Annotated in this window: 73 protein-coding genes, 1 tRNA gene and 1 pseudogene; 36 read left to right on the top strand and 39 right to left on the bottom strand. The window is 62.7% G+C overall.

Going from position 1 to position 89,350, the window contains the following annotated elements:
* Nucleotides 1-468 precede the first annotated feature (468 nt).
* The 4 genes from DyAD56_RS06095 to DyAD56_RS06080 form a co-directional block, all read right to left on the bottom strand.
* Entirely contained in the window at nucleotides 469-1,824 is a 1,356-nt protein-coding gene (locus DyAD56_RS06095; RefSeq protein ID WP_199178896.1) for an amidohydrolase family protein, read from the bottom strand.
* An 86-nt stretch (nucleotides 1,825-1,910) separates the two neighbouring features.
* Nucleotides 1,911-4,538, bottom strand: a complete 2,628-nt coding sequence (gene plsB / locus DyAD56_RS06090; protein ID WP_102301861.1) for a glycerol-3-phosphate 1-O-acyltransferase PlsB — start codon at nucleotides 4,536-4,538, stop codon at nucleotides 1,911-1,913.
* A 135-nt stretch (nucleotides 4,539-4,673) separates the two neighbouring features.
* Nucleotides 4,674-5,660: a hypothetical protein gene (locus DyAD56_RS06085; protein ID WP_102301860.1), complete on the bottom strand. Its 987-nt coding sequence runs from the start codon at nucleotides 5,658-5,660 to the stop codon at nucleotides 4,674-4,676.
* Between the two features lie 608 nt (nucleotides 5,661-6,268).
* On the bottom strand, nucleotides 6,269-7,171 hold the full coding sequence (locus tag DyAD56_RS06080) for an HAD family acid phosphatase (protein WP_102301859.1): 903 nt from the start codon (nucleotides 7,169-7,171) through the stop codon (nucleotides 6,269-6,271).
* A 168-nt stretch (nucleotides 7,172-7,339) separates the two neighbouring features.
* Between DyAD56_RS06080 and DyAD56_RS06075 the strand changes: the two genes are divergently transcribed.
* Both DyAD56_RS06075 and DyAD56_RS06070 read left to right on the top strand, forming a co-directional pair.
* The gene (locus tag DyAD56_RS06075) at nucleotides 7,340-8,368 is read left to right on the top strand and encodes an AI-2E family transporter (protein ID WP_102301858.1); all 1,029 of its coding nucleotides are present in this window, start codon (nucleotides 7,340-7,342) and stop codon (nucleotides 8,366-8,368) included.
* 334 nt (nucleotides 8,369-8,702) lie between these two features.
* Nucleotides 8,703-11,603: a TonB-dependent receptor gene (locus tag DyAD56_RS06070; protein ID WP_102301857.1), complete on the top strand. Its 2,901-nt coding sequence runs from the start codon at nucleotides 8,703-8,705 to the stop codon at nucleotides 11,601-11,603.
* 66 nt (nucleotides 11,604-11,669) lie between these two features.
* Here DyAD56_RS06070 and DyAD56_RS06065 read toward each other — a convergent pair whose 3' ends face one another.
* Entirely contained in the window at nucleotides 11,670-13,247 is a 1,578-nt protein-coding gene (locus tag DyAD56_RS06065; RefSeq protein ID WP_233202307.1) for a sulfotransferase, read from the bottom strand.
* 105 nt (nucleotides 13,248-13,352) lie between these two features.
* Nucleotides 13,353-15,335: a UvrD-helicase domain-containing protein gene (locus DyAD56_RS06060; RefSeq protein WP_102301855.1), complete on the bottom strand. Its 1,983-nt coding sequence runs from the start codon at nucleotides 15,333-15,335 to the stop codon at nucleotides 13,353-13,355.
* A 130-nt stretch (nucleotides 15,336-15,465) separates the two neighbouring features.
* Between DyAD56_RS06060 and DyAD56_RS06055 the strand changes: the two genes are divergently transcribed.
* From DyAD56_RS06055 to DyAD56_RS06045, 3 genes are all read left to right on the top strand, one after another.
* The gene (locus DyAD56_RS06055; protein ID WP_102301854.1) at nucleotides 15,466-16,806 is read left to right on the top strand and encodes an NAD(P)/FAD-dependent oxidoreductase; all 1,341 of its coding nucleotides are present in this window, start codon (nucleotides 15,466-15,468) and stop codon (nucleotides 16,804-16,806) included.
* A 75-nt stretch (nucleotides 16,807-16,881) separates the two neighbouring features.
* Nucleotides 16,882-17,514, top strand: a complete 633-nt coding sequence (locus DyAD56_RS06050) for a thymidine kinase (protein ID WP_102301853.1) — start codon at nucleotides 16,882-16,884, stop codon at nucleotides 17,512-17,514.
* A 27-nt stretch (nucleotides 17,515-17,541) separates the two neighbouring features.
* Nucleotides 17,542-18,300 (top strand): hypothetical protein, encoded by a 759-nt coding sequence (locus DyAD56_RS06045; protein WP_102301852.1) that lies wholly within the window; start codon nucleotides 17,542-17,544, stop codon nucleotides 18,298-18,300.
* Between the two features lie 190 nt (nucleotides 18,301-18,490).
* Here DyAD56_RS06045 and DyAD56_RS23845 read toward each other — a convergent pair whose 3' ends face one another.
* From DyAD56_RS23845 to DyAD56_RS06015, 7 genes are all read right to left on the bottom strand, one after another.
* Nucleotides 18,491-18,637, bottom strand: a complete 147-nt coding sequence (locus DyAD56_RS23845; protein ID WP_158241266.1) for a hypothetical protein — start codon at nucleotides 18,635-18,637, stop codon at nucleotides 18,491-18,493.
* Nucleotides 18,638-19,388: 751 nt separating this feature from the next.
* The gene (gene mutM / locus DyAD56_RS06040) at nucleotides 19,389-20,216 is read right to left on the bottom strand and encodes a bifunctional DNA-formamidopyrimidine glycosylase/DNA-(apurinic or apyrimidinic site) lyase (protein WP_102301851.1); all 828 of its coding nucleotides are present in this window, start codon (nucleotides 20,214-20,216) and stop codon (nucleotides 19,389-19,391) included.
* A gap of 106 nt (nucleotides 20,217-20,322) precedes the next feature.
* Nucleotides 20,323-21,732 carry an NADP-dependent phosphogluconate dehydrogenase gene (gene gndA / locus DyAD56_RS06035; protein WP_102301850.1) on the bottom strand — a complete coding sequence of 470 codons (1,410 nt, stop codon included), beginning with the start codon at nucleotides 21,730-21,732 and terminating at the stop codon, nucleotides 20,323-20,325.
* A gap of 102 nt (nucleotides 21,733-21,834) precedes the next feature.
* Complete coding sequence (locus DyAD56_RS06030) at nucleotides 21,835-22,341, bottom strand: hypothetical protein (protein WP_102301849.1); 507 nt, start codon at nucleotides 22,339-22,341, stop codon at nucleotides 21,835-21,837.
* A complete protein-coding gene (locus DyAD56_RS06025) occupies nucleotides 22,338-23,696 on the bottom strand; it encodes a GldG family protein (RefSeq protein WP_102301848.1) in 1,359 nt (452 codons plus the stop codon). Before DyAD56_RS06025 ends, DyAD56_RS06030 begins: the two co-directional genes overlap by 4 nt.
* On the bottom strand, nucleotides 23,696-24,490 hold the full coding sequence (locus tag DyAD56_RS06020; protein ID WP_102301847.1) for an ABC transporter permease: 795 nt from the start codon (nucleotides 24,488-24,490) through the stop codon (nucleotides 23,696-23,698). The genes DyAD56_RS06025 and DyAD56_RS06020 overlap by 1 nt, the downstream gene beginning before the upstream one ends.
* Nucleotides 24,487-25,224 carry an ABC transporter ATP-binding protein gene (locus DyAD56_RS06015; RefSeq protein ID WP_102301846.1) on the bottom strand — a complete coding sequence of 246 codons (738 nt, stop codon included), beginning with the start codon at nucleotides 25,222-25,224 and terminating at the stop codon, nucleotides 24,487-24,489. Before DyAD56_RS06015 ends, DyAD56_RS06020 begins: the two co-directional genes overlap by 4 nt.
* Before the next feature lie 174 nt (nucleotides 25,225-25,398).
* Here DyAD56_RS06015 and DyAD56_RS06010 point away from each other — a divergent pair, with 174 nt between their 5' ends.
* The gene (locus tag DyAD56_RS06010) at nucleotides 25,399-26,592 is read left to right on the top strand and encodes a fatty acid desaturase (protein WP_102301845.1); all 1,194 of its coding nucleotides are present in this window, start codon (nucleotides 25,399-25,401) and stop codon (nucleotides 26,590-26,592) included.
* 262 nt (nucleotides 26,593-26,854) lie between these two features.
* Here DyAD56_RS06010 and DyAD56_RS23840 read toward each other — a convergent pair whose 3' ends face one another.
* From DyAD56_RS23840 to rpmB, 5 genes are all read right to left on the bottom strand, one after another.
* Nucleotides 26,855-27,031, bottom strand: coding sequence for a hypothetical protein (locus DyAD56_RS23840; RefSeq protein WP_158241265.1), 177 nt, complete (start codon nucleotides 27,029-27,031; stop codon nucleotides 26,855-26,857).
* A 256-nt stretch (nucleotides 27,032-27,287) separates the two neighbouring features.
* The gene (locus DyAD56_RS06005; RefSeq protein WP_102301844.1) at nucleotides 27,288-27,701 is read right to left on the bottom strand and encodes a thiol-disulfide oxidoreductase DCC family protein; all 414 of its coding nucleotides are present in this window, start codon (nucleotides 27,699-27,701) and stop codon (nucleotides 27,288-27,290) included.
* On the bottom strand, nucleotides 27,691-28,239 hold the full coding sequence (locus DyAD56_RS06000; protein ID WP_102301843.1) for a DUF4166 domain-containing protein: 549 nt from the start codon (nucleotides 28,237-28,239) through the stop codon (nucleotides 27,691-27,693). Before DyAD56_RS06000 ends, DyAD56_RS06005 begins: the two co-directional genes overlap by 11 nt.
* Before the next feature lie 115 nt (nucleotides 28,240-28,354).
* A complete protein-coding gene (gene rpmG, locus DyAD56_RS05995; protein WP_008211962.1) occupies nucleotides 28,355-28,522 on the bottom strand; it encodes a 50S ribosomal protein L33 in 168 nt (55 codons plus the stop codon).
* Between the two features lie 10 nt (nucleotides 28,523-28,532).
* Nucleotides 28,533-28,769, bottom strand: a complete 237-nt coding sequence (rpmB, locus tag DyAD56_RS05990) for a 50S ribosomal protein L28 (protein WP_102301867.1) — start codon at nucleotides 28,767-28,769, stop codon at nucleotides 28,533-28,535.
* Nucleotides 28,770-29,082: 313 nt separating this feature from the next.
* On the opposite strand from rpmB, the gene secB reads away from it, so the two are divergent.
* The 3 genes and pseudogenes from secB to DyAD56_RS05975 all read left to right on the top strand — a co-directional run bounded on the left by secB (nucleotide 29,083) and on the right by DyAD56_RS05975 (nucleotide 33,806).
* A complete protein-coding gene (secB, locus tag DyAD56_RS05985) occupies nucleotides 29,083-29,574 on the top strand; it encodes a protein-export chaperone SecB (protein ID WP_102301842.1) in 492 nt (163 codons plus the stop codon).
* A gap of 16 nt (nucleotides 29,575-29,590) precedes the next feature.
* A complete protein-coding gene (locus DyAD56_RS05980; RefSeq protein WP_102301841.1) occupies nucleotides 29,591-30,619 on the top strand; it encodes an NAD(P)H-dependent glycerol-3-phosphate dehydrogenase in 1,029 nt (342 codons plus the stop codon).
* A gap of 159 nt (nucleotides 30,620-30,778) precedes the next feature.
* Nucleotides 30,779-33,806 (top strand): annotated as a pseudogene (locus DyAD56_RS05975) (DEAD/DEAH box helicase).
* Between the two features lie 12 nt (nucleotides 33,807-33,818).
* Here DyAD56_RS05975 and DyAD56_RS05970 read toward each other — a convergent pair.
* The gene (locus tag DyAD56_RS05970; protein ID WP_102301840.1) at nucleotides 33,819-34,115 is read right to left on the bottom strand and encodes a hypothetical protein; all 297 of its coding nucleotides are present in this window, start codon (nucleotides 34,113-34,115) and stop codon (nucleotides 33,819-33,821) included.
* A 293-nt stretch (nucleotides 34,116-34,408) separates the two neighbouring features.
* Between DyAD56_RS05970 and DyAD56_RS05965 the strand changes: the two genes are divergently transcribed.
* Nucleotides 34,409-36,454 (top strand): ATP-binding protein, encoded by a 2,046-nt coding sequence (locus DyAD56_RS05965; RefSeq protein WP_102301839.1) that lies wholly within the window; start codon nucleotides 34,409-34,411, stop codon nucleotides 36,452-36,454.
* Nucleotides 36,455-36,473: 19 nt separating this feature from the next.
* Here the strand turns inward: DyAD56_RS05965 and DyAD56_RS05960 are convergent, their stop codons facing one another.
* Nucleotides 36,474-36,812, bottom strand: a complete 339-nt coding sequence (locus DyAD56_RS05960; RefSeq protein ID WP_102301838.1) for a hypothetical protein — start codon at nucleotides 36,810-36,812, stop codon at nucleotides 36,474-36,476.
* 133 nt (nucleotides 36,813-36,945) lie between these two features.
* Nucleotides 36,946-37,629 carry an HAD family hydrolase gene (locus tag DyAD56_RS05955; RefSeq protein ID WP_102301837.1) on the bottom strand — a complete coding sequence of 228 codons (684 nt, stop codon included), beginning with the start codon at nucleotides 37,627-37,629 and terminating at the stop codon, nucleotides 36,946-36,948.
* A 297-nt stretch (nucleotides 37,630-37,926) separates the two neighbouring features.
* On the opposite strand from DyAD56_RS05955, the gene DyAD56_RS05950 reads away from it, so the two are divergent.
* Nucleotides 37,927-38,253 carry a hypothetical protein gene (locus DyAD56_RS05950; protein ID WP_146010445.1) on the top strand — a complete coding sequence of 109 codons (327 nt, stop codon included), beginning with the start codon at nucleotides 37,927-37,929 and terminating at the stop codon, nucleotides 38,251-38,253.
* Nucleotides 38,254-38,280: 27 nt separating this feature from the next.
* Here DyAD56_RS05950 and glk read toward each other — a convergent pair whose 3' ends face one another.
* Nucleotides 38,281-39,300 carry a glucokinase gene (gene glk, locus DyAD56_RS05945; protein WP_102301835.1) on the bottom strand — a complete coding sequence of 340 codons (1,020 nt, stop codon included), beginning with the start codon at nucleotides 39,298-39,300 and terminating at the stop codon, nucleotides 38,281-38,283.
* Between the two features lie 166 nt (nucleotides 39,301-39,466).
* Nucleotides 39,467-40,171, bottom strand: coding sequence for an SDR family oxidoreductase (locus tag DyAD56_RS05940; protein WP_102301834.1), 705 nt, complete (start codon nucleotides 40,169-40,171; stop codon nucleotides 39,467-39,469).
* Between the two features lie 231 nt (nucleotides 40,172-40,402).
* Between DyAD56_RS05940 and DyAD56_RS05935 the strand changes: the two genes are divergently transcribed.
* From DyAD56_RS05935 to DyAD56_RS05920, 4 genes are read left to right on the top strand one after another with little or no spacing between them, the layout of a single operon-like run.
* On the top strand, nucleotides 40,403-40,906 hold the full coding sequence (locus tag DyAD56_RS05935; RefSeq protein ID WP_255409205.1) for a helix-turn-helix domain-containing protein: 504 nt from the start codon (nucleotides 40,403-40,405) through the stop codon (nucleotides 40,904-40,906).
* A complete protein-coding gene (locus DyAD56_RS05930) occupies nucleotides 40,903-42,006 on the top strand; it encodes an HlyD family secretion protein (RefSeq protein WP_233202305.1) in 1,104 nt (367 codons plus the stop codon). The genes DyAD56_RS05935 and DyAD56_RS05930 overlap by 4 nt, the downstream gene beginning before the upstream one ends.
* Entirely contained in the window at nucleotides 42,003-43,592 is a 1,590-nt protein-coding gene (locus DyAD56_RS05925; protein ID WP_102301832.1) for a DHA2 family efflux MFS transporter permease subunit, read from the top strand. The genes DyAD56_RS05930 and DyAD56_RS05925 overlap by 4 nt, the downstream gene beginning before the upstream one ends.
* Before the next feature lie 27 nt (nucleotides 43,593-43,619).
* The gene (locus tag DyAD56_RS05920; protein ID WP_233202304.1) at nucleotides 43,620-45,137 is read left to right on the top strand and encodes an efflux transporter outer membrane subunit; all 1,518 of its coding nucleotides are present in this window, start codon (nucleotides 43,620-43,622) and stop codon (nucleotides 45,135-45,137) included.
* 18 nt (nucleotides 45,138-45,155) lie between these two features.
* Here DyAD56_RS05920 and DyAD56_RS05915 read toward each other — a convergent pair whose 3' ends face one another.
* Genes DyAD56_RS05915 through DyAD56_RS05905 form a run of 3 tightly spaced genes read right to left on the bottom strand, consistent with a single transcriptional unit; the run spans nucleotide 45,156 to nucleotide 49,095 of the window.
* Nucleotides 45,156-46,598, bottom strand: a complete 1,443-nt coding sequence (locus DyAD56_RS05915) for a cytochrome c (protein WP_102301831.1) — start codon at nucleotides 46,596-46,598, stop codon at nucleotides 45,156-45,158.
* Nucleotides 46,595-48,370 (bottom strand): GMC family oxidoreductase, encoded by a 1,776-nt coding sequence (locus tag DyAD56_RS05910; protein WP_102301830.1) that lies wholly within the window; start codon nucleotides 48,368-48,370, stop codon nucleotides 46,595-46,597. The genes DyAD56_RS05915 and DyAD56_RS05910 overlap by 4 nt, the downstream gene beginning before the upstream one ends.
* Nucleotides 48,367-49,095, bottom strand: coding sequence for a gluconate 2-dehydrogenase subunit 3 family protein (locus DyAD56_RS05905; RefSeq protein ID WP_102301829.1), 729 nt, complete (start codon nucleotides 49,093-49,095; stop codon nucleotides 48,367-48,369). Before DyAD56_RS05905 ends, DyAD56_RS05910 begins: the two co-directional genes overlap by 4 nt.
* 486 nt (nucleotides 49,096-49,581) lie before the next feature.
* Here DyAD56_RS05905 and adiC point away from each other — a divergent pair, with 486 nt between their 5' ends.
* The 3 genes from adiC to DyAD56_RS05890 all read left to right on the top strand — a co-directional run bounded on the left by adiC (nucleotide 49,582) and on the right by DyAD56_RS05890 (nucleotide 54,537).
* Nucleotides 49,582-50,925, top strand: coding sequence for an arginine/agmatine antiporter (adiC, locus tag DyAD56_RS05900; protein WP_102301828.1), 1,344 nt, complete (start codon nucleotides 49,582-49,584; stop codon nucleotides 50,923-50,925).
* A gap of 41 nt (nucleotides 50,926-50,966) precedes the next feature.
* Nucleotides 50,967-53,267 (top strand): Orn/Lys/Arg decarboxylase N-terminal domain-containing protein, encoded by a 2,301-nt coding sequence (locus DyAD56_RS05895; RefSeq protein WP_102301827.1) that lies wholly within the window; start codon nucleotides 50,967-50,969, stop codon nucleotides 53,265-53,267.
* A gap of 367 nt (nucleotides 53,268-53,634) precedes the next feature.
* Nucleotides 53,635-54,537, top strand: a complete 903-nt coding sequence (locus DyAD56_RS05890) for a cation transporter (protein ID WP_102301864.1) — start codon at nucleotides 53,635-53,637, stop codon at nucleotides 54,535-54,537.
* Nucleotides 54,538-54,553: 16 nt separating this feature from the next.
* Here the strand turns inward: DyAD56_RS05890 and DyAD56_RS05885 are convergent, their stop codons facing one another.
* Nucleotides 54,554-55,405, bottom strand: coding sequence for an alpha/beta hydrolase (locus tag DyAD56_RS05885; RefSeq protein WP_233202303.1), 852 nt, complete (start codon nucleotides 55,403-55,405; stop codon nucleotides 54,554-54,556).
* A gap of 135 nt (nucleotides 55,406-55,540) precedes the next feature.
* Complete coding sequence (locus DyAD56_RS05880; protein WP_102301826.1) at nucleotides 55,541-57,802, bottom strand: TonB-dependent receptor; 2,262 nt, start codon at nucleotides 57,800-57,802, stop codon at nucleotides 55,541-55,543.
* Between the two features lie 205 nt (nucleotides 57,803-58,007).
* Between DyAD56_RS05880 and DyAD56_RS05875 the strand changes: the two genes are divergently transcribed.
* Entirely contained in the window at nucleotides 58,008-62,618 is a 4,611-nt protein-coding gene (locus DyAD56_RS05875; RefSeq protein ID WP_102301825.1) for a DEAD/DEAH box helicase, read from the top strand.
* 241 nt (nucleotides 62,619-62,859) lie between these two features.
* On the opposite strand, the gene DyAD56_RS05870 is transcribed toward DyAD56_RS05875, so the two are convergent.
* Nucleotides 62,860-63,165 (bottom strand): nuclear transport factor 2 family protein, encoded by a 306-nt coding sequence (locus DyAD56_RS05870; RefSeq protein ID WP_233202302.1) that lies wholly within the window; start codon nucleotides 63,163-63,165, stop codon nucleotides 62,860-62,862.
* 168 nt (nucleotides 63,166-63,333) lie between these two features.
* On the opposite strand from DyAD56_RS05870, the gene DyAD56_RS05865 reads away from it, so the two are divergent.
* Nucleotides 63,334-63,409 (top strand) — tRNA-Ile (locus DyAD56_RS05865).
* 600 nt (nucleotides 63,410-64,009) lie between these two features.
* On the opposite strand, the gene DyAD56_RS05860 is transcribed toward DyAD56_RS05865, so the two are convergent.
* Together DyAD56_RS05860 and DyAD56_RS05855 are read right to left on the bottom strand one after the other, a co-directional pair.
* A complete protein-coding gene (locus DyAD56_RS05860) occupies nucleotides 64,010-65,554 on the bottom strand; it encodes a dienelactone hydrolase family protein (protein WP_102301824.1) in 1,545 nt (514 codons plus the stop codon).
* 419 nt (nucleotides 65,555-65,973) lie between these two features.
* A complete protein-coding gene (locus tag DyAD56_RS05855) occupies nucleotides 65,974-66,891 on the bottom strand; it encodes a LysR family transcriptional regulator (RefSeq protein ID WP_102301823.1) in 918 nt (305 codons plus the stop codon).
* Between the two features lie 122 nt (nucleotides 66,892-67,013).
* On the opposite strand from DyAD56_RS05855, the gene DyAD56_RS05850 reads away from it, so the two are divergent.
* The 3 genes from DyAD56_RS05850 to DyAD56_RS24050 are packed head-to-tail and all read left to right on the top strand — an operon-like array spanning nucleotide 67,014 to nucleotide 68,718.
* Entirely contained in the window at nucleotides 67,014-67,727 is a 714-nt protein-coding gene (locus DyAD56_RS05850) for an SDR family oxidoreductase (protein ID WP_102301822.1), read from the top strand.
* A gap of 14 nt (nucleotides 67,728-67,741) precedes the next feature.
* Nucleotides 67,742-68,218, top strand: a complete 477-nt coding sequence (locus DyAD56_RS24435) for an amidohydrolase family protein (RefSeq protein ID WP_199178895.1) — start codon at nucleotides 67,742-67,744, stop codon at nucleotides 68,216-68,218.
* Nucleotides 68,134-68,718, top strand: coding sequence for an amidohydrolase family protein (locus tag DyAD56_RS24050; protein ID WP_343125290.1), 585 nt, complete (start codon nucleotides 68,134-68,136; stop codon nucleotides 68,716-68,718). Before DyAD56_RS24435 ends, DyAD56_RS24050 begins: the two co-directional genes overlap by 85 nt.
* 396 nt (nucleotides 68,719-69,114) lie before the next feature.
* Here the strand turns inward: DyAD56_RS24050 and DyAD56_RS05840 are convergent, their stop codons facing one another.
* Entirely contained in the window at nucleotides 69,115-69,729 is a 615-nt protein-coding gene (locus tag DyAD56_RS05840; protein ID WP_102301821.1) for a TetR/AcrR family transcriptional regulator, read from the bottom strand.
* 127 nt (nucleotides 69,730-69,856) lie between these two features.
* On the opposite strand from DyAD56_RS05840, the gene DyAD56_RS05835 reads away from it, so the two are divergent.
* From DyAD56_RS05835 to DyAD56_RS24215, 3 genes are all read left to right on the top strand, one after another.
* On the top strand, nucleotides 69,857-70,825 hold the full coding sequence (locus DyAD56_RS05835; RefSeq protein WP_102301820.1) for an SDR family NAD(P)-dependent oxidoreductase: 969 nt from the start codon (nucleotides 69,857-69,859) through the stop codon (nucleotides 70,823-70,825).
* 104 nt (nucleotides 70,826-70,929) lie between these two features.
* Nucleotides 70,930-71,676, top strand: coding sequence for an SDR family oxidoreductase (locus tag DyAD56_RS05830; protein WP_102301819.1), 747 nt, complete (start codon nucleotides 70,930-70,932; stop codon nucleotides 71,674-71,676).
* Nucleotides 71,677-71,797: 121 nt separating this feature from the next.
* The gene (locus DyAD56_RS24215) at nucleotides 71,798-72,070 is read left to right on the top strand and encodes a hypothetical protein (protein ID WP_146010444.1); all 273 of its coding nucleotides are present in this window, start codon (nucleotides 71,798-71,800) and stop codon (nucleotides 72,068-72,070) included.
* 491 nt (nucleotides 72,071-72,561) lie between these two features.
* Here DyAD56_RS24215 and DyAD56_RS05825 read toward each other — a convergent pair whose 3' ends face one another.
* From DyAD56_RS05825 to DyAD56_RS05810, 4 genes are all read right to left on the bottom strand, one after another.
* Nucleotides 72,562-73,194, bottom strand: coding sequence for a class I SAM-dependent methyltransferase (locus tag DyAD56_RS05825; protein ID WP_102301818.1), 633 nt, complete (start codon nucleotides 73,192-73,194; stop codon nucleotides 72,562-72,564).
* 106 nt (nucleotides 73,195-73,300) lie between these two features.
* Entirely contained in the window at nucleotides 73,301-73,717 is a 417-nt protein-coding gene (locus tag DyAD56_RS05820; protein ID WP_102301817.1) for a nuclear transport factor 2 family protein, read from the bottom strand.
* Between the two features lie 73 nt (nucleotides 73,718-73,790).
* Nucleotides 73,791-74,390: an NADPH-dependent F420 reductase gene (locus tag DyAD56_RS05815; RefSeq protein ID WP_102301816.1), complete on the bottom strand. Its 600-nt coding sequence runs from the start codon at nucleotides 74,388-74,390 to the stop codon at nucleotides 73,791-73,793.
* A 70-nt stretch (nucleotides 74,391-74,460) separates the two neighbouring features.
* On the bottom strand, nucleotides 74,461-75,195 hold the full coding sequence (locus DyAD56_RS05810; RefSeq protein ID WP_102301815.1) for an SDR family oxidoreductase: 735 nt from the start codon (nucleotides 75,193-75,195) through the stop codon (nucleotides 74,461-74,463).
* A gap of 110 nt (nucleotides 75,196-75,305) precedes the next feature.
* Between DyAD56_RS05810 and DyAD56_RS05805 the strand changes: the two genes are divergently transcribed.
* From DyAD56_RS05805 to DyAD56_RS05780, 5 genes are all read left to right on the top strand, one after another.
* Nucleotides 75,306-75,701, top strand: a complete 396-nt coding sequence (locus tag DyAD56_RS05805) for a helix-turn-helix domain-containing protein (RefSeq protein ID WP_102301814.1) — start codon at nucleotides 75,306-75,308, stop codon at nucleotides 75,699-75,701.
* Between the two features lie 1,015 nt (nucleotides 75,702-76,716).
* Nucleotides 76,717-77,508 carry an alpha/beta hydrolase gene (locus DyAD56_RS05795; protein ID WP_199178893.1) on the top strand — a complete coding sequence of 264 codons (792 nt, stop codon included), beginning with the start codon at nucleotides 76,717-76,719 and terminating at the stop codon, nucleotides 77,506-77,508.
* Between the two features lie 72 nt (nucleotides 77,509-77,580).
* Nucleotides 77,581-77,925 carry a hypothetical protein gene (locus DyAD56_RS23530; protein ID WP_146010443.1) on the top strand — a complete coding sequence of 115 codons (345 nt, stop codon included), beginning with the start codon at nucleotides 77,581-77,583 and terminating at the stop codon, nucleotides 77,923-77,925.
* Between the two features lie 136 nt (nucleotides 77,926-78,061).
* Nucleotides 78,062-81,115, top strand: coding sequence for a sensor histidine kinase (locus DyAD56_RS05785; RefSeq protein ID WP_102301812.1), 3,054 nt, complete (start codon nucleotides 78,062-78,064; stop codon nucleotides 81,113-81,115).
* Between the two features lie 226 nt (nucleotides 81,116-81,341).
* Nucleotides 81,342-81,947, top strand: a complete 606-nt coding sequence (locus tag DyAD56_RS05780) for a hypothetical protein (RefSeq protein ID WP_102301811.1) — start codon at nucleotides 81,342-81,344, stop codon at nucleotides 81,945-81,947.
* Between the two features lie 12 nt (nucleotides 81,948-81,959).
* On the opposite strand, the gene DyAD56_RS05775 is transcribed toward DyAD56_RS05780, so the two are convergent.
* From DyAD56_RS05775 to DyAD56_RS05765, 3 genes are all read right to left on the bottom strand, one after another.
* Complete coding sequence (locus DyAD56_RS05775; RefSeq protein WP_102301810.1) at nucleotides 81,960-82,769, bottom strand: AAC(3) family N-acetyltransferase; 810 nt, start codon at nucleotides 82,767-82,769, stop codon at nucleotides 81,960-81,962.
* Nucleotides 82,770-82,788: 19 nt separating this feature from the next.
* Nucleotides 82,789-83,226, bottom strand: a complete 438-nt coding sequence (locus DyAD56_RS05770; protein WP_102301809.1) for a carboxymuconolactone decarboxylase family protein — start codon at nucleotides 83,224-83,226, stop codon at nucleotides 82,789-82,791.
* Between the two features lie 129 nt (nucleotides 83,227-83,355).
* Nucleotides 83,356-84,105, bottom strand: coding sequence for an SDR family oxidoreductase (locus DyAD56_RS05765; RefSeq protein ID WP_102301808.1), 750 nt, complete (start codon nucleotides 84,103-84,105; stop codon nucleotides 83,356-83,358).
* Between the two features lie 101 nt (nucleotides 84,106-84,206).
* On the opposite strand from DyAD56_RS05765, the gene DyAD56_RS05760 reads away from it, so the two are divergent.
* The 5 genes from DyAD56_RS05760 to DyAD56_RS05740 form a co-directional block, all read left to right on the top strand.
* Nucleotides 84,207-85,124, top strand: a complete 918-nt coding sequence (locus tag DyAD56_RS05760) for a LysR family transcriptional regulator (RefSeq protein ID WP_102301807.1) — start codon at nucleotides 84,207-84,209, stop codon at nucleotides 85,122-85,124.
* A gap of 222 nt (nucleotides 85,125-85,346) precedes the next feature.
* A complete protein-coding gene (locus tag DyAD56_RS05755; protein WP_102301806.1) occupies nucleotides 85,347-86,396 on the top strand; it encodes a Dyp-type peroxidase in 1,050 nt (349 codons plus the stop codon).
* Complete coding sequence (locus tag DyAD56_RS05750; RefSeq protein ID WP_102301805.1) at nucleotides 86,389-87,192, top strand: family 1 encapsulin nanocompartment shell protein; 804 nt, start codon at nucleotides 86,389-86,391, stop codon at nucleotides 87,190-87,192. The genes DyAD56_RS05755 and DyAD56_RS05750 overlap by 8 nt, the downstream gene beginning before the upstream one ends.
* A 33-nt stretch (nucleotides 87,193-87,225) precedes the next feature.
* Complete coding sequence (locus DyAD56_RS05745) at nucleotides 87,226-87,423, top strand: hypothetical protein (RefSeq protein ID WP_102301804.1); 198 nt, start codon at nucleotides 87,226-87,228, stop codon at nucleotides 87,421-87,423.
* A 99-nt stretch (nucleotides 87,424-87,522) separates the two neighbouring features.
* On the top strand, nucleotides 87,523-89,350 hold a 1,828-nt coding region (locus tag DyAD56_RS05740), incomplete at its 3' end, for an FdhF/YdeP family oxidoreductase (RefSeq protein WP_102301803.1).

The raw sequence follows: 89,350 nt of genomic DNA, 5'->3' as shown, positions 1-89,350 counted from the left end.
TTCCGACCTCCTGCCGGAGGCCGGGTCACTTTCTCTTGCATGCCCAAGAGAAAGTAACCAAAGAGAAGGGCACCCCCACTTGGCGCTGGCCGGTGAAGCCGGCCAGTTCGTGAGGGGTGGCCGGGCTTTTCGACAGGGCCTCCTGCCCTGGCGAAAAGGGATCGGCGTCCTGCCGATCCCCCTGCGGGCCTTTTCGTCCACCCCTCACCGCCGCACAGGGGGCCCGATGGTCAAAAGTGGGAAGCGGACGGCTCGTGCAGCGGAGGTGCACATCGCACTCGCAGGTCGCGCTGAGGCTGCTCTAGTGCTGAAAGCCAAGGCAGAAGAGAAAGACGATGCCGTTCCGTGGCGAGTTCTCCATTAGAGGTCGGAGAGCGTAGCGAAGCTTGCTTTAAGTCCTCTCCGCCACGGCGCGTTGCGAAGTGCTACGAAGTACGCGCACCCTGCAAAAGAGAGCCAAGCGCAGCGTCACATCACTGGCCTGCCATCAGCCTTGTAAACCACTCCATCCTTCATCACGAACCCCACCTTCTGCATCACCGTGATGTCATCGAGTGGATTGCCAGGCACGGCGATGATGTCGGCAACGCGGCCCACGGCGATCTGGCCCAGTTGATCTTGCTTGTGCAGCAGTTCGGCGGCATGGGTGGTGGCGGCCTGCAGTACGAACATCGGGGGCATGCCGGCCTGGACCATGTACTCGAACTCCTTGGCGTTCTGACCGTGCGGATAGACGGCCGCGTCGGTGCCGAAGGCGATCTTCACGCCGGCTTTGTAGGCCTTGCCGGCCGTGGCTTGGATTATGGGTCCAACCTGCAGTGCCTTGGCGGCGACCTGGGGCGGGTAGTAGCCGGGTTTGGCGGCCATTTCCTGCACGTATTTGCCGGCGATGATGGTGGGCACGTACCAGGTGCCATGTTCCTTCATCAGCTTCATGTCCTCGTCGTTCATGAAGGTGCCGTGCTCGATGGAGTCGACGCCGCCGAGTACGGCGCGGCGGATGGCTTCGGCGCCGTGTGCATGGGCGGCCACGGTGAAGCCGTAATCGTGCGCGGCGCTCACGATGGCTTTGATTTCTTCGATAGTCATCTGCGCGTTGTCGGCGCTGCTGCTTTCGTCGAGCACGCCGCCGGAGGGCATGATCTTGATGACGTCGACTCCGTCCTTGTAGTGCTGGCGGATGGCTTTGTAGGCGTCATCGGCGCTGTTGATGATGCCGTCCTTCGGGCCGGGATCGCCGGCCAGATCGGAGCGATAACCGTCGGTCGGGTCGGCGTGGCCACCGGTGGTGCCGATGGGCTTGCCCGCGGTGAAGATGCGCGGACCCGGCACGATGCCGGCGTTGATGGCATTGCGCAGGGCGATGGATTCGTTGTCCTGATCGCCCACGTTGCGCACCGTGGTGAAGCCGGCCAGCAGCGTGCGCTTTGCGTACACGGTGGAGCGGATGGCGTAGTCGGCGATGTTCCAGCGGAATTGATCGGTGTAGCCAGTGGGGCTGGTTTCGCTGGTGAGGTGTGTGTGCGAGTCGATCAGGCCGGGCAGGCAGGTGCCGTCGTTGATCTTGTGGTAGCTGAAGTTGGCACCGGCGGCCTTGGCAGCATTGGCGTAGGAGGTCACGTCGACCTCGCCTGCCTTGATCTCTTTGACCCGCTTGCCTTCGATGACCAGCGTGGTTTCGCCGAGCATCTTGCCCGCCGCTGTGTCGACCAGGTGCGCGCATTGCAGCACGGTCACATCCGGCGCGGCCTGGGTGGGTTCGGCCGCGATGGCGGCAGGCAGCGCTAGGGCTGTGGCGATGGCGAAGGCAACGCGCTTGGTCATGATGAGCTCCCCGGGTGGAGAGGCCATCTTAGGCGAGCTTCGCATGGCAGAAGGGGTGACTTTCGTCACCCCTCCGGTCTTTTCCGTTAGTGCTTGGCGGCGGTGTCTCTTTCGACGCTTTCTTCCACCATGGTGGTTTCTACCGGCGCATGCTCGTGGTGCTCGGCAGCCACGTGGCGCTCATGCAGCGCTTCGCTGGTGGCGTCGGGCGGGAGCGGCTTCTCTGCGTGCTCCTTCTCGCCATCGCCGCCGGGGGTGATCTTGAGGATGGAGTGGCGCACGTCGCGGGCCAGGATGACGCGCGCGTCACGCACCATGTCTTCCAAGGCCTTGTCATAGTCGAGCTTGCCGGCGTCGTCGGTCCACACAATGCGGTTTTCGCGCAGCTTCTGAATGAAGCCGCGGAACAGCGCCTTGTCGAAGAATTCCGGCGCGGACAGTTCGTTGAGCAGGCTCAGGCGCTGCGCGGTGAGCGTGCAGGCGTTTTCCAGTTCCGCCGAGGTCAGCGTGTGCGGACCGTTCTTCACCAGTGCGGCGATGGTGATGTAGTAGCGCTCGAAGGCTTGGATCAGGCTGCGCGCGATGATCTTGAGCTGGAAGGCCGCATCGTCCTGACCAGGGCCACGCTCCAGTACACGGCCTTCGCCAGTGGATTCGAGCAGGCCGCGACGCACGAAGAAATCAATGGTGGATTGCAGTTGCTGGCAGAAGCCGTCCGCATCCCATGGCAGGAACAGTTCGCCCTGGATAAACGGATAGATGATGCGACCCAGGCGCAGTACGGAGGCGCGCGACATGCGGCGGTTATTGAGGAAGCACGAGGCCACCCATGCCGCGGTGGCGGTAAGGTGCAGCACGTTGTTGCGGAAGTAGCTGAGCAACACCGCCTGCTCGTCTTCGGTGACCAGCACGTCGCCCAGCGGGTGGCGTACGCGGCGGATCCAGCCCATCTGTTCGCCGTAGGCGATGATGCCGGCCGGGTCCATCGACGTGAGCGTCATGCGGTCCGAATAAGGCAGCTCTTCCAGCAGCGCCTTGGTCAGTTCCAATTGCGCGAGCAGATCGTTCTCTGCCATCGCGTGCTTGGGTGTGGCGAGCAGTGCCAGCGCAAGCAGGTTGATGGGGTTCACGTCCGCGGCGCGGTTGATGTTGATCTGGATCTTGTCGGCCAGATCGTCCACCACGCGGCCGAGCCATTCGGGCTTGGCGTCGGGATCGTCGGTGCGCCAATCGGGGCTGGCGGCGTCGAGCATCGGATTGAGCTCGATCGGCTCGCCGAAATTCAGCGCCACATGGCCATAGCGCTGGCGCAGCACCTTCAGGCCGCGCAGCAGGCCGATCAGCGATTCCTTCTCCTTGGTCTTGCCGGAGAGTTCGCCGATGTAGCTCTTGCCTTCCATCAACTTCTCGTAGCCGATGTACACGGGCTGGAACAGCACCGGGCGGCGGGGCGCACGCAGGAAGGCACGCACCGTCATCGCCAACATGCCGGCACGCGGCGCGAGCAGTCGGCCTGTACGTGAGCGGCCGCCTTCGATGAAGTATTCCATCGGCACGCCGCGGTCGATCAGCTGCGCCACGTACTCGTTGAACACCACCGAATACAACGCGTTGCCCTTGAAGCTGCGGCGCAGGAAGAACGCGCCGCCGCGGCGCAGGATGGGGCCAATCACCGGCAGATTGAGGTTCACACCGGCGGCAATGTGCGGCACCACCACGCCGGACATGTGCAGCTGATAGGACATCAGCAGGTAGTCCGCATGGCTGCGATGGCAGGGCACGTACACCACTTCATGACCGGGCGCAGCCGCGCGCGCTTTGTCGAAGTGATGCATATGGATGCCGTCGTACAACTTGTTCCAGAAGTTGGACAGCAGGAACGAAGCCGAGCGCACCACGGGGTGCGAGTAATCCGCGGCGATTTCCATCACCAGGTCGTGCGCCCGACGCCACGCCTTGGCGTGGCTGATGTTTTCCTTCGCAGCGGTGGCTGTGATGGCGGCGCGCACGGGTTCGGCATTGAGCACCGCGTCCACTACGGTGCGGCGATGCGACAGGTCGGGGCCGATCACGGCCGCACGGATACGGCGGAAGTGCGTGCGGAGCACGCGGGCGATCTTGCGGGTGAGACGTTCCGGGCGGATGTCGCCGGCTTCGTTCACCACTGTGCGCAGCGAGACTGGCGTGGAGAAATGCACCACCGTGTCGCGGCCGTTGAGCAGCAGGGCGAGCACGCGGCGGAAGCGGCCGACCACCACCCAGTTTTCCGAGAACAGCACGCTGAACCAGCCCGACTCGCGGGTGGGCGCGCGGCCAACGTAGATGGAGACGGGCACGATCTGCACGTCGCGTTCCGGTTCGCCTTCCAGCGAGCGCACCAGTTGACCCATGGTTTCGTTGGGTGAGCGCTTGCGATTGCGGCCGAACAGCCAACCATCGCGGCGGGCCAGCGCAAACAGTGAGCGCTTGCGGCGCGTGCCTGACAGCGGCTGCATGGGTGAGGGCAGTCCGGCCTCGCGGCAGGCGCGCTCCAGGATCAGGGCATCGGAGAAGCCATCGCGCTCGATCACGTAGCACACCGGTACGCCGGCCTGGAGCAGGGTGGCGGGTTCGGCGGGATCGCGGCGGATACGCACCCAGGGTTCGAGCAACTGCCCGGCCAGGTTGAACCACCAGGGCGCGCGGCTACGGGCGGAGGTGTCCGTGGTCGACATATTCAGCATTCCCTGATTGTAACGGGTGACCCGGCCTGTTCGGGCCGATGTATAGGGCGGCCGCGGCCGGCGACGCCCCTGCATCGCCCCGGCCTTTTACCGGAGCGATCGTAAATAAGGTGTTCTGTCGCCGGCTTAGTGCTTGGCGGCGGGTGCCGGCGTCATTGCCTGGATCGGTGCGGACGTGCTGGCCGGGGCGGGGGCGCTGCTGGCCGGTGCAGGCGGGGCGAGCAGGCGCTCGTGGGCTTCGCGTACGTTCTGCAGCATGTCCTGGCTATACCAGCGGCCGTCTTGCTGGATCAGGTCCGACTCCGTGGAAAGCGGCTTGCCGAGCAGGGTGTAGTCGATCTTGACGTGCGCATGCCCGTTGCGGCTTTCCACCGTGGTGATTTTGATCGAGTCGAATGTGTCGTCGATCGACAGTCCGTAGATGGCTAGCGCCTGCTTGATGCCAAGAAAGCCGATGCTGTACTTCTGCATTGCTGTGTCGAAGTCCATGGACTTCAGTTGCTCGGGCGTTTTCAGGTCCAGCTTGCGGGCGGTGGCCACCGCCACACCGACGACCTGCTTGGCGCGGGCCTGGTCGAACCAAGGCACGGTCTGCGCCCACGGGGCCAGTACGTTGATGACCTCGGTGGCCTGCTGCTTCTGTACGCTGGTGAGCTCTTTGCTCTGCGATACGCCGGTGGCGGCAATGGCCTGAAAGATGCCGATCATCACGGGCACCTGGTCCTGGTACTGCGCCTTCAACTGGGCAAGCTTGGGCTTGGCCACCGCGTAGAGCTTGGTTTCTGCGTCCGGCTCGGTGAGCTGCTGCATGTTCTTGACGAAGTCCGCGCGGTCTTCAGGCGTCAGCGGATGGTCGTCAGGACGGGGGCGGGTCCAATCGGCGCGCAGCGTTTCGTAGTCCGCCGGCGGCAGGGCGTGTTTCCAGAAGCCGGCGAAGTCGCCGACCTTGATCAGCGCCAGCGATTGCTGGACGGACTGTTCTGGCGTGTCCCCGCCCACGACCACGGGCGGTGGCCCCGGCTTGTGCGAGGTCATGAAAAGAGCGGCTGCCGTGGCCAGCACCAGCAGGGCAATGAACGCACCAACGGCGTAGAAGACGGATGAGCGACGCATGGAGATCTCTTAGAGCCTGTTTAGTGTCTCCACGTGGCTCGCGCCGGGAGCTGTTTGCGCGCGGGCCAAGGAAGAGCGAAGGAGTGTATGTCGATACACGACTGAGTGATGACGCGGGCCTGCGCGCAAACAGACCCGGCCCAATGGGTTGTTTACCGAAAGCCCCCAGCGAGCCGCCCGCGGCTTGACCTGACGGCCAGTCAGGCGCAGCGCCACGGACGGCTCGCTGGGGGCTTTCGGTAAAACAACGCGAGCTACGTGGAGACACTAAACAGGCTCTTTGATTGGCGCCCGGTGACCTGCACTGGGCGGTCGGCGGAGCGTAAGGGGCGCGGCTCTGTACGAACAAGAGCCGGCGCCAGGGAATGAGAGGCTGCTCAAGTGCTCACCAGGGGCCGTTCAGGCTGTCGGGAGCGGGAGCGCCAAAAAGAAAACCCCGCGGGCGGTGGGCCTCACGGGGTAATCCGGCAGAGCCGGAAGGGAAATGGCCTTGCCTGCGGAATTATCAAGGTCAGCAGGTGTTGGCGGGGGAGATCTTACTTCCCCGTTAAACTTAAAGCAATGCTTTAGCTTATGCTGCGTAAGTTGTTGTTTTTAATTGCCAGCTGTCAGTCGGTACGCAGCGATTGAATCTTCTGGCGGCGACGCTCGTCGCGTGGGGCCGTGTAGTCATTATTAAACAGAGCGGGCTCCCATGCGCCATAGGTCGGGTTGGGCAGCACGAACCAGCGAGTGCCGATCCAGTCCATATAAGGCTTCATGGCCTTCTGGCGGCCTTCGGCATTATTGGCGAGTACGGTGACAAAATCGCCGATCTGGTCGCCAAATTGCATCAAAATGCGATATTTGTGGCTGATCAGCTGGCGACGGCAGCCCTTCTCGGTACCGATCTGTTCGCAGTCCTCAACGAAGGTGCCCAGGCCCAGGAACGCTTCCGGCCCAGACACCGGCAGGCCTTGCTTGCGCAGGTTGGCAAGCGTGGCCTGATCGAGGTCCTTGGCGCGGTTGGAGATGTAGATCACCGCGATGCCGTGCTGGGCAGCGAACTGGGTGAACTCCACCACGCCGGGCAGTGCACGGGCGCGCTGCTCGTTGCACCAGGCGGCCCAGTCGGCTTCGTTGTACTCGCCACCGCTCTTCACCAGTCGGGCTTGGTAGGGCGAGTTGTCCAGCACGGTTTCATCGATGTCGAGCACCACGGCAGGCTTCAGGCCTTTGGCCGGGGCGACGCGGTCGTCCTTCGGCAGCGCGTCCCACTGCTTGTCGGCCATGGCCGCGAGCAGGTGTGACTGTGCGTCACGGTAGGTCTGCAGATAGATCAGGTCGTGCTCGATCGCCGTCTGGCTCCAGGCCACCGCATTGAGGTTGTCGTCAGCGGGCGTCGTGGCACCCGGGGCGGTGGCGACGGGCGCTGCGGGGATGGCAGGGGCGGACGTCTTGGTGGGCGCGGTGCTGGCGCAACCGGCAAGCAGGATCAAGGCAGCAAGAGCTGCCGGCAAACGTACGGACATAGTGGATTCCCGGATAAACAAGACGCGCAGAATCGAACAAGTTTACGACAGAGGCGTTTCCGTGCCTTGGTATGGGTCGTGAACGCCGCAAGATGAAGAGGAGATGCGGGGCTGGCGGCTGTCATGCGCTGCTGACAGACTCCGACCACCCTATCCGCATGAATTTGCATGGAACCTGCCTCGATTCCCACAGCGCCGTCGCCGGCCATCCGCATCACCAGCTACGTGCTGGCGGGCATTGCCTTGGTCCTGGTGTTGGGCCTTCGGTTGCTGCCGGCGCTATTCGCGGGCCTGCTGGTTTACGAACTGGTGCAGTCCACCGCGCCCTTGCTGGGCAAGCGGGTTCCGAGCGATCGCGCCCGTGTGCTGGTGGTGGCCTTGCTCGGCACCATCGTGGTCGGCCTGCTGGTGCTGTTGATCCTCAGCGCGGTGAGTTTTCTGCGCAACGAGATCGGCAACCCCGAACTGCTCTGGCAACAGCAGTTGATGCCCCTGGTGGAGAAGGCGCGCGAGCAGTTACCAGCCACCGTGGTCGGCTGGTTGCCAGATAGCGTGGACGACCTGCGCATCATGGCGTTGGAGCTCACCCGCAAGCATTCGGTGAGCCTGCAGACCATCGGCAAGGAAGCGGCACGTGTGTTCGTGCATATCCTTATCGGTATGGTGCTGGGCGCCATCGTGGCATTGAGCCGCACGCGGCCGGCGCATCAGGTCGGCCCGCTGGCTTCCGCACTTGGCCTGCGTGCGCAGCGGCTGGCGGAGGCGTTCCACAACATCGTGTTTGCGCAGATCAAGATCTCGCTGCTCAACACCGCGTTCACCGCCATCTTCCTGCTGGGTGTGCTGCCGTTGATGGATATCCACGTACCGCTGGCGAAGACCCTGGTGGTAATCACCTTTATCGCCGGCCTGCTGCCGGTGATCGGCAACCTGATCTCCAACACCGCGATCACCATCGCCGGCTTGTCGGTATCGCTGGGCGTTGGCGTGGCTGCGCTGGGTTTCCTCATCCTCATCCACAAGCTCGAGTACTTCCTCAATGCACGCATCGTGGGCAGCCAGATCCGTGCACGCGCGTGGGAGCTGCTGGTGGCGATGCTGCTGATGGAAGCGGCGTTCGGGCTCGCCGGGCTTATTGCCGCGCCGATCTACTACGCCTATCTGAAGAGCGAGTTGGAAGCCGAACGGCTGATCTGACGCACCTCCTTCCATTTCGTAAGCTTTACGTAAGCTTATTCGGACATCCAAACGATCGAAATATCTTTCGTTCGCTTCGGCTTCCGGCGCGTAAAAGTCCGTGAAGAATAAGAATTCTCTTTCCCAGCTTTTCAAAGTGCCTCGCATGAATTTGCGACGCAAGATGTGGTGTGTTTGTGAAGGAAAAGTTTGTGCTACACATTGCGTCGACAGGAACATGGAGGTAACCGGCAAGTTCGTGCCTCAGGGAGGGCAACAACTTGTCGACGTTCCTGTTACAGCCCGCGCCGGGGGACGGCGCGACGACTGACTACAGAATGTAGGGGAGACAAAGATGTTGAAGTCCAAACTCACGGTCGCCGTCCTGGCGGCCTTGGCGCTCGGCTGTGCGTCCGCGGCAGCCGCGGCTACCGACGCCGCTTCCAACGCGCTCATGCCGCAAGACACGGCTACTTCGTCGCAAAGCAACACGCAGGACGACGACGCGGCAAAAAAGGCCAAGAAGCTCGATACCGTTACGGTGACTGGCTCGCTGATTCCGCAGTCGCAGGTGGAAACGGCACAGCCGGTCATCAGCATCACCGCCGAAGACATGAAGGCACGTGGCTTCAGCACGGTTGCCGAGGCGTTGCAGCAAGCCTCCTTCGCCACCGGTAGCGTGGCAGGCCCGCAGGACAACAACTCCTTCACCACGGGCGCGCAGACGCTGAGCATGTTCGGCCTGCCGGTGGGCTTCACCAAGTACCTGATCGACGGCCGGCCCATGGGTGACTTCCCGGGCCTGTACAACGGCAGCGATATCTTCAACAACCTGAGCAACATCCCGATGGAGATGGTCGATCACATCGACGTCCTGCCGGGTGGCCAGTCATCGCTGTACGGTTCGGATGCAATCGCAGGCGTGGTCAACATTGTGCTGAAGAAGCACGTGGATGCCCCTGTGATTGACTTGCGTGTCGGCGGCTTCAGTGAAGGCGGCGGACAGAGTCAGCGCATCAGCTTCGCCGACAGCTTCGACTTCGGCCGTTTCCACACCATGATTGGTGTGCAGTACGAACAGAAGAAGCCGATCTGGGCCTACGATCGCGATCTGACCAAGCAGTACTTCACCGAAGGCACCACACCGCCTACGGCTTCGCGTGACTACCTCGCATTGAGTGGTTCGACCGGTAAGTACGTCTTCCTTGATCCCAACAACTGCGCGGGCGTGTCGGCGGGCTACGGCGGCACCGAAACGAAGCAGTTCCGCCAGGGCAAGGGGTATTACTGCGGCTCGCAGTACAGCGCCGGCTACGCCACGCTGGCCAACAAAGACAAGACGGCGAACCTCTACACACACTCGACGTTCGACGTTAACGACAACCTGCAGCTGTACGGCGATCTGCTCTACAACTACGAGGAGCAGAGCTACACGTCAGGCAGCAACACCACGTTCTGGGGCACCAGCGTAGCTACGGCGGGCAGCACCGCCGGCTATTTCTGGGATCCCAATCGCAACGACCTGATGCTGTTGCAGCACGCCTTCACGCCTGAGGAAGTCGGCGGCTTCTCGAACATCATGGACCATCAGTACGAGAGCTCGTACATGCTGACCTTGGGTGGCAAGGGCACCATCGGTCAGTCGAACTGGGATTACGACCTGGGCTTCACCCACTCGGACGATCAGCTGACGAATCGCAACTTCGCGCGCTTCACTGGTCCGATCGAATCGTACTTCGCCAATAAAGTCATGGGTCACCAGCAGGGCACGTACGGTGGCTACCCGGTGTTCACGCCAAACTACGCTGCGCTCTACAGCCCAGCGTCCCCGGCTGATTTCCGTGGCTTCACCGGCTATACGACCTCGTACGCGAAGACTTGGGACAACATGATCCGCGGCCAGCTGACCGACCAGTCGCTGTTCCGCTTGGGTGGCGGCGATGCCGGTCTTGCCGTGGTGATGGAAGGTGGTAACCAGGGCTGGTCTTCCACGCCCGATCCGCGCCTGCTGCAAACCATCACGGACGTTAACGGCAATACGGACAACTACGTGTACGGCACCAGTGCAACGCCGGGCGCTGGTCATCGCTCGCGCTTTGCCACCACGGCCGAGTTGCGCTTGCCGTTGCTCGAACAGCTGACCATGGACCTGTCCTCGCGTTACGACGCCTACAACGTCGACAACCAGACCGTGGACCACACAACGTTCAATGTTGGCCTGGAGTATCGCCCCATCGAGACCCTGCTCTTGCGCGGTCGCTATGGTTCCGCCTTCAAGGTGCCGACGCTGGCCGATGAATTCCAGGGTCCCAGCTCCGTCTACAACTCGGTCACTGACTACCTCAACTGCGCACGCCAGGGTTTTGGTCCGTCCGTGGCTCCCCAAAAGTGTCCGGTGCCGTACGACCTCACGCAGTACAAGGGGTTCACGGAAGGCAACACCCAGCTTCAGCCCATTACCGCCAAGGTATGGAGCTACGGCTTCGTGTGGGCGCCGATCGAGCGCATGTCGGTGAGCGTCGATTACCTGCACTGGAACATCAACAACGAAGTGACGCAGGTGGATCCGGACAAGCTGTCCAAGACCGAGTACCTGTGCGACACGGGAGCACTGGACCCCAAGTCGGGAACGTGCGCGCAGGCGTTCAGCCTGATTACCCGTGGTCCCGGCAAGGACGGCCTGCTTGGCCAGATCATCAGCATCAATACGCCCAAGCTCAATCTGGCCAACGAGCAGGTCAACGCCATCACGGCGAACTTCAGCTACGTGCAGCCGGTGGGCGCGTTTGGTCAGTTGGCGTTGGCCATGTCGTACTCGGATCTGCTCAAGCACACCACGCAGGACTTCGTCATCGACCCGAAGCACGACGCGCTGCGCGAGCCGTTCTACAGCACGGACTTCAAGTCGAAGGCCAATGCCTCGCTGACGTGGTCCAAGGGTGATTGGAGTGCTACGTGGTACGTCAATCGCTACGGCAGCACGCCCAACTACCTCGCCACGACGCTTAACAGCTACGAGGCTCCGGGTACGGGCAAGTTGCCACCGTGGATCGTGTCCAACGCAAGCGTGACCTATAACCCGATCAGGAGTCTGGGTATCTCGCTGCTGGTCAACAACGTGTTCAACAAGATGCCGCCCAAGGACGACAGCTATCTGGGCACGTCCAACCAGCCCTACAACACGGACAACTACAACGTGTACGGCCGCGCGATTTACCTGGAAGCCAAGTACAGCTTCGGCGGCAGCGCCAAGTAATCTCCTGCATGGGTTTGTTTACCCCAGGGCCCCGCGCAAGTGGGGCCCTTTTTTATGGGTATCAGCCTAGCGTTCGAAGGCAATGCCGGCGCCATCGAGCAAGTCGAGTAGCGGCGCAAGCTGGGTTTCGTACTTCTTCCAACGCCGGATGGCGGTGCGATACATGGGGGCACGCACCTGCACGGCGCTGGCGGTATTGACCGGGGCATCGTTCTTCTCGAACTGCAGGCAGCGGTCGTCCCAGGGCAGGCCACAGAAAGTCAGAAGGCGGCGGGAGTGTTCCTCCTGTGCGTCGACCAATGCCTCGTAATCCAACTCCAGGATGCGTCCGGGCATCACCTGCCGCCAATGCGCCATGAGGCGATCGAACAACACGAAGTAGCGGCCAGTGTCGAGCAAGTCGAACGAGTAGCCGTACAACGGTGACAGCTGCGCGAACAGCTGGCGGAAATTGCTGAGGCAGGTGTCCACTGGATCGCGTCGCAGACATACGATGCGGGCGTTTGGCAGGGCCTGCGCGATGAATCCTGCATACAGGAAATTGTGCGGCAGCTTGTCGATGAAGCGGGGCCGCTGCCCCGTGGCGGGGCGCGTGCTGGCCAGATAGTCAGCGCCTAGCCTGGCCCAGTCGATGCCCTTGGTCCGTTCGATAGTGTCCATATCGATCACGGGAAGCGTCGTGCTGCCGCTCTGTCGCTTAAGCACGACGCCGAAGTTCTGCAGCTCACCGGCGGAATAGACGTCCGGATGGCTGGAGATGATGCGTTCGACAAGCGTGGTGCCTGAGCGCGGCATGCCTATGACGAAGATCGGTTCCTGGGTAGGGTCGCCTGATGAAGCTTCCAGCGGCTGCGGGAATCGCCGGGTGAGGGCGTCGAACAAGGCCTCGTCATGCCGGGTCGAGTAGCCGCGAGCTTCCTTGCCAGAGGCCTTGCCAAGTACCAGCCGTTCAAACGCGGCGGGATATTCGCCAAGGTCTTCGTGCTCCTTGGCCAGCGCCATGTTCACGAAGGTCTGAGCATCCTGGTTGTGCGGGTGATTGGCCGCCAGCGCTTGCAGGTTCGCAACGTGATTGCTCTCGCGCGTCTGCTTGCGTAGCTGTGCGAGGGTGAGATGCGCGCCCCAGAAGGTGGGGTCCAGCGTGATACAGCTTTCGAGCTCCTGCGCAGCGCCGGCGATATCGCCCATAGCCACCAACGCGGTCGCCAGGTTGAACCGGTAGGACGCTTGCCCGGGCATCAGCTTCACCGCGCCACGGAATGCTTCCGCCGCGCGCTCATGCGCATGCGCCTGCGTGTAGACCACGCCGAGCGTGTCGAGCGTGAATGGGTCGCCAGGGCTCAACGCCGTGGCTTTGTCCGCAGCGTCCAGCGCCTCGCTGGAGAGACGCACCATGGTCAACGCCTTGGCGAATTGGGCAGCGTAGTCGGCCCGTTGGGGTTCAAGGTCAGTCGCCTTGCGCAGGAACCCCAGTGCGAGCGGCATCTCCTGCAACTCTATAAAGGTCACACCGGTGATGTAGCACACGCCCGGATCGTTGGGTGTCAGTGGTAGCAGGCGGCCCGCGATCGCGCGTGCCTTCAACCATTCGCGTTGATTGAACGCCTCGACCAACTGCGCGTAAAGGTGGGCCGGTTCTGTCATGGCGGTCCGCATCGGTGTGTGTCCACCGATTCTATGCGACGAACCGACGCTTTGGGTGGATGTGGCCGCGTGATCGGCGGCCACATCCAGGGCGTTGGGCGAAGCTCAGTTTCCTGCGAGCATGGCGGCGATTTTCGCAATATGCGATTCGGCCGTTTCGCGCACCACTTCCTTGTCGGCTTCAGGATCTTTGCCCTGCCAATGCAGGTCGTCCTGTGGCAGCTCGTGCAGGAAGCGGCTGGGTTGGTTGCTGTGCACTTCACCGTAACGCTTGGTCTTAGCGGACCACGATAGCGTGAGCATTTCCTTAGCGCGGGTAATGCCCACGTACATCAGGCGGCGCTCTTCATCGATGCGGCCCTCGTCGATGGCGCCATCGTGGGGCAGCGTGCCTTCCTCACAGCCAACGATGAAGACGAAACGGAACTCCAGACCCTTGGCGGCGTGCAGCGTCATCATGCGCACCGCGTTGCCCGGCTCGTCGCGGTCGGCATGCGTGAGCAGGGCGAGCTGCGCGGCAAGGTCGCCGGTGGTGTTGTCGTTGCGCTGCATGGCGCGGAACCATTCGGCGAGTTCGCGCAGGTTGCCCAGGCGGCGGTCGCGCAGCGTGGCATCCACGGTGCTGGCGGCCACGTGCGCAGCGTAGCCAGTGCGATCGAGCACGGTTTGTACGAGGTCCGCAGCGCTCTGGTGTAGCGATGCGCTGCGCAATTCGTCCATCAGTTGCGTGAACGATGCCAGCGCCGATGCCGGTCGCGGCGAGAGCTGGCGTAGCACGGCATCGCTGCGCGCCGCGTCCAACAAGGGAGCGTGGCGCGTCTGGGCGATCTCACCGAGCTTCTCCAGCGTGGTCGCGCCAATTTCACGCTTGGGCACGTTCACCACGCGCAGGAACGCCGCGTCATCGCTGGGATTGGTCAGCAGGCGCAAATAGCACAGCAAGTCTTTCACTTCCCCACGGTCGAGGAAGCTCAGCGCACCGGACAAGTGGTAGGGCACGCGCGCCAGACGCAGTGCCTTTTCCAGCGGACGTGCCTGGAAATTACCGCGATAGAGGATGGCGATGTCGTGCCAGCGCGCTTTGTGCTTCTCTGCCAGCGTGGTGGCGATCGCGGCCACGCGCTCGGCCTCGTGCTCGTTCTCCTTGCATTCCAGCACGCGGATCTGAGCGCCTTCCGGGTGCTCGCTCCACAGCTTCTTTTCGTGAAGATGCGGGTTGTTGGCGATCAGCTTGTTGGCGGCGCGCAGAATGCGCCTGCCGCAACGGTAGTTCTGCTCCAGCTTGATCACGCGCAGGCTCGGCCAGTCCTTGCCGAGCTGATCGATGTTCTCCGGGTTCGCGCCGCGCCACGCATAGATCGACTGGTCATCGTCGCCCACGCAGGTGAAGCTGCCGCGTTCGCCAGCCAGAGCCTTCAGCAGGCGATATTGCGCGTCGTTGGTGTCTTGGTATTCGTCCACTAGCAGATAGCGCAGGCGCTCGCGCCAGACGGTGCGGCATTCCTCGTCGGCTTCCAGGATGCGCAGCGGCAGGCGGATCAGGTCGTCGAAGTCCACCGCATTAAATGCGCTCAGACGCGCCTGGTAGAGCTGGTAGATGGTTGCAGCATCGAGCTCGCGTGGGCTGCGGGCCGCAGCCAGGGCTTCTTCGGGCGACAGGGCTGCGTTCTTCGCGCGACTGACCAGATTGCGGATGGCAAACAGCGCATCGGGCTTGATGCCCTTAGGCGCCAATTCCTTGATAATGCCTTCGCTGTCGTCCGCGTCGAGCACGGAGAAACCCTTGCGCAGACCAGCGCGCGCATGCTCCATCTGCAGAAACTTCAGACCCAGCGCATGGAAGGTACACACGGTCAGCGCCGCGGCGTCTTCGGTGCTGATCAGCTTGGCCACACGTTCGCGCATTTCCTTCGCCGCTTTATTGGTGAAGGTGATGGCGGCGATACGGGACGGTGCCAGCTTCTTGCGCGCGATGAGGTACGCGATCTTCTGCGTAATCACGGAAGTCTTGCCCGAGCCGGCACCAGCCAGCACGAGGAGTGGGCCGTCGCAGTGCTCGACAGCAGCCAATTGTTGCGGGTTCAGCATGGGATCGTGCGATGAGTGGGCGCGAGGCAGGGGCGAATCGTATCAGCCCAGCACCCCGTTGCGGCGGGCGGGTAGGCGGTCATAATCGGGCCCCCATGGATGAAGCGGTCGCAAGCGCGGTGGAGACAGTATGACGGATGGCAAACACTTGACTGAGCAAGCGTGCGACGTGGTAGTGATTGGCGGTGGACCCGCCGGTAGCACCGCAGCGACGCTGTTGGCGCGGCGCGGTTACCGCGTGATCGCGCTAGAGAAGGAACGCCACCCCCGTTTCCACATTGGCGAGTCGCTATTGCCGATGAACCTGCCCATCTTCGAGCGCCTGGGCGTCATGGAGAAGGTCCGGGCCTTGGGCGTATACAAGCCGGGCGCGGATTTTGAGGCAGGCAACGAACGCGGCTACAACACCTACGATTTCTCGCGTTCACTGGGCAGCAGCCCGCCGCACGCCTTCCAGGTGTGGCGCCAGGACTTCGATCGCATGCTCTACGAGCATGCCCGCGAGCAGGGCGCCGATGCACGGGAAGGGCAAGAAGTGCGCAGCGTGGAAGAGCTGGGGCACCACGATTGGCGCGTGCAGGTCACCACGGACGAGGGCGGGCAGTACGCCATCCGCGCGCGCTACGTTGTCGATGCGTCCGGCCGTGATGCCTTTCTCGCCAGCAAACGGAAGCTCAAGCGGAAGAACCCCGAACACCAAAGTGCCGCCATCTTCGGGCATTTTCGCGGCGCTGAACTGCGCCCGGGCCCGGACGCGGGAAACATCAGCATTTACCGCTTTGAGCACGGCTGGATGTGGATGATCCCGTTGCCCGATGGAGTGATGAGCGTTGGCGCGGTGTGTCGCCCGGATTATCTCAAGCAGCGACGCGGCCGCACTGTGGAGTTTCTGCTGGAAACGCTGCAGATAAATCCCGGGCTGTGGAAGCGCATTGCGCATGCCGAGTTGATCGACAATGAAGTGCGTGTAACGGGCAACTACTCCTACGACTCCACGCGCATGGCCGGCACCGGTTGGATTCTGGTGGGCGATGCATTCGCCTTTCTCGATCCGGTGTTCTCCTCCGGCGTTTACCTGGCCATGAGTGGCGCGGAGCAGGCGGTCGAGGTGGTCGACGTGGCGCTGCGCGAACCGCGTCGCGAAGCGTCGTTGCAACGACGCCTGGAACGGCGCCAACGTCGCGGGATGCGCCGCTTTGCGTTCTTCATCTACCGCTTCAACGGCCCGATCATGCGGCAGATGTTCTGGTCGCCGAACAATGTCTTCCAGATCGAGCAAGGGGTGATCTCCATGCTGGCGGGCGACGTGTTCGATTCCTTCAAGGTGTGGTCGCGCATTCTCGCCTTCCGCACCGTGTACAACGCCATGGCGCTGTTTGGTTGGCGACGCTGGAACGCGGAACGCCGGTACCGACTCACCCAGGCGCGCGCGCAGTTCACCGGAGGCACGACGCCGCTGGATAAGGAGTAAGCACCGAACCGCGCGACTAGCCAGGAAGGTAGGCGGCGGGCGCAGTATTATGTGCGCCTGTTATCGGGACATTCCATGGCCAAGCTGTACTTCTATTACTCGGCAATGAATGCCGGCAAGACCACTACGCTGTTGCAGAGCGCTTACAACTATCACGAGCGCGGCATGCGGACGCTTATCCTCACGCCCGCGCTGGACAATCGCTATGGCGATGGTGTGGTGGCCTCCCGTATCGGCCTGAAGGCCAGCGCGCGCCGGTTCGGCGCAGACGAAGACCTGCTGGCGCTGGTGCAGGCGGACGTGGCCGCGCGGGGCGCGTTGCACTGCGTGTTCGTGGACGAGGCTCAATTTCTCAACAAGGCCCAGGTCTGGCAGCTCAGTGACGTGGTGGACAAGCTCAACGTCCCAGTACTGGCCTTCGGCCTGCGCACCGATTTCCGTGGCGAGCTTTTCGAGGGCAGCCGGTACCTGCTGGCCTGGGCGGATAACCTTGAGGAGATCAAGACCATCTGCCACACCGGCCGCAAGGCCACCATGGTGGTCCGCGTGGATGAACAGGGGCGTGCGGTCACCGAGGGTCCTCAGGTTGAGATCGGCGGCAATGACCGCTATGTCTCGGTGAGCCGCGCCGAGTTCAAGAACATTACGGAAGGGCACGGCAGGATTGAACTGCAGCAGCCCGTGCTGCCGCTGGGCGAGGGGCATTGAGCCCCCACCACTGACCTAAGGACCGGTATGACCAAGATCCCCTTTCCCGCCTGGCAACGCCCGCACTGGCAGTCGAGCAACGAAGAGATCCTTTTGCAGTTCTTCGTGTTCGGCAAATTCCAGTCCGGACGGGCCCCGTCGCTGGATTACGGCAGCGAAGGCCTGCCCGAAGGCGTGGAACTGACCAGTCATAACCATCCGCAGTTGCGCCAGTGGGAGGGCTACCCCCTCAAGGGCAGCGTTGGCCGGATGTTCAAGGACGACTCTCCGGAGGCCTACCGACAAGCGCTAGACGCTCCCGAAGTGTTGGTGATCCGCGGCCGTCTTCCCGACAGCGCCGACACCGGCTACATGCGCGACACCCTTGGTGTGCTCGCCGCATTGCTCGATGTGGGCGGCGTGGCCATCCTCGACCCGCAGACGCTCAATCTCTATGACGCCGATACCTGGCGCCGCCAGTTCGTCGTGCGCGACGGTGCACCCATCCGCAATCACTTGCTGATCCTCCGTGATGCGGAAGAGAAGAAGGGGCATTACTGGGTGCACACGCGCGGCATGCGCAAGTTTGGGCGTCCCGATATCAGCCTTCGCAACGTGCCGGAAGCCGACAGTGATCGCGCAGGTTTGTTGTGCGAGCGGCTGGCGGAACTGGAGGCGTTGGGTGCGCGTTTTGAGGAGGGGCAGGAGTTGGAGGCGGACGGGATGACGTTTGTCGCCACGTTGGGTGGCGGGGTGGAGGATCCGGATTTCAACAATACGTTTGTTGAGTTTCGCTGGGCGGAATGATGTTGCTCCAGTGATGTTTCTCCCTCTCCCCTCAGGGGAGAGGGTTGGGGTGAGGGGTCAATCTAGCCTCACCGTTGTGATCGTCATCCCGGCGAAGGCCGGGATCCAGTAGCGGTATCGCTTGATTGTCGCGTGGCGGCGATCTGGCCGCCTACGCGGCGAGCGTTTCGCCCTCCTACCGGAGGCCGAGTCACTTTTCTTTGCTTGCCCAAAGAAAAGTAACCCAAAGAAAGGGCACCCCCACTTGGCGCTGGCCGGCGAAGCCGGCCAGTTCGTGAGGGGCGGCCGGGCTTTTCGACAGGGCTTCCTGCCCTGGCGAAAAGGGATCGGCATCCATGCCGATCCCCCTGCGGGCCTTCTCGTCCACCCCTCACCGCCGCACAGGGGGCCCGACGATCAAAGGCGAAAACGGACGACTCGTGCAGCTGCGCTGCACATTGCGTCGCGGCAGGTCGCGTTGCTCCTGCCTCAGTGCGCAAAGCCAGAGAAGACGGGCCGCGCCGTAATGCGGCGAGTTCTCCGCGGCGGTCGGGAAGCGTAGCGACCCTTTTACCTTGCCCCAGGGGTGGGAAAGCGTAGCGCCCCCTTTACCTAGCCCCAGCGATCGGGAAGCGTAGCGAAGCCTGCTTTAAGTCCTCTCCGCATCGGCGCGTTGCGACGCGCTTGGCAGTACCCGCTGTGTAGCGGCGAAGGTGGCCAAGCCACAACGTTCCTCACCCGTTTGGGCTTATCCCCACGGAATGCTGCGGGCGTTGGTCTGTTAGGCCATTTCTTTGGGCCAACAAAGAAAAGTGACTCGAGCGTCCCACGGGACTAGCTTCGCGTCGTCGGCAGACGATCGAAACGCCCGCTGCGTAAGCGGCCTGATCGCCATAACGCTCGATACGACAGCCGACCACCGACGAAACTGGATCCCTGCCTTCGCAGGGATGACGGCTCAGATGAAACAATGAGGCGAGCACCAACCCTCTCCCCGGAGGGGAGAGGGGGCAGAACTGGGGCGCCCAGCGAGCGAACGTGCTAACGAGGACAAACAAACACCACCCACGCAAGCGCGCCCAATCGAGCCATCCCGGAACACTCGCCAACTACTTCTGACACCTCGAACACCAAAACGTCGACCGCTGCCCCAACACCACCTGTCTGATCGGCGTGCCACACACCCGACACGCCTCCCCCTCGCGCCCATACACCTGCAACTCGCGAAAAAAGTACCCAGGCGCACCATCGGGATTGATGAAGTCACGCAATGTCGTGCCGCCGCGCTCGATGGCCCACGCCAGGATGCGCTTCACTTCAGCGGCCAGCCGCGCATAACGCACCCGCGAAATCGAACCCGCCGGCTTCCGAGGGTCGATGCCCGCTGCGAACAGTGCTTCGCTCGCATAGATATTGCCGACGCCAACCACGATGGCGTTGTCCATCAGGAACAGTTTCACGGCAGCGGTGCGTCCGCGTGACAGTCGCCACAGCACGTCGCCGTCGAAATCATCGGTGAGTGGTTCCGGGCCGAGGTCGGCAAGCAGTTCATGCGTTTCGCCGACCGGTTGCCATAGTAGGCACCCGAAGCGGCGGGCGTCGGTAAAGCGCAGAACGCGGGGGCCTTCGGTGGCGGTGGGTTCCAGTGCGATATCCACGTGATCGTGCTTGCCTACCAAGGCATCCGGAGGAAGCACGCGCAACACGCCCGTCATGCCCAGATGCAGCAGCGCGCTGCCGATTTGCGTGTGCAGCAGCAAGTACTTCGCGCGGCGCTCGACGGCGTCGATGCGCTGGCCGGGCAATTGCGTGCTGATCTCCGGCGGAATCGGCCAGCGCAGGTCGGGGCGACGCAGTGTCACTGCGGTAACGCGCCGACCGATCAGATGCGGGGCGATGCCGCGACGAGTGGTTTCGACTTCGGGGAGTTCGGGCACTGCGGATCTCGGTCGGAAAGGTAAGGGCGCCTCACTATGCGGCCGCACACAGGTGCGCGGCCGCGGTGCCCTACTTGTGCGTCAGTCAACGACGGTTGCCGCTGCCTCAGCTCCAGTCGTTATGGAAACTACCCGGCTTATCAACGCGCTCGAACGTGTGTGCACCGAAGTAATCGCGCTGCGCCTGCAACAGATTCGCCGGCAGCTGCGCTGCGCGGTAGCTGTCGTAATACGCAATGGCGGATGAGAAGCACGGCACTGCCACGCCGGCCTTCACTGCGGCAACGACTACATCGCGCAACGCACCCTGGTATTCGGTGGCGATGTCACGGAAGTAGGAGTCGAGCAGCAGGTTTTTCACCTGCGGGTCGCGCTCGTAGGCATCGGTGATCTTCTGCAGGAAGCGCGCGCGGATGATGCAGCCAGCGCGGAAGATGCGTGCGATGGTGCCGTAGGGCAGGTTCCATTGGTACTCGTCGGAGGCGGCGCGCAACTGCGCGAAGCCTTGCGCGTACGACACGATCTTGCTCAGGTACAGCGCGCGGCGCACAGATTCAATGAAGGCCTTGCGGTCGCCGTCGAACTTGGTCGGTGCAGGGCCTTTGATCACTTTGCTCGCGGCGACGCGCTCGTCCTTCAGTGCGGAGAGCAGGCGCGCAAATACGGACTCGGTGATCAGCGGTAGCGGTACGCCAAGGTCCAGGGCGCTCTGGCTGGTCCACTTGCCGGTGCCTTTCTGCGCGGCGCGGTCGAGGATGATGTCGACCATGGCCTTGCCGGTTTCTTTGTCTTTCTTGGTGAAGATGTCGGCCGTGATGCTGATGAGATAGCTGTCGAGCTCGCCCTTGTTCCAGTCGGCGTAGACCTCGGCCAATTCGTCGTTGGACAGGCCGAGCACATCGCGCAACACCGCGTAGCTTTCCGCGATGAGCTGCATGTCGCCGTACTCGATGCCGTTGTGCACCATCTTTACGTAGTGGCCGGCGCCGTTCGGGCCCATGTAGGCCACGCAGGGGTCGCCGTCGGGAGCACGTGCGGCAATCTCGGTAAGGATCGGCGCCACCAGGTCATACGCTTCGCGCGGGCCGCCCGGCATGATCGACGGGCCATGCAACGCGCCTTCCTCGCCACCGGACACACCGGTACCGATGAAGTGCAGTCCGGCCGCGCTCATCTCGCTCTCGCGACGCATGGTGTCTTTGAAAAACGTGTTGCCACCGTCGATGACGATGTCGCCCTTGTCGAGCAGCGGCTTGAGCTGCGCCAGCGTGGCGTCGGTGGGCTCGCCCGCCTTCACCATCAGCAGAATCCTGCGGGGCTTCTCCAGCGAATCGACGAATTCCTCGAGCGTGTAAGCGGGAATCAGGCGCTTGCCGGGATTCTGGGCGACGACCTCATCGGTACGGTCGCGATGCCGGTTGTAGATGGACACGGCGTGGCCGCGACTTTCGATATTCAGGGCAAGGTTGCTGCCCATCACGGCCATGCCCACCACGCCGATTGCCTGCTTGCTCATCTGGTCGCTCCTGTCGAGGTATGGATTCCATATGGGGAGTCCATGAGTCGGTGCAAGGTACGCTGTCGAGCGAAGAATGGGGTGAAGGGTGGCTGCGGCGCGTCAGCGGTTCATGCTGGCGTCCAGCGCGCGACTCTCCGAGGCCGGAGCCCTTGGCGCGTAGCGCAAGGAGATCAGCGCCACGCGATCGCCGGCGCGAACATAACGTTGTGGTCCCGTCACCGAGGTTTCCCCAAACTCCAAGCGCTGGCCGTCGAGCGTAAGCACGGCGACGGGCGTCGTCAGTCCGATCTTTGCGGGGTCGAAATCGCTGGCGGGCCGCCAGCTCAGCACGGCAGCGCTGGCGGTATCGGCCAGCTCGCCGAGTCGGCCGTCATCGGTGCGCGCCGGTGTGCCGTCGACGCGCCACCAGTGACCTTCTCGCTTGGCGTAGTGCGCCGGCGATCCATGGCCGATCACCAGCTCGATGCGTGTGATGGACGAGGGTTCCAGCGATAGCAGCGTTCCCGGCGCGGCCGCGGCGTCACGCAGCCACTGCCAGGTGGCGGCGGCGATCAAGGCCACGGCGCACACCCCTAGCAACACCAGTTGGCGCGTCGAACGTTTCATGCGCGGCGGCGACGCCAGGTGATCCAGCCGCAGGCGATCAACAACAGCAGCGGTACGATCACTAGGAAGCCGAACGACACCGCACTCAACCGCGCCAGAGTCATGTCCAGTCGTCGATCTGGTGCACCCGCTGCTCGCGGCATGTTGACCAGGGCATCGTCGCCCAGCAGCCAGTCGACAACACGGCGACCGAGTTCGCGGTTGCCGTCGGTGCCGACATAGGCGTTGGAGAGGAAGTCGCCATCGCCGATCACCACCACGCGTTGCTCGGCCTTGTCCGGGCTGGGCGACAGGCGTGACAGCGCAAAACCGAAATCGAGCGGGCCTTTCAGCTCGCCTGCGCTGGCGTCAAAGCGGATGGTGGATGTGCCGTCATTGTTGATCGGCTTGAACTCGGTCCAGCTCTGCGGGCCCGAGCGCAGGAACGGCAGGGCATGCCACGCCGTCTGCGACGCTAGCGCGAGCGCAGATACCTGTTGGAACTGCGTGTTGAGACGGAAGCCGTGCGTAATCGCGTGTTCCGGATAGTCGCCGAGCGCGAGCACGCGAGGATCGTTCAACCCGATTGCCGTACCCTGGCCATCCACCAGTACGCCCGGCAGCACATGCAGACCGAGGGCGTCGGCAAGCGGTGACAGGTGTTGATCGTCATTGGTCGGCTCGGTCAGCCACAGCAGGTTGCCGCCTTCAGCCACATAATCGGTGAGCGCTTTGACCGCACCGTAGGAGAGCGCGTGCTGCGGACTCGCCAGCACCACCAGATCGGTATGCAGCGGCACGGTGGCGACCTGCGCGAAGTTCAGCGGTACTGCGCGGATACCGCTTTCCTGCATCTGTGCAACAAACAAGCCGAGGTCAGGGTTGCCTGCATCGGAGGGGCTGCGCTCGCCGTCGCCGGAAATGAAGGCGACGATGCGATCGCTGCCGCGCAACAGGCGCTTCAGGGCATTGGTGAGGCTGCGGTTATCCAATGCGTCGAGGCGTTGCTCGTGTCCTCGATAATGCAGGATCAGCATGCCGTTGGTGGTGATGCCGAGTTCGCGCATCGCAGACGGGTCTTGCTGCGGATCGACGAAACGCAGCGTGAGATCGGGCTTCGTGCGTTGGTAGCGCTGCAGGAAGCCGGCGATGTTGCTGCGCACGTCGTCCTGCGGGTTGGCGTAGCTGACGATGTCCACCGGGCCGTCGAGCGCCTTGAGCACCGCGAGTGTTTCGGTCGGCAACGAAGCGCGGCCACCGTAGGTCCAGTCGGACACGTGGTCGTAGCGTGCAGAGAAATAGCCAATGGCGCCGGCGCAAGCGAGCAGCAGCAGGGCGAACAACCAGCCATGGATTCGTCGGAACGCGCGAGTCATCAGCCACGCCCCCTTTCCGCGCCCAGTCGCTGGGTGGCCAGGATCAACGCCACCACGGTGACCAGCAGGAACCACACGACATCCGTGCTGGAGACCAGTCCGCGGATGAGCGAATCCAGGTGCGTGCTCATCGCCAGCCAATTGACGAAGCCGTTATCGACGCCAGCCATCATGGCGCCGACATTGAGGCTGACCAGCGCAAGGCCGAGCATCAGACTGGCGGCAGCGGCGATGGCGGGGTGTGAGGCGTAGGCCGAGCAGGCGATGCCGATGGCGCACAGTGCCGACAGCATCAACAGCAGTCCCAGCGAGGCGGCGGCGAGCTTGCCCCAGTCGAGCGTCATGCCATGGGCAAGGCTCAACGGCATGGCCAGTGTCAGCAGCAGCCAGATCGCCAGCCATACCAGCAGGGCGAGGAACTTGCCCATCACCATGTCGAAGGGCGATTGCCCCATGGCGAACCACAGCGGCAACGTACCGTGGCTGCGCTCGCTGGCGATTGTGGACATGGTCAGCAGCGGCACCACCACCAGCGCCAGCTCGGCCAGGCCAAACGGCAGCATGGGCAGCGCACCACTGGTGAGAATACTGCTGAGCATCGGCACGCCGACGATGTCGGTATAGCCCGGCCCGGCGGGTTGTGCAGCCCACTGGATCTGATGGGTGGTGAAAATCTGCACCAACAGCATGAAGCGCCCAGCCAGTTGCGCCACCGTCAAGGCGGCGAGCACCCAGGCAAGCGGACGAACGAACAGGCGGCGCAGCTCCAGCCGCGTCACGGCAAGCACGCTCATGCGGCTTGTGCCCCGCGCATGGCGATATCGAAGAAAGTCTGTTCGAGCATCTTGTGATCGTCGTCGGTGATGGGGCCGTCGTAACGCAGCTGCCCTTCGTGCAGGATCGCCACGCGATCACACGCTGCGGTGACCTCCACTAACAGGTGCGTGGACAGAATGATGGCGGTGCCCATGGCTGCCTGTTCGCGGATCACCCCACGCAGCGCGGCGACCTGCACCGGGTCGAGCGCATTGGCCGGCTCGTCCAGCACGAGCAGCGAGGGTTCGTGCAGCAGCGCGCAGGCCAGGCCCAGACGCTGGCGCTGGCCTTGCGAGAGCACGCCGGCCAGCCGACGCGCCAGTGTGCCAAGTTCCAGGCGCTCGACGATGCGCTGGCGCGCCTTTGCCAACGCCGCGCCACCCAGGCCCCGCAGGCGGCCATGAGCGTCCAGATGTTCCAAGACGGTCAATTCTGGCCACAGCGGGGCACGTTCCGGCAGCCACCCCAGGCTGCGACGGGCCAGCTCCGGATGCTCCAGGAAGTCCTTTCCATTCAGCTTGATGGCGCCGCTATCGGGTATCAGCGCCCCCGCGATCATGGCCAGCGTGGTGCTCTTGCCCGCCCCGTTGACCCCCAGCAAACCCAGTACCTGCCCCGCGTCCAGCGTCAGGCTGAGATCGGCGACGGCCGGGCGTCCCGCCCGATGTCGGCTGATGTGATCCAGTTGCAATACAGCGGTAGGCGCGGTCATTGCATGATTGTCACGGCGGCCCCACGTTCACACAACGGGGAGGGAGTGCCCTTGGGCGGTACAGCACATTAACTTCGCTACCTCAAAGGGGTGCGACAATAATGTGCTGGTCCATGCTGGCGGGTACGGAAACCCCTCGCTTACACTGAAATTTCTTACACTTGGGTGTTTCCCATGCTCGACGCAGTGCTCAATTTCCTATCCAACGGCCTTACACACGCCAGTTGGGTGACCATGCTGATCTACATGCTGGTCATGACGCAGCTCACCATTTTCACGGTGACGCTGTACCTGCACCGTTGCCAGACCCACCGTGGTGTGGACCTGCACTGGTCCATCTCGCATTTCTTCCGCTTCTGGGGCTGGCTCACCACGGGCATGGTCACCAAGGAGTGGGTGGCGGTGCACCGTAAGCACCACGCCAAGGTCGAGACTGAGGAAGATCCGCACAGCCCGCAGATCTACGGCATCAAGAAGGTGTTCTGGGATGGCGTGTCGCTTTACCGCGACGCCAGCGAAGTGAAGGAAGACCTGGAGAAGTACGGCCGCGGTACGCCGGACGACTGGATCGAGCGCAATCTTTATGGTGCGCATCCGTACTGGGGCCCGACCCTGATGCTGTTCATCAGCGTTGCCCTGTTCGGTGTGATCGGTGCTGCCCTGTGGGCCGTGCAGATGATCTGGATCCCGTTCTGGGCCGCCGGCTTCGTCAACGGCATCGGCCACTGGTGGGGCTACCGCAACTTCGAGAGCGCCGACACCGCGACCAACCTCATTCCGTGGGGTTTCTGGATCGGTGGCGAAGAGCTGCACAACAACCACCACGCCTTCCCGAGCTCGGCTAAGTTCGCCCTGCGCAAGTGGGAGTTCGACATCGGTTGGGCAGCCATCTGCGCCTTGCGTGCGGTGGGCCTTGCCAAGGTGCTGCGCGTGGCGCCGGCGCTGGACGTCCGCCCGAACGTGCACTTGCCGGATGCCGAGACGCTCAAGGGCGTGCTCACCCATCGCTTCGCCGCGATGACCGACTACTACCGCAACGTGATCATGCCGACCCTGCGCGACGAAGCGCAGCACGCTGGCGAGAACATCAAGTCGGTGCCGCGCCGCATGCGTCGCGCGCTGGCCGATGGTGGTCGCTGGCTGGACAACGAAGGCCGCGATCGCATGCAGGCCGTGCTGGCCAAGCGCCCGACCCTCAGCACCGTGTGTGATTTCCGCAATCGCCTTGCCGCTCTGATGGAGCAGCGTGGTGCGGAGCAGGCGCTGAAGGGTTTGCAGCAGTGGATCGCTGAGGCCGAGCAGAGTGGCATTCGTGCGCTGCAGGAGTTTGCGGGTCGCCTGAAGAGTTATTCGGTGGCTAGCGCCTGATTTGGTTTTTGCCGGATCAATGAAAAGCCCGCCGCAAGGCGGGCTTTTTTGTGGGCTGAGCAATAGGTGTGTGCTGGCGCTCTGGCTCCCTCTCCCCTTCGGGGAGAGGGTTGGGGTGAGGGGAGGGTGCTCGCCTCGACGTCTCATCTTTGCTGTTATCCCTGCGTAGGCAGGGATCCAGTAGCGGTATCGCTTGGTTGTCGCGTTGCCTCGACTTGGCCGCCTACGCGGCAGGCGTTTCGCCCTCCTACCGGAGGCCGAGTCACTTTTCTTTGCTTGCCCAAAGAAAAGTAACCAAAGAGAAGCGCACCCCCACTTGGCGCTGGCCGGTGAAGCCGGCCAGTTCGTGAGGGGCGGCCTGGCTTTTCGACAGGGCTTCCTGCCCTGGCGAAAAGGGATCGGCATCCTTGCCGATCCCCCTGCGGGCCCTCTCGTCCACCCCTCACCGCCGCACAGGGGCCCGAAGGTCAAAGGCGAAAGCGCACGGCTCGTGCAGCTTTGCTGCACATCGCATCGCGGTAGGTCGCGTTGCTCCTGCCCTAGAGCAGAGAGCGAATACACAAAGCCAGGGCAGAAGAGAAAGACGAAACGATGAAGCGAGCATCCGACCTTTACCCCCTTTTCGGGGCTCACCCCAATCCTCTCCCCAAAGGGGAGAGGGAGTAGAACCGAGGTGCGGCCCACTCCAAACCCCCTCAATCCATAAACCGCCAAGCCTCCGCCGCCTCAGGCAACCGACACTGCTCCCGTCGCCCAAACAACCGATACCGATGCCGCGCAACCCATCGATACCCCCGATCACGCAGCGGTCGCGGTATCACCCGCAGCAAGCCGCCAGCCCAGCGCCAACGTCCACCTAGCTGACCCAGCACGCGCGCGATCGCATCCGTATCGCTATAGCCCTTGCCCTGATCGACGAACAAGAACGACACGGGATCATCCGGCGACAGGCCATGCGCAACCAACAACGAGCGGCCGTGTTGTCCCTGCATGGCAGCTAGCCGGAAGCGGCTATTACGGTCATGTCGAAGAATGAAATCCACCCAGCGGCTGCACAGCACGCAGACGCCGTCGAAGACGATGATGGGATGGTCGAGCTCAGCCGACATGATCAATCTCCAGCCAGCCGCGATAAGCGATCAGCTGACCCAGCAAAGGAAGGCGGACGTCGATATCGAAGGCATAACGCCCTTCGCGCGCGCCGCTACGGGAAAACACCGTGCCGCAAAGCGCACGTGGCAGTGGTATGCCGAGGAGACTCGCGCGTCGTAGCTGCCAGTCGATCGCATCGCCCTCGCGCCGCAAGGAAAAATGCAGGCTTACTAGCCCTAGTCGTTCGCGCAGGTAAGGGTCGCTGCCGCGGGACAGGCTGGAATGCATCCGACCTCGTGCGAAGCGACGCGTCCAGCGTTCGTGAGTTGCGAGCCGTTCGATGGTCAGAGCGATGGCTTGTCCATCGCCAGGCTCGGGCAGGGTCAGCCAACGTCGCAACCAGCGGGCGAGGGCGTGTCGTGCACCATCCACGTCAGCGTTGCCGCTAGCTTCGATGATGCAGCCCTCACCATGCATGCGCTGCACGGCCGGATGCAGCCGCGGCCAGTCAGCGGGATCCAATAGCGTGTGAAACAGAGCGGTGGGTGATGGCATGGAAGTCGATCATCCGAAACCGGATCGCCGGCGGCAAGCGGGGCAGAACGCCAGCGGGCAACAAAAAACCCGCCTTGCGGCGGGTTCTTCGTGGAAGTAAGCAAACCCAGGGGGCTTACTTGATCTTGCCTTCCTTGTAGATCACGTGCTTGCGAACCACCGGATCGTACTTCTTGAACTCGAACTTTTCCGGGGTGTTCTTCTTGTTCTTCTGCGTGGTGTAGAAGTGGCCGGTGCCGGCTGAAGAGATCAGGCGGATCTTGTCTTGCTTGCTGTTAGCCATGGCTCAATCCTCAGATCTTTTCGCCGCGGGCACGCAGGTCGGCGAGCACGGCTTCGATGCCGTTCTTGTCGATCGTGCGCAGGGCATGGTTGGAAACGCGCAGCTTCACCCAGCGATTCTCGCTCGGGACCCAGAAGCGGCGCTCATGCAGGTTCGGCAACCAGCGGCGACGGGTCTTGTTGTTAGCGTGCGAGACGTTGTTACCAGTCTGCACACCCTTTCCGGTGACTTGGCAAATACGGGCCATGATGACCTCCTGTGTAGGCGCCCTGGGGCGCGTTTGCCACCCGTTAGCCAGGGCGGCATCGGCCCAGCGGCGCAAGCGCCACGCGATGCTGGAGATGGAGCTGTTCGCGTCTGCCGTGAGCGCCGCATCGCGTTGCGGACGTGCCCGGAAGCCCGGGTCGGCATGGTCGAGCCGGCTATTCTCCCAGAAAAACAGGGCAGTGCGCAATATTTACCCACTTTGAGAGTCCGGGCGCATGGCGGGCCGTGGGGATGTATGGAACAATCAAGACCTTTGCGTTTTCACGCACCGAACACTTTACGAGGAATACCCCATGGCAGACGTCTCCGCCAACGGCCAGGCTGGCCAGCCGCAGCTGGTGCTGCAGAAGATCTACATCAAGGATGTGTCCTACGAGGCACCCAACGCCCCGCAGATCTTCCAGGATGTGGGTGAGACCGACCAGCAGCCGCAGGTCGCGCTGAACCTGGCCCAGAAGTCCACCGACATGGGCAACGACCTGTTCGAAGTGGTGCTGAGCCTGACCCTGACCTGCTCCCTGGGTGAGCGCACGGCCTATCTGGCTGAAGTGCACCAGGCTGGCGTGTTCGGCATCGCCGGTTTCTCGGAAGAGGACCAGGCTGGCATTCTGGCCAGCTATTGCCCGAACCTGCTGTTCCCGTACGCCCGCCAGATGTTGTCTTCGCTGGTGCTGGAAGGCGGTTTCCCGCCGTTCCTGCTGCAGCCGATCAATTTCGACGCGTTGTACGCCGAGCAGCAGCGCCGCGTCCTCGGCGGCAGTGCCGCTCCGACGCTGAACAGCTAATCCAAGGGGTCTGCTCATGGTTGAGCGTCCGACCCTGGCCGTTCTGGGTGCTGGTTCCTGGGGTACCGCCCTCGCGGCTCTGGCTGCCCGCAACCAGGTGCCGACCCGGCTCTGGGGGCGCGATGCGGCTGCGCTGAAGGCGATGGAGGAAACCCATTGCAACCAGCGTTACCTGCCCGACATCGAGCTACCGGCCGAACTGGTCTACGAGGCTGACCTGGCCGCCGCCCTGCGCGGCGCCCAGGTGGTGCTGATCGTGGTGCCGAGCCACGCGTTTGCCTCCATCCTAGAAGAGATCCAGCCCTATCTCGCGCCTGATGCCCGCATTGCCTGGGCAACCAAGGGTTTCGAGCCGGGCACGGGTCGCTTCCTGCATGAGTTGGTGGCGGAGCGCTTCCCGGGGCGTGCGGCGGCGGTGGTCACTGGCCCTTCTTTCGCCAAGGAAGTGGCGTCGGGTATGCCCAGCGCGGTCACCGTTCATTCGGACGACACCGCCTTCGCGCATGACATGGCGCTGGTGCTGCATGCGCCCAACTTCCGCGCGTATTCCGGCAGCGACGTGCTGGGCGCAGAGCTGGGCGGCGCCATGAAGAACGTGCTGGCGGTGGCCACCGGTGTGGCCGATGGCATGGATCTGGGCCTGAACGCTCGTGCTGGCCTGATCACCCGCGGCATGAACGAGATGCTTCGCCTCGGCGTGGCGCTGGGCGCGCGTCCGGAGACCCTGATGGGCCTCGCCGGCCTGGGCGACCTGGTGCTCACCTGCACCGGCGACCTGTCGCGCAACCGCCGTCTCGGCCTGGCGCTCGGCAAGGGCAAGGCCATCGACGAGGCCGTGCGTGAAATCGGCCAAGTGGTGGAAAGCGTACTCACCGCCGATGAAGTGGCGCGCCTGGCAGCCAAGCACGACCTTGACCTGCCCATCAGTAACGGCGTGCGCGCCGTGCTCCACGGCGAAGTGACCCCGGCCGAGGGGCTCAAGCGATTGATGAGCCGCGAACAGAAGCCGGAGTACCCCAAGGGCCTGTTTACGCCTGCTGCGTAACGCTTCCCAGGATTGCCTCGTCCGTTCACGTTTGGACGCTTTATGGAAACGATCACCTCCGGTTTGAAAAAACCGGAGGTTGAGACGCGCACGCACGCAAGAGCCTTGCTAAGCTGAATCTTTTGGTCGCCCTAGTGGACCCCATCGGACCGAATGCGCATGCAGTCACCGGACGATAAACGCCACGACCGCCTGCCCCCGCCACGCGACGAGGGTGTCAGCGAGCCGCTGCCCGGTATCTGGCGGAAGCTGCTGGCCACATCGGTGCCGGTCGTGACACCGGAGCCGATGGTGTTGGGGTTTTTCCTCGATGTGGTGCCTGAGGAGGGCCAGCCCTGCGCCCGCGTAGATGTCGCGCCCGTTTTGCTGACGGTGGCTGAGCAGGGCCGTTTCGTGCGCCCCTCGCCGCTGGACAGCAAGCACCTGTCGCAACAATCGCTTCAACCGCACGAGCAACGCCTGGCAGCCACCGCGCTTGGCCTGCCGCAGACCTTGCGCAAGAGCCGCAGTTACGCCCGCCTCGCTGGCCATGTCGGCGACGCGTTGCTCGCGGAGATCCTGGACACCACGCCGTGCTTTCTCGGTGGTCTGGCCGGGCTACGCTTGTCGCGCGGCAAGGGTCATCAGCTGAACTGGCAATGGCATCTGGAGAACGACGGCAGCCAGCGCCTGCTGCCCTGTCTGCCAACCAACCATCGCGTACTGCGCATTGATGCGCTCTGGTATCTGGATGGCGAGCGTGCAGAACTGGGCCACTTGGACGCGCCGTTGGAAGAAACGGCATGGCTGGACCTGCCGCCGCTGAAACACGAATACAGCCAGACCCTTCGCACAGCGCTCCCGCACAGCCGTTTGTCGCATCGCCTGCCGTTGCCGCAGGTGTTGGGCGAGATGCGCCGCGCCGAGCTCGCGCCCAAGCCGGTGCTCACGTTGCACGCGCTCACGCGTCACGCGCGCCTCGCTGCCGGCACGCCGCCGCTGGCCTATGCGCGCCTCGCATTTGATTACGCGGGCGAACGCCTGCCCGGTCGTGGCGGTGAGCCGCTGGTGCGTCGCGTGCGCAACGGCCATCTGGTTGAGATCGTCCGTCGCCGCGCCGAGGAACTCTCCGCGATGGAGCAGCTTGAACGCGCCGGTCTCACGCCGGGTGTGGATACCGAAGGCCTGCCCTGGGATCTGGCCGATACCTTGCCCGAAGACGCCTGGCTGTTCCCCGGCAAGGGTTACGCGGGCGCGCTGGAAGTAAACACGCCCGCACGCTGGCTGGCCTTGCGTCCCAAGCTGGAAGCGGAAGGTTTCGTGCTCGATTACGCGCCCAGCTTCCCGTTCGAAGTGCTGGAAGGCCCGGTGCGCTGGTATGGCAACGCGGTGGAAGACACCGACGACCATGCTTTCGATCTGGAAATCGGCATCGAAGTAGAAGGCAAGCGCCACAACCTGTTGCCCGCCGTGGCGCAGGCGTTGGCCGATCACCAATTGAACCTGAGCCCGGTGCCGAACGAACCGGAAGACGCAGTGTGGTACGCGCCGGTCGACGAACGTCGCCGCGTGCCTGTGCGCCTGAAGGAACTGCGCGGCTTGCTCGCGCCGCTGGCCGAATATCTCGAACGCCCACGAAAAAAAACTCCATCTGCCGCGCGTGCAGGCGGGGCGTCTGGAAGAACTCGCTGAGGCACTGCCCACCGGCGGCGAACTCGAAGCCCCTGATGCACTGCGCGGCTTCACCGCGCGTCTGCGCGACGCGGCCGAGCGCGCTAGCGATGCGGTGCCGGAAGGCCTCACCGTCGAACTGCGCCCGTACCAGCGCGAAGGCCTGCGCTGGCTCAACGCACTCGCCGAAGCCGGTGTGGGTGGCGTGCTCGCCGACGACATGGGCCTGGGCAAGACGCTGCAGCTCATCACGCACCTGCTGGCCCTGAAGGGCAGCGGTGGGCTCGAGCAACCCGCGCTTGTCGTCGTGCCGACCAGCTTGATTCCGAACTGGATGGCCGAAGTCGCGCGTTTCGCTCCGGCGCTTCGCGTGCTTGCGCTGCACGGTCCACAACGCAGCGGCGATTTCTCACAGCTGGGCACGCATGACATGGTGCTCACCAGCTATGCACTGCTGCCTCGCGACGTGGTGCAACTGCGCAAACAGCCGTTCTCGCTGATCGTGCTGGATGAAGCGCAGCAGGTGAAGAACCCCCGCACACAAGCGCGTCGCGCCGTGCTCAGCCTGCGCGCGCCGCGCTGTATCTGCCTCACCGGCACGCCGTTGGAAAATCATCTTGGCGAACTGTGGTCGCAGGTCGATCTGGGCGTGCCCGGCTTGCTTGGCGATGAAGGTGCCTTCCGTCGCCACTATCGCGTGCCGATCGAGCGCCATCGCGATACCGATTGCCAGGATCGCCTCAACCGTCGCCTCGCGCCTTTCATCCTGCGCCGCACGAAAGCGCAGGTAGCGAGTGAGCTGCCGCCGAAAACCGAGATTACGCGTCGCGTGGTGCTCGAAGGGCGTCAGCGCGAACTCTACGAGAGCCTGCGCCTGTCGCTTGCAGAGGAACTGCGCGAGGTCATCGCACAGCGTGGTATCGCGCACAGCGGCATCGTCGTACTCGACGCACTGCTCAAGTTGCGCCAAGTCTGCTGCGACCCGCGTCTGGTAAAGCTGGAAGCAGCGCGCGGCGTGCGCGATTCCGCCAAGTTCGAACTGCTGATGGATATGCTGCCCGCGCTGCTCGCGGAAGGCCGCAAAGTGCTGCTGTTCTCGCAGTTCACCGAAATGCTCAAGCTGATCGCGCACGAGCTGGATCGTCAGCGCATCCGTTACGTTACCCTCACCGGCGAAACGCGCGACCGCGCCGAACCCGTGCGCCGGTTCCAGGAAGGCGAAGTGCCGCTGTTCCTGCTGTCACTCAAAGCCGGTGGTGTGGGCCTCAACCTCACCGCGGCCGACACCGTGATCCACTACGACCCGTGGTGGAACCCAGCGGCGGAAGCGCAGGCCTCCGATCGCGCACATCGCATCGGCCAGGACAAGCCCGTGTTCGTGTTCCGCCTGATCACGGGTGGCACAGTCGAAGAGCGCATCGAAGAATTGAAGGCGCGCAAGGCCGAGCTTGCCGAAGCGGTGCTCGAAGGTGGCGGTACGCGCGAGAAGCTCAGCTTCGATCAATCCGATCTGGATGCGTTGCTGGCGCCGGGTTGATCGGCGTTACATCTACTTGTGCAGTTCGAACACCAGTAGCACGGGAATCATCAGCAGTCGGGTCACCATGACCGGCACGACGATGCCGGGAAATAGGTTCTCGCCGATGCGGTAATTGAGCACCGCGACCATGGCTGCCAAGGACAACACTTCGCCCACGGTCGGCACCAGCGTGAGCAGTGCCGCCGGCACGCATGCAAGCACGATGTCGAGCATCGTGTAATGCGTTTTGAACAGTCGGAAGATGAGCGGAAGGGCCAGCATGCCGATCACGGCATGGACCACGACGTTCGTCCCTGGGTTGACCATATTCGCGATCCTTGTGCGTTGTCGTATGGGCGAGAGCTGTTCCAATGCGCGTTACCTTGTCATGGCGTCCGCGGCCTGTCCATGGAACTTCGCGAGCGGAGGGGCACTTGCATCACTCGCGGACGCGCATTACCTTTCGCCACTCTTAAACCCTGACCCACGGGCTACGGCCATGCGTGCCTTCCATCACCCAAGGTGCTTTACCGCGTCCTAAGCGACGCCGCCGCGCGCAGGATCGTCCTGCTGCGTTGACGTGACCTTTTCTCCAGAGCGCCCTCCGCGCCGGTGATGGAATGAACAAACAGAAATACGATGTGCGTGCCGTATGGGCGCGCGTATGGCTGCTGCGTTTGTGCAGGGCTAGGCTTCACGTCGCCTCGGTAAGCGACGAAACGCTGGATGACGTCAGGCGCCAGTTGGCGCGGTTGCGTGTGCGTAAAGGGTTGGACGATGTGGCGGCCGTTCGCGCCAGGCTCGATCGCATGCTCGCCACAAGCCTGCCTACGGCACGCAGGGTCAAGCTGTCCTCTCATCCTTTGTATGCTGATCTCGCCAAGGCGTTCGCGTTGGATGGGGATGCCATACAGCTGCTCGCCTTCATCTGCGAACTGGGTGACGGTCGCTTTTTGTCGGACGCGGCGCGGGCAAACGACCGCTACTCCGGGCAGCGTGCAGGTTTGCTGCGTATGTTGAGTGATGCGCTCGCCATGCCGGAGGCGCGACTGCGTCGCAGCCTGCATCGGCGCGGCCCATTGCTCTCCAGTGGCCTGCTCACTCTGAGCGTGGGCAACTACGGGCATGCCTGCGACCTGCTGGATGCAGATGATGTGCTGCTGTCACTCGTGGCAGACGACGCCCAAGATGCGTCGTTCTACCTTGCCAGGCTGTTCGAGCAGGCCGGGCCAACCGCGTTGGGGCTGGACAGTTATCCGCATCTGCGCAACGAACTGACGCGCTTGCGCGACTATCTTGGGTCTGTCGTGCGTGATGGCGGCGGTGCACATATCTTGTTGTACGGCCCACCGGGTACCGGCAAGAGCGAGCTCGCGCGCGTGCTGGCCCAAGAGCTGGGTCTGCAGCTTCATCTGGTGCGTAGTGCCGACCAATGGGGCGAGCCCATCGAAAGCCACGAGCGTTTGCAGGCTTTTGAAGCTGCGCAACGCGCGCTTGCCTCTCATCCACGCGCCATGCTGTTGTTCGATGAAGTGGAGGATGTCTTTCGCCACAGCACGAACCGTCAGGGTAGCGCGGTGAGTCACAAGAGCTGGATCAATCGCCAACTGGACGAGGCAAAGTTGCCGTGCATCTGGATCGGCAATCGCACGGATTGCATGGACGATTCACAATGGCGCCGGTTTGACATGGCGATGGAGATTACGCCGCCACCCCGCCGTGCGCGGCGCGAACTGTTGGCACGCTTGTGTGAAGGTCACGCGATTGCGCCCGCCGTGTTTGATGACATCGCCTCATGCGAAGCCTTTGCGCCGGCGCACTACGCGCGTGCGGCAAAGATACTCAGCCGCTTGCCGGTGGCTGACGCTGCAACGGCGGAGCAGGTGCTGCTGGGATCGCTGAACGAGATGCTTTCATTACGAGGCATGCCATCGCTACGCCGTTCATCCGGACGGGTGGCGTTCGATCTATCGTTGCTGCGCGTGGATCAATCAGTCGAACGCGTGATGCAATCGCTGGAACGCCAGCCCAGCGCACGTCTGTGTCTGTATGGACCACCGGGTACGGGCAAGACGGCGCTTGCGTCGTATGTCGCCGACCGACTCGGCCGTCCTTTAGTGAAGCGTCGTGCCTCAGATCTGCTCAGCCCCTGGGTGGGAGAAACCGAAGCGCGCATTGCTTCGATGTTTCGGCAGGCCGAGCGCGAACAGGCGGTGCTGTGCTTAGACGAAGCCGACAGCTTTCTGCGTGACCGTGAAGGTGCGCAGCGCAGCTGGGAGGTTACGCAGGTCAATGAATTGCTCACGCAGATGGAGGAGTTCCAGGGAATCTTCATCGCCTCCACCAACCTTCTGGGAAGCATGGATGCAGCTTCACTGCGGCGTTTCGACTTCAAGTTGCGTTTTGATTGCATGGACCTGGGGCAACGACTTTCGCTGTTCGAGGCGTACGCGCAGCGGTATACACTACGCAGCAATCTGACTGATCACGAGCTGCGTCAAAGTCTGTCGCGATTGGATCAGCTGACGCCAGGTGACTACGCAGCTGTGCAGCGCCGGCTGGAGGCAGGCGATGACTGTAGCCGTCAGGATCTGCTGCAGTGGCTTCGCGCCGAGCACGAAATGAAACCCGGTATGCGCCGCCAGGCCATGGGGTTTGTGGCGTGATCGGCTTACCTACGGCGGATCACATCGCCGGACGCGTCCGCAACAACGCATCCACCGCCTGCTGCCACTGCGGTGAGCCGGGTTGTGACTGCGGCGCTTCCTGTCCGAGCTTGTGTTGCACAGCGCTGTTCCATTCCGCGGAACCGCGATCCGGTCCGTGGCCGTCGTCGCTGATGTGCAGGCGCTCGTCGACCCATTCGTACCATAGCGGTGAGCCGAGTTCGGCGTTGTCTGGCGTGCTCCGCGCCGTCGCCGTCGCCGTCGCCTTTGGCTGCGGCGGCTTCTGGTCGGGCGACGGCGAGGCTGGCGAGCACGCAGCGAGCAGCGCGAGAGGAAGCATGGCAAGGAAACGGCGCATGGCGGCCTCCAAAATTCCTGATCGGTCTTCGAGACTAACCGCTACCGTCAGCGCGGCGATGAATCCCGCCTGACGGCAAATATGAGAAGCGAGTTAAGCGAGGTGCGTTGGATGTAGCACTCGCTTATCGATCTCAGCTACGTGCGGCGACTTCGTCGATGTGCTTGAGCAGGTCGGCCGGATCCTCGTAGACGCGGAACGCACCGGCATCCTCCAGTTCTTCCTGGCCATAGCCACCGGAGAGCAGGCCGATGCCGAGTGCACGTGCGCGCTGAGCGGCGAGCATGTCCCAGATACTGTCGCCGATGACGAGGCTGTAGTGGATGTCCACGCCCAGTCGTTGTGCGGCCGTGATGAAAAGATCTGGATCGGGTTTGGCGTGACGCACTTGATCGCGCGTTACCACCGGCACCTTTGACGGATCGACACCGAGCGCTTCCAGGTTGTGCGCGGCCGTCTGCATGCGTCCACTGGTAGCGATAGCCCACGGGATGTCAGCGTCGGTCAGGAAAGCCAGCAGTTCGCGTGCGCCTGGCAGCGGGCGCACGGAGCCCTGCGTGGCCTGCCGGTTGTATGCCTCGGCGTGCCATGTGCGCAGGCGCGCCAGGCGTTCCTCAGTGATCTCCAGGCCGGTCTCGCGCAACAAGATGTTGGCGAACAGGCCGCCGCTCATGCCGATCTTGCGATGGATGCGCCACACGGACAGCTCCACGCCTTCGCGATCGAGTGCTTCCTTCCACGCCAGCACGTGCTGGTAAACGCTGTCGACGAGGGTGCCGTCGAGATCGAACAGGAAGGCGGTATCGGCGCGGGGCATGGCGGATTCGCTTGAGTGGGGTGGGCGTTACAGCGTAGCACCCGAATTTGTCTTTCCTGAGAAGCGTGACGCAACGCACGCGCTGATGTAGGCCCGTGTTTCGGATGACAGAAAATTCTTAATTGGCTGCCTAAGGTGGATTCCGTCGAACGGACGCATCCAGCCAGGGGGCAAGGAGTGAAAGCCACGACCGGGCCGGGCGCATTTCATGTGTCCGCTCGCCCGCACGCGACTCGCACGCCAGCCCCCGGTGGAACGTACGCCAGACGTACCGATCAACTGTCTAGGGGCAACGTCATGAAACGCATCGGTCTTTGGTTTGCAATGGGAACGCTGGCCGTGATGGCCACGAATGCCGTTGGTGCGAATGCCAGTGGCGCGAACGAAGCCACGGGCCGTCTAGGGTTCGTTGGTGCCATCGTCAATGAGGGCTGCAGTTCGAGCACGCCTTTGCTCGGTGTGCACGGCGGCATGGGCAGTTGTGGGTCGTCGGGCTTGACGCATGCCGTCTTTGCCGAGCAGACCGGCATGGCGAGCGACCATACCGGCATCGCCATGCTCGATTACTTCGTGGATCGTGCCGATGGTGATCGCAAGATGCTGGTGACGCGTCAGTACCGATAAATCGGCAACGGACGGCTGGCGATGACGTCAGCCGTTCGGCACCAGCGGCTTGCCTGCGTCGAGAACGGCCAGAGCGGCGGCGCCGAGCAGGCCCGGATCCGGGTGCATCATCGCGATGGTGGGCACCTGTTCCATGGTTTCGCGGAACCGGCCCTTTGCTTCAAAGCGTTCGCGGAAACCGCCGTGCTTCAACCACGGCAGCAGGATCGGCAGCATGCCGCCGGTGAGGAACACGCCGTCCCAGCCGCCAAGGCTCAGCACCAAGTCGCCAGCCACGCTGCCGAAAATGCCGGCGAGCGTTTCCACCGTGCGCACACACAGCGCATCGGTACCCGCTTCAGCGCGTGCGGTGATGTCTTCCGGGGTGTATTCCTCAGGGGGCTGGCCGGCAATGTCGGCCAGCGCGAGGTAAAGATTCACCAAGCCATTGCCGCAGATCATGCGCTCGCTGGACACGCGACCGAAACGCGCGTTGAGTCGATGCAGGATCTCCACATCTTCCGCCGTATGTGCGGCGAAGCCCGCGTGGCCGCCTTCGGTTTCCAGCACAATCCAACGGCCTTCGCGACGCATCAGCCCGGCCACGCCCAGGCCGGTACCGGGGCCGACCACCACGAAGGTCTGCGTATCGCTCGTGCCGAGGCCAGGTATGGCCTGCGTGCCCACGGAAGTGAGTTGTTCCTGCGTATGCAGCGGCACCGCCATGGCCTGCGCGGCAAAATCGTTGACCAGATGCACCGCTTCCATGCCCAATTCGGCCTGCAGCGCATGCGCCGCAACCTGCCAGGGGTTATTGGTGACCTTGACCGTTTCCCCTTCGCTCACGCGGCCCGCCGCAGCAATGACGGCGCGCGAGGCGGTGAGGCCGGTGTCGGTGAAGTACTGGCGAATCGCTTCGGCCAGTGAGGCGTGGTCCTTGACCCGGTAGCGGCGCACGCTGTCGTCCATCAGCGGATTGGCGCGGCCCGTGTCTGCCAGTGCAAATCGCACATTGGTGCCGCCGAGGTCAGCAAGCAGGGTCGGGGCGGCACGGGCTGGTGTTCTCATGGACGATCCTGCACTTGGGGAGACAGTAAGGGTGACTCCCTCTGGCTTTTTCGTCCAGTAGTGCAGTGCAGCGAATCGTGATCCTTCGGCCATTCGTTGGCGAATGGTCGGACGTCCGGCCGTCCATCGCGGACGAGGCTCTAGGGCTCGTCCGCGAGGGCAATGATCAGGTTGTGCTGAGGTAGGCCGGATGCGGGGCGTTGAAGCCAGCCTTCACCTGTCGAGAAGTTTCATCCGCAAGTACTTCCGAATCGCCACGCTCCAGTGCTTCCAGTGTGCGTTGGGCGATGTCGCCAGGGCTGGTCTTGGGCGCATCGACGTGGCTGACCATATCGGTATCGATGTAACCGGCATGGATGCCCAGCACCTGCGTGCCCTGTTCGCGCAGCTCGTTGCGCAGGCTGTTGGTCAGCGCCCACGCCGCCGCTTTGGATACCGAGTAGGCGCTCGTGCTGGACAGGCTCAGCCAGCTCAGTGCGGAAAGCATATTGACCAGCGCCCCGCCGCCGTTCTTCTTCAGCACGGGCGCGAACGCAACGCTCATCGCGTGGATGCCATAGAGATTGGTTTCCATGATGCGGCGGAGATTTTCCTGGCCGTCCTTCGCATCGAGCAACAGGGCGCCGCCGCTGATGCCCGCATTGTTGATCACGATGTTCACGTCCGAGGCGATCGCCGCAGCGGCGGCAACGTCCTCGGGGTTGGTCACGTCGAGTTTCACCGGTACGACGCCGGGCAGGGTGACGGTGGAAGGATCGCGCGCGCCGGCATAGACCTTCTGCGCGCCCGCGGCGAGCAGTGCCTTGGCGAAGGCGAGGCCGAGGCCGCGATTGGCGCCGGTGACGAGAACGGTTGAGCCTTGGATTTTCATGGAAGGGTGTCCGAGTGGTGGCTGGGGGTGGGTGATGTCTATTTATATGATTTGCATCATGTAAAGGGCGTTTCTCCCGCTTTCAAGGCCGGGCGGCAAGCGGTTTCACGGGATGCCGCTTCACCCAGGCATCACGAAAAGTCACTTGCATTCCGCAAGTTACGATTTATATGATGTACATCATTCAATGTAACACGGGCCGCTACCGTGCGCCGTACTGGTTTCAAGAACATGCAGTGCCCCATCGCCCAAGCCCTGGATCGGGTCGGTGACGGCTGGAGCATGCTGATCCTGCGGGATGCCTTTTACGGCCTGACCCGCTTCGACGATTTCCAGACCAGCTTAGGGATTGCCCCCAACATCCTCAGCCGCCGTCTGGCGCTGTTGGTGGAAATGGGCATGCTCGAGCGCCGCCGCTACAGCAACCATCCGGTGCGCCACGATTACGTGCTCACCGAGTGCGGGCGCGATTTCCGCCCCGTGCTGCTGGCGATGATGGCTTGGGGCAACCGCCACTTCTCGCCCGAGGGCCACGCCATCGAACTGGTCGATCGGCAGACCGGCCAGGTGGTCGAGCCGATGTTCGTCGATCGCCATACGGGCGAACCCATCACGCGAGAACGCCACCAGATGCGTGCCGGCCCGGCGGCCGACGAGCGCATGCGGGCGCGCATCGCGTTCAGAAATTCACGCCCAGTCCCTTCCGATCCCACCCCTCCGGAGTCAACGTCATGAATGCCGCTACTGCTGCCGAGCGCGCGGATAGCCCCGCCCTAGTCGAACCTGTTCCGCGTCAGCGGAAGAAACACATCCTGCGCCTCGCCATCGGGATCGCGCTGATCGCTGGCGTCGTCTATGGCACCCATTGGTGGACGGTCGGCCGCTTCATCGAAAACACCGACGACGCCTATGTCGGTGGCGACGTCACTGTCATCGGTCCCAAGGTGCCGGGCTATATCGCCCAGGTCGCAGTGACCGACAACCAACGCGTGCACGCAGGCGACCTGCTGGTGAAGATCGACGATGGCGATTATCGCGCCGCGCTGGCCAAAGCGGATGGCGCCGTCGCAGCACAGCAAGCCTTGCTCGCCAACCTCGATGCGAACGAGAAACTGCAGGAGGCGGTGATCCGCCAGGCGCAGGCAGGTGTCAGCGCAGCCGACGCGGAAACGCAACGCTCGCGTGACGACGAAGCACGCTATCGCGATCTCTCCAGCCGTTCCGCCGTCTCCATCGAAAGCGCGCAGCGCGCGGACGCGACCTACAAGACGGCTCGCGCTACATCAGACAAGGCGCAGGCCGCACTCGTGGCCGCGCAGCGGCAGATCGACGTCATCGAATCGCAGAAGCAGCAGGCGAGGGCAGCCTTGCAACAGGCCAAAGCCGAGCAGGACATCGCCCGCCTCAATGAGGGATACACCGAGCTGCGCGCGCCGGTCGACGGTGTGGTCGGCAATCGCCGTGCCCGCACGGGCGCCTACGCGGCAGCCGGCACGCAACTGTTGTCGGTGGTGCCCGCCCGCGGCCTGTGGGTAGACGCCAACTTCAAGGAAGACCAGCTCGCACGCATGCACGCCGGGCAGTCGGTCGAGATTCGCGCGGATGTCCTGCCGGGACGCGTGTTCCGTGGTCATCTGGTCAGCCTCGCGCCTGCCACCGGCGCGCAGTTCAGCGTGTTGCCGCCCGAGAACGCCACCGGCAACTTCACCAAAGTGGTGCAGCGCGTGCCGGTGCGCGTGGTGCTGGATGACAAGGACGGTCAACTCGGTACGCTGCGCCCAGGTCTTTCAGTGATCGCAAACGTGGACACGCGTGGTGGCGTAGGCACGCCATGAACGCCGTCGCCGGCCGCATGCCGTTCTCCGCGCCGATCGATCCGGCGTCCTTGAGTACATCACAGAAGATCTTCGCCTTCGCAACCATGTGCGTAGGCATGTTCATCGCATTGCTGGACATCCAGATCGTGTCCGCGTCGCTGCGCGACATCGGCGGTGGGCTGTCCGCCGGTACGGATGAAACGGCGTGGGTACAAACCAGTTACCTGATCGCCGAGATCGTAGTGATTCCGCTCTCCGGTTGGCTGTCGCGCGTGATGTCCACACGCTGGCTGTTTGCCGCCTCCGCCGCAGGCTTCACCATCACCAGCATGCTGTGTGGTGTCGCCTGGGACATCAAGAGCATGATCGTGTTCCGCGCGCTGCAAGGGTTCCTCGGCGGTTCGATGATCCCCACCGTATTCACCACCGCGTTCGTGTTCTTCCATAACAAGCAGCGCGTGATTGCGGCGGCCACCATCGGCGCCATCGCTTCGCTCGCACCCACGCTGGGGCCCACGCTGGGTGGTTGGATCACCGACAACAGCTCGTGGCACTGGCTGTTCTTCATCAACCTCGTGCCCGGCATCTTCGTCACCGTGGCCGTGCCCATGTTGGTGAACATCGATCGCCCGGATGTCTCACTGCTGCGCAACGCCGACTACCTTGGCATGGTGTTGCTTGCCCTTTTCCTCGGTTGCCTGGAATACACGCTGGAAGAGGGTCCGCGCTGGAACTGGTTCAGCGACCAGGTCATCCTCGCCAATGCATGGGTGTCCGGCCTGGCGGGCGTGGCTTTCGTGGCGCGCAGCCTCACGTACGAGCACCCGGTGGTGGATCTGAGTGCATTGCGCGACCGCAACTTTGCGCTCGGCTCGTTCTTCTCCTTTGTCACCGGCATCGGTCTGTTTTCCACCATCTATCTCACGCCGCTGTTCCTCGGACGCGTGCGCGGTTACAGCGCGCTGCAGATCGGCGAGGCGATCTTCTCCACCGGTGTGTTCCAGATCTTGAGCATTCCTTTGTATGCGTTCCTGGCACGACGCTACGACTTGCGCTGGATCATGATGGTGGGGCTCGCGCTATTTGCGGTGTCGATGTGGGACTTCTCGCCCATCACGCACGACTGGGGCGCGCATGAACTGCTCCTGCCACAAGCCTTGCGCGGCATGGCACAACAGCTCGCCGTGCCGCCGGCCGTCACGTTGACGCTCGGTAGTCTCGCACCCGCACGGCTAAGGCTAGCCTCGGGCCTGTTCAACCTGATGCGCAACCTGGGTGGCGCCATCGGCATTGCCGTATGCGCCACCATCCTCAACGACCGCACCAACCTGCATTTCTACCGGTTGGCGGAACACCTCAACACCAGCAATGAAGCGATGAATGGCTGGCTGGCGCAAACCAACGCGCATCTGGCCGAGCTGGGGCAGGGTGACGTTGACGGATCGTTGCACCAACTGTGGCAACTGGCCTATCGCGAGGCGCAGACCTTGTCCTACGCCGACGCGTTTCTCGCCATCGGGCTGTGCTTCGTCATCGCCACGGCCATGGTGCCGCTGATGCGCAAAGTGGCGCCGCCGGCCGCCCCCTCCGCGGATGCGCACTGAACCTCTTTCTCTTCTCGAGATATCACGATGAACACTTCGCTTTCGTCCCATGTCGGCGTGTCACGCTTATCGTCGCGTCGTTTCACCCTGCGCATGGTGGCGATCGGCGCGGCGATGGTGGGGCTGGCCGGCTGTACGGTCGGCCCTGACTACGTGCGCCCGGACATCCAATCCAACACCCAGTATGCAAGCCACGCCCAGTTGGAGGCGCGCGAGGCGGTGCGTGTCGCGCCTACGCTTGATGTGTGGTGGCAGGGTTTTGATGATCCCGAACTCACGCGCATCATCGGCCGCGTCATGGCGCAGAACCTCGACCTCGCTGCCGCCATGGCGCGCGTGGATCAAGCCCGCGCCGCCGCGCGCGAAGCAGGCGCGCAGCTCGCACCGCAAGGCAGCCTCGACGGGCAGGTCACGCAGCTATACCAATCCACCAAGAGCCCGCTGGGCGAGATCGCCAGCCAGTATCCCGGCTACAAACGCACACAGACGCTGGAGAACATCGGTGTGGGCGCGAGCTGGGAATTGGACCTCGCCGGCGGCCTGCATCGCGGTGCGGAAGCCGCCGATGCCGAGGCGCAAGCGGCGGAGGCAAATCAGGATGGCGTGCGCATCTCTGTCGCCGCCGAAGCGGCCGACAGCTATTTTCAGGTGCGCGGCGCGCAGGAACGCATCCGCCTCGCACAACAGCAGCTCGACACGGAAACGCAGTTGCTGGAGCTAGTGAAGGTGCGCCTGGCCGGCGGTCTTGCCACCTCGCGCGAAGTAGCGCAGGCACAGGCGCTGGTCCTGCAGGCGAAGGCCACATTGCCGCCATTGCGCACCACGCTGGCGCAGCAACTCAATCGCCTCGACGTGCTGATGGGGGCCGCGCCCGGCACCTATGCCATCGAACTGAAGGACAGCCCGCAAACGTATAGCGTGCCCGCCATCACCACCGACGGTGGTCCGGCGATGCTGTTGCGCCGTCGCCCCGATGTGATCGCCGCCGAGCGCCGTCTTGCCGCATCCAATGCGCGCATCGGCATCGCCGTCGCCGAGTACTACCCCAAGGTATCGCTAGGCGGCCTGCTCGGCTTCGATAGCCTGCACAGTAGTTCGCTGTTTTCCTCGCAGGCCTTCCAGCCGCAGGCTGTGCTCGGCCTGCACTGGCGCTTGTTCGACTTTGGACGTGTCGACGCGGAGGTAGCGCAGGCCAAGGGCGCCAACGCCGAAGCGCTCGCGCTGTATCGCCAGTCCATGCTGCGCGCCACCGAAGACGTGGAGAACGCCATCGTTTCGCTGGCCGAACTGGAAGCGCAGCACCGCGACCTTACCGATGAAGTGAAGGCACACGAAGTGGCACGTGCCGCCGCACAGGATGCCTACAAAGGCGGCGCCATCAGCCTGATCGAAGTGCTGGACGAAGATCGCCAGCTACTCACCTCGCGCGATCAGCTCGCACGCGTGCACGCCGACGATGCCCGCGCCGCTGTCGCCACGTTTCGCGCGCTCGGTGGTGGATGGTCGGGCAGTGATGCCGGTAACGAACCCGTGGCGGAGCGCTGAGCGTCGCCACGGAAAGGCCTACTTGTTCGTCACCGGCGTGCCGGCCTGATCCTCGGCATTGGGGCCGGGCGCATCCGATCCGTGCTGGCGTGGATCGTAGCCTGTCATCAAGGGTTGCCCCGCGGGCGGGAGGTCGCGCAGTCGCGCCACATCCTGTGCGGACACCGCGCCGCCATGGTTACCCCAGCTCGAACGCACGAAGCTGAGGATGTCGGCGATCTGCTGGTTGTTCAGGCGTTCGCGGAAAGCAGGCATCGTGAACTGCGTGGGAGCATCGCGGCCCGACGGCATGGTGCCGCCGTGCAGTACCAGACGAACGGCTGAGCCCGCGTTCTCACCATTGAGCACGGGGTTGCCGGCTAGTGCGGGGTACACCTGTCCATAGCCGTGGCCATCCGTGCGGTGGCAGGTGGCGCAGTTGTCCACATAAAGCTGCGCGCCCGAGGCGCTCACATTGCCGCTGCTCAGTGCGGTGTGCGTGGCATCGCTGTACGTCACCGCCTGTTCCTCGCGTGCGGGCGGCAGTGACTTGAGGAAGTGCGCGATGGCGGCAAGGTCCGGGTCGCTCATGTACTGCGTGCTGTGCTCGACCACGTCGCTCATGCCGCCGAACACAGCGCTGCGCTCCGAGCGTCCGCTCTTGAGCAGCACGCCGATCTCTTCTTCGCTCACGCTGCCCAGGCCGCTGGCGAGTTCGCCGCGCAAGCTGGGTGCAACCCAGTTATCGCTCTCGCCACCACTCAGGTAGGCCGTGCCTTGGTTGGGCCCCAGCGCCTTCTCTTGCAGGGTGAACGAACGCGGCGTGTGGCAGGCGCCGCAATGGCCCAGGCCTTCCACCAGGTATTGGCCGCGCGCGAGCGTGGCATCGCCTGTGGCGGCCGTCTCCACCGGCGTCACCTTGGGCGCGAAGAACCAGCGCCAGTAAGTGAGCGGCCAGCGCATGGAAAGCGGCCACACGATGCCTTCCGCTTTGTTCTCCTGTTTCACCGGCTGCACGCCGTGCATGAAGTACGCGTACAGCGCCTGGATATCCTGGTCGTTGACCTTCGCGTACGAGGGATACGGCATGGCCGGATACAGCGTGTGGCCCTCATCGTCGATACCGCGCCGCACCGCGCGCTCGAACTGCCCGTAGGTGAACTTGCCGATGCCGGTATCCGGATCGGGCGTGATGTTGTTGCTGTAGATGGTGCCAATGGGTGAGGCAATGGCCAGCCCGCCCGCGAACGGCTGGCCGCCCGGTGCGGTATGGCAGGCTGCGCAATCACCGACGCGCGCAAGGTACTCGCCTTGCTTGATCTGGTCAGGCGTGGCCTCCGGTGCCTTGGCGGCTGGATCGCCACCACCGCCAGGAAACAGCATGGCGACCGCCCACGCGATCACCACCAGCACGATAAGCACGACGATGAGGCGCAACAGGCCGCTTCCGCTACGACGACGAGGCTTGCCAAAGGTGTTCATGCCTGCACCAGAGGACCGGGTTGCTTGAGGTAGGTCTCACGAATGGCCTTGACGGACATATAGGTGAGGCCGCCGATGAGGCCCGTCGGGTTGTAGCCCAAGTTCTGCGGGAACGCCGATGCGCCGGTGACAAACACGTTGGACACGTCCCAACTCTGTTGAAAGCGGTTGAGTGCGCTGATGTCGGGCGATGCTCCCTGGATCACGCCGCCGGTGGTGTGCGTGGTCTGGTATTGCCGGATGTCGTAATGGTCCCCCGGTTTGCGCAGCGTCAGCGACGTCGCCTTGGGGTTCATCTGCTTGACGATTTCCTGCGCGCGCTCCGTCACGAACTGGGACATCTTGTATTCGTTGTCGTGCCAGTCGAAGGTGATGCGCAGCAGCGGCAGGCCGAAAGCGTCCTTGTAGGTCGGGTCTAGATCCAGGTAGCGATCGCGATAGGACATCACCGAACCATGCGTGGCCACGGTGGTGGCGTGCAGGTAATTGTCCTTGGCGGCCTTCTTCCATCCCGCGCCCCAGGACGGCGTGCCGGGCGGCACGATCAATTGCTGGATCGGGCGGCCGCCGGTCTGTCCGCCATAGATGTAAGCGCCACCGACGAAGCCGTGCGGCCCGTGGTCGAAATGGTCGGAGTTGAAATCGTCGACGATCTGCACGCCCCCCGAGCCGCCGCCGATGAAGGGGTTGATCGCCACGTCCTTGTCGAAGAACACGCCGATGCTGCTCATCATCTGGTACGCGTAGTTCTTGCCGATCACACCCTTGCCGGTGCTTGGGTCGTACGGTGTGCCGATACCCGAGAGCAGCATCAGGCGCACGTTGTGCATCTGGAACGCCGAAACGATCACTAGATCCGCCGGCTGTTCCACCTGTTGGCCCTGCGCGTCGATATAGGTGACGCCCGTGGCACGCTTGCCGCTGGAATCGAGGTTGATCTTGGTGACGTGGCTGTGTGTGCGCAGCTCGAAGTTCGGCTTGCGCATCAGCACCGGGAGAATGGTCGTCTGCGGCGACGCCTTGGAATACATGAAGCAACCGAAGCGCTCACAATAGCCGCACAAGTTGCACGGCCCCAGCCGGACGCCGTGCGGATTGGTATACGGGCGTGAGGCGTTATCGGAGGGCTGCGGAAACGGGTGGTAGCCGACCGCGCGCGCCGCATCGGCGAACAGTTTCGCGCCGTAGGTGTCGGCCACGGCCGGGTTGGGGTACGGCTTCTTGCGCGCACCTTCGAACGGATTGCCACCCGGCTTGATGTCGCCGTTGAGGTTGCCTGCCGTGCCGGAGGTACCGCACAGATATTCGAATTGCTCCAGGTACGGCTCCAGCTCGTCGTAGGCGACGCCGTAATCCTGGATCTGCATGTCGTCAGGCATGAACTTCTGCCCGTAGCGCTTGCTGATGTGGCTGTGGATCTCCAGGTCTTCGGGCGAGGGCCGGTAGTGCTGACCGTTCCAGTGAATACCCGCGCCGCCCACGTTGTTGCCGAACAGAAACGAGCCGTACTGACGGTAGGGCACGGCCGTATCACTTACCGCGTGGCGAACCGTAACGGTTTCGCGCGCCAACGGCTGAAACAGTTCGCCGCGAATGCCATAAGCGAGTTCGTCGGCGTTGTGTGGATAGGTGAAGTCGGGCGAAGTGTCGCGATAAGCGCCACGTTCCAGCGCCAGGATCTTCAGCCCTGTATCGGCCAACTCGATGCCCATGATGGCGCCGGTCCAGCCGAAGCCGACGATGACAATATCGACCGGTTTCATGCGGATCATGACTTGGCCCCTTCGATCGACACCGGCCCGAACGGATACACCTTGCCCGGCTGTTCCACCCAGTCGGCGAAATCCGCGCGTGCGCCGGGGAAGCCGATCATCTTCCAGGCACCCATCTGCTTGTTGCCACCGTACATCGGGTCGGCGAAGTAGCCTTCCTTGGTGTTGGTGAGCAGCTGAGTGAAGAACGCCGCAGTGGGAACGTCATCCAGCTTGATCTCGCCCTTCTCCAACTGGTGCAAGATGGCGTCGCGCTGATCGGCTGGCAGTGCCGCGAACTTCTGGTTGTGCTGCTTCTGGCACCAGTCATCGATAGCCGCGATGCCCTTGCGATAGAGCTCGCGCGGGGTGTAACGCAACTGATACCCGAGCGTTGGCGGCGAATCGGGAACGAAGGGGCCCTGCATATACCAGAGGCCACCATGGCCATAGGCCGCTTCCATCTGGCGGTCGAGGAACTCGGGAACACCTGCTTCCACGGCGCCGGGGCCATCCTCGTTGGAAGGAATCAGGCGGTCCACCGCCGCCTCCAGGAAGTCCCACTCGGGTGCGGTGAAGTAACGCGGCGCGTACTTGGGTCCGGCAGCGACCGCAGGTGTTACCGCGGTGCCGCTCTGCGTCTGCGCGATGGCTGCCGTGCCCATCAGGCTGACCGCTGGAACCGCCACCAGTGATTGCCGCAGAAAGTCGCGGCGCGAAGGCGAACTGGGTTGCTTGCTCGACATGACATCCCCTAATAGCAGACGCGCGACGTGCCCAGACATGCTGACGCGACAGGTGACTGCAAAACGTGAAAATCCGTTGACATGTCGACGCACCGAAACAGCATGGCGCAGGGCATTTCCAAGCGGATCGCGCGACCATCCTTCACGGTATGTCGACCGCGCACATGACGACAATCAAACTTCATGGTGTCACCCGACGCGTGCAGGGACCGATGGACGTCGGTCGTAATGCGGTTCGGGCCCAGGGGTGGTGTGGCGCTTCCCTGTATCCGGGTGACAGTGAGGTCGGTCCGACATGGAGTGTGTCCCCCGATGATCCTGCGAGCCGTACGAGGCGTGGCCAACATCACGCGCATGGAACCACGCGTTTCAGGGACGGCGTTCGTCGTTTTCCCCACGCAACTATTTTTATCGCCGTCTTCGCTTCGCGCCCTTTGCGCGACGGCGGGCACGCGTTTGACCCCTTGACCTATCGGGAGCCACGTCATGGCAGATCAGAAGCGCAAGATTGGCGTTGTAGCGGCTACCTTCCTGGTGGCGGGCAACATGATGGGCTCGGGTGTATTCCTGTTGCCGGGCAGCCTGGCCAAGATCGGCACCGTGTCGATGTGGGGCTGGGTGGTTACCACCATTGGCGCGCTGTTGCTGGCCTTTGTGTTTGCCAAGCTGGGGCGCCTCGCCCCCAAGGCGGGCGGTCCCTACGCCTACGCGCGTGATGCGTTCGGCCCCTACATGGGCTTCCAGACCAACACCATCTACTGGTTCGCCAACTGGATAGGCAACGTGGCACTGCCTGTCGCGGCAGTGGGTTACTTCAGCTATTTCATCCCAGCGTTGTCGCAACCGATGGTGCGCACCGTGGTGGTGCTGGTGCTTATCTGGCTGTTTACCTTCGCCAACATCCTCGGCGCGCAGGTGGTCACGCGTATCCAGTCGATCACCACGTCCTTTGCGCTGATACCGCTGTTTGGTATCGCCATCTTCGGCTGGTTCTTCTTCAAGAGCGACCTGTTCTCCGGCGCGTATAACGTCACAGGCAAGGGCGATTTCCAGGCGATCTCCGGTGCGGCCTCGTTAACGCTATGGGCCTTTATCGGCGTGGAGTCCGCGTCGGTGTCGGCTGCAGTGGTGAAGGATCCCGAGAAGAACGTCGCCATCGCCACCATCGCAGGCGTGGCACTCGCTGCCGTGGTGTACATCTCCAGCTCCGCCGTGATCATGGGCATGATCCCCAACGATCAGCTTCAAGTAGCCGATGCGCCCTTCGCGCTGGCGGCGCAGGTCGCCATCGGCAACATCGGTGGCGGCGTGGTGAGCCTGTGCGCGGCGCTGGGCGCTGGCGGCTCGCTGGGCGGCTGGATCCTGCTGACCGCGTTGAGCGCCAAGGCCGCCGGCGACGATGGCCTGTTCCCGAAGATCTTCAGCAAGGCTAATAAGGACGACACACCCGTGCAGGGCCTGCTGATCGTGGGCGTGCTGATGTCGCTGATCGTGCTGGTCACCGCCGCGTCACCGTCGGCGTCGGAACAGTTCGAAGTGATCACGCAGGCCGCGGTGGTGCTGACCCTGTTGCCTTACATCTATTCCTGCGTTGCCTGCTATTTCGCCGTGGACCTGAGCCACACCACGGTCCACACGGGCATCTACTGGGTGCTCACCAGCATCACCGTGGTGTATTGCCTGTGGGCCATCTTTGGCACCAACGGCCAGATGGTGACCTACGCCTTCCTCTTCATGCTGTTCATCAGCGTGTTCTATCCGTTCTTCAGCGAACAGCGCCGGAAGGACAAGGCCTCACGGGCCACGCTACCCGGCACGCCGCGCACCTGATCATCGTTTCCCCTCGCCCCCGCGTTTGATGGAGTCTGCACATGTATTTCAACGCCCTGGATTACCCCGTCGTCATCATCGATGCCGACTACGAATCGCCGCGTATCAACGGCATCCTCATCCGCGCGCTGGCGGACGAGATCCGCGGCTACGGCCATCGCGTACTGAGTGGCCTCACCATGAGCGACGCGGAAGCGGGTGCGCGCACGTACAACGCGGCGTCGGCGGTGCTTATCTCCATCGATGGCGAAGAGGAAGGCCCGCACCAGTTCGACCGCCTGTACGACTTCCTCAACACCCAGTTGGCCTACCGCGAGAACCTGCCCATCTTTCTGTACGGCGAGCGCCGCACGGTGGAGCAGATTCCCACCAAGCTGCTTAGCATCACGCACGGCTTCATCTTCCTCTATGAAGATACCAAGGCCTTCATCGCCAAACAGGTGATGCGTGCAGCCGACGAGTACATGGACAACCTGATGCCGCCGTTCTTCAAGGCGCTGGTGCATCACGCGGCGGAGTCGAACTACTCGTGGCATACGCCGGGCCATGGCGGCGGCGTGGCGTTCACCAAGTCAGCGGAAGGGCGTGCCTTCCATCAGTTCTTCGGCGAGAACACCTTTCGCAGCGATCTGTCCGTGTCAGTGCCGGAACTGGGTTCGCTGCTCGACCACACCGGCCCGGTCAAGGCCGCCGAAACAGAAGCCGCGCGCAACTTTGGCGCGGACCACACCTTCTTCGTCACCAACGGCACCTCGACGGCCAACAAGATCGTGTGGCACGGCACGGTGGCACGTGGCGACGTGGTGTTCGTGGATCGCAACTGCCATAAATCGCTGCTGCACTCGCTGGTGATGACCGGCGCGGTGCCGGTGTACTTCATACCCAGTCGCAACGCGCACGGCATCATCGGGCCGATCAGCCTGGATCAGTTCGATCCCAAGGCCATGGCCAAGGCCATCGCGGCCAATCCGCTGGCTAGCAAGGTGGCCAAGGCCAAAGGTAAGGACTTCAAGCCCAAGATCGCCGTGGTAACCAACTCCACCTACGACGGTCTTTGCTACAACGTGGAAAAGATTGCCAAGGACATCGGCGGTGGCGTCGATTTCCTGCATTTCGACGAGGCCTGGTACGGCTACGCCGCCTTCCACGAGATGTACGACAACCATTACGCGATGGCCAAGGGCAAGCCGCGCGATCAGGACCCCATCATCTTCGCCACGCAGTCCACGCACAAACTGCTCGCGGCGTTCTCGCAAGCCTCGATGATCCACGCGCGCAACAGCCGCACGCGCGCGCTGGACGCAGAGCGCTTCAACGAGTCCTTCATGATGCACACGTCCACCTCACCGCACTACGGCATCATCGCCTCATGCGATGTCGCCTCGCGCATGATGGAAGGACGCGCCGGCCGGAGCCTGATCGAACAGATGCATAAGGAAGCCATTGCCTTCCGTCGCGCCGTGCTGCACGTGGGCGATGACATCAAGAAGGGCGACTGGTGGTTCAGCGTATGGCAGCCGGATGGCCTGCAAGAACGGTTGGACGAGGGCGAGCGCGCTGGCCAGCCCGTCAGCACCAAGCAGGCCGATTGGAAGCTGGCGCCCAAGGCTGCGTGGCATGGCTTCGGCGAACTGGCGCGCGATTACGTGATGATCGACCCGATCAAGGTCACCCTGGTGATGCCGGGCCTGACCATGGACGGCAAGACGCAGAAACAAGGTATTCCCGCCGCGGTGGTGAGCCGCTTCCTGTGGGGACGCGGCATTACGGTGGAGAAGACCAACCTCTACTCCTTCCTCATCCTGTTCTCCATGGGTATTACCAAGGGCAAGTGGAGCACGCTCACCACCGAGCTGTTGGCCTTCAAGGAGCTGTACGACGCCAACGCGCCGCTCAGCAAGGCGCTGCCATCGCTAGTGGAGGAGAACCCCACCGCGTACGCCAACACCGGCCTGCGTGAACTGTGCGACGCGCTGCACGCGTTCAACACCAAGAACAAGGTGGCCCAGGTGATGCGCGAAATGTACGTCGAGCTGCCGGAGCCGGTACTCGCGCCGTGGGAAGCCTACGACCGCCTGGTGCGCGGCGAAGTGGAGCGCGTGGAGATCGACAAGCTGGCTGGCCGCATCGCGGCGACCATGTTGGTGCCGTATCCGCCGGGCATCCCGGTGATCATGCCGGGTGAAAAATTCGGCGCGAAGGATTCGCCGATCATCGAAAGCCTGCGTACGGCCAAGGAGCAGAACGAGCGCTTCCCCGGGTTCGAGTCCGACATCCACGGCTTGATCATCGAGCAGGATAAGGACGGCCCGCGGTATGTGGTGGAGGTGTTGAAGAAGTAGGTCGAGAGGCGCGCCAGCCATCCAGGCAGGCGCGCCCTCAAGCTCGTCATTCCGGCGCAGGCCGGAATCCAGTAACCGTCGTATCCGGTTTTCGCCGAGCGTCGTGCGAAAACCCGACGTGGTCGCCACTGGATTCCGGCCTGCGCCGGAATGACGATGTCGCCTAACCGGGCTCTGGTGGTGAGGCTGAAGGCAGCGCGAATAAGGCCGAATACTTCGTCACATTCCTATCCCTCACCGTCATTCCGGCGAAGGCCGGAAGTGCTTTATCAACAGCCGAATGGCTGGTCATCCAGTGCCTTTGCTCTTGGCCTTCCAATCGCCACTTCCCGCACCCGACCCTTCAAGCTACGTTCGCTCCATGCCCATGGACAACTCCCGCGAACAACGCCTGCTGCGCCTTTCCATCGGCATCACGCTCTTGGTCGGCGTGGCCTGCGTCGCTGTGGGTGTACTGATGCAATCGCAGGCCATCGCATTCGATGGCTTCTACTCCTTGGTAGACGTGGTGCTCACCGCCGGGTCACTGGCGGTATCGCATCTGGTTACCAGCGAGGGGAGCCGCCGCTTCCAGTTCGGCTACTGGCACCTCGAACCGCTGGTGCTGGTGTTCAACGCCGCCGTGCTCACCGTCATTTGCAGCTACGGTGGCTTTACCGCCTTGCATGGGTTGATGACCGGCGGCCACGAACTAGCTTTCGGTTTCGGCGCCGCGTGGGCCGCTGTCATGGGCATGGCGAGCTTCGCCATGGCGCTTTATGTGCGCCGCGAATCCAAAGCGCTCGGCTCGGTGTTGTTACAGCTCGATGCGAAAGGCTGGTTTATCGGCGGCGCCATCAGCCTCGCGGTGCTGGTGGGTTTCGTGCTGGCCGCGGTGATCAAGGGCGGCCCGTTGGACGACTGGACCCGCTACATCGACTCCGCCGTTCTGCTGTTACTGACCTTGGCCTTGTTGCCGCTGCCGTTGGGTAGCCTGTGGCAGGCATTGCGCGAAGTGCTGCAATTGGCGCCCGATGCACTCGACCAACGCGTGCGCGACGTGATGGAGTCGCTGGTGCAGGAGCGGGGCTATCTCGAGTTCACCAGCTACGTGGCTAAGATCGGCCGCATGCGCTTCATCGACATCCATATCCTGGTGGAATCGTCGCGGCCGCTAGGTGACATGGGTGACGTCGACGAGGTGCGTAGCGAAATCGCCCGCCGCATCGGCAGCGACATTCGCGTCGAATGGCTCACCATCGTCTTCACCGGCCGGCGGGAGTGGCTGTAACTGCCGTAGCGCGGCGTCACCCCCGCTTCTGCAGCCAATCCCCCAGTTGCTTCAACACTTGGCTGCGCGCCGGCTCCGCCTCGTTGAACAGCTCGTGATAGAGCGCATCGAAATAGCGCGTGGTGAGCTGGCTGCCCGCCCAGTTGCCGGAGGAGAAATCCCGGCTGCCGGCAGGGTTCACCAGTTTGTCCGAGCCCGCCACCAGCAGCAGCGTTGGAATAGCGAGCTTGCCGGCATCCGCCACCGAGGCATCGCCCGCACGGAAGATGAAATCCGCCAGCCGCGGCGTGATCCAGCCATGGCGCAGCGGATCGGCGCGGTACGCCGATTCCACCTGCGGGTCGTGCGAGAGCTTGTCGAACGGCAGCCCGTTGGGCAGCGGCAGGCTGGGCAGCACCTTCGAGAGCACGGCGGCCAGCTTCTGCCGCCATGCCGGCTCCCACGTGCGCAGGGCAGGGGAGGACAGCACCAGGGCCGGCGGCTCCAAGCGGCGGTCGAGCACGCCGCGTGCGGCGACCAGCCCGCCCATGCTGTGGCCGAGCAACAGCGGGCGCTTGGGCTGGGTGTTGGCGTAATCGTTGTAGACGGTGGCCAGGTCTTCCAGCAGGTCGTTGCCATGGGACAGCGCCCCGCGTCGGCCGGGTGTCTGGCCGTGGCCGCGCTGGTCGTAGCTGCGTACGGCGAACCCCCGGGTCCGGAACCAGGTGGCCAGGCGCTGGTAGCGGCCGCTGTGCTCACCCAGCCCGTGCACGATGAGCACTGCATCCTGCGCGCGGCTGTTCGGCCAGTCGCGCACAAACAGGGGCTGGCCGTCGGCCATGGTCAGGAGTTGGCTGCGTTCGCTGCCGTGGTCGCCCGGGTGGTTCACATCGCGTTCTCGACGGGAAAGCCTCGCATTCTGCAACAAGCCGTGCGGGTTTTGCCTCCTCGCCGTGCAGGCAAAGAAAAAGGGAGCGGCAAGCCGCTCCCTTGATGCACTGCACGATCGGCGCTTGGCGGCCGATCAGAAGTCCGCGCGGAACTCCACGCCAATGATGCGCGGGTCGTTGACGAACGCGGTGCGGTTGTCGAAATCGATCGCACCGGTGATGTACTGCTTGTTGGTGATGTTGCGGCCGTACAGGGCGATCTCGCGCTTGCCGAAATCCCAGTTGTAGCCCACGCGCACGCCACCCTGCAGCATCGGCTTGCCGCGGAATTCTTCCGAGTCATACAGGAAGAAATTCACTTCGCTGCGGTAGGTCCAGTCGGTGTAGATGAAGAACTCACCGCTCTCGCCGTACGGGATGCCGTAGCGCGCGGTGAGGTTGCCGATCCATTCCGGCGCATTCGGCAGCGAGTTGCCGTTGATCAGCACGTTGCCGTTCGCATCCAGCGGGTTGAGGATGGTGCAACCTGCGCCGCACGGCGCCACCGCCAGGGTGGGGTCTTCCAGCTTGGTGTGGTTGTAGCTGCCGCCGGCCGTGAGAATGAAGTTCGGCGTGACATACGCCTCCATATCGAACTCAGCGCCGTGGCCCTGCGTCTCCTTCGCATTCACCAGGCGCGTCACGTTCAGGTCGCCGCCCACTGCGGTGAGCTGCTGGTTGTGCATGGTGTAGTCGAAGATGTCTGCATTGAAGCGCAGGCGGTTGTCGAAGCTGGTGGTCTTGACGCCCAGTTCGTACGAGGTGATCGTCTCCGGCTTGGCCTGCGAGATGAAGTCCGCGAAAAGCACGCGGCCCTGCACGCTCGGCGCGCGGAAGCCGTTGGCGACGCGGCCGTACACGTTGACGTTCTGGTTCACCGCCCACGTACCGGTCAGGTCACCGCTCCAGCGCGAATCGTGCGGGTTGGCGCCCAGCGACAGCGGGCCAGAGCCGATCGGCGACAGGATGCGGTCCACGTGGAAGTCACGCGAGTCATGCGACCAACGCGCACCGGCGCGCACGTCGAAGTCGTCGGTGAGGTGATAGTCGGTGGAGCCGAACAGCGCATACGCGGTGGTCTTCTGACTCTGCTGCGCGTAACCATCCAGTGCGTGGTTATCGAGCGTGTTGTAGTCGTAATTGACGATCGCGATGTTTTCGTTGAAGTAGTACGTGCCCACCTGCCAGTTCAGGCGATCCTGCGGATTGCTCGCCAGGCGAAATTCCTGCGTGATCTGGCGATCGTGCGGCAGCGCATCGGCCGTTTCCGACGGAAACGGCGTCACGTATGGCAGCTGACTCGGGTTCTGCGCAACAGCGATACCGCCGTCGACGTCGCCGAGGCTGTACGTATCGGCCTTCTCGAAGCCGGTGATCGAGGTGAGCGTGTAGTCACCCAGATTCCAGGTGAGGTGCACATTGCTGCCCCAGGTGAACAGGTGCTGGCGGTTGTTGCCATCCTGATACACCACGTTGCGATCGAAGCCCGGCACAAAACTATCCGAGCCCAGCGGAATCGCGTTGGCGCGGTTCACCATGGCGCTGCCATCGAGCCAGCGCGCGTGCACGTTGATCAGTGCGTTGAAATCCTGCACGTCATACATGGCCTGGAAACGCACGGCGCGGTCGTTGTAGCCGCCCAGCGCGTCCTTCTTGCCGGCGTAGTCGTTGTCGATCCAGCCGTCGCGATGCTGCGCCAGCGCCGACACACGGCCCGACCAATTGCCGCCCAGCGAACCGCCCAACGCGGCTTCAGCATTCGCCGTGCCCTTGGTGCCGTACGACGCCTTGGCGTAGCCGCTGGTTTCCTGGCTCGGCTTGGCCGAGTCGAACTTGATCACGCCGGCCGGCGAGTTACGGCCGAACATGGTGCCCTGCGGACCGCGCAGCACTTCCACCTGCGCCAGATCGAACAGCGGGAAGCCCTTGAGGATAGGGTTCTCCTGCACGATGTCGTCGTACACCATCGACACCGGTTGCGACGAGTTGAGGTCAAAGTCGCTGTTGCCCAGGCCGCGAATGTAGAAGCGCGGGAATTCGCGGCCGTAGGACGTCTCGGCATACACGCTCGGCGCACGGCCGGCCAACTGCAACACGGTATCGCCGGCCTGCCCGTAATTGCCCAACTGTTCCGGTGTCACCACCGTCATGGAGACCGGCACTTTCTGGATGTTCTCGACGCGCTTTTCAGCGGTCACGTTGACGGTTTCGAGCTGAACGGGCTTGCCGTTCTGGCCCTTCGCCGGAGCGGCGGCGGGCGGATTGGCGTCCTGTGCGAAAGCCGTGTTTCCCACGGCAAGGGCGCTGGCAATGGAAAGGGCGAGCAACGCGAAACGCGTCGGGCTGGCGGCGGTCATTGAGTTTCCCCGGAGGATTGGAAGACAAGAAGCTGGAAAGTGCAGCAAGAAAACGCCGCAAGAATCGATCGCAAGAAGCGGCTTAACGATATTGTCACGTAATTCTGGCAGGGACTGAAGCGTAAAATCGTGCGATTCGTTGCTAAACGCACTTGACAGCCCCATGTCTCGCACTCTGAGAGCGCGTTGCGCGACACTTAAGTCCATGCCCCTGCACGATTTTCATCCGGCCGTGGCCGCTTGGTTCCAGGGAGCCTTTCCTGAACCGACGGCACCGCAAAAAGCCGCATGGCCGTCCATACGGTCAGGCCGCCACACGCTGGTCGCGGCACCGACAGGTTCCGGCAAGACACTCACCGCCTTCCTTTCCGCCATCGACGCCCTGGTGCGCGAAGGTGTCGCCAACAACGGCGCATTGCCCGACGCCACTACCGTGGTCTACGTGTCACCGCTGAAAGCGCTTTCCAACGACATCCGCATCAACCTGGAAGCACCGCTGGAAGGCATTCGCGCCGAACTGCGCAAACTGGGCCTTCCCGATGTGGACATCCGGACAGCCGTACGTACCGGCGACACACCGCAAGCCGAACGCAACGGGATGCGCAAACAGCCGCCGCACATTCTCGTCACCACGCCGGAGTCGCTATACATCCTGCTCGGCTCGGAATCCGGCCGCGCGATGCTGAAGACCACACGCACCGTGATCGTGGATGAAATCCACGCCATCGCATCGAGCAAGCGCGGCGCGCATCTGGCGCTATCGCTAGAGCGGCTCGAATCGCTGTGCCAGCGGCGTTTGCTGCGCATTGGTTTGTCGGCAACGCAGAAACCAATCGAAGAGGTCGCGAAGTTCCTCGTCGGTGCACATGCTGTACTCCCTCTCCCCTCCGGGGAGGGGGTTGGGGTGAGGGGCCAATCTGGCGATACCGCCACAAAGAAGCGCAAGCCCGCTTCGAAAACCACCGAAGCAAGCCCCACCCCCTCACCTCCATCCTCTCCCTCAAGGGGGGAGGAAGAAAACGCCGTCAACATCATCAACGTCGGCCACACCCGCCACCGCGACCTCGCCATCGAAGTCCCACCCGTTCCCCTCGAAGCCGTCATGTCCAACGACTGCTGGGAACTGGTCTACAACCGTCTCGCGCAACTGGTGGAGTCGCACCGCACCACGCTGGTATTCGTCAACACCCGCCGCATGGCCGAGCGCGTATCGCGTCACCTCTCCGAGCGCCTCGGCAAAGAAGCCGTCGCCGCCCACCACGGCAGCCTTGCCAAGGAGCAGCGCCTCGACGCCGAGCAACGTCTGAAGCGCGGCGATCTGCGCGTACTCGTTGCCACCGCCTCGCTGGAACTGGGCATCGACATCGGTGATATCGACCTCGTCTGTCAGCTCGCCTCGCCGCGCTCCATCGCCGCCTTTCTGCAACGTGCGGGCCGCTCCGGCCATGCAGTGAACGGCACACCCAAAGCGCGCCTGTTCCCCACCTCGCGCGACGATCTGGTGGAATGCACCGCACTGCTCGACTGCGTGCGTCGAGGCGAACTCGATACCTTGATCCAACCGCCGCAACCACTGGACGTGCTCGCGCAACAGATCGTCGCCGAAGTGGCCTGTCAGGAGTGGAGCGAAGACGCGCTGTACGACACACTACGCGGCGCGCATCCCTATCGCGATCTACCGCGCCAACAGTTCGATGACACCGTGCGCATGCTCGCCGACGGCTTCACCACGCGACATGGCCCGCGCGGCGCGTACATCCATCGCGATGCCGTGCACAAGCAACTGCGCGCGCGTCGCAATGCACGCCTCACGGCCATTACCTCCGGTGGCGCCATTCCCGACACCGCCGATTACCTCGTGGTGCTGGAACCGCAAGCCACCATCATCGGCTCGGTGAACGAAGACTTTGCCGTGGAGAGCCTGGCCGGCGACATCTTCCAGCTCGGCAACTCCAGCTACCGCATCCTGCGCGTGGAGCGTGACCGCGTGCGCGTGGAAGACGCACAAGGCGTGCCGCCCAATATCCCGTTCTGGTTGGGCGAAGCGCCGGGCCGCACCGCCGAGCTTTCGCATGGCGTGTCTCGTCTGCGCGAAGAAATTGCCACGCGCCTCGATGATGGCGGCGTGCCCGCCGTCATGCACTGGCTGATGCACACGCTGGGCATGAGCGAAGCCTCAGCGCAGCAACTCGCTGAATACATGGCCGCCGCCAAAGCCGCACTCGGCGTGCTGCCCACACAACAGACCCTGGTGTTTGAGCGCTTCTTCGACGAATCCGGCGGCACGCAGCTCATCATCCACACGCCGTGGGGCAGCCGCATCAACCGCGCGTGGGGCCTCGCGCTGCGCAAGCGCTTCTGCCGTCAGTTCAATTTCGAACTGCAAGCTGCCGCCACCGAAGATTCCATCGTGCTGTCGCTATCCACCAGCCACAGCTTCCCGCTGGAAGAAGTGTCCCGCTACCTGCACTCAAACACCGCCGAACATGTGCTGATCCAGGCACTGCTCGACGCGCCGCTATTCCCTGTGCGCTGGCGCTGGAACGCCACCACCGCGCTGGCGTTGCCGCGCTTCCAGGGTGGCAAGAAAGTGCCGCCACAACTGCAGCGCATGAAAAGCGAGGACCTGCTCGCCACCGTCTTCCCCGATCAGGTCGCGTGCCTGGAAAACATCGTCGGCGAGCGCGAGATTCCCGACCACCCGCTGGTCAACCAGACCCTGCACGACTGCCTGCGCGAAGCGATGGACATCGACGGCCTGCTGCACATCCTGCGCGGGCTGGAAGAGGGCAGCATTACCGTGGTCGCGCGCGACCTGGCTGCGCCCAGCCCCCTCGCCGGCGAAGTGCTCACCGCCGCACCCTACGCCTACCTCGACGACGCCCCGCTGGAAGAACGCCGCACCCAAGCCGTGCAATCCCGCCGCTGGTCCGATCCCGAAAGCGCCGACGACCTCGGCCGCCTCGATCCGGAAGCCATCGCCTCCGTGCGCGAAGAAGCGTGGCCGCAAGTGCGCAGCGCTGACGAAATGCACGAAGCCCTCACCATCCTTGGCGGCATCACCCAAGCCGAAGCCGATGCGAATGAAGGCTGGAACGCATGGCTCAAGGCCCTCGCAAAGAATCATCGTGCGACGCTCCTAGCTCCCTCTCCCCTAGCGGGAGAGGGTAGGGGAGAGGGGGCAACCCCACCCCAGTCCAACACCGAAGCAAACGGCAGCATCTGGACCACCGCCGAACACCTCCCCAAATGGCAGGCCGTTCACTCCAACGCAGCCCTAAACCCACCCATCGACGCCCCCGCCGACTACGCATCCCAACCGTGGTCCCGCGAAGACGCCCTGCTCGAACTCGTCCGAGGCCGCCTCACCGGCGCCGGCCCCATCACCGTCGCGCAACTCGCCCACGCGCTGCACGTTGAGTCCACCGACATCGATCTGACCCTGCTGCGCCTGCAATCCGAGGGCTACGTGATGCAGGGCCACTTCACGCCCGGCACCGCCGACGTGGAATGGTGCGAACGCCACCTGCTCGCGCGCATCCACCGCTACACCATCGGCCGCCTGCGTCGCGAGATCGAACCCGTCAGCCGCCGCCACCTGATGCGCTTCCTGTTCGACTGGCAACACGTCGCACCCGGCGCACGCCTCAGCGGCCCGGATGCACTGCCCGCCGTACTCACCCAGCTCGAAGGTTTCGAAGCCGCCGCCGGCGCATGGGAAAGCGAACTGCTGCCCGCACGCATCGACGACTACTCCATCACCTGGCTGGACGAACAGATCCGCGCCGGTCGCGTGAGTTGGAGCCGCCTGCGTAGTGGTAACGGCAGTGGCGGCGGCCCCGTGCGCGCCACGCCCATCGTGCTGCTGCCACGTCGCAGCCTGCCCGTGTGGACCAGCGCGGCCACCCGCGACGCCGACACGCAGGAGGTCATCGTCTCCTCCCGCGCCCAAGCCGTGCTCGATGCACTGCGCGACCACGGCGCGCTGTTCTTCGACGAACTGCTGAGCGACACCCACCTGCTGCGCACCGAACTGGAAGACGCCCTGGGCGAACTCGTCGCCGCCGGCCGCGTCACCGCCGACAGCTTCGCCGGCCTGCGCGCACTGCTCGTCCCCGCCGCCAAACGCGACGCCCACCGCCACCGTCGCCTACGCCGCCACATGCTCACCGGCATCGAAGACGCCGGCAGATGGTCGCTAGTAAGGTCAAACCGCGCACCGCTTCTCCCCTCCGGGGAGAAGATGCCCGGCAGGGCAGATGAGGGGCGGGTGCTCGCGAAATCCTCACCTAGCTCGGAAAAGAAACCCGACCCAGACCACCTAGAACACATCGCCCGCAGCCTCCTCCGCCGCTACGGCGTCATCTTCTGGAAACTGCTTGAGCGCGAAGCCCCCTGGCTCCCCAGTTGGCGCGAACTACTGCGTGTCTACCACCGCCTGGAAGCCCGCGGCGAAATCCGCGGCGGTCGCTTCGTCGACGCCCTGGTCGGCGAACAATTCGCCCTACCCGAAGCCATCACCCGCCTGCGCGCCATCCGCCAGCAACAACCCAGGGGCGAACTCGTGCTCATCAACGGCTCCGACCCCCTCAACCTCGCCGGCACCGTACTAGCAGGCAACAAACTCCCCGCCGTCACCGGCACCCGCGTGCTCTACGAAGAGGGCGTACCCGTCGCCGCCTGGGTCGCCAACAAACCCCAATGGCTGGTGGAATCCACACCCACCCAGCAACAACACTGGCGCAACGCCCTGCTGCGCCGAACGGACCTGGGCAGCTTAAAAGCCGACGCTCACGCTGCCGGCTTCGATCACTAATACGCCCCAGTTCCCAATCTCGTCGTTCCGGCGTAGGCCGGACGAGCGCGTAGCGCGAAGAACGCCCAAAGGGCGGCCCCGGAGGGGCGAGCAGAGCGAGTAATCCAGCGCCTTAGGGTGCGATCTTCGCGAGGCGCCTATTCGGCTCTTGGGGGAAGGCGAGGGCAACCAGCCCCTCACTCACTGTAATCCCCGATATAAACCAACAACCCATCCCGCTGCCTAAACTCACTACGCCCATTCAACGTAATCGACTGCCCGCCCGCACCCCGTTAGGCAGATCCACCGCAAACGTCCCGTCGAACAGAATGTGCGCCGTCGCCGTGCCATCCCGCTCTTCGTAAGCCAGAATCACCTGCCGCCGGGCCGAAAACAGAAAGCTCGAACTCTCCGCCAGATGCCGCAACTCGTCCGCACCCAGCGTCCGCACACTCAGCACCCCAGCGGTGTAGTTCTCAAACACCACCTCGCGATGCATCGTCGCCACCATGCCGTTAACGTCAATGCGGTTATAGGCAGCCAGGTAACGTTCGATCAGCTCGCGCATGGCGCATCCTTCAAAATCAGGCGCCAAACCCGGCGCGACAGCGCAAAGTCTACGTTACCCGCCCCGTCCCGCCGAATTTCCAGCCAAACCTGACCCCGCCCCCCGTCGACGCCCCCGCCAACCCCCGCTACCATGTCCGCCCCACACCGGCGCAACGCCGGCACGCATGGGCCTATAGCTCAACGGTTAGAGCAGGGGACTCATAATCCCTTGGTTGTAGGTTCGAATCCTACTGGGCCCACCATAACGTACGAATTCATCGGCGGTATTGCGCGATCCAGCATAGTTTGTCCGTTCTGGACAAACTTTCATGGACATCCAACAAGTTTGTCCGCCCAGATCGGTGGTGGTCTTCCCAGCAATAACTGTTCGCTAAAGCATAAATTGGAGTTGCACGCGGACGCGTACGAAGTTGTGTGTTCGGACGCGGACGGATCGACCATTTGGTTGGCGGCAATGTATCCGGATGCGTATTCCGATCAAACCCGCCACCGATTCCAGTCTCGAACCGGCCACCTGTAAGATGTGAATCCGGCCATCCGAAATGCCCTCAAACCGGCCGGCCCGAGTGCTCTCGAATCCGCCATCCTAGGCTGCTGAATCCTACCCTGCGGGTGCGCCTTCGGATCGGTACGGTTCTGGCGCGACGCCGGGGCAACGGGCAGACATCGGCCAACTCCTGACAGTTGTTCGCTGAATTGAAGCGCCACAAAGCGGACGCTCACTCACGAGAGCAAATGAGTCGAGGAGTGGATGCTTGGCGCTCTCGAGCATACGACGCCCTCAAACCAGCTGTTTGACGCGCCCCTTTCCGGCATTGGTCCGCTGTGATGTTCGCGCTGATTCAGTTGGCTTTACTTAGGCGCTGTACTTGCGCGCGCGCATAAGCGTTACCGGGATCAAAACGCAGCGCCTGTTGGAACGCATGCAGCGCCTGAACAGGCCAGTGCAGCACATCTTCGACATGGGCAAGATCCATCCATGCATCGCTACGCTTCGGCGCTATAAAGGTCTCTAGCTGCGCAAGCCCCAGCGCACGCCGGAAATCATGCAGATTAATCAGTGCAGAGAGCCATGGCTCAAGCTGGTCTGGCGTAAGGCTGAAATCTGGATGCGTGTGGTGGTAATCGGTATATACCGTGGCGCTGTGATCGAAGCCGGCGCTCCCAAGATGCTGCGCGAAGTCCTGCAGGGACGGGGCAGGCCCTTGGGAAGAGCGATGCATCATCAAAAACATGCCCCTCGGAACGCCTTGTGTTTCTGGTGTGGCGCCGAGAAAAGCTTTTGCCGACTGGTCGTTTTTGAAATGTGCGTCGAGAAAGGCAAGCGTGTAACGCGCTATCCATGAATAACTTTCGCTGCGCTGCTGCGCCGTAGCTGGCCCATGCATTTGATCGTTGCCGAAGCGCAGGCTATCGCTGGTGAGGTCATCATGTTGCATGTCACGCAGCCAGATGGTGGTGACATCGGCATGCTGGATACGATCGATGAAGCTGCCCGGTTTATTGTCTTCGTTCGGGGTGAGCGGATCTTCCTGGTCCGCAAAAAACAGCAGCGGCACCTGGATACGATCAGGCGTGATATCAGGCGCCAGCTCCAATAGCTTCGGGAAGTAACGCACCGAGCCGTCGAGATCCACGAGTAGTTTGATTCGGTCATCGGTGGCCGCTGCAAACGCGCTCGCCATGCCACCCCAGCTGTAGCCAAGCACCGCGATTTTGTCCTTGTTCACCGCGGCTAGCTTTCCGGCCTGCCCGATTAATACGCCGATATCGGCGGCTTGTGCACGCGTATTGGCCATATCCACCGGAATTTGCCCGTTGGTCATGTAAGGCAGATGGGCGCCGCGCGAGCTGGTAGAGATCACGACATAACCATGGCTTGCAAGGTACTCGCACAGCACGTCATCCTCGAAGGAAGCACTGCTATCGCTGGGGGCATATATGACCAGCGGGAATGGTCCTGCGGCCGGAGTTGCTGCGATGGTGGCGTGGACGGGCTGAGCTGCAATGGCCTGATAACCGCTCAGCGGATCCGCGCCGGCCCACGCCTGAATCTGCCCATCGACAACACGCTGGATCAGCGCTGGATCGCTCACAGCACCGTCTTCGCTTGCGAGGAGTGCCAAATAGTCGGCGTAAACCATCGGCTTGCCGGCAGCACTGGCGGGATACCACACCAGCACCTGCAAGGGTCGTTCTGGCATGGCGGTGACAGGCAGACCAGTTAATGGGTCGTGACCATCGCCCCAGCTGCGGCTGCTATCGAGCAGATGCACCACCTTTAAGCCAATTGGATATTGCCCCCATGGTGCACTGAACTCCAATTGTCCTTGTGCGCAGACGCTCGAGCCAAACAGCAACATGCACAGAAATAGCCAGCGTGACATAAGCTTCCTTATTGCTGACGCCAGAGGCGCGAGCGAGCGATCCTCGCGCGGTGCGGCGAGGATGGGCCGACACCGCTTTTAGTTTTCCGCAGGCCGGCTTCTGTTGCTGTGATCGCCAAGCGCAGCCAACGCTCCTTTAGCATAACGAATTATCTGATGTCGGCTTCGAGTCGGGAGCGCCCCTCTATCGATCGACGGTCGCTGACCGGCCAAGAAGGGACGGTCGTCGCTTCATTCATGCCGCCCAAAAGCGGCCATTGGAAGCTTGCTTTGACGCTGAACTTGCGGCCAAGCCAACCGCCCTTACAAGGGGCCGATTATGATCGCCTCGTCTGTGGCTGAGGAAACGGTGATCACCAGTCTTTGGCAGTGGTCCGCTTGACTTTCTTCGTCCCGATTTCCGTGTAGTGGTGACTCGCTTATGGGGCGGCATTTTTGCAAATGGCAAAGATGGTATCGCGAAGCCAGCGGTGGGCAGGATCCGCATGGAGGCGAGGATGCCAAATCGCCGACACGTTGATAGCGGGCGTTCGTACTGGAAGTTCAAAGTACTCAATGCCCGCGCTTTCTGCACGATTGCCCGGCGACGCACTACCAAGGGATGAACGCGGGACGAGTCCGACAAGATCCGAATGCCGCACGATCTGCATCGCGTTGGCAAAGGTCGGCACGACCATGGAAATGATTCTCGACTGGCCCAATAGGGCCAAAGCATCGTCCACCGGTCCGGTGAATTGCGGTTTGCGCGACACCACCACGTGCGAACAGCTGGCATAGCGTTTCGCGGTCACCCTGGTCAAAAGGGGGTGACCAGTTCGACAGATGCCCACGAAGCGATCACGAAACAACAGCCGTGTCTTGATCTCCGGCGCGGCGGTTCCGAGTACGCCGACCTCCAGATCGATCATCCCTTCCCGCAGTGCCCGTGCATCCTTGTCAGGCTTCGATACAAACCGAATACGAACGCGGCGCGCGGTTTGAGCGATCGCCGCCATGAGCGATGCGCCTACCAGATCGACGAATCCGTCATTTGCACGAATCGTGAAGGTTCGCTCCAGCGTGGCCAGGTCCACGGCGCTGTTGGCGGGTTGAAGCACGGCCCTGGCATTGCGGGCAAGTTCATGCGCGCGTTTGCCGAGTTGTTCGGCATACGGCGTGGGAACCATCGTCCGCCCCGCCAAGACGAGCAGTTGATCCCCTGTTGCTGTCCGTAGTCTCGAAAGCGTCCTACTCATGGCAGAGGGACTCACACCGAGTCTTTGCGCCGCCTTGGTCACGCTGCATTCGGCAAGTAGTACGTCCAGCGCCGTGAGGAGATTCAAATCCACGTATGACATGCCACTTCGTCTCCCGGATTAGCAAGCATTGCATTTGATGCAATCAATTATTGTATCCAGTGTGTCTGGTGCAATACACCCGGGGCGACGAAACTTGGGACCTTCCCAGATAAGGCATCGTCATGATCCACTCGGGTAGCAGCAAAGCCCCCACCATTCTGATCATCGGCGCTTCGCAAGGCCTCGGGCGCGCCATGGCCGCCGAATGCGTCAAAAGAGGATGGGACGTCGTCGGGACAGTGCGCGAAACAACCCGCACCGAGCTGCATGATCTGGCGGAAGAACATCCAGCTCATGTCGAGATCGAACACCTCGACGTGACCGCACCCGAACAGATCGCGGCGCTACGCGACCGACTATCCGGACGCCGCTTCGACATTCTTTTCGTCAACGCCGGCACCGCAAACAAGAACGAAGGCGACACCATCGCAGACGTTTCCACGGAGGAATTCGTGCATGTGATGGTCACCAATGCACTCAGTCCGCTGCGAGTCATCGAAGCGTTGCAGCACCTGGTGCCGACGGATGGCCTAATTGGCGTCATGTCGTCCGGGCAGGGCAGCATCGCCGGCAATGAAAAAGGCGGGCACGAGATTTATCGCGGCAGCAAGTCGGCGCTGAATCAGTACATGCGCAGCTACGCCGCGCGCCAGTCCGCCGTGCCGCGGGCACTGCTGCTGCTGGCGCCGGGCTGGATTCGTACCGCGCTGGGTGGACCGAACGCGCCATTCAGTATGGAGGAAACCATTCCGGACATCGTCAACACGCTGCTCTCGAAACGGGGCAAGCCGGGGTTGGAGTATCTCGACCGCATGGGACGCACGGTCCCGTGGTGACCGAAGGCGCGGCCATGAAACTGATCGGCATCGAAGAGCATTTCCTGACCGCGGAGATTCGCGATGCGTGGCGCGCCATCGGCCTCGATGCAACGGATCCAAGCGTCGCGTTCCACTCGGGCGCGATCGAGCGACGTTTGCTTGATCTCTCGCAAGATCGACTTGCGCTGATGGACGAAACCGGACTGGACGTGCAGGTTCTGTCACTGACGACGCCGGCGCTTCACGATCTCGGGCCGGAAAGCATCGATCTGGCAAAGCGCACCAACGATGCGCTGGCTGAGGCTGTTGCGCGCCACCCGTCACGTTTCCAGGCCATGGCCACACTGCCGGCAAGCATACCCGACGAAGCCGCTCTCGAACTGGAGCGCTGCGTCCGGACGCTTGGCTTCAAGGGCACTGTGTTGTGCGAAAAGTGGGCCAGCGCCATCTCGATGACCCGTCCCTCCTGCCCATTTTTCAAAGCGCACAGGCATTGCGCGCCCCAATAATGATCCATCCACGCATGCCCGATGCTGCGGTACGGAGGGCCTACTATTCAGGGTTCACGCCCCAGGTTGACGCGGCCTTCGTGACCTTCGGGCTGGGCTGGCACTATGACGCCGGCATCCAGTTCCTTCGACTCGTACTGGCGGGCACATTCGACCGCTTGCCCCAGCTCAGTGTAATTCTCGGACACTGGGGAGAGGTAGTGCTGTTCTACGCCGAGCGTCTTTCTGCCATGGACAAGGTGTCCGGACTGGCTCAGCCAATAGCGAGCTACCTTCGGAAGAACCTCTATGTCACCGCCAGCGGCATGTTTCTGCCTCACTACCTAGCTCGCGCCGCTGCCGTTGTCGGCGTTGATCATCTGCTTTTCTCTACCGACTTTCCCTACCAGTATCGTACCGGTCACGATGCCAGGTTGTTTCTGAAGAATTGTGGGCTCTCCGAGGAGGACAAAGCGGGATTCGCCTATGGAAACTGGACCCAACTGACCGGCGAAAATTAGAAAAGCGCCGACGATATGCGGTTGGTACAAGACACTGCCGAAAAAATTGCATCGTTTGGTTCGGCTCCTTCGGCGAATCCAGACATTGGCGGGGACGCACATGCGCAATTCGTTCTCATCTGGAAACAAACTGCTCCGAGGTTGCGTGCACTTTTCGCCTGCCCCGAACGGCAGAGATGAATGGTCTCTGCCCATCACAGTTTGAGGGAGCCATCGAGCCCGCAAGGGCTGTGTTCGGCCAAAAGCGGGCATTGCCAGTCATCAGATGATGGCCGAGTTGCGCGATATGGTGGAGCGCAACTGCCGCCTCTCCACTCATTGCGTTGAAGCTAAAACCCTCATCGGTTGGCGTACCCCATACATCAGCGTTCGCCACAGCCACTAAGCGGTAACCCGTCAGGCGCGCCGCGGCAGAAGCACCAAGTCCGCCGCTTCCTCGGCTTCCCTGAGAAGCGTCTTACGCGGCGTGCCTATCTGCGCACGCATGGTAAGACTACGAGCGAAATCCGTGACTTGGGTCGCGCGCACGGCCACAGGAAAGTCGGCCGGAATTTCTCCAGCGGTGATCCCGTCCCGGAGACGACCTTCCACCAGCGCTGCCCCACCGGCGACCGCGTTCTGCAGGAACTTCCGGACCTCAGCATCGTCCACAACCGGCGCGACGCACATCATGAGGCAACCCCGGGCGGACCCTTTCTCGGTCGCACTTTCGACGGCGTACCTCAGAAAGTCCGCGATGGAGTCGCGAAGACTCTGTGGCGAGAGGAGTGCCTTCGCGGCTAATGCGCCCTTCCGTTCTGCGTACGCCTTAAGGACACGCAAGAATATCGCCCGCTTGTCCCCAAAGACGGCATACAGGCTCGGCCGCCCCACACCCATCCCGGCGACGAGATCGTCAATCGTCACTCCGTCGTAGCCTTTCGACCAGAACACCTGAGTCGCCTTTTCCAGCGCCCCCGTCTCGTCGAAGCTGCGCGGTCGACCCACTGGCCTAGCAGTATTTTGAATCATTTGGTTCAAAACTCATTGACAATAGTAATCGCAGCAATATATAACTGAATAGTTCGATATTGGCAAGCCGGCTCTGGCCTCGCGGGGCCTCACGACTCGGCCTTCACCCTTCACCACGGAACCACCCATGAAACATTCGATCGCTCTCGTCACCGGCGCCACTTCCGGGCTCGGCCATGCGGCAGCTCGCCTGCTCGCCGGAGAGGGATGGCACGAGATCATCGTCACCGGGCGCAGCTGGGCCGGGGCCCAGCAAGCGGCGGCTCATCTCGCGGCTGAGAACAAAACAGTGATATTCACGCCGCTGGCGCTGGATCTGGACACGCCGTCCAGCGTTCAGTCCGCCCTTGCCGAGCTCGTCCAGCGAGGTCGGCCAATCGATTTCCTGCTGCTCAATGCAGGGATGGTTCCAGGTAAGAATCGTGTGATCACTGCGGCGGGCATCGAGGCTTCTCAAGCCCCGCTGATTGGCCATCATCAACTGACTGTCGGGTTGCTTCGCGCCAACCTTGTTGGCCCCAACGCGCGGATTGTTATCACCAGCGCGGAGCCTGCCCGCGGCGGCGTACCCATGTTCAAGTACACCGATGTGCCCGCCTTCGCGGCTAAATACTTCCGGGGCGATCAAACCACCGCTGTTGAAGCCCTGATCCGCAACGGGCCGCACGTGAAGTATGTGCCCAACACTGCGTATGCCGACGCGAAGCTCATTATCGCGTGGTGGGTCTCGGCGCTGGCGCGCCGGCTACCCTCCGGCATGGCCGTTTACGCTGTCTCGCCCGGTGCGTCGAACGCCACCAACGTGGCGCGAAACGCTGGCCCGTTGTTGAAGTATCTGATGATTCCAATCGTGAACCTCATTCCCGGCATGAATCAGACGCCGGAGACCGCGGCCCGCCGCTACCTCCAGGCGTCGGAGTTCGGAACCGACGTCTCAGGGCAATTCTTCGCCTCGGCCCAACGGAAGTTCTCGGGTCCAATGGAAGTGCAGCTCCAGCCACACCTCCTCGATGGCGGCAACCAGGAAGCCGCCTGGCAGGCGGTCGCCAATGTCTCTGGCGTCAACTTAGTCGATTTCTCTTACACAGCAACTTGAGAGCGGTGTCCTGAAGGAGAGCCCGTTGGCGGCAATCGTGTCTAATTATGAACCAAATAGTTAAAAAATAGCAAAGCAACCCTAACCTCGCGAGGAGAATGCACATGGAACGGTACCAAGGTAAAAAGGTGGTGATTATCGGCGGCACGAGCGGCATGGGGCTCGCAACGGCGAAGATGCTCCTCGGTGGGGGTGCGCGTGTTCTGGTGACGGGTCGGTCGCAGGCCGGCCTGGAGTGGGCGCAGAAAGAGCTCGGAGAGGGCGCCCTCGTGGTTTCGAGCGACGCGCGGTCGTTGACCGACATTGACGCCCTTGTTGCTCAGGTGAAGACCGAGTTCGACACCATCGACCTGCTTTTTGTCAACGCCGGTTTCAGCATTCCAACGCCTCTCGATAGCGTGACGGAGGCCATCTACGACGAGATGTTCAACCTGAACTCCAAAGGACCGTTTTTCGCGGTCCAGAAACTCGCGCCGCTGATGAACCGGGGAGGTGCTGTCGTCCTCACGACCTCCGTCGCCAACGTCAAGGGACTGCCCGGCCAAGCCACATACGGAGCCGCCAAGGCTGCGCTGCGCTCATTCGCTCGGACGCTCGCTGCTGAGTTGGTTACTCGCGAGATTCGTGTCAACGCCGTATCGCCCGGTCCCATCGACACACCGATCCTCGACAAAGTGTTTCCCGATAAAAACGTGGCCGCCCAAGTTCGGGAGAAGATGATCGGCATGATTCCCATGAGGCGCTTCGGAACGTCGGAGGAAATCGCAAAGGCCGTCCTCTTCCTCGCGTTTGATGCGACTTTTACGACCGGTGCCGAACTTCCGGTGGACGGGGGTTGGTCGCAGCTCTGAACAGCTAGTCCGCATTTCGAAGTGGAGTGAAGGCATGTCACTCAACTCCCAGTCGCGTTGAATGCCCATACCCACATGATGCATTTCGCTATCCACGACCACCGTCCCCTGGAGGAATTCAATGAACACGCACTCCGATTCTGATGTCAACGCCCGGTTGGAAAAGCTGGAGTCGACAGTGGTCCGATTGTCGAAAGCGCTCTCAGATCGTGCGCGATATGAACAATCGCCGCATGCCTCGGCCACACGTGTCGCCAGGGCTTCTGCGAAATTCGCGGAGGACAGACCAGCGACCAATGTGACCCTGCCGGCACAAACAAATGCAGGGGCGCTTTCGAAGATCCGAAACGCGCTCGCAAAGACATGGGCAACCTTGGAATATATGAGCAGCTGAATCTCTCTCTGGTGGGATCGCCAAAGGCTCTACGGAACACGTCTTGCGTGGTGTTCAAGTATCGCCAAGGAACAGCTTTTTTGGCAGGCGGTCGATCGATACGCCCAGGCAGGCTACGCGCACCTCGCGGGATGCCTGGCATTGGGCTTGAAACTGACCAGTGTGCAAACCGCCAGCCACCTGCCCACCGTCGCCACAGCAATTGACCAGCTTCGCCTGCGAAACTGACTATGGCCGGCAGCCAAACTGCCCACCGCCTCCAACGAGCTGCCCGTTTCCGGCATCGAACCTGACCACCATCGCCACTGGAACCGGTAAGGCTCGCCGGCGGAGTCGACGGGCAGCCATCGGCCAAGAAGGGACGGTTAGCCATCTTAAGATGCCGCCGCAAAGCGGACGCTCGCCAACGGCAAAAATGAATTGAACATTGTTTGCTTGGAAAAGCGGCACAAGCTGACTGGCTCCGCCATCTAAGCCGCCAGCGACAGCCGTTATAGCTTCACGAACCGATAGGCGAAGCGATCGGTCTCGCCCTTGATCGAAGGATCAAAGACCTTGACGGCGTGCGGATCGTCTTGGTTTGCCAGCGCGCTGCTTTCTGCGTCAAGAACAAAGCCTGCTGCTTCCACCTCTTCGCGAACAGATACAGGCTCAATCCGATGCAGTGAGTTGGCGTGGCTTGTGCCCGTGGCCGCGACAGCGACGTGGTCAATGATGACGTAAAAACCACCAGGCTTGAGCAGGTCAAAGACGGCTCGATTAAAGTCGGCCGGCATTGCGCCTTTCGTCTGCATCAGCGCTGTGTGGAGATCGTGGTAGAACAAGTGCAGCCATAGCACATCCGCTGGTGGCACAACCTCCGACATCGCTACGAGGTCGGCCGAGACGACTTTAATGTTCTCTCGGTTGGGCTCTTTGGCAAGCGTCCGGACGATGCCGACCGGGTCGTTCTTGAAGTGGGCGACTTCAGCCGGCACGAAACTGTAGACCCGTCCTTCTGTCCCTACGACGTCGGAAAACAGACGCGTCCAATCGCCATCGCCTGGGTAAACATCAATGACGGTGGAGCCCGCTTTTACGTGGGCGAATGAGATCAATTCGGATAGCTTGGTTGGGTCGTACATCGGAATCTCCGTTGCGGTTTCGGATTAAAACGCGCGCGGCGTCCAGGGCGGCGTTCCACGGTTCATTCATAGTCGTCCGCGAGCTGACGGTCGCAGAAGACCAGCGCTATGCCGGCGCGAAGGCATCCACCTGCGCGGCCCGCGCCATCGCCTGCGTGTCAATGTACTCTCGGATGCTCGACAGTTTGCCGTCACGGACGGTGATGGCGAAAATCCAGCGGTCCTCGAACATCCTGTTCGTGGCTTTGATCGTTCCCTTCGCGACGCCGACGACCAAAACCCGGTTTCCCTGTGCGACGAACTCCCGGGGTTCGGAGAGCGACATCTCGATGGTTTCGGATTCCGTCTTTAATAAGTTCGCCAGCCCCGCGTGCCCGCGGTAGGTTCCGGCAAGCGGCCAGTCTTCGCCAGGGATTATCCACTCGATGTCTTCGGCAACCAGCGCCAGCAAACCCTCCCTGTCGCTGCGGCTGATCGCAGTAAAAAAGTCCTTTACCGTCTCGACGTTCTTCTCGGTGCTCATAGCATCTCTCCGTTTTACGGATGCGGTCGGCGCTCCCCCGATCGCATCCGTGCCGTTGTGGATGTCGTGCTTCTCAGTCGAACTTGACGAGGTCCTTGAAGATCAATTGACCCCAACTATTTCCGCGCGCCTGCACTAGCAGTCCACCGTCGGAAAGTCCGCCAAGTTTGATCGGCGAGAAGCCGAGATTTTCCGCAAGCGCACTGATCTCCGCTGCGGCGCCTTCATCGTCGCTCGCCAGAAACACGACTCTCTTGCCGCCATGTACGTTTGGATCCTGGCCAAGGACGGCAGCGCCCAAATGGTTGAAGCCCTTGACCAGTTTGCCGCCGGTGAACGCCTGCGCGACGAACTTGGAAGAGGGCAGTCCGCCCAGTTCATCAGGGGACACGCCGTAGGCATTGGTCACATCAATGATGGTCTTGCTCTTCCATGTCGGCAACGCCTTCGCGACATCCGGGTGGGATTCGAAGCGGACGGCTAAAAATAGGATGTCCGCCTTGACGGCTTCCGCCAGTTTTTTAGGAGTGATCTCCGGTCCGATAGCGGCCGCGACGGATGCAAAACTTTCAGGCGCGCGCGTGGTTGCCACGGATACTTCAATGCCGTTGCGGGCAAACGCCTTAGCCAAGGCCTGGCCGATATGGCCGAAGCCGATAATTGCGTAACTCATGGTTTTTCTCCTTGGGTTTGATACACCCGACCGGCTCCGACTGGAATGGATGACCGGCCGGGCGTGCGCATCAGAGTTGCGCCAGGCCGCCGTCGACGGCGAGCTCGCTAGCGGTCATGAAGCTGCTGTCGGGCGACGCGAGGAAGGCTGCCGCCGCTGCGATTTCCGATGGATCGGCCATGCGCAAAAGCGGAGTCATCGAGGCGTAGATTTTCTGGCCTTCTTCACCTAGCGCTGCCTTCGCGAGTTCGGTCGCCGTCGCTCCGGGCGACAGCACGTTGACGCGGATGCCGGTGCCTTTTAGGTCCTCCGCCCAGGTCCGCGCGAGGTTGCGCACGGCCGCCTTGCTCGCGCTGTAGGCGCTCATTCCCGGCGCGCCCGTGGTGCCGGCGCTCGACCCGGTCAGGATGATCGAACCGCCATCACCCATCAGCGGCAGCGCCTTCTGAACCGTGAAGATCGTACCTTTCACATTGGTATTGAAGGTCTCATCAATGTGCTCGGCGGTGATCTTGCCGAGCGCCGCCTGGCTGCCCGCTCCGGCGTTGGCGAACACGATGTCGAGGGTTCCGCGTTCGGCCTTTACCGCCGCGTAAAGTCGATCGAGGTCGGCTTCATCCGAGACCGAGCCTATCACCGCGCGGGCATTGGGCCCGAGGTCCGCGATAGCGGTGTCGAGTGCATCTTGTCGGCGGCCGAAAATGAAGACGAACGCGCCTTCCTCGATAAAGCGTTTTGCTGCCGCGCGGCCGATGCCAGTAGCGCCGCCAGTGACTACGACGGTCTTTCCATTCAATCTATTCATGACGTGCATCCTTGGTTGAAGTGTTATGCAAACAGGTATCTGCTTGCTTGAGCACAAGGATGCGGCTCTGATAACCTATCGACAAGTATGCACCTTTTGGTAAGTATTAAATGACAACGACTCTTCCAACCTGCAGCTCTGGCCGTACCGGTCGTACCAGCGGTCCCAACTTCTCCTGCGGGCTCGACGCCACGCTTCGCATCATCGCGGGCAAGTGGAAACCGCTGGTCCTGTTTTTTCTGCGGGATGGCCCAAAGCGTTACGGCGAACTCAAGCGCCTGACACAAGGCGTCAGCGACAAGGTGCTGATCCAGTCATTGAAGGATCTGGAGGCCGATCAGGTGCTGGCACGGACCGACTACAAAGAAGTGCCGCCGCGTGTGGACTACACGCTGACCCCGCTCGGCCGCAGCCTGGCCGAGGCGATCGTCCCGCTATGCACCTGGGGAACCGAGAACGCTGTGGAGATGGCAGGTATCTTCGCAAAACGCGGCACCTTGGCGTAGCCCGATGGTGAAGAACCACTGAGCCGGACGATCCTTTTCACTCATCGCTTTTTATGAGGCGCAGGATTTGATGAGTCATTGCCCGGGGCTCGTGTCCACTTCTGAGGCTCGCGCCATGGCTTGCGTGTCGATGTACTCCTGAATGTTTTTCACTCTGCCGTCCCGAACGGTGATGGCGAAGATCCAGTTGTCTTCGAATGCCTTGCTAGTGGCCAGAATTTTTCCCTTCGCGAAGCCGATAACAAAAACGCGGTCTCCCTGCCGTATCTGAATGGACGTAAGCCATTCTATGTTCGCCACCGAAAGAGCGAGGGGCCTTGGATTGACTATACGGGCCAGTCATCGAAGGCTTTTGATCGAACGAGATTTAAGGTTTTGGCGCAAGAGCTCGTCCAGAAGGACGAGGCTCGCTGGTCGATTTTTAAGCAGGGGCAAAGTACATGAGCGTCTCTGAGCTACCTCTGTTCAGTAGGCTGCTAGAACGAATCAGTAGTCGCTGAAAATACTTTAGCTCGGCCGTCGGTTGCGAAATAAGCCGGCGACCCCTGCCGTGCCTTTTTTCGATGTAGTGATCTTTGTAACGATTAGGAGCCGTCGCGATAAGGACCACGAGCTCTTGCCTAGAGAGTGGCGACGCCTCGGAGTTTGCCCATCTGCAGATTCACGAGGCTGCTGTTGCGTATCGCACAGGCTACTCGATACGAAATCATGCCGAGCCGCACAAACGATCGAAGTACTTACTTAAGCTTGATTTCAAAGATTTCTTCCCTAGCCTTAAAGCTACTGCTCTTGAGCTTCAGCTCGCCTTGGGCCGGGGGCGTACTCGGTGGATGCGCGCATCTTCGGGCGACGCATCGTCGAGGTTCCCAAGTCATAGCCACGTGCTGCGCAGGGGTGCGAGTGGGTGGGAGAAGGGTTCGACAAAGGCACGTGGGCACATCTCATGAGCCGCGTGCGGGCTGCGTTACAGCGCCGTTGCCCGTATGCATTTCATTGCGCTGTAGGAGCGTCACATATGAACCTGACTAAGTACTTGGCGGCGGGTGCAGTGGGTTGTGCCATGGTGATGGCGGGCGGTACGGCGCGCGCGGACGATGCGCGTCCTTCGATCGTGCTGGTCCATGGCGGTTTCGTTGACGGATCGGGCTGGAAGGGCGTGTACGACATCCTCAAGCAGGATGGGTATCAGGTCAGCATTGTGCAGAACCCCACCAGTTCGCTGGCCGAAGACGTGGCTTTCACCAAGCGCGTACTCGATGCGCAAAGCGGCCCGGTGGTGCTGGTCGGGCACTCCTACGGTGGCGCTGTGATCACCGAGGCAGGCAATGCGCCCAACGTGAAGGCGCTGGTCTACATCACGGCGTTTGCGCCGGATACGGGCGAGTCGGTGCAATCGCTGCTGAAGGATCCGCCGCCGGGCGCGCCGGTGCCGCCCATCCTGCCGCCGAAGGATGGCTGGCTGATGCTGGATAGCGGCAAGTTCGCGGCGTCGTTCGCCGGTGATCTGCCGCCGAAGGAGGCCGCCTTCATGGCCAATTCGCAGGTGCCGTGGAATGTGGCCGCGCTTGGCGGAACCATCACGCAGGCCGCCTGGAAAACCAAACCGGCGTTCTACCTGCTGGTGGATGGCGATCACATGATCCCGATCGAGGCGCAGCGCAACATGGCCAAGCGCGCACACGCTACAGTGGCGAACACCAAGGGCAGCCATGCGATCTATGTATCGAACCCGAAAGTGGTGGCGGCATTGATCGAGCAGGCGGCGAAGAGTGTCGCGACGAACAAGGTCGCGCAGGTAACGAAGTAAGCGTTGCTGCAACGTTGGGAGGCTCCGCCTGGGGCCTCCCTTTCTTCGTTGGATGGATACGGGAGCCACCTCATGTCGGACACCCGATCGGCCTCTTCGTTTGCGCTTGGGCAGCCAGCCACGCGCGTGCGCTTCTCATCGATGGCGCTGGTGGTTTCGCGCGATCAACCCGTGTGTGCTCCGGCGACGCCATGCTGCCCCGAGCGTCGCGCAGTGCCGAACATCCATAAGGATGCGATGGCAGTGATGGACATGGCGGGCGATATCGAAACCGACCGATACCTGTTGCAGGCGTGGTACAGCGGTGTGCCTATTGGCGAGCTTGGTGGGTGTACGGCGGCGGAGTTGGTTGCGCGTGGGGAGGCTGAGCGCGTGATGGGTTTTCTCAGGGCGATACGGGAGGGCTGGCGCGACTGAGGATCACGAGGTGGTGTGCATTCGCACATGCCTTCGCGCGATCTTGCGTACTATCCTCGGCCACACATCCATCGGCTGGGAAGCCGACGGTCTAAGCCTGAGCACCGCAGTGGCGTTTCATGTGGGGGGAGCGAGCATGGGTGGGGAGACCGGCGGATTCCGTTGTCGTTGCCTTGCCCGTTGGGCATGCCGTGCGCTATCGGCGACGCTGCTCGCAGGCCTGATTTGGTCGGCCAGCGTACCCGCAGCGGATGCGCCCGCGCCGCGCGACATCAGTCAGTGGCATCACACTGCATGGACGTTTGCCGGCGGCGCGCCGGGGCAGGTGTCGATGCTCCACCAGTCGAGTGATGGCTTTCTGTGGCTGGGCGCGGCGCAATCGCTCTATCGCTTCGATGGCGTGAAGTTCGAGCGCTTTGTGCCGGACGATGGTCAGCCGATCACCTTCTCCTTCGAGATCACAGACACACCGGATGGCGGTATGTGGATCGGCTTGGCTGCCGGCGGCATCGTCTACCTCCACGGCCGCCATGTGGTGCGTTATGGACCGGAGCAAGGCGCGCCTTTGGCCACGGTGCAACAGATCGTGGTGGGCAGTGACGGGCGCGTGTGGGCTGCCAGTCCGCGCGGACTGTATTTTCTTCAGGGTCAGCGCTGGGAAAAGGCCGGTCCTGCGCAGGGGTTTCCCGGCAGCAGCGCCAGCCGGTTGCTGCTGGATCGCAGCGGTGCACTCTGGGTGGCGGCAAAGACTCTGTTGCGTATGCCGCGCGGGGCCACGTCGTTCGTCGATACCGGCATCAAGGTGGCCTTTGTCTACGACATGGTGCAGGCGCCGGACGGGTTGATCTGGGCGGGCCAGCCCAATCGCGTGGGTCCGGTCGCCATGGCGGATGGCACCGCCTACACGGGCGACGTGCATTACGCGTGGGATTCCGCCGGCATGGTGTTCGATCGCGATGGCACGTTGTGGTTGAGCACGCTTGGCAACGGGCTGAAGCGATTGCGCTTGGACGCGCACGGCAGCGTGATGCCCGATGTCGTGATGGATACGTACACGGCGAGCCAAGGGCTGAGCGCGGACTACGCGTGGCCCATCCTGCAAGACCGCGAGGGGAACGTCTGGGTGGGCACCAGCGCGGGGCTGGATCGCTTCCGGCAAGGCGCGTTGCTACCGCAACCGTTCCCGACGGGCTCCCATGACTTTGCGCTGGCCACCGACGGCAAGGGCGGCATCATTGCCGGTACCACCAACCATCCACCCATGCTGTTGGCGGATGGGCAAGTGACGACGCTACTGCCGGAAAATGCGAAGCCCGACGCGCCGGTGCGCGCGGCGTATCGCGACGAACGCGGACGTGTGTGGTTAGGCAGCGATGCGGGTCTATGGATATGGGAGGGCGGCCACCTCACTCAGGTCGCCGCGTTGCCGCCCGTCGTGGGCAAGAGCGAACAAGTGCAAGCCATCACCAGTGACTATGACGGCGGCGTGTGGGTGGCGCTGTTGTATCAGGGTCTTTGGCATTGGCGCGATGATCAGTGGACCCACCTGTCCGACAAGGCGCCCACCGCCATTCTGTCGAGCCCCGACGGGACGCTGTTGGCGTTGAGCCACGTGCTGCAACACTACGAGAAGGGCGTGCTGGTGCGCTCTGTCGACCTGTCAGCCTTGCAGGTGGTGCAAACCACGGTGCTAGGGGCAGGCAATGGCCACACATGGGTAGGCAGCGCCATGTACTGGGGCGTGTATGACGGCAAGGCCGTACGCCGCATCCGCAGCAAAGGCGATCAGATCTGGGGCATCGGCGCGTTTATGGAAACGCCGCAGGGCGATCTGTGGATCGATGCCGTGCCGGGTATTTTCCATGTGCCGACGGCGGAGGTGAAGCGAGTGCTGGCCCAGCCCGATGCCGTTCTCAACGACTTTGTCAGCTACGACTATCTTGATGGTCTCCCCGGCCGGCCATCGATGATACGGCCCATACCCGGCGCGGTTCGCGCGGATGACGGTACGTTGTGGTTCTCCACCAGCAACGGTGTCGCGTCGATCGATCCGGCGCATCTTCCGCACAATACGCTGCCGCCACCCATCAGCATTACGGCGGCGCGCATCGACAACACGAATGTCGATATCGACCACACACTCAGTGTGCCGCCCGGCGCAACTAACCTCGAAGTGCACTACACCGCATTGAGTCTCACCATTCCCGAACGCGTAGCTTTCCAATACAGGTTGGAGGGTTGGGACAAAGACTGGCAGGACGTTGGCAATCGCCGCACCGCGTATTACAGCGACCTGTCGCCAGGGCAGTATCGGTTCGTGGTGCGTGCATCCAACAACGATGGCGTGTGGAACAACGACGGTGCTTCGCTGGGCATCGCGGTACAGCCCGCGTTCTACCAGACCTGGTGGTTCCGGCTGCTTTGCATCGTCGCCGTTGTGTTGTTGCTCGGGTTGGCGTTGCGCGCACGGCTTCTTTACATGGAGCGCAGCGTGCGCGAGCGCCTGGAAGTGCAGCACGCCGAGCGCGACCGCATTGCCCGCGAAATTCACGATACGCTGCTGCAGGGCGTGCAGGGACTGGCGCTGCGTATCCAGTCCGTGGCCAATCAGATTCCGCGCGAGCAACAGGCGCGGCACGCCCTGGAAGGGGAGTTGGACCGCGTGGATATGGTGGTTTCCGAGGCGCGCAAGCGCGTGCTGGATTTGCGCACACACACTACGGAGCATTTGCAGGAAGCGCTGGCGCAGGTGGCCGGCATTCTCGCCGTCAACAGCACCATGGATTTCCGCGTGCTGGTAGAAGGCCGGCCGCGCGCATTGCGGTCGGGCGTTCACACGGAAGTGCTATCGATCGCCAAGGAAGCGATGTTCAACGCTTTCTTGCACTCCAAGGGCAGCTTGCTGGAAGTAGAGATCGCCTATCTCGGCAACGCCTTGCGATTGTGCGTCCGCGACAACGGCGTGGGCATGACGGAACAACTGCTGCAATCAGGCCGACCCAACCATTGGGGTCTGGGCGGAATGCGCGAGCGGGCCGAGGAAATCTCCGCGAAGATCCACATCTGGTCACGCGAAGGCGAAGGCTGCGAGATCGAACTGACCGTGCCGGGCAGCGTGGCTTTCGCGGCCCGGGAGCAGCTGTGGCGGCGGTGGCTGGCGCGCATCCATGTTTCCACGATGGGTGCGTAGAGAACCTCCGAGTCGCGCACATGGCTGCGTGGCACCATTCCTTACGGTGGTTGGGGTGAAGGTGGCGTTTCGAGGTAAAGCGGACATTGCGAAATGGGCGGTGCATGCGAACCATCGGCACGCCCGGTTTCGGTGTGCTCGCAGCATGGCGGAGCAGGGCTTAGCGTGGACCAGAAGCCCTTCAGGATTTCATCACATCACGGTATGAACTCAACAGGAGGTCAGCGTGCATCGCATGAAATGGCAAGCATCGAAGCTCGTTCTTTCCCTGCTTATCGGGGTGGTGTCATTCGCCGGGTGGCTATCGTCGAGCGCGGCGGCAGAGGCTCCCACGAACCCGACGGCTGTCTTCGCCGAACCACTGCGTGACGGTTCCCATGATTTCGATTTTCTCATCGGCGATTGGAAAGCCCATGTTCGCCGGCTGCCCGATCGCCTGAACAACTCGACGGCCTGGGACGTGTACGACGGCATCTCCAATCATCACAAGCTGCTCGACACCAATGCCAACTTCGAACAGTTCGAGGTGACCAGCCCGGACAAGAAGCTGCACATCAAGGCGCAGACCATGCGCATGTACAACCCGGATACGCATCAATGGAACATCTACGGCCTGGACCTGGACAAGGGTGAGCTCGATGCACCGGTGATTGGTGAATTCCACGGCAACCGCGGTGAGTTCTACAACCACCAGACGTGGAAAGGGCGCACGATCCTGGTTCGCTGGATGTGGCTGAACATCTCACCCAAGGCGGCACGGATGGAGCAGTCGTTCTCTCCCGATGGCGGCCAGCATTGGGAGGTGAACTGGATCTGTGAGTTGAGTCGCTAGCGATCCGCGCTGCTAACGGAGTGCCACCTGTTCCGCATCGGTAAGCAATGCATCAAGGCGTGTCGTCGCGAAATCGACGAACGGTCCGCTGGCCATGAGCTGGCAGGGCGCGGATGCGATGCGTCGGTGACGGATCAGGCCGGCTGCGTCGGCATCTGCGCCGACTTGCGGAAAGAAACGCCCGTTGTCGTCGCCGACATCGGGCACCTCCATCCATACGCGTTCACTAGCGTTCTCATAGGGAAATCGGCGGCGTTTGGTGCGATGGCGTGGCGTCAGCGATTCCGCGTAGTGAAGGAACGTGTTGCGGTTGTGACCCACGCCGAGCAGCAGAATATGCGCACCCAGCGCGTATAGCTGCTCGAATGGCGACTGCTTGCCTAAAGCATAGGCGAGCGGATGATCAGCCGTGATGGTTTCGGCGTGAGGCCCGATGGCGGCGACCGAAGCCTGCGGGTGGAAGCTGCGCCGATGACGCGCGTCAGCAAGCACGGCATTCGGCACCGCGCCCATCAGTGTTGGAGTGGTTCGGTGGAACAGTGGCACGTGCGATCCGAGGGAATCGCCAGGCGTGCTACTCGACTCCCCGTCGTGGGGCTGCGGGTCAGAAATCTGTGGCGTAAAGGTGGGCACCACCAGTGTCCCCGCATCGCCCATGCAACCCAGCAAGGCCTCCACCACCGCCGCGCCGCCTCCGATCACATTGCCGAAGGCGGACAGCGACGAATGCACGATGACCACGCCTCCCCGCGGAACGCCAAAGTCCTCCAAAGCCTGCCGCAGGAAGGCGGCATCGACCGGCGGGTGAGGTTGGTTGCGCATGGGCGGTGCGTTCCTGGATTCAGGCTGGCATCTTGCGGAAGCCGATGGCAATGCGGTTCCAACCGTTGATCGCCACCACTAGCAGGGAGAGGTCGGTCAGCTCTTCGTCGGAGAAATGGGGGCGCACTGCTTCCCACACATCATCCGGCACGTGGTTCTCGCTGACCAGGGTCAGTGCCTCGGTCCAGGCCAGCGCCGCGCGTTCGCGCTCGGTGAAGAACGGTGTTTCGCGCCAGCCAGGTAGGGTGGCCAGACGGCGCGGGTTCTCGCCGGCCTTGAGGGCATCGGTCGAGTGCAGGTCCATGCAGTAAGCGCAGCCGTTGATCTGTGACGCACGCAGGCGCACCAGCTCGATCAGCGGTTTCTCCAGCGCGCTCTGGGCGATGCGCTGTTCCAGGCCAACCATCGCCTTGAGGGCGGCGGGGTTGGCCTTGTAGTAATCGAGGCGTTGATTCATGGGGCTTCTCCAAAGCGGTGGGGATTGGGGATACGTGGTAAGGCGTCGTGTCCGATGCTGTGTTGGCGGATGACGTTCTTTTCAAGCGGTGATCGTGGCGGGTAGGGAGCCCGCCACGATCACCCTGTTTCACAGCTGACTCATGCCGCCATCGGCGATCACTTCGGTGCCCACGATAAAAGCCGATTCGCGCGCGGTAAGGTGCAGCACGGTCGCGGCGATCTCTTCCGGTTCGCCAAAGCGGCCCAGCGGAACCTGCGCCTGGATATGCGCGGCCACCGCATCCAATGCGGAGGCATCGACGCCGAGCTTGTTGTAGAGCGGCGTGCTCACCGGCCCGGGGCTGACCACGTTCACCCGCACACCGCGCGGCAGCAGTTCGGCGGAAAGCGTGCGTGCCAGGCTCACTAGCGCGGCCTTGCTTGCGGCGTAGATCGATGTGTCCGGCATGCCGATATGCGCGTTGATCGAGCCGTTGATGACGATGGCCGCGCCCTGGTTGAGCAAGGGGAGCAAGGCCTGCAATTGGAAGTACGGCCCTTTCACGTTGGTATCGAAGATCTGATTCCACAATGCCTCGTCCGCGTTCTCCAGCGAAGCGAATTTGGCGATGCCTGCGTTGACGAAGACGGCATCGAGGCGCAAGCCGCGATGGGTCAGTTCGTCGGCCAGCGCCTTGGCGGCCGGCAGCGAGCCGGCATCGTTCGCCAGGGCAACGGCTTGCGGGCCGATGGCGTTGGCAGCCTGCGCCAATGCAGCCGCATCGCGGCCGGTGATGACCACGCGGGCGCCTTCGGCGGCATAGGCCTTGGCGGCTGCCAGCCCGATACCGCTGCTGCCGCCGGTGACGAGTACGGTCTTATCTGCAAAACGTTTCATGGTGGTGACTCCAAAGGATGGTGGGAACAGTTGCCATCCTGCGCGTCGGTGGGGGCTTTGCCGTACGATGGAGCGAGCGCAGACGTTCGAAGGTATCGAACATGTTGTCGAACGACGAACTGGCCTTACTGCAAGCCATCCACAGCAGCGGCAGCCTTACCCGTGCGGCAGCTTTGCTGGACAAGGCGCCCTCAACCGTTTCGCATGCGGCCCGGCAGTTGGAGGCGCGCTTCGACGCCTTGCTATTCGACCGGCGCCGCTACCGCCTGCAGCTCACGCCGGCGGGGCTATTGCTGGCGCAGGAATCCGCCCGTCTTGCCCAGGACGTCTCGCGCGTTACACAGCGCGTGAAACAAGTGGCCGGCGGCTGGGAAGACCGACTGTGGGTGGTGACGGACGAAGTGCTGGAATTTGAAACGTTGCTGCCCGTGATCCGCGCGTTCGACGCGCTCAAGTCCGGCGTATTACTGCGTATCACCCATGAAGTGCTCAACGGCACCTGGGAGGCGCTACGCGACGGCCGTGCGGATCTAGTGGTCGGCGCCACCAATGCGCCGCCGGTGATCCCCAACTTGCGCTGGGCGGAACTGGGCGTGATGGAGTGGGTGTTCGCGGTATCGCCACGCCATCCAGTGGCCAAGCTCACCGAGCCGCTGGAGCAAGAACAACTGCTGCCGTATCGCGCCGTAGTGGTGGCCGACACCGCGCGAGGCCTGGACAGCCGCAGCTTTGGCATCCTTGGCGGCCAGACCATGCTGGCCGTGCCGAGCATGCGCGCCAAGGTACTGGCCCAGCGCGACGGCCTGGGTGTGGGCTGGCTGCCCCGCCAGCGCGTGCAGTCGCTGCTCAAACGCGGCGACCTAGTGGAGAAACGCATGGCGGCGCCGCGCGAGCCGAACCGTCTCTACGTGGGCTGGCGCGGTGACCACCCTGGCCGCGCGCTGGACTGGTGGCTGGAGCAACTGCGGCAACCACGCCTGGCGAAGAAGTTACTGCAGGGCATCGATGCGTGGGATTGAGCGTATCCACACCACGAACCTACGCGCTGCATCTTGCTTGTGCGGGGCGCGGTTGGGTGGTGCGTAGACCTTGTGTGACAGCTTGTTGACGAGCCGTTCGCGAGAATCGTCCACCGGGCAAGTGGCCAACGAATCCTTCGAGGGGGTTGATTGTCGGCCCGCTTGGGTGCCTCATGGCGTGACGGCCATGCATCAGAGACTCAGGCCATAAAGGAGTGGATTGTGCCTTCCATCGTTTCGCAACCGGTTGCAGAAAAACTCACGCAGTCGGCCATCTTTCTCGTGGTGACACTGTCGCCACAGCCGCAGACCGATCTTGCCGTGCGCGCGCTCTGCGCGGACATGTCATCGCTGTTGCGCGGCATCGGCTTCCGCCACCCGACGCGACGCCTGACGTGCACCATGGGCTTCGGTTTGGACACGTGGGATCGTCTGTTCGGGCAGCCGCGTCCCGCCGAGCTGCATCCGTTCATCGAGATCAAGGGCGAGCACCACGCCCCGTCGACGCCGGGCGACTTACTCTTCCATATCCGCGCCACGCATATGGACCTGTGCTTCGAGCTGGCGTCCCAGATCATGTCCCGCATCGGTGATGGTGTTACCTCCGCAGACGAAGTGCATGGCTTCAAGTACTTCGATGAGCGCGACCTGCTGGGTTTTGTCGATGGTACCGAGAACCCGGTAGATCAGGCTGCGCTGGACGCCGTCCTCATCGGTGACGAAGATGCGGACTTCGCTGGTGGCAGCTATGTCATCGTGCAGAAGTACCTGCACGACCTGAAGGCGTGGAACAAGCTGCCGGTGGAGCAGCAGGAGCGCATCATCGGGCGGCACAAGCTGTCGGATATCGAGCAGGCGGAGGATGCCAAGGCGAGCTACGCGCATAACGTGCTTACCAACATCGAAGAGAACGGCGAGCAGTTGCAGATTCTGCGGGACAACATGCCGTTCGGCGACGTCTCTAAGGGCGAGTTTGGCACCTACTTCATCGGCTACGCACGCTCGCCGTCGCGTACCGAGAAGATGCTCAACAACATGTTCATCGGCAACCCGCCTGGCAACTATGATCGCCTGCTGGACTTCAGCAAGGCGGTCACTGGATCGCTGTTTTTCGTTCCAACCGCCAGTTTCCTCGATGATGTGGATCCGGAAGGCGCGCCGTCGTCGGCCGTAGCGGTCCAGGACGCATCCCCTGCAGCGAACGCATCTACGCCTTCGCCTGACGGTTCGCTCGGTATCGGTTCGCTCAAAGGAGAGCCTGCACATGAATAATCTTCACCGGAAGCTTGCGCCCATTTCCACCGGGGCGTGGGAACAGATCGAGCAGGAAGCGGCGCGCACCCTGAAGCGCCATCTGGCCGCGCGTCGCGTGGTCGATGTGCTGGGGCCCAAGGGCACGGAGTTCTCTTCGGTGGGCACGGGACATCAAGAGAAGATCAAGTCGCCGGACGGTGACATCGAAGCTCACCTGCGCGAAGTGAAGCCGGTGGTGGAGCTGCGCGTGCCATTCGAGCTTTCGCGCAAGGCGCTCGACTCGGTCGAGCGTGGCGCGAACGATCCGGATCTGCAGCCGCTTAAGGACGCCGCGCGCAAGATCGCCTTCGCCGAAGATCGCGCCGTGTTTGAAGGCTACGATCAGGCTCACATCGAAGGCATCCGCAAGGGCAGCAGCAACAAGGCTATCCCGCTGCCGAAGGACGTCACCGGTTATCCAGCCGTGGTGGCGCAGGCAGTGAGCCAGTTGCGCGAGATGGGCGTCAACGGACCGTACACGCTGTTGCTGGGCGAGCAGTCGTATACCGCAGTGAGTGCGGCTACCCAGCACGGTTACCCGGTGGCGCGCGACATGCGCAACCTAGTGGATGGCGACATCATCTGGGCACCGGCCATCAGCGGCGGCGTGGTGCTGAGCACGCGCGGCGGTGATTTCGAGCTCCACCTGGGGCAGGACATCTCCATCGGCTACCTCAGCCACAACGAGAACACGGTGCAGCTCTATCTGCAGGTGTCGTTCACCTTCCTGCAGCTGACGGCCGAAGCTGCGGTGATGCTATCGCCCAGCAAGTAAGACCCTGACGAAGGTTGCCGAGGAGGGCTCTGCATGGACGAGTTCGATCTCTACATCAACCCAAAGAAGCCGACGCTCGGACTCTACGTGAGAAAGGGCGCCGGGCTTCCCGATCTGTCGGACCCCGGTCAATGGCAGCTCGAAGGCCACGTGTGGGCCAACGAGCTGCCACCGGCGATCCTTCAGGGCCTTGAGGCCAACGGGCATGCCTTCCAGGAACTGGGTGGCTGACTCCGTCATCGTGGCGCGCAGGTTTGCCGTGCGGTAACTGCGTTTTGTGTATAAAGGCCTGATCCGCGACACGCATCAGGCTTTGCAGGACGTTGTTTCATGGCTGACCAAGACATTCCCGGCATCCGCATCTACGACAAGCCGGCGGGCGGATGGGGCGCGTTGCGCGCCACCGCGCGCGCCGTGCGCGAACAGATGGACGCCGCGGACGCGACGATCACCCTGCTGCGCACCAATAAGCCCGAGGGTTTCGACTGCCCCGGTTGTGCATGGCCGGACAAGAAGCACACGTCGACCTTCCAGTTTTGCGAGAACGGCGCGAAAGCCGTTACCTGGGAAGCCACGCACAAACGCGTGCCGCCGACCTTCTTTGCCGCCAACACGGTGAGTTCGTTGTGGCACTGGAGCGACTACGAACTGGAAGACGAGGGGCGCCTGACGCACCCCATGGTCTACAACGCGGACAAGGACATCTACGAAGCCATCAGCTGGGACGACGCCTTTGCGCGCATCGGCGAGATTCTGCGCGGCATGGACGACCCGGATACGGTGGAGTTCTACACCTCGGGCCGCGCCTCGAACGAGGCCGCCTTCCTTTACCAGTTGTTCGCGCGGGAGTTCGGCACCAATAACTTCCCCGATTGTTCCAACATGTGTCACGAAGCCACCAGTGTGGGCTTGCCGCACGCCATTGGCATTGGCAAGGGTACGGTGTCGCTGGACGACTTCGACCATTGCGAACTCATTATCGCGATGGGCCACAACCCGGGCACCAACCATCCGCGCATGATGGGCACGCTGCATGAGGTGGCACGTCGCGGTGCGCCCATCATCGTGTTCAATCCGCTGAAGGAACGCGCGCTGGAGCGCTTCGCCGATCCGCAGGATGCGCTGGAGATGGCGACGCTCAGCTCGACGCCGATTGCATCGACGTATTTGCAGGTAAAGATTGGCGGCGATGCGGCAGCACTCAAAGGCATCATGAAAGCGCTGCTGGAGATGGATGCCGCGGCTGGGCCGGATTCGAGCGTGCTCGATCATGCTTTCATCCGCGAGCACACCCAGGGCTTCGACGCGCTGGCGGATGATCTTCGCGCGACGACGTGGGAAGAGATCGAGGCGACCGCCGGGCTTGCCGAAAGTGATCTGCGTGCCGTGGCCGTGGCGTATGCCAAGTCCAACGCGACCATCATCACCTACGGCATGGGGATGACCCAGCACCGTACCGGTACGCAGAACGTGCAGCAGGTAGCGAACCTACTGTTGTTGCGCGGCAACTTCGGCAAGCCGGGCGCGGGCATCTGCCCGTTGCGCGGACACTCGAACGTGCAGGGTGACCGCACAGTCGGCATTACCGAGAAGCCCACTGCCGTATTGCTGGACCGCATCGAGCAGACCTTTGGTTTCCGCCCGCCGGCCACGCATGGCCACGATGCCGTGGCAGCCATGCAGGCCATCATCGAGGGTCGCTCAAAAGCGCTGCTCTGTCTGGGTGGCAATCTGGCCATGGCGATGCCTGATCCGGAGGCGTGTCTGCCCGCTATGCGCCGCTTGGAACTGCAGGTGCATGTGGCGACCAAGCTCAATCGCTCGCACCTGCTCACCGGCAAACACACCTTTTTGCTGCCGTGCCTGGGCCGCACCGAGCGCGACATGCAAGCGGCCGGGCCGCAATCGGTGACGGTGGAAGATTCGATGTCCATGGTGCATGCCTCGCGCGGCAAGCTCGCGCCGGCTTCCGAGGCTTTGCGTTCGGAGCCCGCTATCGTCGCCGGCCTGGCGCGGGCGACGTTGCCTCAGACCCGCGTGCCGTGGATGGAACTGATCGCGGATTACGATCGCATCCGCGATGCTATCGCCTCGGTCTTTCCCGATTTCGGCAACTACAACGAGCGCATCCGTGTGCCCGGTGGTTTCCGTTTGCCGC

Source organism: Dyella sp. AD56 (assembly GCF_002878475.1).
Taxonomy (GTDB): domain Bacteria; phylum Pseudomonadota; class Gammaproteobacteria; order Xanthomonadales; family Rhodanobacteraceae; genus Dyella.
Note: the sequence above shows the minus strand (reverse complement) of the source record. Positions and strands in the feature narration are given on the sequence as shown.

Excerpts from the sequence above, each read along its gene's own strand:
- DyAD56_RS06095 (WP_199178896.1), bottom strand. The coding sequence starts at position 1,824 with ATGACCAAGCGCGTTGCCTTCGCCATCGCCACAGCCCTAGCGCTGCCT.
- plsB (WP_102301861.1), bottom strand. The coding sequence starts at position 4,538 with ATGTCGACCACGGACACCTCCGCCCGTAGCCGCGCGCCCTGGTGGTTC.
- DyAD56_RS06085 (WP_102301860.1), bottom strand. The coding sequence starts at position 5,660 with ATGCGTCGCTCATCCGTCTTCTACGCCGTTGGTGCGTTCATTGCCCTG.
- DyAD56_RS06080 (WP_102301859.1), bottom strand. The coding sequence starts at position 7,171 with ATGTCCGTACGTTTGCCGGCAGCTCTTGCTGCCTTGATCCTGCTTGCC.
- DyAD56_RS06075 (WP_102301858.1), top strand. The coding sequence starts at position 7,340 with ATGGAACCTGCCTCGATTCCCACAGCGCCGTCGCCGGCCATCCGCATC.
- DyAD56_RS06070 (WP_102301857.1), top strand. The coding sequence starts at position 8,703 with ATGTTGAAGTCCAAACTCACGGTCGCCGTCCTGGCGGCCTTGGCGCTC.
- DyAD56_RS06065 (WP_233202307.1), bottom strand. The coding sequence starts at position 13,247 with ATGACAGAACCGGCCCACCTTTACGCGCAGTTGGTCGAGGCGTTCAAT.
- DyAD56_RS06060 (WP_102301855.1), bottom strand. The coding sequence starts at position 15,335 with ATGCTGAACCCGCAACAATTGGCTGCTGTCGAGCACTGCGACGGCCCA.
- DyAD56_RS06055 (WP_102301854.1), top strand. The coding sequence starts at position 15,466 with ATGACGGATGGCAAACACTTGACTGAGCAAGCGTGCGACGTGGTAGTG.
- DyAD56_RS06050 (WP_102301853.1), top strand. The coding sequence starts at position 16,882 with ATGGCCAAGCTGTACTTCTATTACTCGGCAATGAATGCCGGCAAGACC.
- DyAD56_RS06045 (WP_102301852.1), top strand. The coding sequence starts at position 17,542 with ATGACCAAGATCCCCTTTCCCGCCTGGCAACGCCCGCACTGGCAGTCG.
- DyAD56_RS23845 (WP_158241266.1), bottom strand. The coding sequence starts at position 18,637 with ATGGATGCCGATCCCTTTTCGCCAGGGCAGGAAGCCCTGTCGAAAAGC.
- gndA (WP_102301850.1), bottom strand. The coding sequence starts at position 21,732 with ATGAGCAAGCAGGCAATCGGCGTGGTGGGCATGGCCGTGATGGGCAGC.
- DyAD56_RS06030 (WP_102301849.1), bottom strand. The coding sequence starts at position 22,341 with ATGAAACGTTCGACGCGCCAACTGGTGTTGCTAGGGGTGTGCGCCGTG.
- DyAD56_RS06025 (WP_102301848.1), bottom strand. The coding sequence starts at position 23,696 with ATGACTCGCGCGTTCCGACGAATCCATGGCTGGTTGTTCGCCCTGCTG.
- DyAD56_RS06020 (WP_102301847.1), bottom strand. The coding sequence starts at position 24,490 with ATGAGCGTGCTTGCCGTGACGCGGCTGGAGCTGCGCCGCCTGTTCGTT.
- DyAD56_RS06015 (WP_102301846.1), bottom strand. The coding sequence starts at position 25,224 with ATGACCGCGCCTACCGCTGTATTGCAACTGGATCACATCAGCCGACAT.
- DyAD56_RS06010 (WP_102301845.1), top strand. The coding sequence starts at position 25,399 with ATGCTCGACGCAGTGCTCAATTTCCTATCCAACGGCCTTACACACGCC.
- DyAD56_RS06005 (WP_102301844.1), bottom strand. The coding sequence starts at position 27,701 with ATGTCGGCTGAGCTCGACCATCCCATCATCGTCTTCGACGGCGTCTGC.
- DyAD56_RS06000 (WP_102301843.1), bottom strand. The coding sequence starts at position 28,239 with ATGCCATCACCCACCGCTCTGTTTCACACGCTATTGGATCCCGCTGAC.
- rpmG (WP_008211962.1), bottom strand. The coding sequence starts at position 28,522 with ATGGCTAACAGCAAGCAAGACAAGATCCGCCTGATCTCTTCAGCCGGC.
- rpmB (WP_102301867.1), bottom strand. The coding sequence starts at position 28,769 with ATGGCCCGTATTTGCCAAGTCACCGGAAAGGGTGTGCAGACTGGTAAC.
- secB (WP_102301842.1), top strand. The coding sequence starts at position 29,083 with ATGGCAGACGTCTCCGCCAACGGCCAGGCTGGCCAGCCGCAGCTGGTG.
- DyAD56_RS05980 (WP_102301841.1), top strand. The coding sequence starts at position 29,591 with ATGGTTGAGCGTCCGACCCTGGCCGTTCTGGGTGCTGGTTCCTGGGGT.
- DyAD56_RS05970 (WP_102301840.1), bottom strand. The coding sequence starts at position 34,115 with ATGGTCAACCCAGGGACGAACGTCGTGGTCCATGCCGTGATCGGCATG.
- DyAD56_RS05965 (WP_102301839.1), top strand. The coding sequence starts at position 34,409 with ATGAACAAACAGAAATACGATGTGCGTGCCGTATGGGCGCGCGTATGG.
- DyAD56_RS05960 (WP_102301838.1), bottom strand. The coding sequence starts at position 36,812 with ATGCGCCGTTTCCTTGCCATGCTTCCTCTCGCGCTGCTCGCTGCGTGC.
- DyAD56_RS05955 (WP_102301837.1), bottom strand. The coding sequence starts at position 37,629 with ATGCCCCGCGCCGATACCGCCTTCCTGTTCGATCTCGACGGCACCCTC.
- DyAD56_RS05950 (WP_146010445.1), top strand. The coding sequence starts at position 37,927 with ATGAAACGCATCGGTCTTTGGTTTGCAATGGGAACGCTGGCCGTGATG.
- glk (WP_102301835.1), bottom strand. The coding sequence starts at position 39,300 with ATGAGAACACCAGCCCGTGCCGCCCCGACCCTGCTTGCTGACCTCGGC.
- DyAD56_RS05940 (WP_102301834.1), bottom strand. The coding sequence starts at position 40,171 with ATGAAAATCCAAGGCTCAACCGTTCTCGTCACCGGCGCCAATCGCGGC.
- DyAD56_RS05935 (WP_255409205.1), top strand. The coding sequence starts at position 40,403 with ATGCAGTGCCCCATCGCCCAAGCCCTGGATCGGGTCGGTGACGGCTGG.
- DyAD56_RS05930 (WP_233202305.1), top strand. The coding sequence starts at position 40,903 with ATGAATGCCGCTACTGCTGCCGAGCGCGCGGATAGCCCCGCCCTAGTC.
- DyAD56_RS05925 (WP_102301832.1), top strand. The coding sequence starts at position 42,003 with ATGAACGCCGTCGCCGGCCGCATGCCGTTCTCCGCGCCGATCGATCCG.
- DyAD56_RS05920 (WP_233202304.1), top strand. The coding sequence starts at position 43,620 with ATGAACACTTCGCTTTCGTCCCATGTCGGCGTGTCACGCTTATCGTCG.
- DyAD56_RS05915 (WP_102301831.1), bottom strand. The coding sequence starts at position 46,598 with ATGAACACCTTTGGCAAGCCTCGTCGTCGTAGCGGAAGCGGCCTGTTG.
- DyAD56_RS05910 (WP_102301830.1), bottom strand. The coding sequence starts at position 48,370 with ATGATCCGCATGAAACCGGTCGATATTGTCATCGTCGGCTTCGGCTGG.
- DyAD56_RS05905 (WP_102301829.1), bottom strand. The coding sequence starts at position 49,095 with ATGTCGAGCAAGCAACCCAGTTCGCCTTCGCGCCGCGACTTTCTGCGG.
- adiC (WP_102301828.1), top strand. The coding sequence starts at position 49,582 with ATGGCAGATCAGAAGCGCAAGATTGGCGTTGTAGCGGCTACCTTCCTG.
- DyAD56_RS05895 (WP_102301827.1), top strand. The coding sequence starts at position 50,967 with ATGTATTTCAACGCCCTGGATTACCCCGTCGTCATCATCGATGCCGAC.
- DyAD56_RS05890 (WP_102301864.1), top strand. The coding sequence starts at position 53,635 with ATGGACAACTCCCGCGAACAACGCCTGCTGCGCCTTTCCATCGGCATC.
- DyAD56_RS05880 (WP_102301826.1), bottom strand. The coding sequence starts at position 57,802 with ATGACCGCCGCCAGCCCGACGCGTTTCGCGTTGCTCGCCCTTTCCATT.
- DyAD56_RS05875 (WP_102301825.1), top strand. The coding sequence starts at position 58,008 with ATGCCCCTGCACGATTTTCATCCGGCCGTGGCCGCTTGGTTCCAGGGA.
- DyAD56_RS05870 (WP_233202302.1), bottom strand. The coding sequence starts at position 63,165 with ATGCGCGAGCTGATCGAACGTTACCTGGCTGCCTATAACCGCATTGAC.
- DyAD56_RS05860 (WP_102301824.1), bottom strand. The coding sequence starts at position 65,554 with ATGTCACGCTGGCTATTTCTGTGCATGTTGCTGTTTGGCTCGAGCGTC.
- DyAD56_RS05855 (WP_102301823.1), bottom strand. The coding sequence starts at position 66,891 with ATGTCATACGTGGATTTGAATCTCCTCACGGCGCTGGACGTACTACTT.
- DyAD56_RS05850 (WP_102301822.1), top strand. The coding sequence starts at position 67,014 with ATGATCCACTCGGGTAGCAGCAAAGCCCCCACCATTCTGATCATCGGC.
- DyAD56_RS24435 (WP_199178895.1), top strand. The coding sequence starts at position 67,742 with ATGAAACTGATCGGCATCGAAGAGCATTTCCTGACCGCGGAGATTCGC.
- DyAD56_RS05840 (WP_102301821.1), bottom strand. The coding sequence starts at position 69,729 with ATGATTCAAAATACTGCTAGGCCAGTGGGTCGACCGCGCAGCTTCGAC.
- DyAD56_RS05835 (WP_102301820.1), top strand. The coding sequence starts at position 69,857 with ATGAAACATTCGATCGCTCTCGTCACCGGCGCCACTTCCGGGCTCGGC.
- DyAD56_RS05830 (WP_102301819.1), top strand. The coding sequence starts at position 70,930 with ATGGAACGGTACCAAGGTAAAAAGGTGGTGATTATCGGCGGCACGAGC.
- DyAD56_RS24215 (WP_146010444.1), top strand. The coding sequence starts at position 71,798 with ATGAACACGCACTCCGATTCTGATGTCAACGCCCGGTTGGAAAAGCTG.
- DyAD56_RS05825 (WP_102301818.1), bottom strand. The coding sequence starts at position 73,194 with ATGTACGACCCAACCAAGCTATCCGAATTGATCTCATTCGCCCACGTA.
- DyAD56_RS05820 (WP_102301817.1), bottom strand. The coding sequence starts at position 73,717 with ATGAGCACCGAGAAGAACGTCGAGACGGTAAAGGACTTTTTTACTGCG.
- DyAD56_RS05815 (WP_102301816.1), bottom strand. The coding sequence starts at position 74,390 with ATGAGTTACGCAATTATCGGCTTCGGCCATATCGGCCAGGCCTTGGCT.
- DyAD56_RS05810 (WP_102301815.1), bottom strand. The coding sequence starts at position 75,195 with ATGAATAGATTGAATGGAAAGACCGTCGTAGTCACTGGCGGCGCTACT.
- DyAD56_RS05805 (WP_102301814.1), top strand. The coding sequence starts at position 75,306 with ATGACAACGACTCTTCCAACCTGCAGCTCTGGCCGTACCGGTCGTACC.
- DyAD56_RS05795 (WP_199178893.1), top strand. The coding sequence starts at position 76,717 with ATGAACCTGACTAAGTACTTGGCGGCGGGTGCAGTGGGTTGTGCCATG.
- DyAD56_RS23530 (WP_146010443.1), top strand. The coding sequence starts at position 77,581 with ATGTCGGACACCCGATCGGCCTCTTCGTTTGCGCTTGGGCAGCCAGCC.
- DyAD56_RS05785 (WP_102301812.1), top strand. The coding sequence starts at position 78,062 with ATGGGTGGGGAGACCGGCGGATTCCGTTGTCGTTGCCTTGCCCGTTGG.
- DyAD56_RS05775 (WP_102301810.1), bottom strand. The coding sequence starts at position 82,769 with ATGCGCAACCAACCTCACCCGCCGGTCGATGCCGCCTTCCTGCGGCAG.
- DyAD56_RS05770 (WP_102301809.1), bottom strand. The coding sequence starts at position 83,226 with ATGAATCAACGCCTCGATTACTACAAGGCCAACCCCGCCGCCCTCAAG.
- DyAD56_RS05765 (WP_102301808.1), bottom strand. The coding sequence starts at position 84,105 with ATGAAACGTTTTGCAGATAAGACCGTACTCGTCACCGGCGGCAGCAGC.
- DyAD56_RS05760 (WP_102301807.1), top strand. The coding sequence starts at position 84,207 with ATGTTGTCGAACGACGAACTGGCCTTACTGCAAGCCATCCACAGCAGC.
- DyAD56_RS05750 (WP_102301805.1), top strand. The coding sequence starts at position 86,389 with ATGAATAATCTTCACCGGAAGCTTGCGCCCATTTCCACCGGGGCGTGG.
- DyAD56_RS05745 (WP_102301804.1), top strand. The coding sequence starts at position 87,226 with ATGGACGAGTTCGATCTCTACATCAACCCAAAGAAGCCGACGCTCGGA.